The organism is Ruegeria sp. SCP10 (assembly GCF_040329495.1).
Taxonomy (GTDB): domain Bacteria; phylum Pseudomonadota; class Alphaproteobacteria; order Rhodobacterales; family Rhodobacteraceae; genus Ruegeria.
Window position 1 is genome coordinate 1 of record NZ_JBDZYF010000015.1, and the last position, 83,080, is coordinate 83,080.

Sequence of the window (83,080 nt, forward strand, 5' to 3'; positions counted from 1 at the left end):
ACAGTGCACTGGGCTATCGCCCGCCAGCACCTGAAACCATCATCCCAATGGATTACAGGCCGATGATGCACTAACAATCAGGTTGGACCAGTCAGATGAGGCTGCTCAGGTTTTCTTTCGCTGTGAGAATGACCAAAGTTGATGAGTCGAGTGACGTCAACAATGACTCTCGTCGAAATCGACGCTAAGTATTTCAATCGGTTAGGAGAGGACAGTGATCAACATTGGTGACTCGTCACAATAATTTGTCCTTTCCCTTCTTGGGGTTGTCGTCAGATTTGACGAACCTCTTGGGAGGGTTCGCCCAATTGCGCTCGCCATTTGGGTGGGCAATCAGTTTCTCAATGGCGGATAGGAAGACCTTGGGACAGCGGTCATAGCGGGTTGCGACACGCCGCCAGTCCTTTAACCTGCCGAACATGATCTCGATCCGGTTGCGGCGCTTGTAACGGCGCTTGTCGTATCGGATGGCTGTCTTCCGTTGCTTTCGGCCAGGGATGCAGGCGCGTATGCCTTTGTCTTTCAACGCTTCTCTGAACCAATCAGCATCATAGCCGCGATCCCCGAGCAGCCAATCGACACCTGGCAGGCTACTCAGCAATGCCCGCGCACCAATGTAATCAGCTGACCTGACCGGCGGTGATGAACAGGTTGAACGGACGTCCCCGGCCGTCGCAGATGGCATGCAACTTGGTGTTCATGCCGCCCTTGGTGCGACCGATCAGGCGTCCACGCCCCCCTTTTTGACGCCCAAACTGGTCGCGGTACGGTGGGCCTTCAGGTCGGTGGCATCGATCATCACGGTCTTCTCTTCACCGTGTTCGGCAGCCAGACCGGCCATCATCCGGGCGAAAATGCCTTTATCACTCCACCGCTTCCAGCGGTTGTACAGTGTCTTGTGTAGCCCGTATTCCCGCGGTGCGTTCCGCCAGCGCAAGCCATTGCGATTGATGAATATAACCCCACTCAGGACACGCCTGTCATCTACGCGGGGCTTGCCGTGGGACTTGGGAAAGAAGGGTTCAAGGCGCGCCATCTGCGCCTCCGACAACCAAAAAAGATCAGACATGTTCACCGCTCGTTTTCGAACCGTGAATCACGCGGCAAAGCCGAAATCAATGGGTCCTGACCCTAGGACAGCTTGATGGGGGTGCGGGTGCTTCTGGGTCCAATTGCCGGCGCTTGTTTCAGCAAAGCCTGACAGCGATCCAGGAACTGGATGTTCTGCTGGTCCTCGTTGAACTCGCTCTCCACCTTTTCCCGTGCTGCCTTGGCAAGAGCTTTGGTCAGATCGGGGTTTTGAGCGAGACGGACGATGTTTCTATAGAAACCTTCTGCATCGCGCTCATCCGCCAGCAAACCGGTTTCACCGTGGGTCACTAGCTCGGGGATTCCGGAATGGTACGTGGTGCAAACCGGTGTCCCCAACGCCATTGCTTCCATCAATGTGACCGGGATGCCTTCCTGATCACCATCCCTTGCCGTCAGGCTCGGCACAAACAAAGCATCCGCACCTGCTATCCGATACAGCGCATCCTTGTGCGGCAACGAGCCCAAAAACTCTATGCGATCCCCAAGCTCTGTTTTTTCCACCTGATCGCGCAGCTGCTCCATTAGGGGACCATCGCCGCCTATGTCATAACGCCAATCCAACTCAGGGTGCCTCTGACGCAGCAGTGTCAGCGCCCTGATCGCTGTTTCTAGCCCCTTTTTCTCAACCAGCCGACACACGCTGAAAAACCGTAGTGTTGTTCCGAAAGATGGAGAGCAAAATTCGTAATCCGAGATGGGGATTCCGAGATGCCGGGTTTCAACATGGTCTGACGGGGCGCCGCATTCCACAAGTTGCCGGGCAAACTGCTCATTTACAGTGACGTGCAGATCTCCTTCGGTAAAGAGGTCACGATAACCCGCCAACGCGTCGCGCCGGTATTCAACGCTGACATCGCGCCCGTGGAAAACGGTCACAAGCGGGGGGCGATGTTTCCAGCCACGTTGTGCCCGGGCGACCGCCCGTCCCCGAAACCCGAAATGCGCAACAACAACATCGGCATCGATCTGACGTCGCCACGCAGCTCGGTCCAGCTGTGCGGCGATCCGGCGAGACCACGAACTCGGTAGAACCTTCAGGATACGTGGCTGTTCGCGTGGCCAGATGATCGTCTTCACATTGCCAAGCAAGCTTTCCTGTTCCTCTGAAAGAGCAACGTCCGTGCCGACCGTCTTGCACGCGACGATCGCCTCGTGCCCGTGCCGCAAGGCATGAAGCACCTGCGAGGTCACAAAGGTTTGCGACAGAACCGGAAAGCTAGAGACACAAAAGCAGATCTTCATAGCCCGCTTCCTTGGGTGATCGAGGTCCGCATATCAGGCTGGAACGCTGGCATCTTGCTTGGAAACTGCGCGCTTGAGCACCGAAATAAAAGTATCATGCTGGCGATGGAAGTTCAGCTCGGGCCGTTGAGCGTAGGCCAACGCTTTTTCGGACAGATCGGCATAAGCGGTGTCATCAAACCAGAGTCTGCGCAGCGCGGCGACCCAGTCTTCGGTCGGTGCATCATGGGGCAGGACAATACCGCCAGGTCCAATAGCCTGACCCAGCCCACCCCTGTCCGAGCCGACAACAGGGATACCACTACAATGGGCCTCGGACGCTACGCGGCCCCAGGCTTCTTCCCACTGGCTTGGGGCCAACAGGACCTTTGTGCGGCCGTAGACTCTCGACATATCCGAGGTCCGGCTCATGTAAGTTACATTCGGCAACTCGGCGATCTCGGCCATAATCTGTTTGAAAAGCCCGTCCCACAAGGTCCAGGCCTCGACAAACAAGAACGGAATGTCGGGACAGGCTCGCGCAACGTCGCGAGCCACCTCATATCCTTTTTTGGGGTGAATGTTGATCAGCGTCGCAAACTCTTGTGTCGAATCGCAGCTGTATTCTTCAAAGTTAATGGTCGGAGTTATAACTGTGCAGTCGATACCATAAGCATCGCGATAGGCACCGGCCGTAAAATTAGAATTAGCGATGAAGCTAGCGCCCGGAATAGCGCTGACATCGCCTTCATTCTCATTGAATTCGACGTTGCGCAAATAAAGCACAACGGGCAGGCCCAACTTTGCGAATTCATGCCCCAGTTGGGCTGAGTGGCGTGTCTGGATCACCACGGCATCGGGCCGGAAATGCTGGACAGCTGCGGCGATCCGATGCGGATCGGTCGGCTCCCACGTACGCATCACCTCATAACCTTGCCTTTGGTCGATACTGAACGGTCGGCCTGTCATCTTGCGTTGCACGCGCATTCGAAAGCCGAAAACCCCGCGCCCGGAAAAGCCGCAATAGACTGCACATTCGTGGCCCTGTGCGATACTCTGTCGGATCAGGTGATCGGTGCTGTTCTGGGTTCCACCGCTGGCTTCGGGCAACCAGCTATTCCCGCCAGCAAACAGAATTCGCATCGTCAAAACCTTTCAAATGCGCATGAAAACAGCGCGCGCAGTGACATCTGAGCAAAACTCATGTGCGGGTTTCTTGGCATGATTCCGCCTTCCACATTTGGCAGGTTTGTGTGAACAGGGCGGCGTCCTGCGCATAAATACTGCGCAGATGATCAGCCGCCGATTGCGGCAGCTCCGAGCGTCGCCCGTTTGTTTTATTGGCATGTTTAAGGGCACTGGGGGCCACACCAGCAAATTTCTCCAGCCCCTGCGCTATCCTGTGAAATGGGATCAAATGATCTACCTTGACGACATCGCCGTCACAGATGAATTCGCTTTGGGGGCGGAAGTGAAAATACCGCATGGAGGTAGCCCGAAACGATGGATTGTTGCAGAACCGGTCCAGGAACGCGTCAATTGAACGATCCCCGATCATACGCGCGCCGAATCGTCTGTCCTGCTCGTTCCGTCCGCCAGATTTGAGATAGTCGAATGCCGATAGGAATCGATCCACCGGATCACGTAGTATCGCGATCTTGGGAAGAGATTGCCAGGCGCGCGGACAAAGCGCCTGAACCTCGCGCCACGTTCGATGACGAACGTGATAGCCATAGATCGCATCCTCGACCGAGGTGCCTGCGTTCTTGGGAATATGAATCAGAATCAGCCCGCGTTTCATATAGACGTCATCAAGGTTTGGATCAGGTTTGGGATGAGACCGCGCAATCATCCGACCGGGCGCGACCTGCCAGCTGATCCGGGTTCCGATCTGTTCTAGATAAGTCAACGCAGTTCCCCCGCCATCCAACGGTGAGTGGCACGCTGTTCGACGAGATATGGAGTTCCTATTCGCATCAGGCGTGCTTTCCCGATCTGGGCCGACGGAGGGTTCTTGCCGCCTGGATGAGCAGCTGCTTCACCTCGACCAGAATCTCGCGCCCGTAGGAGCTGAACGTCAAAACAACCACAAAAACCAAATAGCTCAGCGTAGTCCCCATCAGCAGTTTCAGCGACGCAGTATCGGGCAGCCCCGAGTGGCTGCCCCAAACGACTGCATAGGCGGTAAGCCCGGCGCAAAAGACCGGCAGGATATGCTTGCCTAAGCTGTCTCGACCAATTGGTCCTTTTCGGCTGACAAGAGCCCAAAGTGGAAACAGCTTAAGCAGTGTGACCACGGCATAAGCTAGGGCCAATTCCCGCACTCCGTATTGCACTCCCCATAGAAAGGCTCCGCAGGTCACTACCGCAGATGCGAGGCCCCAAAATGCCATCTCGGTCGTGCGGCCCTGACTGACAAACAACCATCCCGTAGGGTTGGCAAGTGGTTGGGCCAAAGCGGCAATTCCCAAAGCTGCAAAAATCGGGGCGCTGTCGGCCCATTGAGCGCCCAACAGGAAGGGCACTGCGGTCTCGGCCATACCAGTCATCGCTGCGACACCGGGCAGGATCGCGAGCTGCATTAACCCAAAGACACGAAAAAATGCACGGGCATAGCGCTCGGGCTCATCCTGCACACGCGAAAGGACAGGCACCATGACTAGCGACAGAGGCTGAGCCACCCGGTTCAGCGGAAACAGGATCAGTTTGTAGGCGCGGTCATAAAACCCAAGCTGCGCGCTGCCCCAGACCCGACCGATCAGAATACTATCCAGATTGCGCGACAGAAAATTTGCCAGTTTGAAACCTGTGATCCCGGCACCAAACCCCAGCAAATCGGTTGTTCCCGGCGCTAAGCCGGGCCGCGAAGGGCGCCAGGCCACCCAGACCCAAACCATCACAGACCCAACAATTCCGCCCACTAACGTACCCGCAACCAAGGCCCAGGGTGAGGGCGAGACAAGCGCCCACAGGATCGATGTTGCAAGGGTGGCCAGCGCAACCATTCCGCTGTTTATCGCGATCCGTCCAAACATCATCCGGCGGTTCAGCAGCGCAAAATGCTGCGCCCCAAGGGCGGTCAGCATCATGCCAAGCGCCATCGCTCGGATCAGCCAGATCAGGTCTGGTTCATTGTAGAATTGTGCGATCAACGGTGCCATCAGGATCAGGAAAATCGTCAGGACAGCGCTCACGCCCATATTGATCCAGAACAGCGAATTGAGCTGACCGTATGTCAGCGACTTTTTCTGAATAACGGCTTGCAGCAGACCCATTTCCTTGAACATCGACAGGAACGCGATAACCGGACCAATCATCGCGATACGGCCAAAGTCGGCAGGCATCAGCAGACGCGACAGAATGAGGACAGAAGCGATCTGACAGCCGACTGTCACACCCTGGCTGAGCCCGGTGTAAAAGCTGCCCTGCAGCACGGTACCTTTGTAACTGTCATGAGCAACAGTTTCGACTGCCTCATGAAGTGCCCGTTGAGCCATTGCGAGGTTCTTTCCGACAATTCGACATCGTGCGTTGGGGCGACCTAAGCACAGCGGGATGTGACTCGCCCATCCTTTGCAGGTGCAGCATCCTTTTCAGCAAATTCCCGCCATACGGGTGCCCGACAAAGTGGCAAACCCGCTTACTTTCCACGCGCAAGACTGAAAGCGGACATCCGCGTATTAAGCCAGTACTGCATTCGATTGTTGCCGCAAGAATCCGCACATCGACGTTTTCCTGCTCATTCCAGCTCAGACATCGGCTCTGTTTCGCCCGCTGTTGGCTCCGGCTTTGACAATCACCGAAGCGCGAGTCTAGCTACAACCCATAGCTGCATCCGTGGTGGGATGATCGACCGATGACGACTCAGAGCTACAAGAATCATGATAATTTTTCTGCGGGTTGCAGGAACCCCGACGAGCAGAGACGTATCCTTTATCTGGCCCATGATCTGGATGACGCCGCGATCTGGCGTCGGGTTGACATGCTGCGTCTGGGCGGTGCTGAGGTCACGGTTGCCGGGTTTCGTCGCCGCAGCGGTCCTTTGCCCGAAAATGCCCTGGTTCTGGGACAGACCTACAACACAAGAATGATCCAACGCGTGCTGTCTGTGCTGCAACAACGCATGCGCTTGAAGGCATCGTTTTCGGACATCCCGCATCCCGACACTATTTTGTGCCGCAACCTCGAGATGTTGGCATTGGCCGTCCCGTTGCGTCGTAGCCTTTCGAAGGGTCGGCCCGTTGCGCTTATCTACGAGGTCCTCGATATTCACCGCCTGATGGTTGGCCCTTCGAAACCTGCGCGGGCGATGCGCTGGATCGAGCGACGCCTGTGCCGAGGAGTCGATGGCCTGATCGTATCGTCTCCGGCCTTCCTACGTGCCCATTTCGAGGCCTATGAGCAGTGCCAAGCACCGGTCTTTCTAGTTGAAAACAAAGTGGTCAATGCTGCTTCCCCAATACCCAAGCCCAGCGAGTACCAATGTAAGGACGCGCCGTTGCGCATCGGCTGGTTCGGGATACTCAGGTGTCCTTTCTCGCTGCACAGTCTCGATGCGCTGACACGGGCGCGGCCGGGCCGCTATCAGGTCATTTTGCGCGGACGCCCGGCCCTTGACGCTCTACCCGATTTTCACCGGATCGTGGAGGCCAACCCGGACTTGCAGTTCGAAGGATCCTATGTGTATCCGGACGATCTGGCGCGCATTTATAGCGGAGTCGATCTTGCATGGTTGATCGACCGATATGATACCGGAAGCAATTCCGACTGGCTTTTGCCAAACCGTTTGTATGAAAGCGGGATCAATCAAGTCCCGCCGATTGCCGTGGCCGGGACCGAAACTGCGCGACGTCTGAACGAACTGGAACTGGGGCTGATCCTGGATCAAGCAGATAACGACGCGGTCATCGATATGATGGATAAACTGTCGTCCGAAACTCTCGAACATCTGCGCCAAGCCCAACACACCGCACCCCTCAGTACTTGGAGGACAACCGATCAAGAGGCCCGCGACCTTGTAGACGCAATAGCAGGCAAAAAAGCCGAGCAACATGTTGGTACGTCACAGGACGCGGTTCTGATCGTTGTGCCGACACTGAACGAAGCCGCGCATATCGCAGCTGTCATCGATGGATTGGTCGGTTTTATGCAGCGCAGGCTGCGTTGCGGTGCGCTGGTGCGTCTTGTGATTGCCGATGGTGGATCAACAGATGGCACGCTGGACATCGTTCGGGATCGAATCGCCGCATTGCCGCAATTCGACATCCGCCTACTGAACAATCCTGCCCGCATCCAAAGCGCAGCGATCAACGCCGCCTGCGCCCGGTTTGGAGATGGAATGGATTGGTTGCTGCGTCTGGATGCGCATTCCAGCTATCCTGACGATTTTGCCGATGTGCTGCTTAAAGAGGCTGAGAAAACTGGCGTGGCAAGCGTCGTTGTTTCCATGAACGCGGTTGGCACGACCCCAATGCAGCGTATCATCGCACTCACGCAGAACACTCGGCTGGGCAATGGTGGATCGGCCCATCGCCTCGCCGGAACGGGACGATTTGTCGATCACGGGCATCACGCCCTGATGCGGCTGGATGCGTTCCGGTCAGTGGGTGGATATGATGAGAGCTTTTCGCATAACGAAGATGCAGAACTGGACTTGCGGCTGACGCAGGCAGGGCATCGCATCTGGCTGACATCCCGCACGAAGTTAACCTATTTTCCGCGCCAGTCTCTTGCGTCACTTTTTCGGCAATATCTCAATTTCGGCCGAGGACGAGCGCGCACAGTTCTAAAGCACAAGCTAAGGCCGCGCCCTCGTCAACTTCTCATGATATCGGTCGCTCCTGCGGTCGCAATGACGGCGCTGGCCTCGTTTGGAATGTTCTTTACAATTCCGGCTGCCCTATGGGGGCTTGCATGTCTGATCGGTGGAGCCGCTCTGGCGGTTAATCGTCGCGATCCTTTGGCGCTTGCGGCTGCGCCAATTGCTGCCACGATGCATCTGGGATGGTCTATCGGGTTCTGGCGGCAGGTTCTTCTGCGCCCACCAGCATCGCATTCTCGCCTCGCGCTGGCTCACCCCCCAGAGACCGCACCAGTCTTAATCGACCATGTCGCCGTCGGGGTCTGCACTCATCGGCGACCGGAACTGCTCGGGACTTTGCGTTCATTGGAAGGCCAGGTACTGCCATGCGGAACCCGCCTATCGATCATTGTCGTCGACAATGACGATACTCCCACAGCGCGTGACATGGTCGAGAGCTTCGCCTCTGGGTCGCAGCACAACGTAATCTATCGCTTCGCCCCCTCCGGTAACATCTCCATTGCCCGAAACGCAGCATTGGAAGAGGCCGAGCGACGCGAATTAAGCGTCTTCGCATTCATTGATGATGACGAGATCGCACCACCCGAGTGGCTCAACACGCTTATAACCCGGCTGACAGACGCGAATACGGATGTCGTTGTCGGACCGGTAAGGGCTATCTATCCGACTGATGCGCCGCGTTGGATGCAGGTTCTCAGTATTCATGACACGCGACCTGAAACAGACGCAGACGGACGACCCATCGCCGGACACAGTTGCAATGTGATTATGAATCTGGCGAGCGATGCGCTCACAGGACGCCGTTTCGATCTTGATCGTGGAATATCTGGCGGCGAGGATACGGCCTTTTTCAGGGCGGCGATGCAGGACGGCGCGCAAGTCGCGTTTGCGCCAACTGCGTGGTTGGATGAACCGGTGACCCCTGAGCGGGCAACAATTTCATGGCTGCTGAAGCGCCGGTTTCGGATGGGACAAACCCATGGGAACCTCCTGCGTCAAGACAACGGAACCCACGGGCGTTTTGCCATGCTGCCGCTCGCTTTTGCAAAAGTGGTCTATTGTATGGGGCTGGCGCTAGTAACCATCCCGGTCGCTGCTCGCCGCAACGCCAACCTCCTGCGGGGTGCGTTGCACATGGGCACAATTGCGTCACTGATCGGCTTTCGCGAAGTCGCAATATACGGATCATCCTCGAGCAAGCGTCGCGTAACTGGAATCTGACCTGGATTCCCGCCGAGAATCCCGTGGACAAGCATCTAGAAATTTCCTCGATTTTGCTCAATTGACGTCCAGAATAGAATGCTACGTCAGGCAACAAGCGACGATCCTGAGCAAAACACTGTAGCAGGGTCGCGGACTTTTGCTGTAGGCTTTGTCGAACAATGGGCGAATTGAACTTCGATCTGCGTCCGTTTTGCTGGTGAAAACGATGCGATTGCCGATCTTCTTAGCGGGTTTCTTTTTCTCTGTTGCTGTGGCGGCAGCAATTGGTATGGCCGCTGGCTTCAGCACCGGAAAGCTCATCCTATTTGTCATTGCCGTAGCGGTTGTTTTGCAGCTGGCATATGTCGCGGTTGTTGCTTTGCTGGCGGCAAACCAGAAGCGCAAACGTCAGGACGAAGAAGGCAAAACGCCAGCCACCCCAACGGCACAGGTGCCTCAAGAGACTGACGCGTGATGCCAAAATCGCTCTTTGTAGGTAAACGCTCAAAACTATAGCAATGCGAGCGGTCGACTGCCGAGACGCCAGCGCAGACTTCAAAGGCGCTTGGACGCAAACGGCAGATCGCATACGATTTTTACATCAAAGAACCCGTCGTCGGTGCCTTTCGGCTTTGCTCAAACCGGTCCAGTCTCGATGCGCCCCAGCGTTACCGTCCTAATCGCCGCCTACAACGCACAAGACACTCTGTCGCGGGCGATCCAATCTGCACTTGCCGAGCCGGAAACGGCAGAAGTAATTGTGGTGGATGATGCCTCTCAAGACGAAACCGTAGCCATCGCCGCTGCCGAAGCGCAACAAGACCCGCGTGTTCGGCTCATCTGTCAGGACAAAAACCAAGGACCTGCGGCCGCGCGCAATCGAGCCTTAGAGGTCGCCATTTCCGATTTCGTGGCTATTCTAGATTCGGACGACGAGTTCTTGCCGGGGCGGTTGAGACGCTTGTCGTCAGAAACAAACTGCGAGGTGATCGCTGACAACATAGCATTTGTCGCGCCCGCCCATCTGGACGCAGCAACAACTCAGGATTGGTCGGAAATCGCGCCCGAGTTTTCTTCGCTTGGAACCGTCGATTTCGTGCTCGGCAACTTACGCAGGCCCGGTGTATCGCGAGGAGAGCTGGGGTTTTTGAAACCCATTCTTTCGCGCGAATTTCTAGTCAAACATAACTTGCGCTATGATCCAGCGCTCAGGCTGGGCGAAGACTATGATCTTTATGTACGAATGTTGCTCGCCGGGGCACGAATGAAGCTGACGCACAGGCCGGGATATGCCGCAGTTGTTCGGTCAAATTCGTTGAGCGCACAGCATGGCGCTCAAGAGCTGGAACAATTCCAGAAAGCGCTTGAGGCGCATTTGCGTATGGGACCTCACGCACCCGACCTGACCAACGCGATGCGGGCCCATCTAAAAGATGTTCGTCAAAAACGTGATCATAGGGTTTTTCTCAACCTGCGCCGCACACAGGGTTCGGCCGCTGCAATCCAATATCTACTGGATGCGCGCGACAGGGCCTGGCCCGTCATACGCCAAATCGCACGAGATAAACTTGGGCTCAGCAAAATGGCAGATGAAGCTGCCCCCGAGATCGGTGCGCGGTTGCTATTGAACCCTGACAGAGCTGTTCCCATCCCGGGACTCTAAGATCTCCAGCATCGCGTTTGAGGGAATGCTAGCGGCCTTCGCTTCTTCTGCGGTAAGAATTATCCGCGCTGAGTTCCAGTCGGGCACGTAGCCCAACCCGTCCAAACCCTCCAAACCTATCGCGATAATGTGGACCGGGCCTTGTGCGGCCAGTTCTGTCAGGCGGCACGCCATTGCATATCGGTTTGACTCGTTAGATGGAGACCAAGCTTCGACCGGAACGCGTACCGCATCCTCAGGTACTTCAGCAGACGAAATCTGCTCGGACGAGGCAAGCACAACGGTTCTAGGTTCCGAGATGTGTCGATCCGACGCGGCGTGCCGGCGGCGGTTCCAACGGTCTGCCAGACTGGCCATCAGATCCATCACAAGCTTGGGGCGCCGCAGCAGTTGGCGGCACGCGCTTAGTGTATCGCGCGTAGTAATCGCAACCACCAGATGCTGATAGTGTAAGGTGCGTACAAGACGTGGTCGCCGAGTTGCAAGCGCTGCGTACAAGCCTTCATCGCCCACCGATTTCGACAGCGTCGCTGCCGAGTCGTGAGCTGCAATCAAGTTTTCTAGCGCAGGCACGGACAGACGGTGTGACACAGACCCCGAATGCCGTCGATAGAGATAGGTTGGCTCGGGTGTTACCCAGAACGTGGCCCCGCCGATCAGCAGGCGGCAATATAGATCAAAGTCCTCTCCGATCCGAAGCGTTTCGTCGTAGCGCAGCGCGCGCAAGGCATCGCGGTGGATCATTGGTTTAAGATAACCCAGCGATGCCAGCCCTAAACTGGCTGTGTCACTTTTGACCAAATCGACGGCGGTGATGCGTTTAGCGGCATCCGTCGCAGCTTTTCCAAGCAAGGTCTGACCTGCAACACTCGCCGATCCAAAGCTCAGCAAATCATCGGCGATCATATCGGCGTTTAGCTGCGAAGCGGCGCACAGCAGGCGAGCAATCCGCTTGGGATGGATCACATCATCCGCATCCATGATGGCAATCCAATCGCCATTTGCGGCCTCCAACGCACAGTTTCTGGCTCCCGCAGGCCCTAAATTGTTCGGTAACGCAATGATTGTAAGCCGACTGTCTGAGGCTGCCAGTATTTGCAATACCGCCACACTGTCGTCGCTTGAGGCATCATCGACAACAATCAGCTCCAGCGTGGAATAAGACTGATTCAGAACCGATAGCACCGCTGCAGCTAGATAGGCGGAACCGTTGTAATTCGACATGATTACCGAAACCAATGGCCCGGCCATCTCGGCCTCCGCAGGACCATCTGCAATCAGGGGTAAGGGTTCTGCTTTCATGTGCGCGTTGCCCAGGTGCATTCAAACAACGCACAGAACAGCGGCGCACCGGTACATAAACCTGCGAGGATTACGCCGTTTCATCCGACCGCAGCGCCGCTGGCAGTGTTTGCACAAGGATGGCAATGTCCGTCGCGGTGTTTACATTGGTGACATAAGCACGGTCATAGGCAACGCGGCGTTTGTAGGTCGTATTGTTGCGACCACTAACCTGCCACAAACCTGTAATGCCCGGGCGCGCTCGCAGATAGTGGCGGCTCGAAGGGCCATAGCGGCGCAGTTCATCAAACAAAACCGGGCGGGGACCAACAAGGCTCATCTCACCACGCAGAACGTTGATCAACTGCGGCAGCTCATCAAGACTGAGCTTCCGCAAAACATGACCGACCGACGTGACACGCGGGTCATCACGCAACTTCTGGGTCTGCTCCCATTCCAGCCGCGCCTCGGGGCTGTTCTCCAGATGTTGTTGAAGGATCTCGTCGCTATTCACCACCATTGTCCGAAACTTTAGGCAGCCAAATGACCGTTTGCGATACCCGACGCGACAATGATGATACAGGATAGGACCTGGCGAGGTTGTGAATACCAGCAAAGCCAGTCCAACCATCAGCGGCGAGAACATGACCAGCATGATCAATGCAACCGTGACGTCGAGTGCGCGTTTTGCCAACCCGCCAACAGGGGCGTTATGTGGCTTCGGACGGATCCATATTGCCTGTGCCGGGCCTAGCGCTGACACCATAATACTCTCAGCAGGAGCCGGTTCTGTCTCTAATGGTTTCATCACATCACATCCTCATTTCCCAGTTGCGTAACGCCGCAAATCAGCGCCGATGCCCCCTTAAATTGAAAAGACGATCGCCAACACACATCACCCGATGCAAGCGAAAGTGATCTCTACCAGGCTGTCCTCATTACAAAGCCCCTTCTCGCATCTGTAGATAAGAAGGGTATGACAATTGCTGCAATTGCAAACTCGATTATCCGTGCGAGCGAAGCATTGCCTATGGATAACGGGTCGTTAACGTGGAATCCGCACATATAGACACGGTTGCCGAGTATCTTTTGACTTCGGCTGTGCGAGCTGCCTGAATTCGAGGCAGCTACAGAACTTTTCGTGTTCCGATACAATCGGGATGCGCGAATCTGACTCACGCTATGCGAGAGTGCTCAAAGCAAGCAAAGAGCAGTAAATTCATGAAAGCTGGATCGAACCCATGCTCAGAACGAATCGTTCCCGAGCCGCATACTGACGAGGTGGCTCTGGTGTCTTGTGATCCAGTCGTTTCCGCCTTCCGAAATCATCGGGTCCGCTTCAACATCAGCGTGTCAGTGAAGTTCTTGTCAAGATATGCATCTGATCGACCCGTAACCACATGCCATAAGCTCCGCTGCTGAAGATTGAAAATGAGGTGAACCTGTCCATGCGCATTCTTTTTGGAAGTGCCCATCCCTATATGCCGCAGATGTATGGCGGGGCGCAGACAAGTACGCATGAGCTTGTCAAACGTCTGCGCGCACGCGGGCATACTGTTGGAGTTCTAGCGGGTCTGACAGGCGAAGGCTGGTTAGGTCTGCGCAGCCGAGCGCAGCTCAAGTTGCATCGGCGCGGTTATGTACGCGACACTGGGCTTGGTTATCCTGTATTCCGCGCGTGGTTTGCTCAAGAGGTCGTGCGCCGTGTTGTAGCTGATTTTAAGGCCGATGTGGCGATCTTCCAATCTCGCTTGCCGGTGCAACTCGCCCAGTCGATCAACCGGGACGCAACACGCACCTTTGTCTATCTGCGGAATGTCGAAGATGAGGATCTGGGCGGATCGCCGAGCGACCTAACCAAAACGGGATACATCGCGAACTCTAACTTCACCGCGCGGCGATTTGCCGAAACAGAAGGCATTCATGCCAATGTGATCTATCCGATGATCGAAGCCGAGAAATACCGCGTGACCTCTTCCCGCAGCAATGTGACCTTTATCAACCCGCACCCGAACAAAGGCGTCGATATCGCGCTGCAAGTGGCCGAGGTTTGCCCTGAAATTCCATTTGTCTTTGTGCGTGGCTGGGGTTTGACGCCCGAGCAAGAGGCGCACCTACAAACCAGCCTTGCCCGCCTGCCCAACGTCACGTTGCGACCATCAACAAACGACATGCGCACGATTTACAAAGATGCCCGCATAGTGCTTGCCCCCAGCCAATGGGAGGAGGCATTTGGCCGTATCGCCGCCGAGCCTCAGATCAGCGGCATCCCGGTCATAGCGTCCCGGATCGGGGGGCTGCCCGAGGCTGTCGGGCCAGGTGGACTGTTGCTGAGCCGTAATGCCCCGGTTGAGGAATGGGCGGAAGCGGTGCGTATGCTCTGGAACGACGAACAGATCTACGCGGCGGCGGCGCAGGCCGCGCTCGATCATGCCGCAAGGCCCGAGATGAGACCGGAGCGTCAAATTGATATATTGCTGGATATTCTGTCCCGCCCCATCCCGCTCGATGGGGCGCACCGCTGTCAGGAAGGAGGTACCTCGCCAGCCGCTTCACCCGGAATGATCTGAGAGGGGTCAGACGGCAATGTGGCACCGAACGCATCGGGAGACAGGCGGCGCACGGGTATCATGTCGTTTGGCGCAGATGTTGAGAGAACGACTTCCAGAACATCTCCACCTTCAATCTTGTCATCTCGATTTGCCGCAAAAGTGGTCGTCCCTTCGGGACCCGTTCTGGTGATCTGCAATCTGGGCGATACGAGGTCCGAAAGCTCGACCAGCCCGTTGCCCGTGCGTGCCGCTTCGGAAAACAACGCGGCTTCTGTCTCCATCTTTACACCCAATTCAGCAATGGCAGCGCGCTGATCCTGCAATCCCTGAACACGTTCGCGATCACGCGCGTTGGTCAGGTCCAGCCTGTCGCGCCGCGTCTCATTCAGCCGTTGTTCCGCGTTCAACCGCGCAGTTTCGACTTCAAGCAGCCGGACCTGTTGATCTGTAACCGCGCGTTGGAGATTGCTTCCTCGCACAACGGTGGACAAGCCGCGCTCGACGAGGCTGTTTGCGTTTTCAAGCTCTTCATTCAGTAGCAGCAATTGCCGCTCACGCAGATCGGCCTGTTGTTTCAGACTATTAATCCGGTCGAGCAGCAAGGCCTCTAGCTCGTCGATCTGGGCCAAACTAGACGCAAAGGCCGAGTTCTGCGACACCATGATCCGGCGCTCTTGCTCAAGCAGTTCGATCCCCAGCGGCGAGGACTGGAGCTCGGGTGGGGTCTGGATTTCGGTGCCGCTTTCCTCAGCCTCCAACCGGGCCAGCCGGGCCAGCCGCCGCATCTTTTCAAGCTCCATGACGCGGTAGGTGCCAAGGGCACTCAGCGCATTGCGTTCTCCGCGCACCAACGCAGCTGAGGGTGTGTTGACCCCGCCGGACAGGCTCAGTGCCTGTAGCACTGTCATGCCCGGCACATGCGGGTAAGCACCCGGTGTCCGCACATCGCCCAAAACATAGATCGGCGCAAATTCGGTGATCGTAACGATAGTCTGTACATCGCTACGCAAGCCCATCCGATCCTGTATTCGCCGCGAAACATCGGCGCCCAAATCATCGGGTGTCATGCCTGCTGCCTGAACGCTCCCGATCAGCGGTAGGGTCACCGCGCCGGTAGTGCTGACAGGATAAGAGCCACCAACCGCGTCCCAGGATGCAAAAACCTCGTTCACCGGGTCCCATCGCCCGATCCGGATTTCAAGCGTTTGCTGCGGACCAATCGTTTCTGCGCGCGCTGGAAGCTCGGATTGCGATTGAGCGTTAGCTCTGCTCCAGTGCATTACGTTCAGCACCAGCACATATGAAACGACCCAGGCAATCATCCGGAGATGGCGATTTCTAAGCATTGATCTGAAGCTCCTCATAGCTGCCGGGGCCGATATAGCGTCGGGCCTGCGCCAGGTTGGCCTCTTCCAGAACCGTTGTGATCAAGGCCTCCCTGAAGCGGGGATGATCCATCAACGCGTCAGAGATAAAGCTGGGCAACGCCTTACCCCACTGGATGCGAAGCAGCGTGGCATCGCATTCTTCCGCAAGAATATCGGCAGCAGTGGCCTGGCTCAGAGGCCTGAGCGCGAACAGAACAAAGCTGAATTTGCTGCGCAACTCACTGACCAACATCGTTAGGTCAGCACCTTGCGGTAGTGTCTGGTCGCTCCCTAAAACAGTCTCGAGCACTTGCTGCAAGCTGGCGATTTCAACAGCTGCTGATTTGCTTGCGGGTAGCGCTTGCGCAAGCGCATCCTGATAAATCACTAATACCTTCCGTGATCCATCGTGAGATAGCCGTTCAGCAAGGTCCCGCGGCAAATCGGCCTCGGCTTTCAGGCCAGATGAAAGCGGTGCGATTGCGATCAACGCGCCTGTTGATTTCTGCAGAATGGTTTCGCAAGCCCCGGCCAGACGTTCCATTGTAAGGGTCTGAGCCCGTTCAGCACCCGCGTCGTTGCGGCTTTTGGGGCCGGGCAACAAGCCTGCGCAGTTTACTCCGACCTCCTCTCGCAGGGTCGAAACGGTCCGCACGGGTTTCGGCATCAACTCGCGCGTGGCTCCGATCAAAGCCCCTAGAAGACCACCCAGAAATAGCCCGGCAAACAGCATTGCCTTTTTCTGCGGGCTGGACGGTGCCTGCGGAATTTCTGCCGGAGAGATGATTTTAACCGACGCGATAGGAAAGTCCTGCTGCTGCATTGTAACTTCAAGCCGCGCCAGATAGTCGCGATAGACCTGAGCATAGGTTTCCGAGATCGCCTCGAGCTGTTGCAACCGGCCCCGCAGCGCCACGTTCCAATCCGTTGTTCCGGTGATCGCGGCCAGATCGGACCGCAACGACTGCTCTCGGCCACGTGCAATATTGTAGGCAACGCGCGCGGCCTCAGTCGCCTGCTGCAACTCGATCTTCAGGGCATTCTCCAATACTTGAATACTGCCATTGAGTTGCTGCACCTGCGGATGATCCGCCCCAAATTGGCTGACAATTTCTTGTCGCCGCTGGCGAGCATTCAGAAAGTCACGCCGCAGTTCCTCGCTGATCCCGGCTGCGAGTCCTTCGACCAACGGAACTGCGATGATCTCATCACCATCAACCGCCCGGGCGCTCAGCGACTCCATGCTTTCAAGGTAAGCTTCTGCCTCTGCCGCCGCTGCCGCGGCTGTCATCAACTCGCTGGCAAGCTCAGATTGCTGCTGTTCGGTCAGCAGATCGCCGCGCACTTGCACCAAGTCGTTTTCGGTCCGGAACTCCTGCAAGGCCGATGCGGCATCGATGCTCTTTTGCTCGAGCTCTTCCAATCGTTCGCGCAACCATTCTTCTGCCTTGGCCGCCACCTCGTTTGTCGTCAAAAGCTGAAAGCTCTCGTAGGCTGAGCCATAGCCGCGCGCGATCTGCGCAGCCCGCGTCGGATCAAAATCAGCAAACGCAATTTCAATCACCAGGCTGCGTCCCGATCGTGAAACCGACAGCCGATCACGCAGAATCCGAACCGCACGATCCCGATCCGTCAATTCCAGATCAAAGTCGGGTATTGCGTTGTCATCCGGGCCAGCTTCGCCCGCTACCGAAGCATTCTCGTTCGCGCGGGCGGGCGGTTCCGGTGTCAGCAGTCGGGCCAATGGACGTGTCACGGAAGAAATCGCCTTACTGACTTTTTCCGTCAAGCCAACCGGCGGCGACAGAAAATCCGCATCTTTGTCCAGTTGCAACAAATCGACCACCTGATAGGCCAGAGCTCCGGATCTGATGATTTCCATCTCGCTTTGCACCGCCGTATCCGACCGGACGGCATTGGGCAGGGGCGACACCTCGTTTAGCAGCTCGGCACGTTCTTCATCCAGCAGCACTGTTTCTACGGCCGTGTATTTTGGAACCGATCCAAGGATCATCATCACGGCAATGGCGATACCAGTCATCGCAAAAGCCGCGACCAACAGCATTTGCCGCCGAACTGCGCGTATCATCGCTCCGAAATCGACACGCGGTTCGTCCCGATAGCCCGCAAGAAGATGTGCGTTGTCCTTGGTCCAATGAATGCGTCGTTCCTGTACCGGGCCGGTCATATCAGGATCTCCGTTGCGTTTCGGGGGCGTTGCGTTGGCATGGCAAGGCGTGTTGCGTGGCGGACGTCGCGATTGTGATCGAACAGCCGCACAAGCGCGAAGGCCACCAGAAAGGTTCCGACCGTGTGGGGCGTAACAAAATCAACCTCGGCGACCGACCGGACAACAAACAGCACTGACAGACCCGAGATCAGCATCAGAGATCCTACGCCGCCTCGGCCCAGAGCGGCGCGAAGCGGCATCAGGATCAGCAAAAGGCAAAGCCCAACCACAAGACCCAACCCTACCAACCCGGTGCCCACATAGGTTTCAATCAACAGGTTGTGGAAATGGAACCCCGTTCGACCAGAGATGTAGAACTCTTGCCAGAGCACCTCGGCCTCGGGGCGTCCACGCGTCCAGAAGGCATTATAACCAAGGCCCAGAACCGGCTGATCAGCGCCAAATTCAAATGCTTTGCTCCAAAGATATGTGCGACCCGTCAGGCTGGAATCCTTGCCAAAGGCTGCAAGCACGGCGTCGAATGCCCCCAAACGATAAGATGCCACCGCCATCGCAGCACCTCCGGTCACAGCCAGAAAAACTGCGGCCCGCCGCAGCCAGGGCGCAAGCAACAGGACAAAGCCAACAAACAGGATCGCGGAAAAAGCAGCAAAGGCGGATAGCAACGATGTTGCTGAATCTGACATCCACAGCATGACGACCCCCATCGCACCGGTGAGGGCCGAGATCGGTATCAATGCGCCACGCGTCCGAAAAACCCAGATCAACGAAAGCGAGAAAACTATGGCGAGCGTGGCGAAATACCCCAGTTGGTTTTTTGATGAAAAGGCGCCGTTAAAAGCATAACTCCCATCAATATAGTCATAGGAGTAGCCGCCATTCATCGCCGAATATGTCAGGATCAGCAGGCTACCGATGGTCCCCCCAAGCGCCAGATTGGCGACAGACGTGATGCGCGCAGCGACAAGGCCTGCAAAGAAGGTAATGCCGTATTGGATTGACGCACGCAGAGTGGTCGACGGCGCATCGCTCCAAAATACGGACAGGGCAAAGAAAAACGGAACCAAAAGCAGTAGAACCACCGGCCCCGGACGCGCCATCAAGATGCGCGGGGCAAGCGCGAAAGGCAGAATCCAGCACCCGTAAAATGCGAGGATCACCACAGGTCCGAAATTCACCGAGTACGCAAAGGTGACCATCGACACCACGACTGCCGGCACGACATAAGCTGTGTTCCGTTCGGGGTCGATGATTGAGGCCTGTCTGACGTTCATACGGTATTAGCCAATTCCCGTTGATCCCAGGATGTGAAAACGTAGGGTGCAATGTGCAACCAGAGGGTGTGGCGTAAGCTCAAGTGCCGCATCGTGGCGCTCAAAACAACAAAAGCCCGTGGCACCGGCCCCCGGGGACGCCGTAACTTGCCTAAAAAATGGACACGCTACCGAAGCTGAGTGCGCCTTGAGCTCACATTTAAGACAAACAAAGACGGGCTCAGGGCACATCGATCCCATCCCGGCACAACAGTGATTGTTCAAACGCGCAGCTCTGCCCAAGCTTGGTAAAAGCGGCCCATTCGACCTCCAGTTCCTGCGGCGCAGAGGCGGCGTCGAACTTTCCCATCCAGCTCACCAGCGTATCGGTCGACCACAGGCTGAGATACATCTTTTGCGGCTCATTCGGTAAAGCATCACCGCGAAGGTCTCGGATAAGTTCTCCGTCAATGAACCAACGAACGCGCCCAGGCTCCCAAACAAAAGCATAGTCATGGAATGCGTTATCATCCGGTCGTGCGATCAGCTCTGTGTTTTCGCTGTCGCCCCGAAAGTGGACATTCGTCTGGAGTACCGGATTATTCGGCGCAATAAACTCAAAGTCGATTTCATTATGTGGCCGGTCCTGCGGCGGGCCAATGAAGGTGAACATATTTGCGTTCATACCGCGTGCATATGGCACTTTCATGCGCGCCTCAAAGGTTCCGTATCCGAGGCGTGCATGTGTCTGGATTTCACCGCAACTAAACTGACGGTCTTTCTTTGCATGATCAGTTAAGGACAACAGCAGTTTCCCATCCTCAACCTTCACGCGGTCCTTGTGCCAAAGGCAGCTCTGATGATCGCCATTCGCCCAACCACTTGAGACAAACCAGCGGCTTTTCACCAGCTCGTCAAACGGATCAAAAAACGAGCCATCTTCCTCTGCCGCTACACCAGAGGTTATCAATAGCGAAATGCCAACGAGACTGGATCGTGCAAGATGCAACGTCATGCCCTGTACCAGATATTGTTCACAGATATGAATCGTCTCGCTCACAGATATCCGGCACGAGTAGACAGGCAAGCCACAACCAGAAGGACACGCGGCCTTCCGCCGAAAACGTGGTTTCATCTCTTGTCAGATACGCGGCAAACCGCTCATGCGCAGCAAATCGGTTCTGTCGCAGACTTTTAGAACGGCCAGCGCCAGCGACCTACCGGACACAGCTATCCTGCGATCTCAGCAAATAGCCGAAAGCCCGACGTGGTAGTGCTAGAGAATTGCTGCTTGCGGATCATGTTGGCGACCTCAATGCCGTCCAAAGTAGCCGAGGCGGATCGAACGACTTGAACCCGTACATGTGCCGCACGCGTCGTTTGATGAACCGATGATTCTGTTCGATCATGTTGTTCAGATATTTGGAGCTGATTATCTGAACATTGGCTGGGCATCCAACTCGCCTCGGAATTCTGTCCACTTCTCGAATGCCAGCTGCATTTGCCCCGCTTTTGTCGATGACGATCTTGCTCGGAATTCCATTTGACGACAGTGCTTTGACAAAGAAACTGGTGGCTGCATGACGATTTCGCCGCTCAGACAGCATGAAATCAAGCGTCTTGCCGTGTTTATCGACCGCTCGATAGAGATACATCCGCTTCCCGCGTACACGAATATAGGTTTCGTCCATGCGCCATGATCTCTTCCAAATCACGATAAGAAACCGTGTACCGCAGGTAGAAGTAAACGGCGTACAAAACCGCATCCTTGGGGAAATGGCAGCCTTTCAAGGAAATCATGCTGAAATCTGTTGGAGAACACTACGCGGACAACAAAAGTCGAAATCTATATACTCGTCAATCCAGGCCCAATGTTTGCAACACAGCGTTGTCGGTGCACTCCAGCGCGCAGCGGCGTGTGGTGAAACCGACCAGCGATTCGCTCGAATTTGAGCTTTGGAACCTCCGAAAACAGGAGTTGTGGACTTAGGTTTTGCCTGCAAAAGACTCAGGGCTACACAAAAATATCACGATGACACTGCTCCGCCTCAGAAAATTTCGGGTACCCCGTCGCTTTGGGTTTCTTTCTACCTTTGGTTGTTTAAATGACCGGCCAAGTCTTTATCACTTGCCCAAATAGTGTCACGTTCTGCAGCAGTGAAAGTCGACTTTCGCAACCACCTCACCGACTGCAATCAAGAAAGCTGCGACGCAGTGTTCCTTGCGAATTGGCAAAACCAAACTCGAATTGAACTGAGTCCCAGCGGACGTCGGACAAATCAGGCTGCCGGATGCCAACCCCTTTTCAGAGTGTAATTCTGGCGCCGACAAATGGGAGCAACAACATGAATAAATACATCCGAAACTCGCTGGCGGGGCTGCTGTCCTCGACCATGATCGCAGGTGCCGCCTTTGCTGCAGGCACCCATCCGGTAACCGGTGAACCGCTGGCCGACGACCAGACCTTTATCTACCGCGTTCTTGACGAGCACAGTTCGGTCGATCCGCAGGTTGTCGAAGATACCGATGGGGCTGATATCGTCCGCGACCTGTTCGAAGGTCTGATGAACCAGGACGAAAACGGCAACCTCGTTCCTGGGGTGGCGATAGACTTTACCGTCAACGATACCAAAGACGTCTACACCTTCACCCTGCGCGACAACGCCAAATGGTCAAATGGTGATCCGGTAACCGCAGGTGATTTTGTTTACGCATGGAAACGTGCGGTCGATCCCGCGCTGTCTTCTCCTTACGCGTGGTTCATGGAGCTGATGTCGATTGAAAATGCGGCAGCAATCATCGCCGGTGAAAAGCCGGTTGACGAGCTGGGCGTCAAAGCAATCGACGACCAAACGCTCGAAGTGAGACTGAGCGCGCCCCTGCCCTACTTCCCGCAGATGACCACACATTCGACCACGTTTCCGGCCCCGCGGAAGGTAATCGAGGAGTTCGGCGATGCCTGGACCAAACCCGGTAACATCGTGTCGAATGGTGCTTATGTTCTGACTGAGCACCTGCCGCAGGAGCGTTCGGTTCGTGAGCGCAACGAAATGTACTGGGATAACGAGAACACCATCCTCGACAAGGTCGTTGCCCTGGTCATCAATGATGAGAACGTTGCCCTGACCCGCTATCTTGCAGGTGAACTGGACCGTACCGATGTTCCCGCAGGTCAGTTCCCCCGTCTGAGCAAAGAATATCCTGACGAGGCGATCAGCTACCCGCGTCTGTGCAACTATTACTACACGTTCAACCTGTCCGAAGGCGGCCCTGAGGCGTTCAAGGACCCGAACGTCCGCCAGGCCCTTTCGCTGGCCGTTGACCGTAAGATCATCACCGAAAACATCATGGCTGGCGGTCAGCCGCAGGCCTACACTTTCGCACCCGAAGCGACAGCAGGCTTCGACGTTCCGGATGTGGAAATGGCGTCGATGTCGCAAGCCGAACGTGACGAACTGGCCAAGGAATTGCTGGTTGCGGCGGGCTACGGTCCTGACAACCCACTGACCTTCTCGATGGTCTACAACACCTCAGAGGCGCACAAGAAAGTCGCCGTGGCGCTGAGTCAGATGTGGAAACAGAAACTGGGTGCCAACGTTGAACTCGCCAACATGGAGTGGAAGATCTTCCTGGAAGAGCGCGGCAACCAGAACTTCGATCTGGCACGCGGCGCATGGTGCGGCGACTATAACGAAGCATCCACCTTCCTCGATCTGCTGCAATCGGATTCCGGCTACAACGATGGTAAGTACAACAACGCTCGCGTTGATGAGCTGCTGGCCGAAGCAAAGACAGCAGATGATGCAGCACCTCTGTACACCGAGGTCGAGCGCATCATCGCGCAAGAAACCCCCGTCATTCCGATCTATCACTATGCTGGCGTCTACATGATGGACAGCGACTTGGGGAACTGGCCGATCAATAACGTAGAGCAGAACTGGTATTCCAAGAACCTCTACAAGATCGCCGAATAATCATCTTAAATCGTGCTTTGCCCCGGAACCCTATCCGGGGCAAAGCCAATAATGGGGGCATGAAATGCTTGCCTATATCATCCGGCGATTGCTGATCGCCGTTCCAACAATCCTTTTGCTGATCGTTGCCAGTTTCTTTTTAATGCACTTCGCGCCAGGTGGACCCTTCACCTCGGAACGGCCGCTGCCGCCAGCGGTTCTGGCCAATATCGAGGCGCGGTACGGGTTGGACCAGCCGCTGTGGAAGCAGCTCTGGGATTACCTGTACAACATCGTCGTGCATTTTGATTTCGGCCCGTCCTTTAAGTTTAAGGACCGCGATGTGAATGACATCATCGCGCAGGGTTTCCCGATCTCGCTGACCTATGGTTCGCTGTCGTTTCTTGTTGCTACTTTTGTCGGTGTCAGCCTTGGGATTGCTGCTGCCATCAAGCACAATAGCTGGATCGACTATTTTGCCGTTGGTTTGGGCATCGCGGCGCAGGCACTACCGAACTTCATCATGGGTCCGATCCTGATCCTGACATTTACCCTGTGGCTGGGATGGCTGCCGGGCGGTGGCTGGAATGGCGGTCAATGGCCCTATCTGATCATGCCCGTGATTGCGCTAGCGACGTCATACATGGGATCGATTGCGCGGATCACGCGATCGTCGATGCTGGAAGTTCTGAACTCGAACTTCATCCGCACCGCCCGCGCAAAGGGTCTGCCGACAAGAACCGTAATCTGGCGCCATGCACTGAAGCCGACCCTGTTGCCAGTCGTATCCTATCTGGGTCCGGTCTTTGTCTACGTTCTGACCGGCTCAGTCTTTGTGGACATCTACTTCTCGACCGGCGGATTGGGGCAGGCCTATGTGGGATCTGCTCTGTCTCGCGACTATGCCGTGCTGTTGGGGGTTACGATCCTTTACGGCGTTCTGACCGTTTTCGTGAACCTTCTGACCGACCTGGCCTATGCCTGGTTCGATCCGAAAATCCGTTACTGAGGGGCTGGCAATGCTTGGAAAATCACAAAAAGCCGCCCACTTGGCCGAAGAAATCACCGATTACACGGTCATTCAAGGGCGATCACTCTGGCAGGACGCGCGCATGCGGTTTGTCCGCAACAAGGCCGCAATGGCAAGCGTTTTTATTCTGGGTTTGATCGTGTTGTTCACAATCATCGGGCCCTACTTTGCCGTGTGGAACAACGAGGAAATCGACTGGAACGTCATGGGTGACGTACGCGGCATGGGAATGCCGTCCATTGAAACAGGACACTACTTCGGTGTCGATGATCTTGGGCGTGACCTCTACAGCCGGGTCATTCAGGCGACGACCACATCGCTGTTGGTGGGCTTGATCGGCGCTGCGACAGCCCTGATCGTTGGAACCTGTTACGGGATCACTGCAGGATACATCGGGGGCCGCACCGACGGCGCCATGATGCGATTTGTCGACATCCTGCTGGCCATTCCGGCGACCTTGGTCATCATCCTATTACTGGTGGTCGCAGGGCGGTCATTCTTCATGCTGTTCATTGCACTTGGTGCGGTTGGCTGGCTGACCATGGCGCGGATCGTGAGGGGACAGACTCTGACCCTGAAAAACCGCGAGTTCATCGAAGCCGCCCGAGCCGCTGGTGTCAGCGAATTCACCATCATGTATCGCCACATTCTGCCCAACCTACTGGGGGTGGTAATTGTTTACGCGTCACTGCTGGTGCCCGAGATGATCCTGACCGAGAGTTTCATTTCGTTCCTCGGATTGGGGATTTCGGAACCTTACACATCGTTGGGCCGTCTGATCGCAGAAGGGGCCGGAACGATGGGTTATGGCACCTTGCGGCAGCTGATGTTCCCGCTCACATTCTACGTCGCAATCATCATCACGATGTTCTTCATCGGGGATGGACTTCGTGACGCTCTGGACCCGAAGGATCGCTGATATGAGTCTGTTTTCCGTAAAAGACCTGAGCGTCCAGTTCGACACACCCGATGGCGTGGTCGAGGCTGTCAAAGGCATCAGCTTTGATATCAATCCGGGTGAATGTCTGGGCATCGTGGGCGAAAGCGGGTCTGGCAAGAGCCAAACCTTCATGGCCGCCATGGGATTGCTGCCTGCGGCTGGCAAGGCCTCGGGGTCTGCCATGCTGAACGGGCAGGAAATCCTGAACCTGCCGGTCAACAAATTGAACCAGATCCGCGGCGATGATGTGGGCATGATCTTTCAGGATCCGCTGACAGCACTGACCCCGCATCTGCGGATCGGCCAGCAGATGCGCGAAGTGCTGCAGGTTCACGAAGGGCTGCAAGGCTCGGCGGCTCGTGCGCGTTGCCTGGAATGGCTGGATCGCGTGCGCATTCCTGAAGCCAAGCGGCGTCTGGACCAGTATCCCCACGAGCTATCGGGTGGTATGCGCCAGCGGGTCATGATCGCGATGTCGATGCTGTGTAATCCAAAACTGCTGATCGCTGACGAACCAACGACAGCTCTGGATGTAACCGTACAGGCGGACATTCTGGACCTGATGGTGCGCCTGCAAAAGGACGAGGGAACCGCGATCGCTTTGATCACCCATGACATGGGTGTCGTGGCACGTATGTGTGACCGCATTCAGGTCATGCGGCTGGGTCAATTCGTCGAAGCAGGTGACACGCGCGATGTCTTCCGTGCGCCCCAGCACGAGTATACGCGGACGCTGCTTGAGGCGATGCCCCGGATCGATTCGGGTGACGCCCCCAAAGCGCTGGACAAAATCGAAGAGCCACTGCTCAAAGTCGATGACGTCAAGGTTCACTTCCCGATCCACGTCTCTGGCGGATTGTTTGGTCGCAAAGTGCCCCTGAAAGCCGTTGATGGTGTCAGCTTCGATATCCGCAAGGGCGAAACGCTGGGTGTTGTGGGTGAATCTGGTTGCGGTAAGTCCACATTGGCCCGGGCTGTCCTGCAACTGATCGAACCCAGTGGTGGTAATGTAAGTTGGTTGGGTCATCCCATCGTAGGACTGAAACGCGCTGAACTGAACAAGTACCGCAAAGACCTGCAGATCGTGTTTCAGGATCCGCTGGCCAGCCTTGATCCACGCATGACCATTTCGGCCTCGATTGCTGAACCGCTGAAAACCTATCGCCCTGACCTGACCGAGCGTGAACGCAAGGACATGGTTGCCGAAATGATGGAACGGGTCGGCCTCAAGGCCAACATGATCAACCGTTACCCGCACGAGCTGTCCGGTGGGCAGAACCAACGGGTCGGCATTGCACGTGCGATGATCAACAAACCCAAGCTGATCATTTGTGACGAGGCGGTATCGGCGCTGGACGTGTCCATTCAGGCTCAGATCGTGGAGCTTTTGCGCGAACTGCAAAAGGAATTCGGCCTGTCGATGATCTTCATCAGCCACGACTTGTCTGTGGTTCGCGCAGTCTCGAACCGGATAATGGTTCTTTATCTCGGCCGGATCGTCGAGTTGGGGGATGGTGAGGTGATTTGTTCCGCGCCTATCCATCCATACACCAAATCGCTGATCTCAGCGGTGCCGATCCCGGATCCGGATGTGGAACGCAGCCGCCAGCGGCTCAAGCTGCCGGGCGAGTTGCCATCGCCCTTGGACCCCAAGGCGGCGCTGCGCTTCCTGCCGAGCAGGTTGAACAGTGGTCAGACGGACTATGTTCCAAAACTCAGCGAAGCCGCGCCTGATCACTTTGTGGCAGAGCACGACACGCTAGAAGCCATTATCGGAAACACTTGAAAATATGCCCCGAAGCCGCAATCCAGCTTCGGGGCCGTTTTTTTGTTGCTGGCAATCAAACCTTTTGGCTCGGGTATCGGACTGAAGGGAGTGATGCAAATACGGTTCTCAGCAGACGACCTGGATGCAAAGGCCCGGGCGGCCACGGATTTCCTGAAGACTCTGGCGCATGACCAGCGGCTATTGACTGTTTGTCTGCATATGCACGGAGCGAAAACTGTCACTGAGCTTCAGCAGGCCTTTGGTGTGCTGCAGTCAGCGACATCCCAACAAATATCTCGGTTGCGTCTATCAGGGCTGGTTTCAGGACGGCGCGAAGGCAAAAAAATACATTACTGAGTGTCCGACGAAAGAGCTTGTGCGGTTGTCGCAACGTTGTGCAAGTCGTTCTTTCGGGACGACGGATCACCGGGGGAATTTACACTATTGCGTTTGGTCGTGCGCCATTGTCGGGTCACACTCTTAACGTGTCACAAAAACTCACAACATCTGTTATAATTGTTTTCACCTGGCACTCTTGAAGCCAGGCGATTTAGGCGACCTTAAGAGGACTTTCTAAAGAGGAACAAAAATGAAGAAACTCAGTGTTGTGATGGCGTTGTTGCTGATTGCGGCTTGTGATCTGCCCGACGATCCTTCGGGCCAGAGCTCGTCGACAAGCCAGGGTCTAGACCTTCCCAGCCCTGAAGAAACCAACGACGACCTAGACAGAGAAATGGACGAGCAACAACTGCAACTCGATTGCTTCGACGGCAACCAGAAGTCATGCGATGATTTGCAGAAGCTTCGTGAGATTGATGACGTAGGCGATATCATCAAAGACGTTGCGAGCTGACTAGCCCTGAATTTTGGGTCCCGGGAACTTAGCGGGTGTTCGAGACTTCGCATGCCGCCATACTGGTCGCACTTCCGCTCTGACCATGGTTGCGGATGTTCAAGACATTGGGCAAGGCCCCAAGGAAGGCGATACGGATCGCTACACACTCGGATATGATAAGGCCTCAGCTGTACCTACGAGAGTGTAAACTGCTGAACTTGCGAATTCGCAACCTTCATATCCAAAGCTGTAAGATCGAAATCAACAGTAGTAGCGCCATTGCACCGTTGAATATGTGCCAATGCCGGTCAGTACGCATTGAGTGTGCGATGACCCCTCCTACCAAAACCCAAAGCGACAGCGAAGCAGAAGCGCATAGCAGAAACACAGTGGCAAGAATGCTGCCAAGCAAAATGGGATCTGAGACTATATTAGAGAAAGATGAAGCGACACCCACCGCCATCGCCCAGGCCTTTGGGTTGACCAGCAACAGCGCCGACCCGACGAGGAAACTCATGGGTTTTGTCCCGCTTAAGCGCGTGGCCGAGGGAGAACCTGCCAATCCAATTTTCAGTGCCAGCCAAACAAGGTACGCCGACCCGAATGCTCTAATAGCAGAATTCAGAAAAGGCGTTGATTGCAGCATCGCCGTCAGGCTGGTTCCGGACACGGCCACCAACAGAGCAAGTGCAATGGCGATTCCAAAAATCAAAGGCAGGCTTTGCCGATAGCCAAACCGCGCACCAGACGCTGTTGCAAGCGCTGTTGCCCCACCGGGAGAGCCCGTGGCGATCAGCGCAAAGAGTATAAGAGCCCAAATCTGATCCGGCATGTGTCATCCAGGTCAACGGGCCGCAGTTACTTCGATTTCGACGAGAAGATCTGGCGCTGCGAGGGCAGCAACGACCAGAGTCGTCACCGCCGGCGGATGTCCTTGGTTCCACCGGGCCTGACGCAGTTTGGATAGCTCGGGCAGAAAAGCTGCGTCGGTGACATAGTATACAACGCGCACAATATCGGGCGTATCCAACTCAGCGTCTTTGAGAAGTGCCTCAACATTGTCCATCGCCTGGTGGCATTGCTGTTCGAACCCCTTATGGGTTTTACCATCCGGAGCGACGCCGATTTGCCCTGACAAAAATACAAACGACCGCGGAGCAGTGATCTGGGTGCCATGCACATAAATACCCTGATACTGTTCTGGTACCGCACGCAGCGAGGCCGGAGCCAAACGTGTGATCATCTGATTTCCTTTGCGTGTTAGAAGTGTTGCAACCGAAAACTTGGGCCAAGTCGAACATCAGCACCAACAAAACACCGGGGCCTGGCATCAATGGTCGTTTTGGCTCGCTCAGCTCTGGTCGACGATGCTGGCGATCTGTCCATCTTCGACGCGAAACGCAGATGCGCCCTGGAACTTCAGATGCTGCCCTGCTTTCCACCCGTTGGGCAGATCAGCCGAAACCACCGCTGAATAGTCGATCTCGACCAACGTGACAGTCCCGACCGATATCATGTTTGTCACCGTTTGCTGGCGGGTTTTGAACGCTTGCACACCGGCAGCGGCCAACTCGGTAAAGGCCGGTTTCCCTGACTTTTTAATCGTTACATCTCCGCTGACGATGTTTCGAAACACCACGTCATCGGAAAGGCACGCGACCATACCGGCCACATCCATCTGGTTGTAGGCCTCAATGTAGGCTGCAATTGATTCTGGTAGGTCGTTCATTCTATGTCTCGAGCAGTGCCGGACACCCTTACCGAGCTTCCTCTGACGTCATCCAACGACACTTTGATCAAGGATGGGCTGCCCATATCCTCACCCTGGCGGATGGTGAACTCGCCGCCGTGCGGCCAGTTGCTATCTCGCAGGTACCCAGCGAATGCTGCTGCCGCGGCGCCCGTTGCCGGGTCTTCCAGAACACCTCCCGAAGCGAATGCATTGCGCGCAATGAATGTCTGATCGGTCTCAATGAAAACAAGCATCACAGTGACCAGATTATGATCTCGCATCACCTGCCGTCCCTTGTCGAGATCATAAGTCATGGCAGCTAGTCGGGTTCGACTTTTCAGTGGCAGCACGACGTGATCAGCACCGCCATGGATATGCGCCGGAGCAAGGCGCGGATCGAGGTCATTTGCCGTCAGATCAAAAAGCGCCAGGATATCGCGTGTTTCTGCGTCTGCCAGTGTGCGGCTTTTGGTCGGAGGTGACGACAAAGTGGCCACTACGCCTTCAGGTGTCGTGTCCGTGTCTACTGTGATCGTGGCGTCATTCAGGGCCAGCGAATAGGTGCCGGGCCCACTATGCCGCCCGAGCGCGGCGCCCAAGGCAATTGTTGCATGGCCACAGAATGGAACCTCAGATTCAGGAGAGAAGTAACGAACGCGCCAGCTCTTTTTCCCGTCATCCTGTGCGACGGCAAACGCAGTCTCTGAATACCCGACTTCGGCCGCGACCTGGGCCATTTCCTCGGTACTCGCTTCACGTTCCAACAGTACAACACCCGCGGGGTTGCCGCCTTCCGATCCCCTGCTGAACGCCGCGATACGTTGAACATCCATTCCTGTCTCCTTGAATTCTGCTGGCGGCAAACTATCGGAAATAACTGAGTTTTGTCCCGGTACTGATGAAGGGAAAATCTGAATTTTCCTTTCACATCGTTGTCTAACTCCCTACACTTCCTTCATGTCGAAAGAACTGGATCAAACAGACTGCCGAATCGTAGAACTTCTCGATTCCTATGGCCGTACTAGCCTTGCAGATATTGGAAAGAACGTAGGTCTTTCGGGTCCTGCTGTTGGTGAACGCCTTCGCCACCTTCAGGAGAGCGGATACATCATAGGCTTTGGTGCCCGGATCGATTTGCGACGGTTTGGCTATACAATCCAGGCTCTGGTCCGGATCAAACCAAGAAGTGGGCAGCTTCACATTGTCGAGAAGATGATCGCAGAGCAGCCTCGCTTTATGTCATGTGACAGGGTCACCGGCGACGATTGCTATGTCGCGCGGCTGCTTTTGAAAGAGATCAGCGAACTCGACGATATCCTTCTGCCCTTCCACGACCGGGCCGAGACCAACACATCCATCGTAAAATCTTCGATCTTCGAGCACAGATTGCCGCCCCTCGACCAGCCCTAGATCTCAGAACATCAGGATCGCCAGTCCTTGGTCTTTGCTTCCAACCATTTCCTGAACCCCCGTATCTTCTGCGAATTTCGGTGGCTCTCGGGATAAACAAGCCAATAGCCTGACCCATCTTCACAGGTCAGATCGAAAGGTTGGATCAACCGCCCGCCTGCAAGCTCATCCTTGAAAAAAGCAGGGGTCAACATTGCAACACCCTGGCCTGATATGGCGGCGTTGGCTTCCAATACCTGAGGGCCGAAATGTTGACGGGCCTCGTCTGACAGTTCCGGCCTTTCCACTCCCGCCTCTGCAAACCATCGGTTCCACCAGGGATCGGAGGGTGACAGGATGTGGAGGCGCATTAGGTCCTTGGGATCACGAACGCCGCCTATGCTTTCAGCCAGATCCTCGCTCAGCATTGGGGTAAAACGGGTTTGGATTAGCAGATGACTCGACAGCCCGCGCCAGTTGCCTTTGCCGCCTCGAATGGCGACATCGAAACCGCTGGAGACAAAATCGGTCAGGGTTTCGCTCACTTCCACCCGCACCGCAATATTGGGATTTTCCACCTGAAATTCCCCTAGGTGCCGCGCAAGGAAATTGGTTGCAAATGTTGGAATGACACTGATGGAAAGCGTTTCTTGAGAAACGCCTTTGGCCTCGGCAAATGCATCACTCAGAACGTTAAGCGCGTCGGTCGCCTTTTCCGCGAAACCGACCCCTATATCTGTCAGGGAAACTCCGCGTGCCTCGCGACGGAAGAGTGGTGCACCGACCCGTTCCTCAAGGATCTTGATCTGATAGCTGACAGCAGCCTGAGTCATCCCAAGCTTGTCAGCAGCAACCGTGAAGTTCTTGCACCTCGCGGCCTCCTCAAAAACCCGAATAGCAGCCAATGGCGGAAGAATACCTCGGGAAGCCATTTAAATTCCTTATGTTATTGGACGCTGTTTTGTTTGTTTTATAGATCTTCAACCGGTCAAACGTATGACAGTCATCAATTCAGCGAATGTGAGCACCATATGAAACTGCTGGCTTATTTTCAAAGCTTTCTGACTCGGGCTAACGCAAAACGCCGGAGCAAAACTGCTCACTTAGGCGAGTTTCAACACTGGTCGGGCCACATGAAAAGGGACATTGGCATGGATTATCCAGCGCCACCGGAAAGGTGTTACTTTCAAAGATCATCCTGGTAGTGCGAAAGCATCGCTAAATCAGAAAGGTTAATTCAACTTCTTACAATTGGACAGTTTATGGACCCAAAGATCATATCGGCTGAACACATCTCATTCGAGGATTTGCGCCAGGCAATGAACAGCGCATTTTCAGACTACTCAGTTCCAATGCAACTGACCCGGCAATCATTTGCTTTCATGTTGAAGCAAAGGGGATTTGATCGCCAAGCCTCGCGTGTTGCGCTTGTTGAAGGACAAATCGCTGCCATTTGGTTGGTGTCTTTGCGCGGTCGCCACAGCTATTTGGTTGCCAGTGGTACGGTTCCTGCGTTTCGACGGCTGGGATTGGCGCGGAAACTCGCAAAGGACAGCATCGCGCATCTCCGGCAGAGGCACACCGTCAGTCTCCAGACTGAGGTATTGGTCGAGAACGGCAAAGCATATGATCTATACGCCTCACTGGGTATGAACACTGCCCGGACTCTGCAGTGTTATGACGTTCCGCCCCTGCCAATTGTCGATGCTCCCGATATGGCGCAAAAGGTATCCTGGACGGAAATTCAGAGCGACGTCATCGCAATGATCGAATTAGAACCCTCCTGGCAAAACGACATCGCGGCCGTCAACGCCGTGGCGGATGAAGCACAGTATTGGGCCATATCCGATTACCATGGTCTGGTGGCCTATGCGGTCATGTCGCCAATTAACCGAACTCTTGCCCAAATAGGCGTTCGTAATGACCGACGACGGGAAGGGATCGCCAGCTCATTGCTCCGAACATGCCAGGCTGGCGGCGCGCTTCGCCTACTCAACATCGACGTCACATCAACAGAGTTCCAGTCATTTCTTGGAAGTGTCGGAGCTGTACCGACCGTCCGTCAATTTGAACTGACGATGGAATTATGAGTTCAGGAGCTTACGAATGCCCAAAAGCGAGATTTTTCGCCCGATCTCAGAGCAAATTCTGGCAAGTGACTGGGGTGTTTTGACAAAATACGAATTTGAACTGCGTCGTCAGAATGGCGAATGGCAGCGCCAAACGCGAGAAGCTTATGATCGCGGCAACGGGGCGACTTGCCTGTTGCACAACCCGGATACAGATCAAGTATTGCTCACGCGTCAGTTCCGATTGCCAGTTTTCCTCAATGGAGGGTTTGATGGGTTGATCGAAACCCCCGCTGGGTTGCTAGACGGCGCTCAGGCCGATGAGCGAATGCGCAATGAGCTTGAAGAAGAAACCGGTTATCAGATCGACAAACTCATTCACTTGTTTGACGTCTACATGAGCCCAGGCTCAGTCACCGAGCATCTGTCTTTCTTCAAAGGTATCTATTCAGCCTCAGATCAAACGGGTCAGGGCGGTGGTTCTTTCGAAGAAGGAGAAGATATCGAGGTTATGCACGTTCCACTAGCGGACGCGATGCCGATGATTGCCGAAGGCGAAATTCGAGATGCGAAGACCATCATTCTTCTACAGCAACTGATGATCGAAAAGCTGACGAGAACTGGCGGCAACTGAGAACAATCCCCTGTTCTTAATCCAAAACCCCAGGTCCTAAGACGGAAAATTCGAGCATTGCGAAGTTTCGTGATGGCTCACTCTGGAAGCTAAGTTGGCACCCAAACCGCCAAGGTGGCGGGGTCTTCTGCCCGAAAGGAAAACCCTCCGAATCCCAGCACTTTTTCCATAAGTGAATTCAAACCCGATCATGCCCTCGGAGCACACTGCTGCAAACCCTGAGATTTGACAAGCGGCCCAATCCAGCCGTTGGCTAAGGCTGGATTAGTCTGCTGCGCGGCTCGTCGTACCTGCCGGTCGCTGCGAGCGCAAAAACAGAGGCTTACTGAACCAGCGCAATGCTTACAAAGTTTCATCTGGTTACACCCTTTGAGAGTTGGCGGGATCCCTCGGCAGAATTCCGTTCTTCATCCCGTGATGCTCTGGGAATCATGTCATATTGAGATATGGTGCAGCGTAATGCCCTTGCTTTTGACCTGCGCGAAAATCTGACCGTTCTTGTCATACGCGTGTAGTCAAAAGTTCAGAAAAGGCGCGTTGATTCACAAACTCGAAAGGTGACCTATGTCTTTCTCCAGCCGCAATCAGATTTCTCGCCGCCAGTTCCTCGCCACAACAACAGCAAGTGTTGCGGCCATTACGTTGCACCCGTTCTCGGCGGCTGCAGCGAGCAACCAGGCACATCTGAGGATCATGGAAACCACGGACATTCATGTCCATGTCTTCCCCTATGACTATTACGCGGACAAACCCCGCGATACGGTTGGCCTGTCCCGCACCGCGTCGATCATCAACGAGATCCGGTCAGAGGCGACGAACTCTCTGCTGGTCGATAATGGCGACTTTCTGCAGGGCAATCCGATGGGTGACTACATCGCCTATGAACGCGGCATGAAAGAAGGCGACAGCCACCCGATCATCACTGCCTTCAACACGGTTGGCTATGATGCTGCGACGCTGGGAAATCATGAGTTCAACTACGGTCTGGAGTTTCTGGACAAAGCTCTGGCCGGTGCCGAGTTCCCGGTTGTTCTGGCCAATATCGCGAAGGAAAAAGGTGCAAACCCGCGAGATGACAAGACCTTGGTGAAACCCTACGCGATCCTGGAACGCGAGATCGAAATGGGAGACGGCACCAAACATCCGATCAAGATCGGGGTGATTGGTTTTACCCCACCACAGGTCATGAACTGGGACCGCAAGCACCTTGAGGGTAATGTCGAGGCCCGCGATATCGTCGAGACGGCGCAAGCCTATGTGCCCGAGATGAAAGAACAGGGTTGCGATCTGATCATTGCGCTGTCGCATTCGGGGATTGGCGAGGCCGATCATGCGGACGGGATGGAGAATGCTTCGGTCGTGCTGGCCGGGGTTGATGGCATCGACGCGCTGGTCACCGGCCACAATCACCTTGTCTTCCCATCACCGACCTTTGCAGATCGCCCCGGCATTGATGTGGAAAAGGGCACGTTGATGGGCAAGCCCGCTGTCATGGGCGGCTTCTGGGGCTCGCATCTTGGTCTGCTTGATCTGCTGTTGGAGCGGGATGGAAATGAATGGCGGGTGGTCACCACCACGTCCGAGGCGCGTCCGATTTCCAAACGCAACGACGATCGTTCCATCACCGCTTTGGTGGGTGATGATCAGACGGTGCTCGACTCGGTTGCGCAGGATCATGATGAAACGCTGGCCTATGTCCGGCGCGCTGTTGGTAAAACCTCGGCCCCGCTGCACAGTTATTTCGCGCTAGTCGCGGATGATCCGTCCGTCCAGATCGTCTCAATCGCGCAGAAATGGTATGTCGAAGAGATGATGAAGGGCACTGAACATGAAGGCCTGCCCATTCTTTCCGCGGCGGCGCCCTTTAAGGCCGGTGGCCGGGGCGGTCCTGAATACTACACCGATGTTCCGGTCGGTGATGTGGCGATCAAAAACGTGGCTGACCTGTATTTGTACCCCAACACAGTGCGTGCGGTGCGCGTGAACGGCGCTCAGGTCCGGGGCTGGCTCGAGCGGTCGGCGGGCATGTTCAATCAGGTTGAACTGGGCGCCGAGGATGCGATCCTGCTGAACCCGGAATTCCCGTCCTATAATTTCGACGTGATGGATGGTGTGACCTATCAGATCGACCTGTCACAACCGTCGCGCTTTGGGCCGAAAGGGGAAGAGATCGACCCAGATGCCGCCCGGATTGTGAACCTTGCTTTCAACGGTGAGCCGGTCACAGATGACATGGAGTTCATCATCGCCACCAACAATTATCGCGCCTCGGGTGGGGGCTCCTTCCCTGGCGCATTGGGCGATACAGTGGTGTTCGAAGCGCCAGATACCAATCGCGATGTGATCGTGCGCTATATTGTCGAGCAGGGCACCATCGATCCAAAGGCGGACGCCAACTGGTCCTTTGCGCCGCTTGAGGGCACTACGGTCCTGTTCGAAACTGGCCCCAAAGCCCGCGATTACATGGGCGATGTCAAAGGGGTCACGATCGAGGATGCCGGCGAAGGTGCAGATGGGTTTGCCGCCTTCCGGATCAAACTCTGACGCCTGATCTGATTTGACGACCTTGTCCGCCACCGTAGTTCTTTGCGGTGGCGGATGACCTACAGGAAGTTGCCAGCTTCTGTCATGATTTCCTGGGCATGGGTATAGGTCACCGCATGGCCTGCGCCTTTGATCACGCGACTCATACGGTTCCGGTTCCATCTATCAAAACGCCTTTGCGCATCAGGATGGGGTATGGTGCTGTCTTGGTCCGCAAAGATCGCCAGAACTTTCACGTTTGAAGCCGCAATCGCCTTATGTTCGGCCCTCATCTTGGATGCCAGCACTCCCTTTAGTGAGGATAACAGCGCAGGGATGTATCCTCGATACTCCATCTCTGCCAATTGCTTCTGAAGGACAAATTGTACGTTCTCGTCATTCGGAAAGTCTCTTGCCGCTCTTCTGAACTGCTGCCAGAGGAGACAGGGCAGGTACTCAGAAATAATCGGATCGGAAACGCTGGCTGTATTTCGGGCAACGAAGCGTGGAAACGGTTTTTGAACCGCCATGCCAGCCGGGGCGATCAGCAGCAGGCGTTCGACGTTACCCAGCCGCTCGCTTACGAACCGCGCGGCAATGGCGCCGCCCATCGAGTAGCCAATGATGTTTAGCTTTTGGTCATTCAGCTTCAGTTTTTCCAGCAACTGGGTCAGTTGGTGCGTGAATAGCTCAGTTGTGTGTTTCACATCTTTTCGGCCGGAATACCCACGCCCATACAGGTCATAGCTGAGGATGCGGTAGCCTTTCTTGCGCAGTTCGGGTTTCAGCGCGGTCCACACATAGCTTGCGGTTGACCACCCGTGAATGCAGATGAGCAAAGGTTTACCTTTGTCCTCCTCTTTGTTGTCCAACTCATAGTAGGTTTGGCCATGTTCGAGGTCTAAGAAACGCCCCGGCAAGGGCTTATGGTCGGGGCCCACCATCACCTTGCGTGCGTATTCATCTTTGCGCCATTCCGAGTCCAAAATCCCCATACCCAATCTCCTTAAATTGCTTCGGCATGTTCCGGCCGTCGCTGTGATTGTTATCTACAAAGCGCCATGGTGGATGGGGCGTCGCGCCTAGAATTGGGTCATACCGACTCAGGTGCGGGTCGAACACTTCCGTAAGCACGGCTTGGTTCAGCTCAATACATTCACTCAAATCGACCATTGCGCGGCTTTCGGCAACGGCTCGTCTGATCAGAGTATACCGGATCAAAGAACACGGCAAAGAGATCACAGATCAGATCAAAAGCTTGACATTTGTTTCATTTAATCTGATATTTCTGTTATGACAGAAATTATTGACATATCGAAATCCAACGCCTCCAGCCAGTTCATCCTGTATTGGGGCGATATGGGGACTCAGTGGGGGGTCAATCGGTCGGTGGCGCAGGTCCACGCGCTGCTGTTCCTCAGCACCAAGCCGATGAATGCGGAACAAATCTCCGACGCGCTTGGTATCGCACGTTCAAATGTGTCGAACTCTTTGAAAGAACTTGTCAGCTGGCGTTTGATCCGGCGCGTACCGATTCCGGGTGAGCGGCGCGAACACTTCGAGGCCGAGACGGACGTTTGGGAGATGGTAATCCGCATCGCACAGGGCCGCAAAGAGCGTGAGATCGACCCCGCTGCTGCAGCCATACGCACATGTGTCGCGCAGGCTGAAAGCGAAAGTGGGCTAGAGCCGGAGGTGCTGCAGCGTATGCAGGCGATGCAGGATTTCCTGAGCACGGCTGACAAGTGGTATCACGATATGCTGACGGTTCCTCGGCCTAAGCTGATCATGCTTATGAAGATGGGCAGCAAAGTCGCCTCATTCCTGAAGCTTACAGGGAGCAAGCCAAGCGGCTAAAAATTTTTGACTTATATATTCTCTTCTGACGGAAATAACAGAATGTACGAAAATCACGAAGCACAGCCCTTTCAAAACGCGCAGCCTATTGATGTTGACGTCAAAGTGCAGCCGTGTGATCGGCACGCCAAAGATGATCGTTTTATCAATCTGTTGGGGCAAGACGGATGGAACCGGTTGCCCGCGGCGATCAGGCGGCGCTTTAGCAAACGATTGTCGGGCGGTGCCAGTCTTGTCTATCAGGGTCGAGTGTCCGAAATGCAGATGAATCTGGCCGGGCGCTTCCTGGCTTTTGTCATGCGAGCCATAGGCGCGCCGCTGCCGTTTGATCGCACATCTGCCGGGCGCTCTGCCGTTGTGGTTGTCACCGAAGACTTTGCAACCGGGGGTCAATTCTGGATTAGGCAATATGGCCGGTCCTCGGGCTTTCCGCAGATTGTCAGCAGTTCCAAGCGCTTCGGTGGCCCAACAGGGTTAGAGGAATACATAGGCTATGGCATTGGCATCGCATTGCGCTTGCAAAGCACCCCAAACGCTTTGTTGTTCATCAGTGACAGCTACTTTGTGAAATTGGGCCGCTGGCGCATCCCTTTGCCCAAATGGGTGTGCCCGGGCAATCTTGTCATCGGGCATGAAGAACTGGGTGATGGGCAGTTCAAGTTCACACTGGCACTGACTCATCGGCTGTTGGGCTCGGTCATCTATCAGGATGCCGTCTTCTTCGATGCCGAGATCGTTGAGGCGACCGATGCCTGACCTCAAAAACCACACCATGAAGGTTGTGATCATCGGTGGATATGGTGTCTTTGGTGCGCTGACTGCCCGTTTGCTTGCGCGCGATGGGCATCAACTGTGGTTGGCCGGGCGGCAACCTTCGAAGGGTCGTGCCCTTGCCCGCGAACTCGGGGCAGAGACCCTGGCGGTCGATATTCACTCTGCACCCGAGGTCATTTTTGACGTCGCGCCGGATGTTGTCATCGACGCGGCGGGGCCGTTCCAACATTATGGCCAGGATCCATATCATGTCCCGCGTTTGTGTGTTCAGCATGGCTGCCACTATCTGGATCTGTCCGACAGTTCAGAATTCACAAAGGGCATCGCGGAGATGAATGCAAAGGCAGAGGCCGCAAATGTCTTTGTGCTTTCAGGCGCCTCCAGTGTGCCGGGCCTGTCCTCGATCATCGTTGAGGATCTGATCGAAGGGCTGGACAAGATCGACCTTATCGACATTGCAATACTGCCGGGCAACCGGGCGCCGCGCGGAATGTCGGTGATCAAGAGCATTGTCAGCGGTGTTGGCCACCCCTCACAGGTTCTTCGGGATGGTAGTTGGCAGACCGTGCGGGGCTGGACAGATCGCAAAATCTACTCGCTCGCGCCGGGGTTGCGGCGTGCTGGGTATTTCGTGGACGTCCCCGACATACACCTGCTGCCTAATAGAATTGCGGCTTCAACAGTCATGTTTCGGGCGGGTTTGGAACTGGCCGAGATGAATGCGTCGCTGTCCGCATTGGCCTGGTTCCGCCACCGCTGGCGTCTTTCCCTGCCAGACTTGGCCTATTCCGCGCTCTACTGGTTGTCGAAAGCGCTCTATCCGTTTGGAACAGATCGCGGGGGGATGCAGGTGCATGTCACGGGGCGGAAGAACGGTCAGAGCATCACCCGTACATGGACTCTGATCGCCGAGGACGGAGATGGCCCGTTTGTGCCGGGTATCACCTGTCGTGCAATCCTGCGCGGGAATGTCAAACCGCGTTCAGGTGCTCGCCCGTGTTTGGCTGAGATACCCAGACGTGTTGTTGAAGACGCCATGAGCGATCTGGCGATTGCCATTCGGTTGGACGAGACGGTCTAACCCAACCCTGCTTGATCGGTTTTCGCGAAGGAATTATCTGGTCCAGATGGCGGAACAGAAAAACAACATCGTGGTTCGCAAGCGGCTTTGGGCGCTTGCTATCTTCATCGCTGCGCTTTGGGCGATACAGGTCATCAACTGGGCGCTGGGCTATCGTTTGAACCTGGCCTTCGGTTTAATTCCGCGGCATTTGGGTGGGATTGACGGGATCTTCGGGATGCCGGTTCTGCACGCCAGCTTCCCTCACCTCATGTCAAACACACCGCCACTTGTGTTGATGGGCACGTTGCTTGCGCTGACCGCAACGCGCGCGCTTCTGTTGGTGAATGCCGTCATTATCGCCCTGGGCGGCGCGCTCGTTTGGCTTTTTGGCAGCAACGCCATCCATATCGGCGCATCTGGTCTGGTGTTTGGATGGTTCGGGTTTCTTGTCGCGCGTGGTGTGGTCGACAGGTCTCTGGTGACGCTTGGGGCCGCGCTCTTGGTGGCTTTGGTCTATGGTTCGATCATCTGGGGTGTTTTGCCCGGCCAACCGGGTGTCTCGTGGGAGGCGCATCTGTTTGGCGCTCTGGCCGGAGCCGTTGCAGCCCTTGTCATCCGCACCCATGTTCATGCGCCGCGTATCGTGAATGTCGAACAGCGATAGGGGCGTCCGGTAAGGGCGACTGGCAGAGACATGCTTGCGGTCTTCTTTGGCTCGATTCCCAAAAAAACATCCATCACTGATTGCGGGCTTGCCGGCCGGGTAAGCATTTAAGATCGAGGGTGGGGTTGAATTCAAGTCTCATATGATACATCTGTGTCTCATGAGTGTAATTCGCCCAACCACCAAAGATGCCATCATCGAAGCCGCGTTCGAGGTTTTTTCGCAGAACCAAGCCGCCTCTCTCGGCGATGTCGCACAGTATGCCGGCGTGGGCCGTGCCACGCTGCACCGGCATTTTCCCGGACGGCCCGAACTGATGCGCGCCTTGGCAAAGATCGCAATGGCCGAACTTGATGAAGCTGTTGAACAGGCCACGGCAGGTGCAACAAGCTATGAACAAGGCTTTCGGCTGTCACTGCACGCAATTGTTCCACTGGCAAACCGTCAGTTGTTCTTAGCCAACGAAGGATTGGAAGCAGACCCTGAAATAGCCGCAGCCTATGACAAAGGCCTTCAGGAGCTTCGGCGCGATGTCGACGCGGCCAAACAAGAAGGCGCGTTTGACCCGAACGTTCCAACTGACTGGATTGTTGAGGCCTATGAAAACCTCATCTACGCCGCCTGGTCCCTCGTGCGGTCTGGTGAGGCTACGGCCAAGCAAGCTGCCGATCTGGCCTGGCGGACACTTTCCCAAGGATTGAAAGGAGGGGCGCAATGAACCTCGAAACCCTGACCACACAGATCGACGATGTGTTCTTTCTGATCGGCGCTGCGATCTTGTTGATCGAAATCGCCGAGATGATTTTCAAAGGCGATTTCAAAGCCAAGACCTTTGGCGAAATGCTAGCAAGCGCATCAACCCAGATTCCGTATCTGTTGGTCGAAACCTTTGTTCTGACTGGGGCCTACGGTCTGTACTGGATCATCTCTCAGGGTCTGCCATGGGCCATCCCCGTGACGTGGTGGAGCGTGATCCTGGTGATTGTGCTGGCCGACATCACCTATTATTGGGAACACCGGATTGCCCACGAGGTGCGCCTGCTTTGGACCCAGCATGCGGTGCATCATTCCTCGCGCGATATGAACATCATCACCGGTATCCGATTTGGCCCGCTGGAAGGTGTATGGTCCCTGATCGCCCATATTCCGCTGGCCCTTATGGGGTTCGCACCCGAGGCAATTGTGTTTGGCGTGATCGCAGTGCTGGCTTATCAGACATGGCTGCACACGGAACTGATCGGCAAGCTGGGGCCGGTTGAATATGTGATGAACACACCGTCTCATCACCGTGTCCACCATGGGTGTGATGACAAGTATCTGGATAAAAACTATGGCGGTATCTTCATCATCTGGGATCGGATTTGGGGGACATTCCAGATCGAGGAAGAGACCCCCCGCTATGGCCTGACACGCGATTTTGACAGCCAGAACCCGATCAAAGTGTGGTTCTCGGAATGGCCGGACTTGATCCGCGATATTGCCCGGTCAAAAAGCATCCGAGAAGCTTTCTCTACTTTGATCAGGCCGCCGGGCTGGGAGCCGAAGAAGTGATCAGACGCGGGGTTGCAATGGATCGCAGAGATTTCATAGCCGCAGCTTTGGGTGCCTTGACGTCTGGTTTTGTGCCCATTGCCGGTGCTGCACAAGGCACACGCACTGCAACCGGATACATCCGAACAAATTGGAGCCGCGATCCATATAGCCTTGGGTCCTATTCCTATGTTGCCAAAGGATCATGGCGTAAGGATCACGCAGCCCTTGGCCGTCCAGTCGGTGATCGCCTGTTTTTTGCAGGCGAGGCCACCCATCCATCCTATAACAGCACGGTGCATGCCGCCTATGAATCCGGGATCATGGCGTCAGAGGCAGTTTTTGAAACAGGTGCAAAAACCGTTGCCATCATTGGCGCAGGGATGAGCGGGCTTGCCGCCGCAGATGCGCTGGCAAGGCGCGGATATGATGTCATGATCTGGGAAGCGCGCGACCGTATCGGTGGACGCATCTGGACCGACAATCGCCTTGGCGCAGCACTTGATCTGGGCGCGAGCTGGATACACGGCACCGATGGCAATCCGCTAACACAGCTTGCGAAATCACAGGGTGTTTCAACCCTGGCAACGACGGATAGCTATATCATTCGTGGCAGTGATGGGCGCGAAATACCGGATGATGATACCCCTGATTGGATTGATAATGTTGTGTCCGTTCAGCACAGCGCTGGCGCGGACAGCGCCGAGATTAACGTCTTGGCCTATCTGCGGGATACCGATTATGGCGGGGAAGAGGTGGTCTTCCCGGGAGGCTATGCACAGCTGCTCGATGCGTTTGCTAGCGATTTCGACATCCAGTTGAATCGCGAATTGGCGCGTGTCGAGTTTGATGGCGAAGGGGTTCGGTTGGAAGATAAGACCGGGCAATCGGACAGGTTCGACACAGTCATCGTGACGGTTCCGTTGGGTGTGCTGAAACAGGGTTCGATCACCTTTTCCCCGCCTTTACCAAATAAAAAGCAAAGCGCCATCGAAAGTCTTGGTATGGGGACGTTAGACAAGGTGTATCTGCGGTATGAAGATGTCTTTTGGGATGCCGACAAAACATGGATCATAACGCCGGAAACCGGTTTGCCGCAGGGCCAATTCAACCAATGGCTAAACCTTTATCCCTATACCGGGCAGCCGATCATCATGGCCTTTAACGGCGCACAACCTGCGCGGGACCTGGCGAAGTTGTCTGATGCAAAGATTGTCGAACGCGCTCAGAGAACACTCGACACTGCATATCCGATTTTTGATTAGCGGTCGCCGCACCTGTGCACGGCTTCGCATTCTCTTAAATCTGGCGTTCCCAATCTTTGTTCAACAGCGACGGCCAGTTTCAAAAGCTGCGCTGCAGAGCTTTCTATTTCCGCCCAGTATTGTAATAAGTTCTACCAAACCGAATAGCGGCATCATGACAGGTGATTGATGACGCCTACAGATCGTAATTCAAGGCCGTTAAAGTAGCTTTACAAACACCCGGTATTTCAATCTTCTTGCGCGCAGCGCCTCTGGGCCAGTTGAAGATTGTATCTGAAATTTTGGAGTATTCCTGTGCTTTCCAACAATGGTTTTCAAGGTGGTCAGAGCGACCCGGGAGAGTTCGTCAGCATATGGCTGGTGATCCGGCGCAATCTACTTCCGGTGGCCTTCCTGTTTGGAATCGCAGTGATTTTGACGTCTCTGTACATGCGGACGGTTCCCGACAGGTACCGCACTGTCGCCCAGATGGTACTGTCTTTGTCAGAGACACGATACAGTGACACGACGGGGCGTCTTGAAACCATTGAACTGGGTCGGTCAAGCATCGAGACCGAGATCGAAAAGCTCAAATCCCGCGATTTCGCGGGTCAAGTAGCGGAAACACTGGGCTTGTTTGAGGATGATAGTTTCGTTTCTCGCATAAACCCCGATACCGGGCTCGAACATCCCGCGGCGCTGCACCGCGAGGCTGTGATTGACAAAGTTCTGGGCTCATACAGCCTGTCCCGCGCTGGCGAAAGCTTAGCGATTTCGGTGGAGGGTCGGTCCACAGATGCCGAACTGTCTGCTGCTTTGGCCAATACGGTCATCACGCAGTACATAAGTAACGAGCTTGGCGAACGCATTGATCGTTTGGATAAAAACATCGATGACGTACGGCGGCGTGTCAATTTGCTGGGCGAAGAACTTACCAGCAACGAAGCGGACCTGGCGAATTTCATCCGCTCGGACAATCTGGATGACGAGCAGCTGTTGGATCAATTGCGCAGCGCGGCCGAGCGGGCCCGCACCATCCTGTCCATTGGTCTGGAGCAAAACGTTCCGCCGGAAGAAGAACTGGCGTTGCGTGAAGAACTTGCCGCCGCTGAGGAACGGCTTCAACTCAGAACTCGGCAGGAGCTGACGCTGCTGCGTAAGGAGCGGGAAATCGAGTTGCTCAGATCGCGGTATCAGGCCTCGGTTGATGAGTTGAATCTACTGGAAACCCGAAGCGGCCAGATCGAAGCTGGCACAAGCCAGGTGTCCGTCGCCCGCGTTCCACAAGTGCCATACGCGCCCAATCGTGCGCTGACAGTTGCCCTGGCCGGAGCGATGTCGATCATGATCGGCTTTGTTCTGGCACTGATCAGGGAAGGGCTTGATCGAACAATCAAGACCGAGAAACAGATTTTCAATGCGACAGGGCTGCAGAATCTTGGCTATTTCGTAAAGCAGAAATACGGGCCCAAAGGGCGTGCGGCAGCAGTGTTCGAACCGATTGAGAACCCACGGACTCCGCTGGCAGAAACGGCACGCGGGATTCTGACCAACTGTATCAAGTTTCAACACTCGAAGGTGGTACTGGTTTCATCGGCGCTGCCCAACGAAGGAAAATCGTTCATCAGTACGGTGTTGGCGACCACGGCGGCCGCAGATGGCATGAATGTCGCCCTTGTTGATCTGGATGTGTACCGCAAAGGGGCAACCAAGCTTCTGATCCCGGACATTGCCGATATCAAATGCTCGGATCTCTATTCCCATGACATCGTCCCGCAACAGGTTGTTGGTGCTCAGGATGCGCCGGGTAAGCTGGACCTGATCACGGTCGAATCCCCGACGCGTGAGCTGACAGATGATGCCGAAATGAAGCTGCGCAAGCTGAAGGACACGCTGACATCCAGGTACGATCTGGTGGTGATCGATACCCCACCCGCGCTAGTCATGGATGAGGTCTATCGGAACAACACATTGATTGACGCCGCGATCCTTGTGGTCCGTTGGGGCAGATCGCCCCAGGATGCCGTGCAGGCGGTCACGCGGCGCCTATCTCAGGCCGATGTCAATGTCATTGGAACTATCTTGAATGACGTCGATCCCAAAAAATTCCGCTGGATCGGATATGAAGGCTACTATGGGCACTATGACTATTACAAATAGCGCCTTGGAGATCGGCGGTTAGCAGGCTCGACCGGGGAAGGTGACATCCACGCGATCACATAGGTTGAATGACAAGATGATCAGCAGCGAAACACTCAAGCGACCTCGGTCATCGCTGGAAAGCGCCGAGTTTTTCTGCGTCGTCCTGGGTGTGCTGTTTTCGTCTTTTGCGTCTTTGCGTCACCCCGGTGCCTCCTTCACGGTCAGCGATTTTTTCATCACCTTCGGGCTTTTGTTCCGCTTTATCAGGGCCATCCCTCTGTACCCGATGCAGGCGGCCTCTTCGATGTGGTGGTTGGGCATCGCGATGCTGATGACCGGGCTGCTGATCGGCAGCATCGCCTATGGCGATCCGGTGGATGCCGTGGTTGTCCTGATCCAGTACTTCTTTTCATTTGTCGCATTGCCGCTCGCCATTCTTGGCCGCCCACACAAAGAGGCGGTATTGCTGGCCAAGATGGGCGTTATGTCCGTTGTCATCAGCTGCCTTGTCGGCCTCGGAGCCTATTCAATCGGGTATAATGGCGGGCACCGACGGCAGCTTGCGCTTGTTGCTGGCAACAACCGACTGACAGGATTGACCGACAACGCCAACGCCTTTGCGGCGATCATTGTGCTGTGGTTCCCGGTGCTTTGGTATCTCGGGTTGGTGCGCGCCTATAAGATGATTACATTTGCGTGCTTCTTCGCTTTGACCTTTACCGGGCTCATCTTCACCAGCTCCAACTCGAATCTGGCAGGCGCGTTGATCAGCGGCGCCATCTATCTGTTCTTGCTAGGAAAATTCCGCATCTTCTTCATCTGGTCGGCGGTGTTTGCCGTGACTGCCTGGGTGGGCGTTACATTTGCCGACAAGATCCTGCCGCAGAAATTTGTCGAACGCGTTCTTAGCCCTCTTCAACAAGGGAATATCGAGGGTGTCGGCACCTTCAGTGATCGTGCTGAATTGATGATTGAGGCTTGGCGGTTCCTGCCCGATTACTATGTTCTGGGCATGGGGGCCGAGCAGTACCGCGAACTCAGCTCACATGATCTGCCGGTCCATAATCTGTATCTGCTGCTGGCTAACGAAGGTGGCCTGATGTCACTGATGGGCCTGCTGTTTTTGTATCTGGCAGCGATTACCTATGCCACGCTGGCGGGCCCTGATACGCCGCATAGAACCGCTGCGCGTACGACGGTCATAACGGCGACGCTGACCTTTGCTGCGTTGATGGTGAGCTTCACCCACATCTACCACCGCGCGTATCTGGTGCCGTGGATTGTCTCAATCGGGCTTTTATACAGCCCTATGCGCCCGGATTGGCTGCATAAGGCGCAGGCACGTGGGGGAACTTGACGCCTGCGCATTGCGGCAGGCGTTCGGATGGGCTGCACTTGGAACGCAAATAGAATGCTCAATGAAACCGAGCAGTCGCAAACATCTATATTCGGAAGATATGGTGCCCAGGAGAGGACTCGAACCTCCACGTCCATACGGACACTAGCACCTGAAGCTAGCGCGTCTACCAATTCCGCCACCTGGGCAGGTGTCGTGAAGGGGCGTTTAAGCTCAGCGGCGGGGGGCGTCAACCGGATTCGAGAAGAATCCCGAAAGTTTTTTGAACCCGCTGATCCGGGCCTTGGATGGGGCAAAAGACAATGGGTGTTGCGTGGCGATTTAGCGCCTTGTTCCGGGGCTGTGTGGGCGTTAGGTCTATGGCGTACACTTCGAACAGGAGGCCTCTCATGTCCAAACTGGTCACGATCTATGGCGGGTCAGGTTTTGTCGGTCGCTACATCGCGCGGCGCATGGCGGGTGAGGGGTGGCGTGTCCGGGTTGCGGTACGGCGGCCGAATGAGGCGATGTTCGTCAAACCCTATGGCGTTGTTGGTCAGGTCGAGCCGGTCTTGTGCAACATTCGCGATGACGCTTCGGTGGCGCAGGCGATGCAGGGCGCGGACGTGGTTGTGAACTGCGTGGGCGTTCTGAATGAGTTGGGCAAGAATGAATTCCCGGCGGTTCAGGCCGAAGGTGCCGAACGTATCGCACGATTAGCTGCCGCGCAGGGTGTTTCCCGGATGGTGCATCTTTCGTCCATTGGGGCGGATGCCGAGGCTGAGAGCGAGTATTCCCGCACCAAAGCGCAAGGTGAATCTGGCGTACTTCAGCATATGCCCGGTGCTGTGATCCTGCGGCCGTCGATCATCTTTGGTACGGAAGATCAGTTCTTTAACCGCTTTGCCAGCATGGCGCGCATGGGGCCGTTTCTGCCGCTGGTCGGTGCGGAAACACAGTTTCAGCCGGTCTATGTGGATGATGTGGCGCAGGCTGCGGTCAAGGGCGTTTTGGGACAGGCAGCGGCTGGTGTCTATGAGCTTGGCGGGCCCGAGGTGAAAACCTTCCGCACATTGATGCAGCAGATGCTTGAGGTGATCCACCGTCGCCGGATCATTCTGGGTGTGCCCCTCTTTGCGGCGAAGATCATGGCCGGTGTACTGGACATTGTGAAATTCGTCAGCTTTCAGCTGTTCCCCAACAATATCCTGACCCGCGACCAGCTCAAAAGCTTGCGTCACGACAATGTGGTCTCGGATGGGGCTCTGTCCTTCAAGGAGTTGGGCATCGAGCCTACGACACTGGCGTCGGTACTGCCGGAGTATCTGTGGAAATTCCGTCCCTCAGGCCAGTATGATGACATTCAGAATTCAGCCAACAATCTGCGAACCTGATCAGCTGTAGGCGACTGCCAACAGGATAATGCCCAAGATCACGCGGTAGATCACGTAAGGCGTGAAACTGACGCTGCGCAACAGGCGCATCATCAGGCTTAGGGCCAGTAGAGCTGAGACAAAGGCGAAGGCCGCAGCGATAGCCCCGTCTTTTGCAAGCTGTGCATCCGCCTGCTGGATAACATCTACAGATAGCAAAACCCCCGAGGCGATGATGGTCGGGATCGACATCAGCATGGCGATCCGGGCGCCGTCCTCTCGGGTATATCCAAGTTGGCGTGCGCCGGTGATCGTGATGCCCGAACGCGAAGTGCCGGGGATCAGGGCGACGGCCTGCCACAGGCCCATGACAATTGCATCCCGAAGGCCCCAATCCTGTGCGGTTTTGGTTTGCGGTCCCTTCTGATCCATCCAATAGAGTAACAGGCCAAACAAAAGCATCGTCCAGCCTATTACCGCGATAGAACGCAATGCCTCGGCCAGTCCCGTTAGATAGAGGATCAGCCCAGCAATCACCGTTGGGATCGTTGCGATGATAAGCCCAAGTGCCAGCCGGGATTGCGGAGTATCCGGACGACCCAACAGGGCACGCGGTAAGCCGAGGATGGCGTCTTTCACGTCGCTCCAAAAATACAACACGACCGCGCCCAGCGTGCCCACATGAACAGCGACATCAATGGTTTGGCCCTGATCCTGCATCCCTGTCAGGTTTGGCAGCAGGATCAAGTGACCTGATGAAGATATTGGCAGAAACTCTGTAAGTCCCTGAATGACCGCCACCAGAATCAAGTGAAAGAGACTCATTTAACCTGCCGTACCGCTACCGTTTTGTGTTCAGGTTCATGGGTATTCCGGCGTCCGTAAAAAGGAAAGCAGGTTGATAGGTCCGAATCGGAACTAAAATTAACGCGAAAATTCGCCAGGATCTCTTCTTGCGAGCATTTTTTCTGAATTAGGTCAGTATAATTGACTTTTCATCTGAAATCGCATCTCGTAAAGAATGCCGACCAAGCCAATTCATGGAGTCTGACCCGTGGCCAAGCAACCGATGCTGAAATTTGTGCAGATCGACCGCGCCATGCCCGAAAAGCGTGCCGCCGATGACCGTAGAGAAGATTTTGACGAAATCTATGCGGAATTCGCTGCAGAAAAAGCGGCAGAGCAGGCCAGCCGGTGCAGCCAGTGTGGTGTACCTTATTGCCAGTCACATTGCCCATTGCACAACAATATTCCTGATTGGCTGAACCTGACAGCAACCGGTCGCCTGGAAGAAGCTTACCAAACCAGTCAGGCCACCAATACCTTCCCCGAGATTTGCGGTCGAATTTGCCCGCAGGACCGCTTGTGTGAAGGCAATTGTGTGATCGAACAGTCTGGACACGGCACCGTCACCATCGGCACGATTGAGAAATACATCACTGATACCGCCTGGGACAAAGGCTGGGTACAGCCCGTTGTTCCGGCTGCTGAGCGTGGCGAAAGCGTTGGCATTATCGGCGGTGGTCCGGGCGGGTTGGCTGCGGCGGATATGCTGCGCCGCGCGGGTGTTCAAGTGACAGTCTATGACCGCTATGACCGTGCGGGCGGATTGATGATGTACGGAATTCCAGGCTTTAAACTAGAAAAAGATGTCGTACAGCGCCGCAATGACCTGTTGGCCGATGGCGGGGTTGAATTCGTTCTGAACTGCGATGTGGACGCAGCTAAGTTTGATGAAATTCGGGCGCAGCACGACGCCGTCATCATCGCTACCGGAGTATACAAATCGCGCGATCTGTCGATGCCGGGAAGCGGTTTGAATGGGATCGAAAAGGCCATCGATTTCCTGACCGCCTCGAACCGTAAAAGCTTTGGCGATGACGTCGAAGACTTCGACAATGGCCGCTTGAACGCTGCGGGCAAGAAGGTCGTTGTGATCGGTGGTGGCGACACCGCGATGGATTGTGTGCGCACCTCGATCCGACAAGGAGCGATTTCGGTCAAATGCCTGTATCGGCGCGACCGCGCGAATATGCCCGGCTCGCAGCGCGAAACACAAAACGCCGAGGAAGAAGGCGTTGTGTTCGAATGGCTTAGCGCGCCAAAGGGCTTCACCGGCGATGATAATGTCACCGGTGTGATGGTACAGAAAATGCGCTTGGGTCAGCCTGACGCGTCTGGCCGCCAAGCGCCCGAGGTTATCGAAGGGGCGGACTATGTCGAAGACGCCGATCTCGTGATCAAGGCGCTAGGTTTTGAGCCCGAGGACCTGCCGACCCTGTTTGGCCAGCCCGATCTGCCCGTAACCCGCTGGGGCACCGTCAAGGCGGCGTTCCAGAGTGGTGAGACCGAAATGGACGGTGTCTATGCCATCGGGGATATCGTGCGCGGCGCCTCTCTGGTCGTTTGGGCGATCCGCGATGGGCGCGATTGTGCCGACGCGATCATCGAACGGTTCAACGCCAAGGCAGCGATTGCGGCCGAGTAGCCAACGCCCGCGACAGGAGAGTTCAGATGCCTGAATTGCAAGGCCAGTGTATGTGCGGTGCGGTCACGATCAGCGCCACCCCGGCAAAGGATTCGCTTGGCGCGTGCCATTGCGACCAGTGTCGCCGGTGGACCAGTTCAATGCTGGTGACGTTTCCGGCCGAACCCGGATATGCCGCTTTGGGCCCGGTCAAGACGTTCAAATCGTCCGATTGGGCCGAACGGGCGTTCTGCGCCGACTGCGGATCGGCGCTTTGGTACCGCATCACGCTGCCGGGCGAGATGCACGGACAAACTCAAATGGCGGCGGGCCTGTTCCCAGACACGGGCAACGCGCTGCAACTGGAACTTTATATCGACAAAAAGCCCGACGGGTACGCGTTCGCAGGTGAACGCCGGCAGATGACCAAAGCAGAGGTCGAAGCCATGTACGCCTTGCCGCAAGAAGGAGACAGCCAGTGACCAAATATGATGCCGCTTGGGTCCGAGCCGAAGAAGCCAAACGTCAGTGGATGGCCGAAAACGGTCTCTATTCCGAGGAAGAGGAGCATTCCTCCTGCGGTGTGGGCCTTGTTGTCTCGGTTGACGGCAAACCATCGCGCAAGGTGGTGGATGCCGGGATCGATGCGCTTAAGGCGATCTGGCACCGGGGCGCTGTCGATGCCGATGGCAAGACCGGCGATGGTGCGGGTATCCATGTGCAAATCCCTGTTCCGTTCTTCTACGACCAGATCCGTCGCACCGGCCATGAACCCAACCTGGATGAGTTGATTGCCGTTGGTCAGGTCTTTCTGCCTCGCACCGATTTCGGTGCGCAGGAGCAATGCCGGACCATCGTGGAAACCGAAGTTCTGCGCATGGGCTACTATATCTATGGCTGGCGCCATGTGCCGGTCGATGTGACCTGCCTTGGCGACAAGGCCAACGCGACCCGGCCCGAGATCGAACAGATTCTGATCTCGAACTCGAAAGGCGTCGATGAAGAAACGTTCGAGCGCGAGCTGTATGTGATCCGTCGCCGGATCGAAAAAGCAGCTGCAGCAGCGGGGATTTCCGGCCTCTATCTGGCGTCGCTGTCCTGCCGGTCGATCATCTACAAGGGCATGATGCTGGCCGAACAGGTGGCGGTGTTCTACCCCGACCTGATGGACGAGCGCTTTGAATCGGCCTTTGCGATCTATCACCAGCGCTATTCGACCAACACTTTCCCACAATGGTGGCTGGCACAGCCGTTCCGCATGCTGGCCCATAACGGCGAGATCAACACGCTGAAGGGCAACATCAACTGGATGAAAAGCCATGAGATCCGCATGGCCAGCGGAACTTTTGGTGACTATGCCGAGGATATCAAGCCGATTATCGCAGGTGGATCGTCGGATTCGGCCGCATTAGACTCTGTTTTTGAGGTTCTGGTGCGCGCGGGTCGTTCTGCGCCCATGGCAAAAACCATGCTGGTGCCAGAAAGCTGGTCAAAGCAAGCGGTGGAACTGCCGCAAGCGTGGCGCGACATGTATTCCTACTGCAACTCGGTGATGGAGCCTTGGGACGGCCCCGCCGCGCTGGCCATGACCGATGGTCGTTGGGTCTGTGCCGGTTTGGACCGGAATGGTCTACGCCCGATGCGTTATGTCGTCACCGGTGATGGCTTGGTCATCGCGGGGTCCGAGGCCGGGATGGTGCCGATTGATGAGGCCAGCGTGACCGAAAAAGGCGCCCTGGGACCGGGTCAGATGCTGGCTGTGGACATGAAAAAGGGCAAGCTGTTCCGCGACAAGCAGATCAAAGACAAACTGGCGCGTGCGTTGCCCTTTGGTGAATGGGTCGGCAAGATCAATGATGTTGATGAATCACTTGCCGGAGTGACAGAGACGCCGATCTTTTCGGGCGAAGAACTGCGTAAGCGCCAGATCGCAGCGGGCTATTCTGTGGAAGAGTTGGAACAAATTCTTGCCCCGATGGCCGAGGATGGCAAAGAGTCTTTGGCCTCAATGGGGGATGACACGCCGTCAGCGGTTCTGTCCAAGCAATATCGTCCGCTGAGTCATTTCTTCCGCCAGAACTTTAGTCAAGTGACCAACCCGCCCATCGACAGTTTGCGCGAATACCGCGTGATGTCGTTGAAAACACGGTTCGGGAACCTTAAGAACGTGTTGGACGAAGACAGCAGCCAGACCGAGATCATCGTGCTGGAAAGCCCCTTTGTCGGTAACGCGCAGTGGGACAAGCTGGTTGAAAACTTCAACTCTCCGTTGGCCGAAATCGACTGTAGCTTTGAACCGGGGCGTGGTGCTTTGAATGCCGCTTTGGCTCGTATCAGAGCCGAAGCAGAAGAGGCCGTGCGTTCGGGTGCGGGGCATCTGGTATTGACTGATCTGAACTCGGGTCAGGGTCGTGTGGCTATGCCTATGATACTGGCGACCAGCGCGGTGCATTCGCATCTGACGCGGCAGGGGCTGCGGACGTTCTGTTCGCTGAACGTACGGTCCGCCGAATGCGTCGATCCGCATTACTTCGCGGTTCTGATCGGCTGTGGTGCGACCGTGGTGAACGCCTATCTGGCCGAGGATTCGCTGGCCGACCGTATTGATCGTGGCCTGCTGGACGGCTCGCTGACCGAAAACGTGGCGCGGTATCGCGAAGCCATCGATCAGGGCCTGTTGAAAATCATGGCCAAGATGGGGATTTCGGTGATCTCGTCCTATCGCGGCGGTCTCAACTTTGAGGCGGTGGGCCTCAGCCGCGCCATGGTGGCAGAGTATTTCCCCGGCATGACCAGCCGGATCTCGGGTATCGGCGTCACCGGTATTCAGACCAAGGCCGAGGAAATCCATGCCAAAGGCTGGGACAGTGGTTTGGATGTGCTGCCCATCGGTGGGTTCTACAAGGCGCGCAAGTCGGGTGAGACTCACGCGTGGGAAGCGACCTCGATGCATATGATGCAAATGGCCTGCAACCGCGCCTCGTATGAGTTGTGGAAGCAGTACTCGGCCAAGATGCAATCGAACCCGCCGATCCATCTGCGCGATCTGATGGATTTCAAACCACTGGGCAAACCGGTGCCGATTGAAGAGGTTGAATCGATCACCTCAATCCGCAAGCGGTTTGTGACCCCGGGCATGTCGCTGGGCGCGCTGTCGCCCGAGGCGCATAAGACGCTGAACGTGGCGATGAACCGAATTGGTGCAAAGTCTGACTCGGGTGAAGGTGGCGAAGATCCAGCGCATTTCGTGCCGGAACCCAATGGTGACAACCCCTCGGCCAAGATCAAACAGGTGGCCTCGGGCCGGTTTGGTGTGACCGCCGAATACCTGAACCAGTGCGAAGAGCTGGAGATCAAGGTCGCACAAGGTGCGAAACCCGGTGAGGGTGGTCAGCTGCCGGGCATGAAGGTCACCGACCTGATCGCGCGTCTGCGCCATTCGACCAAAGGCGTGACGCTGATCTCACCGCCGCCGCACCACGATATCTATTCGATCGAGGATCTGGCCCAGCTGATCTATGACCTGAAACAGATCAACCCGCGCTGCAAGGTAACGGTGAAGCTGGTGGCGTCCTCGGGCGTTGGCACGATTGCCGCCGGTGTGGCCAAGGCCAAGGCGGATATCATCCTGATCTCGGGTCACAATGGGGGCACCGGGGCCTCGCCCGCGACGTCGATCAAATATGCCGGTCTGCCGTGGGAGATGGGCCTGACCGAGGCGCATCAGGTTCTGGCAATGAACAACCTGCGCGACCGCGTGACACTGCGGACCGATGGTGGCCTGCGGACTGGTCGTGACATCGTTATGGCCGCGATGATGGGGGCCGAGGAATACGGCATCGGCACCGCCGCGCTGATCGCGATGGGCTGCATCATGGTGCGTCAGTGCCAGTCGAACACCTGCCCAGTTGGTGTGTGTACGCAGGACGAATCCCTGCGGGCCAAGTTCACCGGCAATGCGGATAAGGTGGTCAACTTGATCACCTTCTATGCGCAAGAAGTGCGCGAGCTGCTGGCCAGCCTCGGCGCGCGTTCGATTGATGAGATCATCGGACGGGCCGATCTGCTGGCCCAGGTCAGCCGGGGCTCGGCTCATCTGGACGATCTGGACCTGAACCCGCTGCTGATCACCGTCGATGGTGCGCATGACATCGTGTACAACCGCGACAAGGACCGCAACGCGGTGCCCGATACGCTGGACGCCGAGATCGTGCGCGATGCGGCGCGGTTCCTCAAGGACGGCGAGAAAATGCAGCTGTCTTATGCGGTGCAGAACACGCACCGGACGGTGGGCACCCGCGTCTCTAGCCATATCGTGCAGAATTTCGGCATGCGGAACACATTTCAGGATGACCACCTGCATGTAAAGCTGCAGGGTTCGGCAGGCCAGTCGCTGGGCGCGTTTGCGGCGCCCGGTCTGAAACTGGAAGTGTCGGGTGACGCTAATGATTACGTGGGCAAGGGTCTCTCGGGTGGCATGATCGTAGTGCGCCCGCCGCAGGTCAGCCCGTTGAAGGCAGATGACAACACAATCATTGGCAACACCGTCCTATACGGTGCCACCGATGGCCATCTGTTCGCAGCAGGCCGCGCGGGTGAGCGGTTTGCCGTGCGTAACTCGGGTGCCAAAGTGGTGATTGAGGGCTGCGGTTCGAACGGGTGTGAATACATGACGGGCGGAGTAGCCGTTATTCTGGGTGATATCGGTGCTAACTTTGGCGCAGGCATGACCGGGGGTATGGCCTATCTGTACGACCCAGAGGGCAAGGCCGAATTGCTTATGAACATGGAAACGCTGGTGACTTGCCCGGTGACCGTCGACCATTGGGAAGATCAGTTGAAATCGCTGATCGAACGGCACGCTAGGGAAACCTCAAGTCGTAAGGCCGCGGATATCTTGCAACATTGGGATGTAGAGAAGGCTCATTTCATTCAGGTCTGCCCCAAAGAGATGCTGAACAAGCTCAGCCATCCGCTGAGCATTGAGGCAACCGCAGTCCCGGCCGAATAGTTCTGTGGCCCTTTTTGGGTTGAGGACCCCGCGTGTGCTTTGACACAAGCGGGGTTCTTCTCAATCAGGGCTTTTCGCCACAATTTTGCCACATCCGCATAAACCAAATATAAATTTTGCCATAGTTTGATCTGGAATTTCTGCCATATTGCGTTTCAACACACGTGAGTACACCGGAGGCATCAAATGCCAACGACATATCTTGATCAGTTCTATTCGTTTGACCCTGCGAATCCGCCTCCGGGTGGTACGGCGGTTGTTGTTGATAAGTTCAACCTCACCGATGTGGATGACGACGGCGAAATTGACGCGCCTAGCGGGGATACCGTAAACGGTCAGGACGTTACGGATTCGTGGCCGGGCGATACCGTAACGATCAACGTAGCTGGTGTGGGCAATGTCACCTATACCGGCACGACCTTCTATCTCGCAGACGGAACACGCGTGTTTACTCCAACGGACGGTCAGGTGCTGCAACCTGGTACGTTTGTCTCGTCGACATTTGTAAACACGCAGGGTCCGCTGCAAGTTGGCGATCTGGGCCCACCCTGTTTCACGCCAGGAACGATGATTGCAACACCAGAAGGCGAACGCCCGGTGGAAAGCCTGACGGCAGGTGATCTTGTGATGACGGTGGATCATGGTCCGCAGCCTTTGATCTGGGTTGGTGAAACCAAGGTCGAGGCACAGGGTAAATTTGCCCCAATCCGGTTCGCGGCGGGCGTGTTGGGATTGGAGCGACCTTTGTTGGTTTCTCCGCAGCACCGGATGCTGATCGATGATTGGCGAGCGGGTTACATGTTTGGCTATTGCGAGGCGCTGGTGGCCGCGCATACCTTGGTCAATGGCGATACGGTGACACGTGTCGAAGGTGGCGAGGTTGTCTATTTCCATTTGCTGTTCAAGCAGCATGAAATTGTCATTGCCAACGGGGCCAAAAGCGAAAGCTACTACCCCGGCCACGCGCTGACGGCGTCGGAGCGCGCAACCCAGGCCGAAATCCTGCGGCTGTTCCCCGAATTGAAAGCGCGCGATGCAAAACTGCCTGATACCGCCCGGCCTGTGGTTCCACCCCGCGAGGCGCGTGCAATCGCAATATAGGCCGTTCCAAAGCAGCGGCGCTCGTCGTATAGCTGTGATATGGCAAAGAAAGCAGCCCGCAAATCGAGCGGCAAGAAAAGCAAGGCACGCAAAAAGACAATGCCATTGGGTCAGAAACTGCGCCGTTGGGTAACGCGCGCAGGTCTGGGTATTGCGTGTTTCTTTTTGGCGCTGGTGTTGCTCTACTCTGTGGTGAATCCACCGATCACCCATACGATCTGGTCCGAATGGCGGCGGCTGGGCAAAGTCGAGCGGGATTGGGTTCCCATCGAAGAAATCAACCCAATCATGGCGCGTTCGGTCGTTGCGGCCGAGGATGCGAATTTCTGCCTGCATTGGGGGTTTGATGTCGCGGCCATCCGTGACGCGTTGGAGGATGGCGGCAATCGTGGTGCCTCGACCATTACGCAGCAGGTCGTAAAAAATGTGTTCCTGTGGCAGGGCCGAAGCTGGGTGCGCAAGGCGATGGAGACCTCGCTTACGCCGGTGGTCGAGATTTTCTGGAGCAAACAGAGGATACTTGAGGTGTACCTGAACGTCGCCGAAACCGGTACAGGTGTGTTTGGAGTTGAGGCTGCGGCACAGCGCAATTTCGGTGTCAGCGCGGCGAACATGACGCCGACACATGCAGCGCGGATCGCGGCCATCTTGCCCGCACCGCGCAAACGCTCGGTCACGGATCCATCGGTATTTACCCGCAGGCGGGCGGCTGCGATCCTGCAAGGGGCGGCCACCATCCGCGCAGATGGTCGCGCGGATTGTTTCGAGGATTGAAACTCATCGCCTCTCGGGGCTAAAGCTGAGAAGTACTCACTGGTTCGATTGGAAGCCCATGGCGCGTCTGTTTCACGTTCCCCTATCCCCGTATTGCCGCAAGGTTCGGCTGTCTCTGGCGGAAAAGAAGATTGAGGTCGAACTGGTTGAAGAGAAATACTGGGAACAGGACCCGGATTTCCTGCGCCGTAATCCGGCGGGTAAAGTGCCTGTCTTGCGGTTGGATGGGCAGATGATGTCAGAAAGCGCGGCAATCTGTGAATACATCGAAGAGACGCGACCCGAACCGCCTCTGATGCCGAAAACGCCCGAGGCGCGATTTGAAGTGCGCCGCTTGGTTGGGTGGTTCGATGACAAGTTTCATCATGAGGTGACATCGAAACTTCTGTATGAGAGGGTCAACAAGAAGATGACCGGGCAGGGCTATCCGGACAGTAAGAACGTCAAGGAAGGTGCGCGGGCGATCAAGTACCATCTGGATTACATGGCGTGGTTGCTGGATCACCGGCGGTGGCTGGCCGGGGATCAGATGACCTTGGCCGATTTCGCGGCAGCGGCGCATCTGTCCGCTTTGGACTATATTTCAGATGTGGATTGGAATCGCAGCGCTGCGGTTAAGGATTGGTACGCCAAGATCAAGTCGCGCCCTGCGTTCCGGTCGATCCTGGCGGATCAGGTGCCAGGGTTTCGGCCTCCGCCCCATTACGCCGATCTGGATTTCTGATAAGGTGGTAAGGGGGCTGTCTGCCCCCTCTTGGCCCTACGGACCAATTCACCCCCGAGGATATTTCTAGCCAGATGAAGAATGGATCGGGTTTAAAAGACAAGCTGGTCGCGCAGGCTCTGGCCGAAGGATTTGTCTCGTGCCGGGTTTGTCGGCCGTGGGATGTGCCCCAAGTGCCTGCGCGGTTGGAAGCCTTTTTGGAGGCCGGGTATCATGGGCAGATGGGCTGGATGGCAGAACGGACCCATTGGCGTGGCGACCCGGCGGCGCTGTGGCCTGACGCGCGATCTGTGATCATGTTGGCCGAAAGCTACACGCCCGAGCATGATCCGACCGAGGTTTTGGCCCATCCCGAACGCGGGGCGATTTCGGTTTATGCGCAGAACAAGGACTACCATGACCTGGTCAAAAAGCGCCTGAAGCGATTGGCGCGGTGGTTGATTGCCGAGTCCGGCGGCGAGGTGAAGGTGTTCGTCGATACAGCTCCGGTGCCCGAGAAGGCCTTGGGGCATGCTGCCGGGCTGGGTTGGCAAGGCAAACATACCAATCTGGTGAGTCAAGATTGGGGGAATTGGGCTTTCATAGGGTCTGTTTTCACCACGTTGGAGTTGCCTACGGACATTCCGGAGGTCGATCACTGTGGATCATGCCGGGCGTGTTTGGACAGTTGCCCGACGGATGCGTTTCCGGCCCCGTATCAGTTGGATGCGCGGCGGTGTATTTCATATCTGACCATCGAGCATAAAGGTCCTGTTGACGAGGATCTAAGGGGTAAACTGGGTAACCGGATTTACGGTTGCGATGATTGTCTGGCCGCCTGCCCCTGGAACAAGTTTGCCGTTGCGGCGAGCGATATTCGGTATGCGGCCCGCGATGACCTGAAGGCTCCTGTATTGGCGGACCTGGCGGTTCTGGATGACGCCGGGTTTCGGGCGAAGTTCTCAGGCTCGCCGATCAAAAGGATCGGGCGGGATCGGTTTGTGCGTAATGTGTTGTACGCCATAGGGAACTCCGGGAAGCAGGGTCTTCGGCCGGTTGCTGAGGCGTTGACCGAGGATCTCGATCCAACGGTGGCTGATGCGGCGCGCTGGGCGGTTCAACGATTGACTTGAATGCCGCAAACAGGCTGGACGTGTCGGTCCAAACCGCTACACCCATCCAAAGCGAACGAATGGAGGACCCGATGGCGCTGGCTTTGGGGGTGGATACGGGCGGAACCTATACCGATGCGGTCTTGATTCGGGATGAGGCTGAGGTGGTTGCCTCGGCCAAATCACTGACCACGCGGGCTGATCTGGCGATTGGCGTGGGTAAGGCGATCTCGGCGGTGCTGGATCAGGCGCGGGTTACGCCCGATCAGATCTCCATGGCGTCGCTTTCGACGACCTTAGCGACGAATGCGCTGGTCGAGGGACAAGGTGGCCGGGTCGCGCTGATCTATGTCGGGTTCAAGGAAAGTGATCTTGAAAAACATGGGCTAAGGGATGCGTTGAAAGACGATCCAGCGCTGGTTGTGGCCGGTGGGCACAGTCACGCGGGTGGTGAGGCTCAGCCATTGGATATCGAAGCGTTGGAGGGTTTCTTAGACTCTCATAAAGGGGTTTCCGGCTTTGCGGTTGCTGCGCAGTTCGCGACACGCAATCCGGCGCACGAGCTGGAGGCAGCGCGGATCATCTCGGAAAAGACTGGCGCGCCCATCACATGTTCCCATCATCTGTCGGCCAAGCTGAATGGGCCCAAACGTGCGGTGACAGCCGTTTTGAACGCGCGGCTGATCGGGATGATCGACCGGTTGATCGGGCGTGCGCAAGATCAGTTGCTGACGTTGGGCATTACGGCCCCGATGATGGTGGTCCGCGGCGATGGCGCGTTGATGAGCGCCGAACAGGCGCGTGAGCGTCCGATCGAGACGATCCTCAGCGGTCCTGCTGCTTCGATTGTGGGTGCGCGCTGGTTGACGGGGGCCGAGAACGCTCTGGTCTCGGATATTGGGGGGACGACGACTGATGTGGCGCTGATCCGCGATGGGAAGCCCGCGATTGACCCCGCGGGGGCACAGGTTGGTGGGTTTCGCACAATGGTTGAGGCCGTGGCAATGCGCACCCATGGGCTAGGCGGCGACAGCCAGGTGCATGTGGTGACCGAAGGGCTGGGCGGTGGCGTTTTCCTGGGGCCGCGACGGGTTCTGCCCGTTTCCCTCATCGCTTCGGAGGCGCCTGAAGTGGTGCATTCGGTGCTTGACGAACAACTGCGTTCAACCACGGTTGGAGAGCATGATACCCGGTTTGCCCGTCGCGTGCCGGGGGTTCACGCGGATGGCGTTGGCGCGCGAGAAGAGGTTTTGCTCGATCGGCTTGGCGATCAGGTTCTGCCGCTGAGCGCCTTGTTGCGAACACGGATGGAGAACGGGGCGCTGACCCGTCTGGTGGATCGCGGGATTGTACAGATCTCGGGTATTACCCCGTCAGATGCCAGCCATGTGCTGGGGCGAGTCGATGCCTGGGATGCCGATGCTGCGCGCAAGGCACTGGAGCTGGTGGCCCGTAAGCGGGTCGGGTCCGGTGATATGCTGGCGGCATCGCCTGAACAGTTGGCCCAGATGATCATCGACCAACTTACCGAACAGACCAGTTTGACCTTGTTAGAGACTGCTTTCGCCGAAGAAGCCAATGATTTCGACCTGCCCGCCAAAGACCTTGCCCGCCATGTTTTGACCCAACGGGGTTTGGCACAACACCGGGGTTTGCTGGCTTTAGACGCAGCGTTGAATGTGGAAGTGGTGGGGCTGGGCGCGTCCGCCCCCAGCTATTACCCTGCAGTGGGGGATCGGTTGCGCTGTCAGATGGTGTTGCCTGAACATGCAGGTGTCGCCAATGCCATCGGTGCGGTGGTCGGGCGGCTGACCTTGCGGCGGTCGGGCACCGTCACATCGCCTTCTGAAGGGCGATACCGCGTTCATCTGGAAGATGGTCCGCGGGACTTCGGCGCATCCGATGAAGCGCTTGCGCTGTTGGAGCGGGTCCTGCGTACTGAGACTGAGGGTGCGGTAAGGGATGCCGGGGCCGACGATATTCGGGTGGTCGTCGACCGCGACATCCGAACAGCCCGGATTGAAGAACGGGACGTGTTTGTCGAGGCGATGCTTACCGTTGAGGCCACTGGCCGCCCGCGCGTGGCGGCCGGGTAGCCCCCTCAGACCTCTGAGAGGGGCCGATGTTTATTCTGCCGCGTCGCGCTTGGGCAAGACCCAATCGGGGCGCGGAAAGTGGCAGGTATAGCCGTTGGGAATGCGTTCCAGATAGTCCTGATGCTCTGGCTCGGCATCCCAGAAATCACCCACGGGTTCTAGTTCGGTCACCACCTTACCGGGCCACAGACCGCTGGCATCCACATCGGCAATCGTATCCAGCGCCACCTGTTTCTGTGCTTCGTCGACGTAGTAAATGGCCGAGCGATAGCTCATCCCGCGGTCATTGCCCTGACGGTTCGGGGTGGTTGGATCATGGATCTGGAAGAAGAATTCCAGCAGTTCCCGATAGGTGATGCCTGCAGGGTCAAACCAGATTTCAATCCCTTCGGCATGGGTGCCGTGGTTGCGATAGGTGGCGTTGGGCACATCGCCACCAGTATATCCGACGCGGGTGCGCGATACACCGGGCAGTTTGCGGATCAGGTCCTGCATGCCCCAAAAGCAGCCCCCTGCCAGAACGGCGCGTTCAATGGTCATCAGATTTCCTCCACATGATTCAGGTAGTCGCCGTAGCCTTCGGCCTCCATCTCATCGCGATGAATAAACCGTAGGGCGGCTGAGTTGATGCAATAGCGCAGCCCGCCCTGGTCACGCGGGCCATCAGGGAATACATGCCCCAGATGGCTGTCACCGTGTTTCGAGCGGACCTCGGTTCGGATCATACCATGGGTGGTGTCGCGAAACTCCTCCACATGTTCATGGATGATGGGTTTGGTAAAACTGGGCCAGCCACAGCCGGATTCGTACTTATGGGTCGACGCAAACAGAGGTTCACCCGAGACGATATCCACGTAGATGCCGGGTTCCTTGTTGCCCAGGTGTTTTCCAGTTCCGGGTCGTTCGGTGCCGTTGCGCTGAGTCACATGGAACTCTTCAGGGGAAAGAGCGGCAATGGCCTCGGGGTCTTTTGTATAGCGGGTCATGTCGTCTCCTTTTCTTGTCTTTTGCCCAATATTTGGGGTCTGACCGCGGGAAAGCAAAGTCATATTTCAGAGGCCTCTCGCCTTCGTGCAAGTGATCTGCCGGCCCGTTTCGGACGTAGAAGTCTTGAAAGGAGGATGGTCAATGTTGAGACTACTGCTTTTGACGGCTTTGATATTGGTTGGACGTGTGGTTCAGGCGGCCCCGCTGGTGGGTGAGTTTGAGTCGATAGATGGTGGCACGCTGTCGATCGAAGACTGGTGTGGGCAGCCGGTTTTGGTTGTAAACACGGCGTCTCAATGCGGGTTCACCGGGCAATATGCTGCGTTGCAGGATGTGTATGAGGCTTACGCGGACCGAGGTCTTGTGGTTCTGGCCGTTCCGTCCGATTCCTTCAATCAGGAACTGGATTCAGCAGATGAGGTCAAACAATTCTGCGAAATGAACTATGGTTTGACCCTTCCGATGACGGATATCACACCGGTCACAGGCCGAAACGCACACCCGTTCTATCAGGCGGTTGCCAGTCAGACAGGCTTTGTGCCCAACTGGAATTTCAACAAGATCCTGATTGATCCCAACGGCGAGGTTGCGGCGACCTTCGGATCGAATGTCAGGCCAGACTCGCGTAAACTGTTGTCTCAAGTCGAAGCGCTGCTGCGCTGAGCGGGTTGCCGGGACATCTGCACGGCCAAGATGCCAAGGGTTGTGACCGCAACGCCCAACAGGTCCAACGGCCCAAGTTTCTCTCCGAGTATGATCGCTGCGACGGCAACCCCAAAGACCGGGTTCAGAAAGTGGAATGTGGCCGCGCGGGTGGCGCCGATACGGTCGAGCAACAGGAACCAGATCAACGTCGCCAGAAGGCCGGGGAAAAGGGTTGTGTAGATGAACGCCAGCGCCAGAGGGACGGTTGGGTTGATATAGATGCTCTCGAAAACAGGCGCCGCAACGAATAGAACCGCCGACCCCACCAGCATTTGAAGGCCAACAACCATCATGAAGTTCCCGCCCGAGGTCGCACCCCGCACCGCAAGCGTGGCAAAAGTCAGCGCCAGGGCACCGATGCCGCACAGCATCACACCAAACAGGTCGATCCCAGCGGTAACGCGGCTGCTCATGATCAGCGCGACCCCGGCGAATCCGGCCAGTAGGCCGAGTACCCCTAGGGGCCGAAGTTTATCCTCAAGAAACAGCCAACCGGCCAGCGCCACTAGCAAGGGCATAGTCGACGCGATGATGGCTGCAACCGAGGCTTCGATCGTTTGCATCGCATAGAAATTCAGACCCAAATACAGGGCATTTTGGCATATTCCGAACAGAATAGTCGCCCGCCACTGCGCCCGCGTTAGCGCCCAGCTTTGCCCCATAGCGCGTGCAATGGTGACGCCGATCAGGCCAGAAATCAAAAACCGCAGGGCAAGGGAGAACAGAGGTGACGCATCGGCCACGATGATACGGGCCGAGGTGAAGGCCGAAGACCAGATGAACGCAAATGTCAGCCCCATGGCAATGGCGCGTAAATCCATATCGGCCCCCTATCGATTTGTCGGGACTGTTTCTGAATTTCCTAGGGTGTGCAAGCGGCTGTTTATTCGGTGTAAAGAGGGATGTGAGCAAAGCTGCAGGCGACGGATGTGCTTGAGTGTGGCCAGACGCGATCATTAAACAATTTTGTCTAAGCTTGACCATGGTCATTGGGAGCAACAGGGCAGCGTTGATCATGCCATCCGATGAATCTTTCTTAACTTGCAACCATAGGACAATTGGTACCATAGTTTTTCAAACCAGAAATTGTTTCTGCGATGACCGCGACCTCGTTGAAGGAGAATATTGTGAAGTTTGACTTGCTCAAAAAGGGATTTGCTGCCGGCCTTGTTGCTTGTGCTTCTGTAGCTGCCGCCGAAGAACCCAAGAGTTGGCTTCTTATGGAAGTCGCTGAAAGCGCAACACTGGACAATGGTGTATTGGTGCTTGAAGGCGTTGACGATCAGGTTGTTGTCTTTGCAGATCGCCCCTATCGCGACGCAATGGATGCGCCTGTGCAGTCGATCGTAGAGATCTGGGACAAAGGCGAAAACAGTTTTGCGGTTGATCCTCCCAATGCGGCTCTGACCGGACTGAGCGATGGTAAACAGGTTGGATTGATCGTCACACTCAGCAATCCGAAGCTGGAGGGCGGCAACCTACAGTTTGACTATCAGACTGTGAACGGAATTGACGCCAATAAGCTTGAATCCGTGTCGCTTGTGATCGACAATGCTTTGAAGTACCCAATGGATTGCATCATGGATGCTCCAAACTGCAGATGGTAGTGCATCAACATCTCAAGATTGGCTTTTTGCGCTAGCTCTTTGTCGTGCTTTTCCAGCTAATTTAGGTCGGCCCTTCTCTGATCAAATCGACCTAAGCTATTCCGTTGGTTCTTACGTTAAGCACTACAATAGGGTCATTTGGGACTAAGCGGGCCACAGGGAAGAGCAACGATGCCAGAAAGTTCGAACCCGCATCTAGCCTAAAAGAAAAAGGGCCCCCAAACGGCGGCCCTTGATCATTTCGCAGTGACAGTTGGGATCAGCCGTTCACGCTGTCCTTCAGCGCCTTTGCAATGGTCATCTTGACCACCTTGTCGGCCTCTTTCTTGAACTGCTCGCCGGTGGCGGGGTTGCGCACCATGCGCTCGGGGCGCTCGCGGCAGTAGATTTTGCCAACGCCGGGCAGGGTGACTGCGCCGCCAGCCGAAACTTCGCGGGTGATCAGGCCGGTGATGGCCTCCAGCGCGGAATTCGCTGATTTCTTGTCAGTCCCCATTTCCTCAGCGAGAGCAGCAACCAGCTGAGTCTTTGTCATAGGCTTTGCCATTTCTTGGTCTCCTTAACGTGCCCGATAAATTGGGCCTCACCGCGTAACTGTAACGGTATATTGTGGTTAAACACAACGAATAGTAGCGCCAAAACCCCTAAAAATATGGGGATTTCGTTGCTTTTTTACGTCACAGGAAGGCTGTTTCGTCGAAAGAGCGCAATTTCCGACTGTGCAGACGCTCCAGCGGCATGCCCCGCAGGTGTTCCATCGCCCGTATTCCGATCGCCAGATGACGGCTGACCTGGGTGGTATAGAACGATGATGCCATGCCGGGAAGCTTTAATTCGCCGTGCAGGGGTTTGTCTGACACGCAAAGCAATGTGCCGTATGGTACCCGGAAACGATACCCATTTGCAGCAATCGTGGCGCTTTCCATATCCAGCGCAATCGCGCGGGATTGGCTCAGCCGCTGCACCGGACCGGACTGATCGCGCAACTCCCAGTTTCGGTTGTCGACCGAGGCCACGGTGCCTGTACGCATGATCCGCTTAAGTTCGTAGCCTTGCAGCTCGGTCACTTCAGCGACGGCATGTTCCAGAGCAACCTGAACCTCGGCTAGCGGTGGGATCGGCACCCAGACGGGCAGATCGTCGTCCAGCACCTTGTCCTCGCGCAAGTAAGCGTGGGCCAGAACGAAATCCCCCAGCGCTTGTGTGTTGCGCAGCCCGGCGCAGTGCCCGACCATCAGCCAGGCATGTGGGCGCAAGACGGCGATATGGTCGGTTGCGGTTTTGGCGTTCGATGGCCCGACCCCGATATTGACCAGAGTGATCCCTGACCCATCCGCGCGTTTCAGGTGGTAAGTCGGCATCTGCGGTAATTTCAGGGGTTGTTCCAGGTCTGCATCGGCGGTCGTGATCTCAACATTCCCGGTCGAAACAAAACTGGTATAGCCGCTTTCGGGGTCGGCCAGTTGTTCACGCGCGTATTTCTCGAACTCCGAGACATAGAACTGGTAGTTTGTGAACAACACGTGGTTCTGGAAATGCCCAGCATCCGTTGCCGTGTAGTGCGCCAGTCGCGCTAGCGAATAGTCTACACGCTGCGCCGTGAACAAGGCCAGCGGGCCGACAGTATCATGATCGAGCACACCGTTGACGATGTCATCATTGGTTGTGTTCAGATCGGGCACATCGAATACGTCACGCAGGGTAAAACCCGCGGCCCCCTGTTGCGGCACCATCAAATTCGGATTGTTGGCAACTGCGAAGTGGACCGGGATGGGCGTATCAGATGCGCTGATGGTCACCGGTTGACCATGATTTTTGATCAGCAGGGCGATCTGTTGCACCAGATAGGATCGGAACAGATCGGGCCGGGTGACGGTAGTTGCGTGAATGCCGGGCTCGGATACGTGGCCAAAGCTCAACCGGCTGTCGACCTGCGCGTAAGACGCGGTTTTGATGCGAATTTCCGGGTAGTAGGCTCTGATCCGTTCCTCTGGCGCGCCATCTTGCAGGGCCGAGGCAAAGTTGTCGCAGAGAAACTCGGTGGCTTGTTTGTACAGCACTTCCAGCCGAGCTACGGCAGCTTTGGGGTCTGTGAATTGTTCCGGTGCGATTGCATCAGGTGTTCTTATTTTTGTCATGCCAGTGGTTCCAGAAGTTCAATCTTTTCAAATGTGCGCACATCTACAAGCCCAAGGTCCGAGATCCGCAATTCCGGGATCACAACCAGCGCCAAAAGAGAGTGCTGCATATAGGCGTTGTTCAGGGTGCAGCCGCAGGCCTGCATAGACTTGACCATGTTCTCAGCTTTGGCCGCAACCTCGGCGGCGGGACTGTCGGACATCAAACCAGCGATGGGCAATTCGACCAGCGCAAGCTCTTGCCCCTCACGGAACAGGGTGATCCCGCCGCCCACTTCGGCCAGCCGGTTGGCTGCCAGAGCCATCTGTTCCCGGTCAGTGCCGACCACAATCATGTGGTGGCTGTCATGCGCCACGGTCGAGGCCATGGCCATTTTGCCCTGATAACCAAAGCCCGAGACAAAGGCGTTCGTCACCCCGCCTGTTGCCTGGTGACGTTCCACCAGCGCGATCTGGCAGACATCACCTTCGCCTTCGACCAGCCCGCCAATGATTGGCAGTTCGGCCTTCAGCGCTTTGGTTGGGGCCTGGTTTTCGACAACTCCGATCACGTTGGCCTGTACGCGGTTGGCCCCCGCTGGGGGTTTGATCTCGAAATCAACCGCGCTGAGCGCGTGGCCCAGATGCACGGTATTGCGGGCGTTGTCGGGCCAGTCCAGATGTGGACAGACAACCGTAATCTCACCACCCTCTGCGACCACCTGCCCGCGCGCAATCACTGTCTCAATTGGCAATTCGGTCAAGTCGGAACTGAGAATGATATCCGCACGGCGCCCGGGAGTGACTGAACCGATCTCACGCTCCAACCCGAAATGGGTGGCGGTGTTGATCGTGGCCATCTGCAGCGCAATCAGCGGATCGCAGCCGCAGGCAATCGCGTGGCGCACAACTCGGTTCATATGCCCGTCGTTCACCAAAGTGCCCGAGTGGCAATCATCTGTGCAGAGAATAAAGTTGCGCGGGTCCAGGCCTTTTTCGGTGATGGCTGTGATCTGACTTTCCACGTCATACCAGGCCGAGCCCAGCCGCATCATCGAGCGCATACCCTGCCGCACGCGGGCAATGGCATCGGCTTCGCAAGTGCCTTCGTGGTCATCTGCAGGCCCGCCTGCGACATAAGCTGCGAAATCTGGCCCTAGATCAGGCGAAGCATAGTGTCCGCCTACCGTTTTCCCGGCGCGTTGAGTAGCGGCAATCTCGGCCAGCATCTTAGGGTCACCGTGGATCACACCGGGGAAGTTCATCATCTCGCCCAGCCCGATGATGCCCGGCCAGCCCATCGCTTCACGGACATCCTCGGGCGTGATCTCGTAGCCAGTTGTCTCCAACCCCGGGGCCGACGGCGCGCAGGAGGGCATCTGGGTGAAGATGTTCACCGGCTGCATCATCGCTTCGTCATGCATCATCCGCACGCCGTTTAGGCCCAGCACATTGGCGATCTCATGCGGATCGGTGAACATTGACGTGGTGCCATGCGGGATCACGGCTCGCGCAAATTCGGCGGGTGTCAGCATGCCGGATTCGATATGCATGTGGCCGTCGCACAGACCGGGCAGGATATAGCGCCCGTCTGCTTCGACGATCGGCGTCTCAGAGCCGATGCAATGCGAAGCATCCGGCCCGACAAAGGCAATCCGCCCGTCTGCGATGGCAACTGAATGGTCCGGCAACAGCTCGCGGCTATGTACATTGACCCATACTCCGCCGCGAATAACCATATCTGCGGCTTCGCGTCCGGCAGCAACGGCAATCAAACGAGGGGCGACATCGGGCCAGCTTGGGAAAGGTGTGTATTCCATGGCTCAACTTTCATGAAGTCGCGGTCGGGTGCAACCCCGGTAATTTTGGGTCATCAAATCATCACAAAATCTGCCCGCAGCGCGCCAGCGCTGCCCGGCCCAACTAGAGGAGATGTCCCGCAAGGGGCAGCGACGATGGGCGGGAGCTACCCGATCTCGCGCCGTATCCAATTGGCAAAAGCCACAGCGCCCGGATTGTCCTCGGCCTGAGGGGAGAGCAACAGATAATAGGCCTCGGGCATGGGTGCGCGATGATCGAACGGGGCGACCAGCAGCCCCTGTTCGATCAGATGCCCTGCAATAGCGTCATGAGCCAGGCACAACCCACCCCCCGCCATCGCCGCCGACAGGCAGACTAGATATGTCGTCGCATATGTAATCGTAGGTTTTTCCCAATTTAGGCCCTGTTCTTCGGCCCAACTTGCCCAATTTGACAGCAGGTTCGAACAATCAAACAGCGGCTGCTGCTGCAACGTGTCCAAAGTGACCGGAAAACTCGGTGCGCAAACGGGGTAGTAGTATTCTTGCCGCAACAACTCGGTTCGAACAGTATCGGCAGGGCGCAGTGAGAATCGGATTTCAACCGACGCGCCTTCGGCCATTTCCCGGGGTTCCCACAATTCAGTGAAGATGTTCAAATGCACATCCGGGTGTTCGGCCTGAAACGCAGGCAGACGAGGGGCCAGCCAGTTCACGGCGAAACTGATGTTGCACTGAACCTGAACGGCATTCTGCTGCGCCCCCGTCACGGCTTGGGTCCCACGCACCAGCGTCCGAAAAGCCTCTCGCACAACGGGCAGATAGGTGATTCCGGCCTCGGTCAACTCCAGCGCCTTGGGACGACGCAGGAACAGAGGCTGACCCAGATGACCCTCCAGTGACTTGATCTGCTGACTTACGGCGCTTTGCGTCATGTTCAGATCGCGCGCTGCTCCGGTGAATGAGAGATTGCGCGCAGCTGCTTCGAAGGTGCGCAGCCAGCCCAGAGGTGGAAGGGAGTTCTGCATGTGCATAACCTCAGCATAAGTTTTACTAATGAGATAGAGGTGTTTTTTTCGTTGGTCAAACTTCTGCGCGCGAGGCAGGCTTTTTCCAGATCAGTTGCTAGGGAGCCATGCCATGACTGTTGCCAATCTTCGCCCCAATATCGACCATTGGCCTCAGCGCGTAGATATGGCCGCAACTTTTCGCTGGACTGAACGTCTGAACATGCATGAAGGCGTGGCTAATCACTTCAGTCTGGCGGTGAATGAAGATGGCACGCAGTTCCTGATGAACCCCAATCAGATTTATTTCGGGCGTATTCGGGCTTCGGACCTGTTGCTGCTGGACGCGAATGATCCCGACGTGTTGGCACAACCCGGCGCGCCGGACCCAACGGCTTGGGGGCTTCACGGCTCGATCCACCGTCACTGTCCCCACGCGCGATGCGTGATGCATGTGCATTCGATCTTTGCGACTGTGCTGGCCTCATTGGCAGATAGCAATCTACCACCCATCGATCAGAATACGGCCACGTTCTACAACCGCTATGTCATTGATGAGGAATTCGGCGGACTCGCGTTTGAAAGCGAAGGAGAGCGCTGTGCCTCTATGCTATCAGACCCGAAGAAAAAGGTCATGATCATGGGCAACCATGGCGTTCTGATCATCGGTAGTGATCCGGCAGATGCCTTTAATAGACTCTATTATTTCGAGCGCGCCGCCGAAACCTACATCCGCGCGCTGCAAACCGGGCAGCCTTTGCGCGTGCTCTCGGACGAGATCGCCGAAAAGACCGCTCAGGAACTGGATGACTACCCCGATCAGGCCGCCGCGCATCTGCGTGAGATCAAAGCGATGCTGGATGCCGAAGGCTCCGACTACGCAACCTGACTCAAGACCGGAGTGACTGCCATGTCCGACACCGCTCAGGACCCCGAAGCCACCCGCTGGAATTACCACCCCGAAGGCCCGGTGGGATTGAACCCGCTGTTTAGCTGGCCGCCGCAACCGGGCGCGGTGCTGAAGTGGTACAGCGGCGCGTGGTTACAGATCACGGCGCTGACCCTGTGTATGGGCTTGGCCATCACAGCCTATGTGCTGTTTTTTCCCGGTTTAGAGTCTATGCGAAGCTTTTCGGCAGGATGGATGTTCCGTATCTGGCTGTTGAACATGGTGCCTCAAATCCTGGTCGCAGGCGGCCTGCATTGGTGGCTGTACATGCGCAAAGGGCAGGGCATGTACAAGAAATTCGACCGCCGCGATCTGACCCGCGACAACGGCAATTTCACGTTCCGCAATCAGGTTCTGGACAATATCTGGTGGACGCTTGGCAGCGCGATGACTGTGGCGACCGTCTACCAATGGGTGATCTACTGGGCGGTGGCCAACGGCTATGTCCCGACCGTAACTTGGGCCGCCGCGCCGGTTTGGTTCGTTCTTTGGATGCTGTTTATCCCGATGTGGTCAGGTCTGCATTTCTATTGGGTGCATCGGCTAGAGCATCACCCGAAGCTGTATAAACACGTCCATGCCGTGCATCATCGCAATGTAAATATCGGGCCATGGTCTGGGATTTCGAACCATTGGTTTGAAAACCTGCTCTATTTTACCACCTATTTCATCCACCTGATCATCCCGTCACACCCGTTGCATCTGCTGTTCCACACGTATTTCCAGCAGATCAGCCCGGTTTTTTCGCATTCCGGGTTCGAAAAGCTTAGGGCCGGGGACACCGACGCCGCGCGGGCCGGAGATTTCTTTCACCAGCTGCATCACCGGTATTTCGAGTGCAATTACGGGACCTCGGAAATCCCGTTCGACAAGTGGTTTGGCACCTATCACGACGGGTCGGCTGAGGCGACAACCCGCACGCGGGCTTACAAAAAGCAGATGTATACCTAGCGCCCCCTTAGCGCGCGCGGGGCCATTCCGAATTCACTCTTGAACGCGCGGGTCAGTGCGCTGGGGTCTTCGTACCCGGCGCGTAGGGCGATTTCGGCAATACTCAGGTCTGTCTCGGACACCAATTTGCGGGCAAGGTTTAACCGTAACCGTCGATAGACCTGTGCAGGCCCTGCACCTAACTCGGATTGCATCCGCTGGGAAAGCGTCTTGTGAGACCGGCCAACGCGCCGTGCGATTTCGGATACCGCAAGGGGCGTTTCCAGATGTTCCTGCATCAGCGCCAGCGCCTTGTTCACATATCCGCTGGTCGCACCTGCGCCACCCGTATGGGATCGGGCGGAGTCGCGGGTCATAAACAGCTGGGCCACTTCTAGCGCCAATGCCTGCCCCTGTGCCTGTCCGATCAGGTGCAAAACCAGATCGAACGCGGCCATCGCGCCAGAACAGGTAATGCGGTTCCGATCAATCACGAATCGTTCGCGCACCGCATCAACATCCGGGAAACGCTCGGTAAATCCTGTCAGTTCTTCCCAGTGAATGGTAGCGCGATGCTCATCCAGAAGGCCCGCCAAAGCCAGCAACCAGCTGCCTGTGTCCAACCCGGCCAGAGTTTCAAAGCGAGATGCAGCCGATCTGAGACCCGAAAGCGTATGCCAGCCGCTATGGGCCTGAAACCCGTAGGATGGCATCACCATCAACATGTCACCGCTTGCGCTTTGCAGCCTATCATGCGGTGCGACCTGCAAACCCGATGAAGATGTCACTGGTCCGTTGTTAAGGGATAGAAACGTCCAGCGATACAGATCCCGCCCGGACAGCATGTTTGCAGCCCGCAGCGGCTCAACCGTGTTGGCCAGGCAATGGTTCGAAAACCCATCGAATAGCAACACACCGATTTGCTGCGCTGCGGCAGCGGAATTAGTCCAAACTCGCATGATAAACGGCTATCTCTGCATGATCTGATTTTCAAGCCCGGTCACGATACGCGCAGGCTCAGATGTGGAGAATTCAGATGCAATATGGTCTGTCCGACGAACAGGAGATGATCGCCTCGACGGTGCGCAGCTTTGTCGAGAACGAGATTTACCCGCATGAGGAGCTGGTGGAACGCACCGGCGAAGTCCCGCAGGAGATCGCGGCTGAGATCAAGCGCAAGACCATCGAGCTGGGTTTTTATGCCTGTAACTTTCCCGAAAGCGTTGGCTGTGCAGGTCTGAACCATCTGGAATTCGCTCTGGTCGAGCGGGAGCTGGGTCGGGGGTCGATGGCCCTGAACCATTTCTTCGGACGTCCGCAGAACATCCTGATGGCCTGCGAGGGTGAACAGGTCGAACGCTATCTCATGCCTGCCGTAAGGGGTGAGAGGATGGATGCGTTGGCCATGACTGAGCCCGGCGCGGGATCGGATGTGCGCGGGATGAAGTGTGCCGCCGTTAGGGATGGCGGGGATTGGGTGGTCAATGGAACCAAGCATTTCATCTCGGGCGCCGAGCATGCGGATTTCATCATCGTTTTCATCGCGACGGGTGAGGATCAGACGCCCAAAGGACCGAAAAAGCGGATCACCGCGTTTTTGGTGGATCGCGGCACACCGGGTTTCACCATCCGGGATGGGTATAAGTCGGTCAGCCATCGCGGCTACAAGAACATGGTTCTGGACTTCGATGATTGCCGCCTGCCCGACAGCCAGGTTCTGGGCGAGGTCGATGGCGGGTTCGAGGTTATGAACACTTGGCTTTATGCCACCCGGATCACCGTGGCCGCGATGTCGGTCGGTCGCGCGCGCCGGGCCTTTGACTACGCGTTGGATTATGCGGCCACGCGCGAGCAGTTCGGCCAGAAGATCGGCAAGTTTCAGGGTGTATCCTTCCAGATTGCCGACATGATCACCGAAATCGACGCGGCGGATTTGTTAACCCTGGCGGCGGCGGATCGGCTGGACAAAGGCCTGCCCGCGAATCGCGAGATTGCGTCAGCCAAGCTCTATGCCTCTGAAATGCTGGCACGGGTGACCGATGCAGCAATTCAGGTGCACGGTGGGATGGGTCTGATGGATGACTATCCGCTGGAACGGTTCTGGCGCGATGCACGGGTCGAACGTATCTGGGATGGCACTAGCGAGATACAGCGCCATATCATCAGCCGGGACCTGCTGAGGGCGCTGGGCGCATGAGGCCCCTGGGGCGTGTTCTGAACCCGTCATCGATGGCCGTGATCGGCGGCGGGGCCTGGTGCGCGGAAGTGATCAACCAAGCCCGAAAGTTTGGGTTCACCGGGGATATCTGGCCGGTTCACCCCAAGGCGGATCAGGTCTCGGGTGAGCGTGCTGTGCCCTCGATTGCGGATTTGCCGCGTCCGCCGGACGTGGCCTTTATTGGCATCAATCGCCATGCCACGATCCCTGTGATTTCAGAACTGTCGGCTGCGGGTGCGGGCGGTGCGGTTTGCTTTGCGTCCGGGTTTACCGAAGCCAAGGCCGAGGATGATCAGGGCGCTGATCTTCAGGCCCAATTGGTTGCTGCGGCAGGGGACATGCCGATTCTTGGACCGAATTGCTATGGCTTCGTCAACGGGTTGGAACGCGCCGCAATCTGGCCGGATCAGCACGGAATGCGGCCGGTTGACCGAGGTGTGGCGATCCTGACGCAAAGCTCGAACATCGCCATCAATATGACGATGCAGCAACGCGCGCTGCCGCTGGCCTTCATGCTGACTTGCGGGAACCAGGCGCAGACGCATCAGGCCGATATTGCGTCGGCCCTTTTGGATGATGATCGGATCACCGCGATTGGTGTTCATATCGAAGGGTTCGGTGATCTGCGGAAATGGGAGGTTTTGGCCGCAAAAGCGCAGGACCGGGGCGTGCCTATCATAGCGTTGAAGATGGGCCGATCGCAGCATGCGCAGGCGGCGACGATCTCGCACACAGCCTCACTGGCGGGTGGCGATGCTGGGGCGCAGGCATTTCTGGATCGTCTGGGCATCGCGCGGCTGGGTGATATCCCCAGTTTTCTGGAATGCCTCAAGCTGTTGCATGTTGCGGGGCGATTGGACGGAAACGGTTTGGGCATGATCAGCTGTTCCGGGGGCGAGGCCAGCCTGGCCGCTGACATGGCCGAAGGGCGAGACCTGTATTTTCCACCCCTGACCGATCAACAGCGCACGGACCTACGTGCCGCCCTGGGCCCGATGGTGGCGCTGGCAAATCCGCTGGATTATCACACCTATATTTGGCGGGATACCGAGGCGATGACCCGCGCCTGGTCGGGGATGACCGGGCGGGACAAGGCCATGACCATGTCCATCGTGGATTATCCGCACACCGATGCGACAGATTGGGCTTGCGCCACGCAGGCCGCGTTGAACTGTGTTGCTGCGACAGGACGGCCATTCGCGGTGACGGCGACCTTGCCGGAGCTGATGCCTGAACATGTGGCGCAGCAATTGTCAGATGGCGGGGTGGTGCCCTTTTCCGGGCTGCATGAGGCATTGTCAGCCGTTGAAGCTGCAGCGCGACCTTTGCCGCCCGCGTCTGATCCGGTGTTGCTGCCTTCGGATGCACCCGCAGATCAGGTTCTGAGCGAGGCAGAGGCGAAATCGGCCCTCGCGGATTTTGGTCTGCGCATTCCGCGCAGTTGCGAGGTCGCGGCGGAAGACGCGGAGCAAATTCCAAACGACCTGCAAGAGCCCTTTGCCGTGAAAGGCGTCGGGCTGGCGCATAAGTCTGAACATGGTGCAGTTCGGCTGGGCGTTGCGCGATCCGATCTGACCGAAACCGCCAGATCGATTGGCACCGATACGGTGTTGATCGAGGAGATGGCAAATGGTGCTGTGGCCGAGATGTTGATCGGTGTGACCCGCGACGCGGCGCATGGCTATGTTCTGACCCTCGGGGCCGGAGGGGTACTGACGGAAATCCTGCGCGACACGGTTTCGGTCCTGATCCCGTCCTCTCGGGCCGCTGTTCAGGCGGCGCTGGGCAAGCTGGCCTGTGCACCTCTGCTGGCCGGGTATCGTGGCAAAACTGCCGCTGATATGGATGCCATTCTCGACGCAGTCGAGACGGTGCAGAACTATGTCATTGCCAATGCGGCAACAGTCGAAGAAGTTGAGGTTAACCCGCTGATCTGCACCACCGAGGACGCGGTTGCAGTGGATGCGCTGATCCGAAAGGCACGCCAATGAGTCCGATCAAAACCCGCCGCGACGGCGCCATTCTCGAAGTCACGCTGGACCGGCCCAAGGCCAATGCGATTGATCTGGTCACAAGCCGGATCATGGGCGAAGCGTTTCAGGAATTCCGCGATGATTCCGAGTTGCGTGTGGCGATTCTGACGGGTGGCGGAGAGAAGTTCTTTTGCCCCGGCTGGGATTTGAAAGCGGCCGCTGATGGGGATGCGGTGGATGGCGATTATGGCGTCGGCGGGTTCGGAGGGTTGCAGGAGCTGCGCGGCCTGAACAAGCCTGTGATCGCTGCGGTCAATGGTATCGCCTGCGGTGGCGGGCTAGAACTGGCGCTGAGCGCTGACATGATCATCGCAGCAGATCACGCCAGTTTTGCCTTGCCCGAGATACGGTCAGGGACAGTGGCCGATGCGGCCAGCGTCAAGTTGCCCAAGCGCATCCCGTATCATATCGCAATGGAGCTGTTGCTGACCGGGCGCTGGTTCGACGCGGATGAGGCGCATCGTTGGGGGCTGGTCAACGAAATCGTGCCCGGCGATCAACTGATGGATCGCGCCTGGGAACTTGCGCGGTTGTTGGCCAGCGGTCCACCTCTGGTATATGCAGCGATCAAGGAGATCGTGCGTGACGCCGAGGATGCGAAGTTCCAGGACGCGATGAACCGAATCACAAAGCGGCAGCTACCCAGTGTCGATGTGCTGTACGGGTCCGAGGACAATCTGGAGGGAGCGCGCGCCTTTGCTGAAAAGCGCGATCCGGTTTGGAAAGGGCGGTAGGGGGCTCTGCCCCCGGCGCGGCAAGCCGCACCTCCCCCGGGATATTTTTGGCCAGATGAAGAGCGGATCAAATGCGCTCGAACAGCGCGATGAATGCAGTGTCGTCTTTGTTGGGGCCGGCGGCGAGATCGCCGTAGATTTGAACTTCGGGCAGGGAGAGACTTCGGATCTGACCCTGCTCCAACTGGCGGAGCGCTTCGGCGAAGCCCAATTTTTCAAAATGCTTCGTATTAATCGACAGCGCGAATTGAGCGCCCGGACGGGCAACGCGTAGCAAGCTGGGCAGTACCTCGGGGCCGAGGTGCCCATGGGTGAAAGTGCCTGAGGATACGATGCCCGAATAGCTATGGCGCGGCACGGGGATACCGGTGTTGAGGTCGGCCTCGATCGCATCACGGTAGATATCCTTGCGCATGGCCTGTTCCAGCATTTCTGCGCTGATATCGGTGGCATCGATTGGTCCTACGCCCAAGCGGGTCAGAACTGCTCCGCAAAGGCCGGTGCCTGCGCCTACGTCCAGCACCGGGCCCTGCCCGAAGGCGCCCACAAAGGCGCGGGCGGTGCGGATATGCAGCTGATAATCCTCGCGCATCGCGAAACCGTCATCATAGTCGCTTGCCCATTCGGCATAGAGACGTTTGTTGTCCTCGGGTGAGGTCAGCGCATAGGCGGCGTGCAGGTCGGGTGTTTTGTTGGTCATGCTGTCATGAAAGGCGCAGGAGGGGATTCGAATCAAGTCGTCCATGAGGTGCTTGCATCCCGGTTCCGTCCAGATCATCTAGGGGGGATGACACGAACGCTTTTCTCTTTTGGCCACGGCTATTCGGCGCAGGCCCTATCGCGCCGCTTGGCACCGGATGGGTGGAACATCATCGGGACCACGCGTGACGCGGATGGCATGGCTGCGATCCGAGCGTCTGGGGCCGTGCCCTTGGTCTGGCCCGGAGAGATGCCAGACCTGGACGGTGTGACACATGTTCTGATTTCCACGGCGCCGACCGAAGAGGGCGATCCTGTTCTGGCGGCGTTGAGGGATGAGATTGCGGCGCGGGCGGCTCAGTTCACCTGGGTGGGATATCTGTCTACCACGGCGATTTATGGCGATCATCAGGGCGATTGGGTAGACGAAGCGACCCCGCCTGCGCCGACGGCGAAGCGGGGCCGCTGGCGTTTGCGGGCCGAGGAGCAATGGGCGGCCACTACGGGGCTGCCTGTTCATATCTTCCGTCTGGCGGGGATCTATGGGCCGGGGCGGGGGCCGTTTTCCAAGCTTAAACGCGGTGGGTTGCGGCGGATCATCAAGCCGGGGCAGGTGTTTTCGCGCATCCATGTCGACGATATTGCGCAGGTTTTGGCGGCCTCTATGACAGCGCCCAACCCCGGCGCAGTGTACAATGTGTGCGATGATGAGCCTGTGCCGCCGCAGGATGTGATCGGCTACGCAGCCGAGTTACAAGGCCTGCCTCTGCCGCCAGCCGTACCCTATGACGAAGCTGACCTGACCCCGATGGCGCGCAGCTTTTACAATGAAAACAAGCGTGTTCGGAATGATCGAATCAAGGATGAGCTTGGGGTGCAACTGCTGTACCCCAATTATCGCGTTGGTCTTGAGGCGTTGCTGAAAGGGCAATAGCCTGGTTCATCGCGCCGCCGCTTTGATCATGTCAGCCGCTTTTTCAGCGATCATGATCGTGGGAGCGTTGGTGTTGCCCGATACCAGCGTCGGCATGATCGATGCATCGACAACTCTTAGTCCGTCGATTCCGTGCACCTGAAGCTCGGGGTCGACCACGGCCATATCATCCAGACCCATTTTGCAGGTCCCGACCGGGTGATAGATCGTGTCGGCGCGGGCGCGAATATGCTGTTCCCAATCTGCATCCGTGGTTGCGGTGTCGGTTCCGAACATTTCGGATTTCCTGAACTTGGACAGAGCAGGCGCTTGCATAATCTCGCGCATCATGCGGGCGCCTTTGATCATGGTTTCAAGATCGCGGTCGTCGGATAGAAACCCGGGATCAATGGCAGGGGCGGAAAACGGGTCAGCGCTGTGCAGCCCAACCGAGCCGCGGCTGTGGGGGCGCAGTTTGCAGACATGGCAGCTATAGCCATAGCCATAGTGCAGTTTTCTGGCGTGATCATCGACCAGCGCGATGGCGAAATGCAGCTGAATATCGGGGCGGTCAAGACCCGGAGAGGTTTTTAAGAAAGCGCCGCCTTCGGCAAAGGGTGTCGCTGCCATCGACGCACCGGTTTTGCGCCAACGCCAGAGGTGGCCCAACAGGCGCGCGGCACCGACGAGACCAAGTCCGAAGTTATCCGTGTCCTTGCTTTTGTAAGCCAGAATGAAATCCAGATGGTCCTGCAGATTCTTGCCTACGCCGGGCAGCGCGTGCCGGACTGGTATTCCGGTTTGGCGCAGCTCATCCTCGGCGCCGATCCCCGAAAGCTGCAACAGTTGCGGCGATTGAAGCGCCCCGGCGCAGATCAGCACTTCTAGCCTGGCGGATACACTAAGATCGGGGCCTTTCGCCTTTCGTTTGTAGATCACACCTGTGGCGCGTTTGCCTTCAAAGGTCAGTTCCTTTGCGTGCGCATAGGTGATCACCGTCAGATTGGGGCGATCCATCACCGGGTGGACATAGGCAGCTGCGGTCGAACAGCGCTCACCATTTCTGTCCGGGTCATGAAACTGGGTGACCTGATACAGGCCCACGCCTTCATTATCGCCCCGATTAAAATCTTTGGTGCGTCTATGTTGCAGTTGTTCTGCTGCCTCTACAAAGGCATGGGTCACTGGGCGTGGTTCTTGTTGATGTGACACCTGCAGCGGGCCCTTGTCGCCATGCAAATCATCAGCGCCCTGTTCGTTATTCTCGGACTTTTTGAAGTAGGGCAGGACGCTGTCCCAATCCCAACCGATGCACCCTTGATCGGCCCAGCCATCATAATCCTGTCGCTGCCCTCGAACATAAAGCATCGCGTTGATGGCGCTTGATCCACCCAAGGCCTTGCCGCGCGGCTGATAGCCTTTGCGCCCGTTCAAACCGGGTTGAGGAACTGTCTCGAACGCCCAGTTGCTGATCTTTGGGCGCCCCGGTAACGCAGCGACGATGGCGGCGGGAATTCGAATAATAAGGTGATCGCCCGGCCCCCCAGCTTCGAGCAAGCAAACCGTTTTTTTCGGATCTTCGCTTAGACGGTTGGCAAGGACAGATCCCGCCGAGCCGCCACCGACAATGACATAGTCAAATTCCATATAAGTGCCTTTAACGTTTTGGATGCGCCGCGTGATATTGGGGATCAGGGGGAACGGCGCGTGGTAATGCAGCCGACTGTGCCCGAGCAGGATGTAGAAACACAATCGCCAATTTCAGTTCGGACACAGGGTCATTTTGAAAAGCGAGGATTGGGTCTGCCTCAATAGCCGCTAAGCTATAAGAAAAACCTATTGTTGCCATCCGAAAAGAGAACTTATTCTCATGGCTTCACTTTGGTATACGGGGCGCGACGCAAGAGATCAGTGAAGTTTCCGCATCATCATTCTGGGCTTAGGCTTGAAAACGATATCGGTGACATCTTTCTGTAATCTTGTTGATTGCAAGTTTTACTGCGCAAAGCCGCAAGTCCTTAGCCAGCATTGGAGATCGATATGGATGGAAGTGATAACCCCAAAACGGGCGGATGCCCCGTGATGCATGGTGCCGGTACACGATCAAATCGTGACTGGTGGCCCAATCAGCTGAACCTGTCGATCTTGCATCAGCATGCGCCAGCTTCCAACCCGATGGATGCTGACTTCGACTATGCCGAAGAATTCCAGAAGCTGGATATGAAGGCGCTGAAAGACGACCTTTATGCGCTTATGACGGACTCACAGGACTGGTGGCCCGCAGATTACGGCCACTATGGTGGTTTCTTCATCCGGATGGCCTGGCACAGCGCGGGGACCTATCGCACGGCGGATGGCCGCGGCGGGGCTTCGACCGGCAACCAGCGCTTTGCGCCGCTGAACAGCTGGCCGGATAACGGCAACCTGGACAAGGCGCGCCGCCTGTTGTGGCCGATCAAGCAGAAATACGGCAACCAGATTTCCTGGGCCGACCTGATGATCCTGGCGGGTAACTGCGCGATTGAATCAATGGGTGGTAAGACCTTTGGTTTCGCCGGTGGCCGCGAAGACATCTGGGCGCCTGAGGAAGACATCTATTGGGGTTCGGAAACCGAATGGCTGGCCCCGACGGAAAACCCACATAGCCGTTACTCGGGTGAGCGCGATCTGGAAAACCCGCTGGCCGCTGTGCAGATGGGTCTGATCTATGTGAACCCCGAAGGTCCAGACGGACAGCCTGATGCGCTGGCTTCGGGTCGGGATATTCGCGACACGTTTGGCCGGATGGCGATGAATGACGAAGAAACCGTCGCTCTGGTCGCAGGTGGCCACACCTTTGGTAAGGCGCATGGTGCGGGTGATCCTGATCTGGTTGGTCCCGATCCAGAGGCCGCTCCGATTGAAGAGATGGGCTTTGGCTGGATCAACAAATTTGGATCAGGCAAGGGTGACGACACCACTACCTCGGGCATTGAGGGCGCATGGACGGCGAATCCCATCAAATGGGACAATGGCTATTTCGACCTGCTGTTCGGCTATGACTGGAACCTGACCAAAAGCCCCTCAGGCGCGTGGATCTGGGAGCCGGTGAACGTCAAAGAAGAAGATATGGCCCCGGCAGCACATGATCCGTCGAAAAAGGTCAAAACCATGATGACAACCGCCGATATGGCGATGCGCATGGATCCGATCTATGGCCCGATCTCGAAGCGTTTCCACGAGAACCCGGACGAGTTCGCCGACGCCTTCGCCCGCGCCTGGTTCAAACTGACCCACCGCGATATGGGCCCACGCGCGGCCTACATCGGTCCGGAGGCCCCGACCGAGGAGCTGTTGTGGCAAGACAACGTCCCAGCCGTCGATCACGATCTGGTCGATGATGCGGATGTTGCCGACCTTAAAGCCAAGATCGCCGCCACCGGCCTGTCGGTGCCCGAGCTGGTCTCGACCGCCTGGGCTTCGGCCTCGACCTTCCGTGGGTCGGACAAGCGCGGTGGTGCCAACGGGGCCCGTATCCGCCTTGCGCCGCAGAAGGACTGGGATGTGAACGAGCCGATGAAACTGTCCAAGGCGTTGGGCGCACTGGAAGGCGTTCAGTCTGCGTTCAACGGTGCGCAGTCTGGGGGCAAGAAAGTGTCTCTGGCCGATGTGATCGTTCTGGCCGGTGCTGTAGGTGTCGAACAGGCAGCGAAAGCTGGTGGTCAGGCGGTCGAGGTTCCGTTTACTCCGGGCCGCACCGATGCGACGCAAGAGCAGACGGATGTGGACAGTTTCGCCGTGATGGAGCCCGCCGCTGACGGATTCCGTAACTATCAGAAGGCTGAATACACTGTTTCGCCCGAGGAACTGTTGGTCGACCGTGCACAGCTGCTGACCCTGTCAGCACCCGAGATGACAGCGCTTGTGGGTGGCCTGCGTGTTCTGGGCGCCAACTTTGGTGATAGCAAACATGGCGTGTTCACAGATCGTGTTGGAACGCTCAGCACAGACTTCTTCACCAACATTCTGGACATGAGCACAGAATGGAAGCCGTCTGGCAAAGGCGTCTATGAAGGGCGTGACCGTGCCAACGGTGAGCTCAAATGGACCGGCACCCGCGTCGATCTGGTCTTCGGCTCGAACTCGCAATTGCGGGCGTTGGCCGAGGTCTACGGTCAGGTCGGCGCCGAGGGCAAATTCGTCTGTGACTTTGTCTCGGCCTGGAACAAGGTGATGAATGCGGACCGCTTCGATCTGAAGTAAGCCTACTATTATTCAAGCGAGTTGTGCCGCCCGAGGAGACTCGGGCGGCGTTTTCTTTGACCCGGCTCTGGTGTGCATACCAAGCATTGGGTACGATTCCACTGGATGGTTGGTCTTTGCTGGGATCGAAGCAATGGGTCAGCAGGTTTTCTGCGAAGTTTCTGAAGCTAACCTGTTGTTTTCATTAACCTGAACAAGTTTCTGCCGAGAAATGTGAAGTTTTTTCAAAATGGGGGTTGCAGGTGTCAGACCTAATCCGTAAATACCCCTTCACCGGCGGCGCTGAGGTTGTTGTTGGGACGCTTTAGATGGCGGAGACGGGCCGGAGAGACGGTTGAGACGCTCAGGAGAGACTGGGGGCATCTGAGGTTGTTGA

At 56.6% G+C, this 83,080-nt stretch carries 68 protein-coding genes, 1 tRNA gene and 2 pseudogenes; 41 read left to right on the forward strand and 30 right to left on the reverse strand.

The features are described 5' to 3' along the window. Positions 1 to 235: 235 nt before the first annotated feature. From ABLN87_RS20350 to ABLN87_RS20370, 5 genes and pseudogenes are all read right to left on the reverse strand, one after another. Positions 236 to 1,069: pseudogene (locus ABLN87_RS20350) on the reverse strand (IS5 family transposase). 62 nt (positions 1,070 to 1,131) lie between these two features. Continuing rightward, positions 1,132 to 2,334: a glycosyltransferase gene (locus ABLN87_RS20355; RefSeq protein WP_353013753.1), complete on the reverse strand. Its 1,203-nt coding sequence runs from the start codon at positions 2,332 to 2,334 to the stop codon at positions 1,132 to 1,134. A 33-nt stretch (positions 2,335 to 2,367) separates the two neighbouring features. Beyond that, positions 2,368 to 3,456 (reverse strand): glycosyltransferase, encoded by a 1,089-nt coding sequence (locus tag ABLN87_RS20360; protein ID WP_353013755.1) that lies wholly within the window; start codon positions 3,454 to 3,456, stop codon positions 2,368 to 2,370. Positions 3,457 to 3,514: 58 nt separating this feature from the next. After that, entirely contained in the window at positions 3,515 to 4,222 is a 708-nt protein-coding gene (locus tag ABLN87_RS20365) for a sulfotransferase family 2 domain-containing protein (protein WP_353013757.1), read from the reverse strand. A 67-nt stretch (positions 4,223 to 4,289) separates the two neighbouring features. Then, positions 4,290 to 5,810, reverse strand: coding sequence for a lipopolysaccharide biosynthesis protein (locus ABLN87_RS20370; RefSeq protein ID WP_353013759.1), 1,521 nt, complete (start codon positions 5,808 to 5,810; stop codon positions 4,290 to 4,292). Between the two features lie 359 nt (positions 5,811 to 6,169). Here ABLN87_RS20370 and ABLN87_RS20375 point away from each other — a divergent pair, with 359 nt between their 5' ends. The 3 genes from ABLN87_RS20375 to ABLN87_RS20385 all read left to right on the forward strand — a co-directional run bounded on the left by ABLN87_RS20375 (position 6,170) and on the right by ABLN87_RS20385 (position 11,000). After that, on the forward strand, positions 6,170 to 9,355 hold the full coding sequence (locus ABLN87_RS20375) for a glycosyltransferase (protein ID WP_353013761.1): 3,186 nt from the start codon (positions 6,170 to 6,172) through the stop codon (positions 9,353 to 9,355). A gap of 208 nt (positions 9,356 to 9,563) precedes the next feature. Next, positions 9,564 to 9,812 carry a hypothetical protein gene (locus tag ABLN87_RS20380; RefSeq protein WP_353013763.1) on the forward strand — a complete coding sequence of 83 codons (249 nt, stop codon included), beginning with the start codon at positions 9,564 to 9,566 and terminating at the stop codon, positions 9,810 to 9,812. Between the two features lie 180 nt (positions 9,813 to 9,992). Next, on the forward strand, positions 9,993 to 11,000 hold the full coding sequence (locus ABLN87_RS20385; protein WP_353013765.1) for a glycosyltransferase family 2 protein: 1,008 nt from the start codon (positions 9,993 to 9,995) through the stop codon (positions 10,998 to 11,000). Here the strand turns inward: ABLN87_RS20385 and ABLN87_RS20390 are convergent. Next, positions 10,959 to 12,302 carry a glycosyltransferase family 2 protein gene (locus ABLN87_RS20390; RefSeq protein ID WP_353013767.1) on the reverse strand — a complete coding sequence of 448 codons (1,344 nt, stop codon included), beginning with the start codon at positions 12,300 to 12,302 and terminating at the stop codon, positions 10,959 to 10,961. The genes ABLN87_RS20385 and ABLN87_RS20390 overlap by 42 nt on opposite strands. Positions 12,303 to 12,372: 70 nt before the next feature. After that, positions 12,373 to 13,089: a sugar transferase gene (locus tag ABLN87_RS20395; RefSeq protein WP_353013769.1), complete on the reverse strand. Its 717-nt coding sequence runs from the start codon at positions 13,087 to 13,089 to the stop codon at positions 12,373 to 12,375. Positions 13,090 to 13,729: 640 nt separating this feature from the next. On the opposite strand from ABLN87_RS20395, the gene ABLN87_RS20400 reads away from it, so the two are divergent. Then, positions 13,730 to 14,851 carry a glycosyltransferase gene (locus ABLN87_RS20400; protein WP_353013770.1) on the forward strand — a complete coding sequence of 374 codons (1,122 nt, stop codon included), beginning with the start codon at positions 13,730 to 13,732 and terminating at the stop codon, positions 14,849 to 14,851. On the opposite strand, the gene ABLN87_RS20405 is transcribed toward ABLN87_RS20400, so the two are convergent. The 5 genes and pseudogenes from ABLN87_RS20405 to ABLN87_RS20425 form a co-directional block, all read right to left on the reverse strand. Further along, complete coding sequence (locus ABLN87_RS20405; RefSeq protein ID WP_353013772.1) at positions 14,806 to 16,179, reverse strand: polysaccharide biosynthesis/export family protein; 1,374 nt, start codon at positions 16,177 to 16,179, stop codon at positions 14,806 to 14,808. The two genes, ABLN87_RS20400 and ABLN87_RS20405, sit on opposite strands and share 46 nt — an antisense overlap. Next, positions 16,172 to 18,388 (reverse strand): Wzz/FepE/Etk N-terminal domain-containing protein, encoded by a 2,217-nt coding sequence (locus tag ABLN87_RS20410; RefSeq protein ID WP_353013774.1) that lies wholly within the window; start codon positions 18,386 to 18,388, stop codon positions 16,172 to 16,174. The genes ABLN87_RS20405 and ABLN87_RS20410 overlap by 8 nt, the downstream gene beginning before the upstream one ends. Beyond that, positions 18,385 to 19,665, reverse strand: coding sequence for an O-antigen ligase family protein (locus ABLN87_RS20415; RefSeq protein ID WP_353013776.1), 1,281 nt, complete (start codon positions 19,663 to 19,665; stop codon positions 18,385 to 18,387). The genes ABLN87_RS20410 and ABLN87_RS20415 overlap by 4 nt, the downstream gene beginning before the upstream one ends. A gap of 220 nt (positions 19,666 to 19,885) precedes the next feature. Continuing rightward, positions 19,886 to 20,704, reverse strand: a complete 819-nt coding sequence (locus ABLN87_RS20420) for a family 16 glycosylhydrolase (RefSeq protein ID WP_353013778.1) — start codon at positions 20,702 to 20,704, stop codon at positions 19,886 to 19,888. 170 nt (positions 20,705 to 20,874) lie between these two features. Further along, positions 20,875 to 21,444 (reverse strand): annotated as a pseudogene (locus ABLN87_RS20425) (IS6 family transposase). 545 nt (positions 21,445 to 21,989) lie between these two features. On the opposite strand from ABLN87_RS20425, the gene ABLN87_RS20430 reads away from it, so the two are divergent. The 6 genes from ABLN87_RS20430 (at position 21,990) to ABLN87_RS20455 (ending at position 28,188) form a co-directional block, all read left to right on the forward strand. Beyond that, complete coding sequence (locus ABLN87_RS20430) at positions 21,990 to 23,618, forward strand: peptide ABC transporter substrate-binding protein (protein WP_353013780.1); 1,629 nt, start codon at positions 21,990 to 21,992, stop codon at positions 23,616 to 23,618. 64 nt (positions 23,619 to 23,682) lie between these two features. Then, positions 23,683 to 24,606, forward strand: coding sequence for an oligopeptide ABC transporter permease OppB (oppB, locus tag ABLN87_RS20435; RefSeq protein WP_155148402.1), 924 nt, complete (start codon positions 23,683 to 23,685; stop codon positions 24,604 to 24,606). A 10-nt stretch (positions 24,607 to 24,616) separates the two neighbouring features. Then, positions 24,617 to 25,546, forward strand: coding sequence for an ABC transporter permease subunit (locus ABLN87_RS20440; RefSeq protein WP_353013781.1), 930 nt, complete (start codon positions 24,617 to 24,619; stop codon positions 25,544 to 25,546). Between the two features lies 1 nt (position 25,547). After that, positions 25,548 to 27,353: an ABC transporter ATP-binding protein gene (locus ABLN87_RS20445; RefSeq protein ID WP_353013783.1), complete on the forward strand. Its 1,806-nt coding sequence runs from the start codon at positions 25,548 to 25,550 to the stop codon at positions 27,351 to 27,353. A gap of 42 nt (positions 27,354 to 27,395) precedes the next feature. Beyond that, positions 27,396 to 27,692: an ArsR/SmtB family transcription factor gene (locus ABLN87_RS20450; protein ID WP_353013784.1), complete on the forward strand. Its 297-nt coding sequence runs from the start codon at positions 27,396 to 27,398 to the stop codon at positions 27,690 to 27,692. A gap of 232 nt (positions 27,693 to 27,924) precedes the next feature. Continuing rightward, entirely contained in the window at positions 27,925 to 28,188 is a 264-nt protein-coding gene (locus tag ABLN87_RS20455; RefSeq protein WP_353013786.1) for a hypothetical protein, read from the forward strand. Between the two features lie 217 nt (positions 28,189 to 28,405). Here the strand turns inward: ABLN87_RS20455 and ABLN87_RS20460 are convergent, their stop codons facing one another. From ABLN87_RS20460 to ABLN87_RS20475, 4 genes are all read right to left on the reverse strand, one after another. Continuing rightward, on the reverse strand, positions 28,406 to 29,002 hold the full coding sequence (locus ABLN87_RS20460; protein WP_353013788.1) for a LysE family translocator: 597 nt from the start codon (positions 29,000 to 29,002) through the stop codon (positions 28,406 to 28,408). Between the two features lie 12 nt (positions 29,003 to 29,014). Then, on the reverse strand, positions 29,015 to 29,413 hold the full coding sequence (locus ABLN87_RS20465) for a RidA family protein (protein ID WP_353013790.1): 399 nt from the start codon (positions 29,411 to 29,413) through the stop codon (positions 29,015 to 29,017). Positions 29,414 to 29,521: 108 nt separating this feature from the next. Further along, complete coding sequence (locus ABLN87_RS20470) at positions 29,522 to 29,899, reverse strand: nuclear transport factor 2 family protein (RefSeq protein ID WP_353013791.1); 378 nt, start codon at positions 29,897 to 29,899, stop codon at positions 29,522 to 29,524. Beyond that, positions 29,896 to 30,735, reverse strand: coding sequence for a PhzF family phenazine biosynthesis protein (locus ABLN87_RS20475; RefSeq protein ID WP_353013792.1), 840 nt, complete (start codon positions 30,733 to 30,735; stop codon positions 29,896 to 29,898). The genes ABLN87_RS20470 and ABLN87_RS20475 overlap by 4 nt, the downstream gene beginning before the upstream one ends. Positions 30,736 to 30,859: 124 nt before the next feature. On the opposite strand from ABLN87_RS20475, the gene ABLN87_RS20480 reads away from it, so the two are divergent. Continuing rightward, on the forward strand, positions 30,860 to 31,312 hold the full coding sequence (locus tag ABLN87_RS20480) for an Lrp/AsnC family transcriptional regulator (RefSeq protein WP_353013794.1): 453 nt from the start codon (positions 30,860 to 30,862) through the stop codon (positions 31,310 to 31,312). 11 nt (positions 31,313 to 31,323) lie between these two features. Here ABLN87_RS20480 and ABLN87_RS20485 read toward each other — a convergent pair whose 3' ends face one another. Then, positions 31,324 to 32,223: a LysR substrate-binding domain-containing protein gene (locus tag ABLN87_RS20485; protein ID WP_353013796.1), complete on the reverse strand. Its 900-nt coding sequence runs from the start codon at positions 32,221 to 32,223 to the stop codon at positions 31,324 to 31,326. A 330-nt stretch (positions 32,224 to 32,553) separates the two neighbouring features. On the opposite strand from ABLN87_RS20485, the gene ABLN87_RS20490 reads away from it, so the two are divergent. From ABLN87_RS20490 to ABLN87_RS20500, 3 genes are all read left to right on the forward strand, one after another. Continuing rightward, positions 32,554 to 33,381, forward strand: a complete 828-nt coding sequence (locus ABLN87_RS20490; protein ID WP_353013798.1) for a GNAT family N-acetyltransferase — start codon at positions 32,554 to 32,556, stop codon at positions 33,379 to 33,381. Between the two features lie 16 nt (positions 33,382 to 33,397). Then, on the forward strand, positions 33,398 to 33,994 hold the full coding sequence (locus tag ABLN87_RS20495) for an NUDIX domain-containing protein (RefSeq protein ID WP_353013800.1): 597 nt from the start codon (positions 33,398 to 33,400) through the stop codon (positions 33,992 to 33,994). A 564-nt stretch (positions 33,995 to 34,558) separates the two neighbouring features. Continuing rightward, entirely contained in the window at positions 34,559 to 36,538 is a 1,980-nt protein-coding gene (locus ABLN87_RS20500) for a bifunctional 2',3'-cyclic-nucleotide 2'-phosphodiesterase/3'-nucleotidase (protein ID WP_353013802.1), read from the forward strand. 59 nt (positions 36,539 to 36,597) lie between these two features. Here the strand turns inward: ABLN87_RS20500 and ABLN87_RS20505 are convergent, their stop codons facing one another. Further along, positions 36,598 to 37,512 carry an alpha/beta fold hydrolase gene (locus ABLN87_RS20505; RefSeq protein WP_353013803.1) on the reverse strand — a complete coding sequence of 305 codons (915 nt, stop codon included), beginning with the start codon at positions 37,510 to 37,512 and terminating at the stop codon, positions 36,598 to 36,600. 298 nt (positions 37,513 to 37,810) lie between these two features. Between ABLN87_RS20505 and ABLN87_RS20510 the strand changes: the two genes are divergently transcribed. The 9 genes from ABLN87_RS20510 (at position 37,811) to ABLN87_RS20550 (ending at position 47,148) form a co-directional block, all read left to right on the forward strand. Then, positions 37,811 to 38,374, forward strand: a complete 564-nt coding sequence (locus ABLN87_RS20510) for a GbsR/MarR family transcriptional regulator (protein WP_353013805.1) — start codon at positions 37,811 to 37,813, stop codon at positions 38,372 to 38,374. Positions 38,375 to 38,416: 42 nt separating this feature from the next. Next, on the forward strand, positions 38,417 to 39,130 hold the full coding sequence (locus ABLN87_RS20515; RefSeq protein WP_353013807.1) for a DUF4166 domain-containing protein: 714 nt from the start codon (positions 38,417 to 38,419) through the stop codon (positions 39,128 to 39,130). Beyond that, complete coding sequence (locus tag ABLN87_RS20520; RefSeq protein ID WP_353013809.1) at positions 39,123 to 40,229, forward strand: saccharopine dehydrogenase family protein; 1,107 nt, start codon at positions 39,123 to 39,125, stop codon at positions 40,227 to 40,229. Before ABLN87_RS20515 ends, ABLN87_RS20520 begins: the two co-directional genes overlap by 8 nt. A gap of 46 nt (positions 40,230 to 40,275) precedes the next feature. Continuing rightward, positions 40,276 to 40,875, forward strand: coding sequence for a rhomboid family intramembrane serine protease (locus ABLN87_RS20525; RefSeq protein ID WP_353013810.1), 600 nt, complete (start codon positions 40,276 to 40,278; stop codon positions 40,873 to 40,875). A 160-nt stretch (positions 40,876 to 41,035) separates the two neighbouring features. After that, positions 41,036 to 41,593, forward strand: coding sequence for a TetR/AcrR family transcriptional regulator (locus tag ABLN87_RS20530; RefSeq protein WP_353013812.1), 558 nt, complete (start codon positions 41,036 to 41,038; stop codon positions 41,591 to 41,593). After that, positions 41,590 to 42,426, forward strand: a complete 837-nt coding sequence (locus tag ABLN87_RS20535) for a sterol desaturase family protein (RefSeq protein ID WP_353013814.1) — start codon at positions 41,590 to 41,592, stop codon at positions 42,424 to 42,426. Before ABLN87_RS20530 ends, ABLN87_RS20535 begins: the two co-directional genes overlap by 4 nt. 17 nt (positions 42,427 to 42,443) lie before the next feature. Next, positions 42,444 to 43,670: an FAD-dependent oxidoreductase gene (locus tag ABLN87_RS20540; protein WP_353013816.1), complete on the forward strand. Its 1,227-nt coding sequence runs from the start codon at positions 42,444 to 42,446 to the stop codon at positions 43,668 to 43,670. 294 nt (positions 43,671 to 43,964) lie between these two features. Further along, on the forward strand, positions 43,965 to 45,809 hold the full coding sequence (locus ABLN87_RS20545; protein ID WP_353013817.1) for a GumC family protein: 1,845 nt from the start codon (positions 43,965 to 43,967) through the stop codon (positions 45,807 to 45,809). Positions 45,810 to 45,885: 76 nt separating this feature from the next. Beyond that, positions 45,886 to 47,148, forward strand: a complete 1,263-nt coding sequence (locus ABLN87_RS20550; RefSeq protein ID WP_353013818.1) for an O-antigen ligase family protein — start codon at positions 45,886 to 45,888, stop codon at positions 47,146 to 47,148. Between the two features lie 101 nt (positions 47,149 to 47,249). Here ABLN87_RS20550 and ABLN87_RS20555 read toward each other — a convergent pair. Then, positions 47,250 to 47,336: transfer RNA gene (locus ABLN87_RS20555), tRNA-Leu, on the reverse strand. Between the two features lie 201 nt (positions 47,337 to 47,537). Between ABLN87_RS20555 and ABLN87_RS20560 the strand changes: the two genes are divergently transcribed. After that, positions 47,538 to 48,521 carry a complex I NDUFA9 subunit family protein gene (locus tag ABLN87_RS20560; RefSeq protein ID WP_353013820.1) on the forward strand — a complete coding sequence of 328 codons (984 nt, stop codon included), beginning with the start codon at positions 47,538 to 47,540 and terminating at the stop codon, positions 48,519 to 48,521. Here ABLN87_RS20560 and ABLN87_RS20565 read toward each other — a convergent pair whose 3' ends face one another. Beyond that, positions 48,522 to 49,325 (reverse strand): undecaprenyl-diphosphate phosphatase, encoded by an 804-nt coding sequence (locus ABLN87_RS20565; RefSeq protein WP_353013821.1) that lies wholly within the window; start codon positions 49,323 to 49,325, stop codon positions 48,522 to 48,524. A 229-nt stretch (positions 49,326 to 49,554) separates the two neighbouring features. Between ABLN87_RS20565 and ABLN87_RS20570 the strand changes: the two genes are divergently transcribed. The 8 genes from ABLN87_RS20570 (at position 49,555) to ABLN87_RS20605 (ending at position 61,764) form a co-directional block, all read left to right on the forward strand. Then, on the forward strand, positions 49,555 to 50,988 hold the full coding sequence (locus tag ABLN87_RS20570) for an NAD(P)-dependent oxidoreductase (protein ID WP_353013822.1): 1,434 nt from the start codon (positions 49,555 to 49,557) through the stop codon (positions 50,986 to 50,988). Between the two features lie 26 nt (positions 50,989 to 51,014). Then, positions 51,015 to 51,449 carry a GFA family protein gene (locus ABLN87_RS20575; protein ID WP_353013824.1) on the forward strand — a complete coding sequence of 145 codons (435 nt, stop codon included), beginning with the start codon at positions 51,015 to 51,017 and terminating at the stop codon, positions 51,447 to 51,449. After that, the gene (gene gltB / locus ABLN87_RS20580; RefSeq protein WP_353013825.1) at positions 51,446 to 55,978 is read left to right on the forward strand and encodes a glutamate synthase large subunit; all 4,533 of its coding nucleotides are present in this window, start codon (positions 51,446 to 51,448) and stop codon (positions 55,976 to 55,978) included. Before ABLN87_RS20575 ends, gltB begins: the two co-directional genes overlap by 4 nt. A 186-nt stretch (positions 55,979 to 56,164) precedes the next feature. Then, positions 56,165 to 57,079 (forward strand): Hint domain-containing protein, encoded by a 915-nt coding sequence (locus ABLN87_RS20585; protein ID WP_353013827.1) that lies wholly within the window; start codon positions 56,165 to 56,167, stop codon positions 57,077 to 57,079. A gap of 39 nt (positions 57,080 to 57,118) precedes the next feature. Then, positions 57,119 to 57,853 carry a monofunctional biosynthetic peptidoglycan transglycosylase gene (mtgA, locus tag ABLN87_RS20590; RefSeq protein ID WP_353013829.1) on the forward strand — a complete coding sequence of 245 codons (735 nt, stop codon included), beginning with the start codon at positions 57,119 to 57,121 and terminating at the stop codon, positions 57,851 to 57,853. 58 nt (positions 57,854 to 57,911) lie between these two features. Beyond that, positions 57,912 to 58,577, forward strand: coding sequence for a glutathione S-transferase family protein (locus ABLN87_RS20595; protein WP_353013831.1), 666 nt, complete (start codon positions 57,912 to 57,914; stop codon positions 58,575 to 58,577). Positions 58,578 to 58,651: 74 nt separating this feature from the next. Then, positions 58,652 to 59,689: a tRNA epoxyqueuosine(34) reductase QueG gene (gene queG, locus ABLN87_RS20600; protein WP_353013832.1), complete on the forward strand. Its 1,038-nt coding sequence runs from the start codon at positions 58,652 to 58,654 to the stop codon at positions 59,687 to 59,689. Between the two features lie 71 nt (positions 59,690 to 59,760). Beyond that, entirely contained in the window at positions 59,761 to 61,764 is a 2,004-nt protein-coding gene (locus ABLN87_RS20605; RefSeq protein WP_353013834.1) for a hydantoinase/oxoprolinase family protein, read from the forward strand. Between the two features lie 30 nt (positions 61,765 to 61,794). Here the strand turns inward: ABLN87_RS20605 and msrA are convergent, their stop codons facing one another. Then, the gene (gene msrA, locus ABLN87_RS20610) at positions 61,795 to 62,304 is read right to left on the reverse strand and encodes a peptide-methionine (S)-S-oxide reductase MsrA (RefSeq protein WP_353013836.1); all 510 of its coding nucleotides are present in this window, start codon (positions 62,302 to 62,304) and stop codon (positions 61,795 to 61,797) included. Beyond that, positions 62,304 to 62,750, reverse strand: coding sequence for a peptide-methionine (R)-S-oxide reductase MsrB (gene msrB / locus ABLN87_RS20615; protein WP_170534495.1), 447 nt, complete (start codon positions 62,748 to 62,750; stop codon positions 62,304 to 62,306). Before msrB ends, msrA begins: the two co-directional genes overlap by 1 nt. A 142-nt stretch (positions 62,751 to 62,892) precedes the next feature. Between msrB and ABLN87_RS20620 the strand changes: the two genes are divergently transcribed. Beyond that, complete coding sequence (locus ABLN87_RS20620; RefSeq protein WP_353013838.1) at positions 62,893 to 63,414, forward strand: glutathione peroxidase; 522 nt, start codon at positions 62,893 to 62,895, stop codon at positions 63,412 to 63,414. Here the strand turns inward: ABLN87_RS20620 and ABLN87_RS20625 are convergent. After that, positions 63,390 to 64,277: a DMT family transporter gene (locus tag ABLN87_RS20625; RefSeq protein ID WP_353013840.1), complete on the reverse strand. Its 888-nt coding sequence runs from the start codon at positions 64,275 to 64,277 to the stop codon at positions 63,390 to 63,392. The two genes, ABLN87_RS20620 and ABLN87_RS20625, sit on opposite strands and share 25 nt — an antisense overlap. Positions 64,278 to 64,583: 306 nt before the next feature. On the opposite strand from ABLN87_RS20625, the gene ABLN87_RS20630 reads away from it, so the two are divergent. Further along, the gene (locus tag ABLN87_RS20630) at positions 64,584 to 65,063 is read left to right on the forward strand and encodes a hypothetical protein (protein WP_353013842.1); all 480 of its coding nucleotides are present in this window, start codon (positions 64,584 to 64,586) and stop codon (positions 65,061 to 65,063) included. A gap of 259 nt (positions 65,064 to 65,322) precedes the next feature. Here ABLN87_RS20630 and ABLN87_RS20635 read toward each other — a convergent pair whose 3' ends face one another. The 4 genes from ABLN87_RS20635 to ABLN87_RS20650 all read right to left on the reverse strand — a co-directional run bounded on the left by ABLN87_RS20635 (position 65,323) and on the right by ABLN87_RS20650 (position 70,007). Then, a complete protein-coding gene (locus tag ABLN87_RS20635) occupies positions 65,323 to 65,610 on the reverse strand; it encodes an HU family DNA-binding protein (protein WP_170453278.1) in 288 nt (95 codons plus the stop codon). 130 nt (positions 65,611 to 65,740) lie between these two features. Further along, the gene (locus ABLN87_RS20640) at positions 65,741 to 67,201 is read right to left on the reverse strand and encodes an AMP nucleosidase (protein WP_353013844.1); all 1,461 of its coding nucleotides are present in this window, start codon (positions 67,199 to 67,201) and stop codon (positions 65,741 to 65,743) included. Continuing rightward, on the reverse strand, positions 67,198 to 69,000 hold the full coding sequence (gene ade / locus ABLN87_RS20645; RefSeq protein ID WP_353013846.1) for an adenine deaminase: 1,803 nt from the start codon (positions 68,998 to 69,000) through the stop codon (positions 67,198 to 67,200). The genes ABLN87_RS20640 and ade overlap by 4 nt, the downstream gene beginning before the upstream one ends. Positions 69,001 to 69,146: 146 nt before the next feature. Continuing rightward, positions 69,147 to 70,007: a LysR family transcriptional regulator gene (locus tag ABLN87_RS20650; protein ID WP_353013848.1), complete on the reverse strand. Its 861-nt coding sequence runs from the start codon at positions 70,005 to 70,007 to the stop codon at positions 69,147 to 69,149. 112 nt (positions 70,008 to 70,119) lie between these two features. Between ABLN87_RS20650 and ABLN87_RS20655 the strand changes: the two genes are divergently transcribed. Both ABLN87_RS20655 and ABLN87_RS20660 read left to right on the forward strand, forming a co-directional pair. Beyond that, positions 70,120 to 70,875 carry a class II aldolase and adducin N-terminal domain-containing protein gene (locus tag ABLN87_RS20655; protein ID WP_353013850.1) on the forward strand — a complete coding sequence of 252 codons (756 nt, stop codon included), beginning with the start codon at positions 70,120 to 70,122 and terminating at the stop codon, positions 70,873 to 70,875. A 21-nt stretch (positions 70,876 to 70,896) separates the two neighbouring features. After that, entirely contained in the window at positions 70,897 to 71,886 is a 990-nt protein-coding gene (locus ABLN87_RS20660; protein ID WP_353013852.1) for a sterol desaturase family protein, read from the forward strand. Here ABLN87_RS20660 and ABLN87_RS20665 read toward each other — a convergent pair. Then, positions 71,883 to 72,824: a GlxA family transcriptional regulator gene (locus ABLN87_RS20665; RefSeq protein ID WP_353013853.1), complete on the reverse strand. Its 942-nt coding sequence runs from the start codon at positions 72,822 to 72,824 to the stop codon at positions 71,883 to 71,885. The genes ABLN87_RS20660 and ABLN87_RS20665 overlap by 4 nt on opposite strands. A gap of 77 nt (positions 72,825 to 72,901) precedes the next feature. Between ABLN87_RS20665 and ABLN87_RS20670 the strand changes: the two genes are divergently transcribed. The 3 genes from ABLN87_RS20670 to ABLN87_RS20680 are packed head-to-tail and all read left to right on the forward strand — an operon-like array spanning position 72,902 to position 76,850. Then, on the forward strand, positions 72,902 to 74,062 hold the full coding sequence (locus ABLN87_RS20670) for an acyl-CoA dehydrogenase family protein (RefSeq protein ID WP_353013855.1): 1,161 nt from the start codon (positions 72,902 to 72,904) through the stop codon (positions 74,060 to 74,062). Then, positions 74,059 to 76,074: an acetate--CoA ligase family protein gene (locus ABLN87_RS20675; protein WP_353013857.1), complete on the forward strand. Its 2,016-nt coding sequence runs from the start codon at positions 74,059 to 74,061 to the stop codon at positions 76,072 to 76,074. Before ABLN87_RS20670 ends, ABLN87_RS20675 begins: the two co-directional genes overlap by 4 nt. After that, complete coding sequence (locus tag ABLN87_RS20680; protein WP_353013859.1) at positions 76,071 to 76,850, forward strand: carnitinyl-CoA dehydratase; 780 nt, start codon at positions 76,071 to 76,073, stop codon at positions 76,848 to 76,850. Before ABLN87_RS20675 ends, ABLN87_RS20680 begins: the two co-directional genes overlap by 4 nt. Positions 76,851 to 76,917: 67 nt before the next feature. Here the strand turns inward: ABLN87_RS20680 and ABLN87_RS20685 are convergent, their stop codons facing one another. Continuing rightward, positions 76,918 to 77,550: a class I SAM-dependent DNA methyltransferase gene (locus ABLN87_RS20685; protein ID WP_353013866.1), complete on the reverse strand. Its 633-nt coding sequence runs from the start codon at positions 77,548 to 77,550 to the stop codon at positions 76,918 to 76,920. Positions 77,551 to 77,637: 87 nt separating this feature from the next. Here ABLN87_RS20685 and ABLN87_RS20690 point away from each other — a divergent pair, with 87 nt between their 5' ends. Next, a complete protein-coding gene (locus tag ABLN87_RS20690) occupies positions 77,638 to 78,483 on the forward strand; it encodes an SDR family oxidoreductase (RefSeq protein WP_353013861.1) in 846 nt (281 codons plus the stop codon). A gap of 6 nt (positions 78,484 to 78,489) precedes the next feature. On the opposite strand, the gene ABLN87_RS20695 is transcribed toward ABLN87_RS20690, so the two are convergent. Continuing rightward, positions 78,490 to 80,109 carry a GMC family oxidoreductase gene (locus ABLN87_RS20695; RefSeq protein ID WP_353013862.1) on the reverse strand — a complete coding sequence of 540 codons (1,620 nt, stop codon included), beginning with the start codon at positions 80,107 to 80,109 and terminating at the stop codon, positions 78,490 to 78,492. Between the two features lie 393 nt (positions 80,110 to 80,502). On the opposite strand from ABLN87_RS20695, the gene katG reads away from it, so the two are divergent. Continuing rightward, positions 80,503 to 82,704, forward strand: a complete 2,202-nt coding sequence (katG, locus tag ABLN87_RS20700) for a catalase/peroxidase HPI (RefSeq protein ID WP_353013864.1) — start codon at positions 80,503 to 80,505, stop codon at positions 82,702 to 82,704. The last annotated feature ends 376 nt before the right edge of the window (positions 82,705 to 83,080 follow it).

What these genes read in the sequence shown, in the direction of transcription:
- ABLN87_RS20355 (WP_353013753.1), bottom strand. Translation starts at nt 2,334, where the DNA reads ATGAAGATCTGCTTTTGTGTCTCTAGCTTTCCGGTTCTGTCGCAAACC.
- ABLN87_RS20360 (WP_353013755.1), bottom strand. Translation starts at nt 3,456, where the DNA reads ATGCGAATTCTGTTTGCTGGCGGGAATAGCTGGTTGCCCGAAGCCAGC.
- ABLN87_RS20370 (WP_353013759.1), bottom strand. Translation starts at nt 5,810, where the DNA reads ATGGCTCAACGGGCACTTCATGAGGCAGTCGAAACTGTTGCTCATGAC.
- ABLN87_RS20375 (WP_353013761.1), top strand. Translation starts at nt 6,170, where the DNA reads ATGACGACTCAGAGCTACAAGAATCATGATAATTTTTCTGCGGGTTGC.
- ABLN87_RS20380 (WP_353013763.1), top strand. Translation starts at nt 9,564, where the DNA reads ATGCGATTGCCGATCTTCTTAGCGGGTTTCTTTTTCTCTGTTGCTGTG.
- ABLN87_RS20385 (WP_353013765.1), top strand. Translation starts at nt 9,993, where the DNA reads ATGCGCCCCAGCGTTACCGTCCTAATCGCCGCCTACAACGCACAAGAC.
- ABLN87_RS20390 (WP_353013767.1), bottom strand. Translation starts at nt 12,302, where the DNA reads ATGAAAGCAGAACCCTTACCCCTGATTGCAGATGGTCCTGCGGAGGCC.
- ABLN87_RS20395 (WP_353013769.1), bottom strand. Translation starts at nt 13,089, where the DNA reads ATGAAACCATTAGAGACAGAACCGGCTCCTGCTGAGAGTATTATGGTG.
- ABLN87_RS20400 (WP_353013770.1), top strand. Translation starts at nt 13,730, where the DNA reads ATGCGCATTCTTTTTGGAAGTGCCCATCCCTATATGCCGCAGATGTAT.
- ABLN87_RS20405 (WP_353013772.1), bottom strand. Translation starts at nt 16,179, where the DNA reads ATGCTTAGAAATCGCCATCTCCGGATGATTGCCTGGGTCGTTTCATAT.
- ABLN87_RS20410 (WP_353013774.1), bottom strand. Translation starts at nt 18,388, where the DNA reads ATGACCGGCCCGGTACAGGAACGACGCATTCATTGGACCAAGGACAAC.
- ABLN87_RS20415 (WP_353013776.1), bottom strand. Translation starts at nt 19,665, where the DNA reads ATGAACGTCAGACAGGCCTCAATCATCGACCCCGAACGGAACACAGCT.
- ABLN87_RS20430 (WP_353013780.1), top strand. Translation starts at nt 21,990, where the DNA reads ATGAATAAATACATCCGAAACTCGCTGGCGGGGCTGCTGTCCTCGACC.
- oppB (WP_155148402.1), top strand. Translation starts at nt 23,683, where the DNA reads ATGCTTGCCTATATCATCCGGCGATTGCTGATCGCCGTTCCAACAATC.
- ABLN87_RS20440 (WP_353013781.1), top strand. Translation starts at nt 24,617, where the DNA reads ATGCTTGGAAAATCACAAAAAGCCGCCCACTTGGCCGAAGAAATCACC.
- ABLN87_RS20445 (WP_353013783.1), top strand. Translation starts at nt 25,548, where the DNA reads ATGAGTCTGTTTTCCGTAAAAGACCTGAGCGTCCAGTTCGACACACCC.
- ABLN87_RS20455 (WP_353013786.1), top strand. Translation starts at nt 27,925, where the DNA reads ATGAAGAAACTCAGTGTTGTGATGGCGTTGTTGCTGATTGCGGCTTGT.
- ABLN87_RS20460 (WP_353013788.1), bottom strand. Translation starts at nt 29,002, where the DNA reads ATGCCGGATCAGATTTGGGCTCTTATACTCTTTGCGCTGATCGCCACG.
- ABLN87_RS20465 (WP_353013790.1), bottom strand. Translation starts at nt 29,413, where the DNA reads ATGATCACACGTTTGGCTCCGGCCTCGCTGCGTGCGGTACCAGAACAG.
- ABLN87_RS20470 (WP_353013791.1), bottom strand. Translation starts at nt 29,899, where the DNA reads ATGAACGACCTACCAGAATCAATTGCAGCCTACATTGAGGCCTACAAC.
- ABLN87_RS20475 (WP_353013792.1), bottom strand. Translation starts at nt 30,735, where the DNA reads ATGGATGTTCAACGTATCGCGGCGTTCAGCAGGGGATCGGAAGGCGGC.
- ABLN87_RS20480 (WP_353013794.1), top strand. Translation starts at nt 30,860, where the DNA reads ATGTCGAAAGAACTGGATCAAACAGACTGCCGAATCGTAGAACTTCTC.
- ABLN87_RS20485 (WP_353013796.1), bottom strand. Translation starts at nt 32,223, where the DNA reads ATGGCTTCCCGAGGTATTCTTCCGCCATTGGCTGCTATTCGGGTTTTT.
- ABLN87_RS20490 (WP_353013798.1), top strand. Translation starts at nt 32,554, where the DNA reads ATGGACCCAAAGATCATATCGGCTGAACACATCTCATTCGAGGATTTG.
- ABLN87_RS20495 (WP_353013800.1), top strand. Translation starts at nt 33,398, where the DNA reads ATGCCCAAAAGCGAGATTTTTCGCCCGATCTCAGAGCAAATTCTGGCA.
- ABLN87_RS20500 (WP_353013802.1), top strand. Translation starts at nt 34,559, where the DNA reads ATGTCTTTCTCCAGCCGCAATCAGATTTCTCGCCGCCAGTTCCTCGCC.
- ABLN87_RS20505 (WP_353013803.1), bottom strand. Translation starts at nt 37,512, where the DNA reads ATGGGGATTTTGGACTCGGAATGGCGCAAAGATGAATACGCACGCAAG.
- ABLN87_RS20510 (WP_353013805.1), top strand. Translation starts at nt 37,811, where the DNA reads ATGACAGAAATTATTGACATATCGAAATCCAACGCCTCCAGCCAGTTC.
- ABLN87_RS20515 (WP_353013807.1), top strand. Translation starts at nt 38,417, where the DNA reads ATGTACGAAAATCACGAAGCACAGCCCTTTCAAAACGCGCAGCCTATT.
- ABLN87_RS20520 (WP_353013809.1), top strand. Translation starts at nt 39,123, where the DNA reads ATGCCTGACCTCAAAAACCACACCATGAAGGTTGTGATCATCGGTGGA.
- ABLN87_RS20525 (WP_353013810.1), top strand. Translation starts at nt 40,276, where the DNA reads ATGGCGGAACAGAAAAACAACATCGTGGTTCGCAAGCGGCTTTGGGCG.
- ABLN87_RS20530 (WP_353013812.1), top strand. Translation starts at nt 41,036, where the DNA reads ATGAGTGTAATTCGCCCAACCACCAAAGATGCCATCATCGAAGCCGCG.
- ABLN87_RS20535 (WP_353013814.1), top strand. Translation starts at nt 41,590, where the DNA reads ATGAACCTCGAAACCCTGACCACACAGATCGACGATGTGTTCTTTCTG.
- ABLN87_RS20540 (WP_353013816.1), top strand. Translation starts at nt 42,444, where the DNA reads ATGGATCGCAGAGATTTCATAGCCGCAGCTTTGGGTGCCTTGACGTCT.
- ABLN87_RS20550 (WP_353013818.1), top strand. Translation starts at nt 45,886, where the DNA reads ATGATCAGCAGCGAAACACTCAAGCGACCTCGGTCATCGCTGGAAAGC.
- ABLN87_RS20560 (WP_353013820.1), top strand. Translation starts at nt 47,538, where the DNA reads ATGTCCAAACTGGTCACGATCTATGGCGGGTCAGGTTTTGTCGGTCGC.
- ABLN87_RS20565 (WP_353013821.1), bottom strand. Translation starts at nt 49,325, where the DNA reads ATGAGTCTCTTTCACTTGATTCTGGTGGCGGTCATTCAGGGACTTACA.
- ABLN87_RS20575 (WP_353013824.1), top strand. Translation starts at nt 51,015, where the DNA reads ATGCCTGAATTGCAAGGCCAGTGTATGTGCGGTGCGGTCACGATCAGC.
- ABLN87_RS20585 (WP_353013827.1), top strand. Translation starts at nt 56,165, where the DNA reads ATGCCAACGACATATCTTGATCAGTTCTATTCGTTTGACCCTGCGAAT.
- mtgA (WP_353013829.1), top strand. Translation starts at nt 57,119, where the DNA reads ATGGCAAAGAAAGCAGCCCGCAAATCGAGCGGCAAGAAAAGCAAGGCA.
- ABLN87_RS20595 (WP_353013831.1), top strand. Translation starts at nt 57,912, where the DNA reads ATGGCGCGTCTGTTTCACGTTCCCCTATCCCCGTATTGCCGCAAGGTT.
- queG (WP_353013832.1), top strand. Translation starts at nt 58,652, where the DNA reads ATGAAGAATGGATCGGGTTTAAAAGACAAGCTGGTCGCGCAGGCTCTG.
- ABLN87_RS20605 (WP_353013834.1), top strand. Translation starts at nt 59,761, where the DNA reads ATGGCGCTGGCTTTGGGGGTGGATACGGGCGGAACCTATACCGATGCG.
- msrA (WP_353013836.1), bottom strand. Translation starts at nt 62,304, where the DNA reads ATGACCATTGAACGCGCCGTTCTGGCAGGGGGCTGCTTTTGGGGCATG.
- msrB (WP_170534495.1), bottom strand. Translation starts at nt 62,750, where the DNA reads ATGACCCGCTATACAAAAGACCCCGAGGCCATTGCCGCTCTTTCCCCT.
- ABLN87_RS20620 (WP_353013838.1), top strand. Translation starts at nt 62,893, where the DNA reads ATGTTGAGACTACTGCTTTTGACGGCTTTGATATTGGTTGGACGTGTG.
- ABLN87_RS20625 (WP_353013840.1), bottom strand. Translation starts at nt 64,277, where the DNA reads ATGGATTTACGCGCCATTGCCATGGGGCTGACATTTGCGTTCATCTGG.
- ABLN87_RS20635 (WP_170453278.1), bottom strand. Translation starts at nt 65,610, where the DNA reads ATGGCAAAGCCTATGACAAAGACTCAGCTGGTTGCTGCTCTCGCTGAG.
- ABLN87_RS20640 (WP_353013844.1), bottom strand. Translation starts at nt 67,201, where the DNA reads ATGACAAAAATAAGAACACCTGATGCAATCGCACCGGAACAATTCACA.
- ade (WP_353013846.1), bottom strand. Translation starts at nt 69,000, where the DNA reads ATGGAATACACACCTTTCCCAAGCTGGCCCGATGTCGCCCCTCGTTTG.
- ABLN87_RS20650 (WP_353013848.1), bottom strand. Translation starts at nt 70,007, where the DNA reads ATGCAGAACTCCCTTCCACCTCTGGGCTGGCTGCGCACCTTCGAAGCA.
- ABLN87_RS20655 (WP_353013850.1), top strand. Translation starts at nt 70,120, where the DNA reads ATGACTGTTGCCAATCTTCGCCCCAATATCGACCATTGGCCTCAGCGC.
- ABLN87_RS20660 (WP_353013852.1), top strand. Translation starts at nt 70,897, where the DNA reads ATGTCCGACACCGCTCAGGACCCCGAAGCCACCCGCTGGAATTACCAC.
- ABLN87_RS20665 (WP_353013853.1), bottom strand. Translation starts at nt 72,824, where the DNA reads ATGCGAGTTTGGACTAATTCCGCTGCCGCAGCGCAGCAAATCGGTGTG.
- ABLN87_RS20670 (WP_353013855.1), top strand. Translation starts at nt 72,902, where the DNA reads ATGCAATATGGTCTGTCCGACGAACAGGAGATGATCGCCTCGACGGTG.
- ABLN87_RS20675 (WP_353013857.1), top strand. Translation starts at nt 74,059, where the DNA reads ATGAGGCCCCTGGGGCGTGTTCTGAACCCGTCATCGATGGCCGTGATC.
- ABLN87_RS20680 (WP_353013859.1), top strand. Translation starts at nt 76,071, where the DNA reads ATGAGTCCGATCAAAACCCGCCGCGACGGCGCCATTCTCGAAGTCACG.
- ABLN87_RS20685 (WP_353013866.1), bottom strand. Translation starts at nt 77,550, where the DNA reads ATGACCAACAAAACACCCGACCTGCACGCCGCCTATGCGCTGACCTCA.
- ABLN87_RS20690 (WP_353013861.1), top strand. Translation starts at nt 77,638, where the DNA reads ATGACACGAACGCTTTTCTCTTTTGGCCACGGCTATTCGGCGCAGGCC.
- ABLN87_RS20695 (WP_353013862.1), bottom strand. Translation starts at nt 80,109, where the DNA reads ATGGAATTTGACTATGTCATTGTCGGTGGCGGCTCGGCGGGATCTGTC.
- katG (WP_353013864.1), top strand. Translation starts at nt 80,503, where the DNA reads ATGGATGGAAGTGATAACCCCAAAACGGGCGGATGCCCCGTGATGCAT.